This window comes from Duganella aceris, from assembly GCF_011090165.1.
GTDB lineage: Bacteria > Pseudomonadota > Gammaproteobacteria > Burkholderiales > Burkholderiaceae_D > Rugamonas > Rugamonas aceris.
In genome coordinates this window covers 113947-229289 of the sequence record NZ_JAADJT010000011.1, presented here as the reverse complement: position 1 = coordinate 229289, position 115343 = coordinate 113947, and the positions used below count along the sequence as shown (strand labels likewise).

Genomic DNA, 115343 nt, shown 5'->3' with positions numbered 1-115343 from the left:
CCACGTCGCGCGGCTGCCATTCGAGGTGGGCGTCGTCGAGGACGTCGGCCAGGGCCAGGTCGGATGGACGCAGCAGCGCGCGCTGGATCACGCTGGCGTAGTCGATGCTGTGCATGATCTGGCGGTTTTTCTCCGCCTGCATATTGGCCACCACGTTCATCAGCTGCAGGCCGAAGCCGACGCCGGCCAGCGCGCCGTCACGGGTGACGATGAAGCCGTCGGCCAGCGCTTTCTCGCCCGATTCGACGGCGCGGAAAGTCAGCGCCTCGATGCTCATCGCGGCGTCGACGATCAGCGGTTCCTTGTCCATGAAGGCGATGCAGCTCTTCTTCCCATACAGTTCGTGGTAGAAGGGCTTGGACATCTGCGACATGAAGATGTTGCGGCTGATCAGGCCGATGGGGCGCTCGCCCTCGATCACCGGCAGGCTATTCAGATCCCGGCGTTCGGTGAACAGTTCCAGTACAGCGAAGTTACTGGTGTCGGACGGCACCGATACGGTTTCCACACACAGGTCGGCCGCGACCGACAAGCGAAAACGAGGCAGGTGCAAACGAGAGGCATTGAACTCCACGGCCGGTAACCTTTAGTTAAGACAACAGGACTACATGCTATAGGGAAATTATTACCAGTCGATGACATCTTAATCAAAAGAAAAGTCTGTTATCAGTCTGCGCACAGGCATTGCAAATATTGCCTCACGGTAATTGACGTGTCACATTTGGCGGCTACAGTGTCGGCATTCCGTGACTTTTAAAGATGAAGGCTATGAAATTTCCCCAATTAAATACCGGCATGCGTGTCGTGGCGTCGTTCGCCTTGTTGTTGTTCGTGATGGCCTGCATGTCCGGCGTATCGCTGTGGCGGCTGCAATCGGCCAATGACACGGCGTCCAGCCTGGTCAACGAAAAACTGGCGCGGCAGCAGCTGACCTCCGAACTGCTGGGCGTGACCGAACTGAACGGCCTGCGCGTGATCTCCATCGCCCGCAGCGACAGTCTGGAAGTGGGCGACATCTTCCAGGCGCAGCTGACCGCCGGCGAGAAACTGGCCGCGACCCTGGAGTCCAGGCTGGCGGCGATGCCGGCCGAAGCCGCAGAAGCGGCGCTGCGCGGCGCGGTGTCCGGCAAGAAGGCGGCGTACCTGGCCATGCGCGGAGAACTGTTCAAGTTCAAGGACATGGGACGCATCCAGGATGTCGGCGACCTGCTGGACAACAAGATGCCGGCCGTCTTCAAGGCCTACACCGGCGCGCTGGACCAGCTGTTGAGCTATCAAACCCAACAGGCCAAGGCGCTGGCGGCCGAGTCGGACAGCCAGTTTCGCGGCAGCCGCGCGCTGTTGATCGGTCTCGGCCTGGCGACCTTGGCGCTGGGCGCGCTGCTGGCATGGCTGCTGACGCGCAGCATCGTGCGACCGCTGACGCAGGCGGTGGCGCTGGCCGAGCAGGTCGCGGCGGGCGAGCTGCACGTGGCGATCCGTCACGGCCGCAGCGACGAGATCGGCAAATTATTCGATGCGCTCAGCCACATGACCGGCCGTCTGGCCGACACCGTGGGCCGGGTGCGCGACGGCGCGGTGGCGATCGATTCGGCCTCGCGCGAAATCGCCAACGGCAACCTGGATCTGTCGCGCCGCACCGAGCACCAGGCCGGCGCGCTGGAAGAGACCGCGTCGGCGATGGAGGAATTGACGGCGGCGGTGCGGCAGAACAGCGGCAACGCGCGCCACGCCAATGAGTTGGCGCTGTCGGCGTCCGAGGTGGCGGGCAAGGGCGGCGACGTGGTGTCGGAGGTGGTGCGGACCATGGCCAGCATCAACGACTACGCGCACAAGATCGTCGACATCACCAGCGTGATCGATGGCATCGCGTTCCAGACCAATATCCTGGCCTTGAACGCGGCGGTGGAGGCGGCGCGGGCCGGCGAGCAGGGGCGTGGGTTCGCGGTGGTGGCGTCCGAGGTGCGCAACCTGGCGCAGCGTTCGGCGACGGCGGCCAAGGAGATCAAGGTGCTGATCAACGATTCGGCGCAGCGCATCGCCAGCGGCAGCGAGCTGGCCGAGACGGCCGGCGCGACCATGAACGAGATCGTGCTCAGCGTGCGCAAGGTGACCGCGATCATGGGCGCGATCAGCTCGGCCAGCGCGGAGCAGGAGCATGGCATCGAGCAGGTCAACGCGGCGATCAGCGATATGGACGACGTCACGCAGCAGAACGCGGCGCTGGTGGAGGAGGCCGCAGCGGCGGCGGACGCCATGCAGGCGCAGGCGCGCGAGCTGGCGGAGCTGGTCGGCTCGTTCAAGATCGACGCGGATGGTTGGGGACATGCCGCCATCCACCAGTTGCCGATTCCCGCCGTTCGGCACGCTGCGCGGCGTGAGGTTCCGCCGCGCATCGCCGCCCCGAAGGCCGCCTAGCGTCGGCGCCGACGGCGCGGCGGATTTACATCCTGTAGGAGGCCTGCAGCGAGATCGTGCGCGGCGCCATCGGCAGGTCGTGCGGCAGGTTCAGGCCGGGGGCGGGCGTCGGCTCGCGCACGTCGGCGTTGAAGACGTTGCGCAGCGCCGCCGAGAAGTTCCATTGCCGGCGTCCGTTGCGCGTCGCCAGCGTCAGGTCCAGCGTGGTGTAGTCGCTGATCGCGGGACGCGCGTCGCCGAAAGCGCGCTTGCGGCCCGCCACCCAGTTCACCTGCGTACCGGCCTGGTAGCCGCTGACGAACGCCCAATCGGCGCGGCCGTACAGATGGTTGTGCGGCGCATAGCCGGCGTCGGTGTCGGTGGTTTCGTCGATCGACCGCTGCCAGGCGTAGTTGCCGGACAAGCGCAGATCGCGCGTCACCGTCCAGGTCGACTCCAGCTCGACGCCACGGCCGTTCTGGTTGCCGGTGTTGGCGTAGGTGCCGCCGGTGCCGGGCGTGGCGTTCGGCACGACGCGGATGATGTTCTTCATAGCGTAGCGATAGAAGGTCAGGTTGACGTTGGCGTCGGCGCGCGCTTGCCAGGCGAACGACAGTTCGCTGGTCGCGTTGCGTTCCGGCTTCAGGTTTGGATTGCCCATCGCAACCGGATTGGTGATGCCGTAGCTTTCGAGGAAAGCCGGCGCGCGGAAGGCGCGGCCGTACAGCAGCTTGGCGGTGAGGTCGAAACTGGCGTCCCACACCAGCGCCAGGCGCGGATTGGTGGTGCCGCCGAAGTCCGAGTAGCGATCGCGCCGCACGCCCGCCGTCAGGTTCCAGTCCTTGGCCAGGTTCCACTCGTCCTGCAGATACACATAGTCGATCCTGCGCCGCTGCGGACGCAGGAACGGCAGCGTGTACGTGGTCTCGATCACGGACGGCAGCGGGATCGGCGTGCCGTTGGCGGCGTAGCTGAAGTTGCGGACCTCGCGCACGCGGTACAGGTCGATGTCGTCGTGACCGACGCCGATGCGCAGGTGATGCGCGTTCAATCCGCTGTAATCGGCATAGCCGGACAGGCGATAGGTGCGCTCCCACGTCTCCGGCGCGCCGATCATGCCGTCGGGGAAGGCGCCGGTCGGGAACACCAGCCCCGGCGGCAACAGCCGGTACAGCGTGGTCACTTCCTGCGAATACTGCTGCGTGCTGAGGCTGGCGCCCAGGCCCCAGTCGCCGCTGAACTGTGGATCGGCCCAGGCCAGGCTGCTGGTGATGCGTTCGCTGCGCTGGCGGCCGACCGGGTCCAGCGCCGAGGCGATGCCGGCGCCGGTGCCCATGTCGTAGCGTTTCTTGTAGCCGAAGCGGGCGCGCCACTGGCCGTAGATCAGGTCGAGATTGGCGTCCGCCGCCTTGACCTGGTTGTTCAGGCCGCCCGGCGCCAGGCTGGCGTGGCTGCGGAACAGCGTGTCGTTGCGGCTTTGCGCGTCGGCGTCGATGCGGCTGTCGTTGCCGTCGGTCGAACCCATGCGCACATAGGCGGCGACATCGACCGGTCCGACCTTGCCGCCGTGTTGCACCCAGGCGTCATAGGTGTCGAAGGTGCCGGCGCGGGCGCCGACTTCGGTGCCCTGGGCTTCGAGCGGGCCCTTGGTGATGATGTTGATGACGCCGGAGAACGCATCCGAGCCGTACAGCGCCGAGCCGGGGCCGCGAATGATCTCGATGCGGGCGATGTGTTCGACCGGATAACCGCCCCAGATATTTCCCTTGTTGCCGACATAGGCGGTGGTGATCGGGACGCCGTTCTGCAGCATCAGGATCTGCGGCGTGTAGGGACTGACGATGCCGCGCACCACGTACAGCGGCGAATTGCTGTTGGGCGTGCGGTTGACGTGGATCCCCGGCACGCTTTCGAGCACCTGGTCGAGGTCGGTCGCGCCCATGGCGGCGATGTCGGCGGCGGTGATCACCGACGCCACCGCCGGCGCGCGGCGCAGCGCCTGCAAATTGCCGGTGGCGATGCTGACGCTGTCGGCGGCGCCGTACAGCAAGGCCAGTTCATCCTCGTCGGCCGGGCTCTGGCCGGCGTAGGCCTGGGCCACCGTCAACGGGAGAGTGAGTGCCGCGGTCAAGGTCAGCCGTTGGGCGCTCCACACTTTCAAGATGCTACCTCCGATGTGTTTTTTTCATTCTAGCTTGCGGTTTGGAAGTTCCGCTAATAAATCAGCATATCCGGGCGGGAACTGTTGTAGCGGCGTCCGCCGAGCGCCTGACCAGCTCGGCGAATTGCTCGGCGGGAACAGCTGGACTCAGCAAATAGCCCTGCATCATGTCGCAGCGGCGGTCGCGCAGGAACTGCAACTGGGCCTCGGTCTCCACGCCCTCGGCCACCACTTCCAGCCGCAGGCTGTGCGCCAGCGCGATGATGGCGCTGACGATGGCGGCGTCGTCCGCGTCCTGCGGCACGTCGTTGACGAAGGAGCGGTCGATCTTGATGATGTCGACCGGGAAGCGCTTCAGGTAGGACAGCGACGAATAGCCGGTGCCGAAGTCGTCGATCGACAGGCGCACGCCGAGACCGCGCAGGCGGTGCAGCGCCGCCAGCGTGTCCTGCGCGTTTTCCATCAGCGTACTTTCGGTGATCTCCAGCTCCAGCAGATGCGGCGCCAGGCCGGTGTCGGCCAGCACCGCCTCGACCGACGCGGCGAAGTCCTTTTGCAGCAGCTGGCGCACCGAAAGGTTAACCGCGACCCGCATCTGCGGCAGGCCGGCGCAAATGAACTGTTGCAGCTGCGCGCAGGCGGTGCGCAGCACCCAGTCGCCCAGCGGGTTGATCAAGCCGGTTTCCTCGGCCAGCGGGATGAACTCCACCGGCGCCACCATGCCACGGGTCGGATGGCGCCAGCGCACCAGCGCCTCCATGCCGATGATGCGGCCGCTGGCCAGGCAGGCTTGCGGCTGGTAATACACCTCCAGCTGATGCTGCTGCTCCATGGCGCGCCGCAGATCGCTCTCCAGCCGCACGTGCTCGGAGATCGAATGCTCCATCGACGCTTCGTAGAACTGGAAACCGGTGTTGGTGCGCTTGGCGCGGTACATGGCGCTGTCGGCGTGCTTGACCAGCGTCGCCACGTCGGCGCCGTCGTGCGGATACATGGCGATGCCGACGCTGGCGGTGACGAAGATGTCGTGGCCGTCGATCGGGAACGGCGCCGCCAGCATGCGCACGATGTTGTGCGCGGCCGTCGCCGCCGATGCCGGGCTGTCCACTTCGTTCAGCACCACGGTGAACTCGTCGCCGCCCAGTCGCGCCACGGTGTCGGCCGCGCGCACGGTGTGGCGCACGCGCTGCGCCACCGCCTGCAACAGCCGGTCGCCGACCGCGTGGCCGAGGTTATCGTTGACGTACTTGAAGCGGTCCAGGTCCATGAACAGCACCGCCACTTGCTGGCCGCCGCCGCTCAGGCGCGCTTGTTCGATGCTCTTGCCCAGCAGTTCGAAGAACAGCGTGCGGTTGGGCAGGTTGGTCAGCACGTCGTTGTAGGCCAGGTGGCGGATGCGTTTCTCGGCGCGGTTGGCTTCGATGATGCGGCGCACCCGCTGCGACAGCACGGCGTAGTGGATCGGCTTGGGGATGTAGTCGCTGGCGCCGGCGGCGAAGGCGCGTTCCACCGAAGAGTTGTCCTGCAGCGCGGTGATCATCAGCACCGGGATGTCGCCGCCGTTGGGCAGTTCCTGCATGCGGGCGCAGGCGGTGAAGCCATCCATCACCGGCATCATCGCGTCCATCAGGATCACGTCGGGCTGGAAGCGGGCCAGCATCGCCAAGGCTTGCTGGCCGTCGGCCGCCTCTTCGACGCGGAAGCCGTCGCGTTGCAATGTGTGGCGCAGCGTGCTGCGGGTGCTGCGGTCGTCGTCGACCACCAGTACTTGCGGGGTGTCGTCGCCGTGGTCCGCATCGTGCGCGCCGGCGTCGTCGATCTCGGCGCGCAGGAAGGCGGCCACCTGGCGGTATTGTTCGTGCAATGCCGCCAGCAAGGGTTCGATCCGCTCCGGCTGGTTGGCGGCGGCGAACTGCTCCGCTTGCAGGGCCAGTTGCGCCAGCGTTTCGGCGCCGAAGTTGCCCGAGGAGCCCTTGAGTGCGTGGGCGCGGCTGCGCGCGGTCGCCATGTCGCCGCTGCGCACGGCTTGTTCCAGTTCATCCAGGCAGCACGGCGTGTCTTCAAGATAGGGATGGACGGCGTGCGGCAGCGCGTCGCCCAGCACTTCGCGCAGTTTGTCGAAGATGGCCAGGTCGAGCGGCGGGTGGTCGGGACCGATGCCGGTCGCGCGCACCGCGCGATCGCGCGTGGCGCCGTGGCGGAAGGCGCCGTGGTCGTCGTCGGCCGCGGCGTGCGCGCCCGGCAGGCCGCCGTGCGGCAGCCACTTTTCCAGCTTGCGGCGCAGCTCGACCAGCGTGATCGGCTTGGCCAGGTAATCGTCCATGCCGGCGGCCAGGCATTTTTCGGCGTCGCCGGTTTGCGTGTTGGCGGTCATCGCCACCAGCGGCGTGCGCCGGCCCAGCGCCAGTTCCGCCAGGCGGATGTGGGCGGTGGCTTCGTAGCCGTCCATCTCCGGCATGCTGCAATCCATCAGGATCAGGTCGAAGCGGCCGCGCTGCGCCGCCCGCACCGCCTCCACGCCGTCGGCGGCGAACTCGCAGATGCAGCCGTTCATCGCCAGCATGCCGGCGGCGACCATCTGGTTGGTGCGATTGTCTTCCGCCACCAGCACCCGGAACTGGCGCGCGGGCAGGGCGCGCGGCGCGGCGTGCGATACCAGATGCGACACCGCCGCCGCCGGCAGCGACTGGCCCGGCCGGCACAGGATCGAGAAGCTGAAGGTGGTGCCGACGCCGGCCTCGCTGCGCACGCCGATGCGGCCGCCCAGCAGCTCCACCAGCTGCTTGCAGATGGCCAGACCCAGGCCGGTGCCGCCGTAGCGGCGCGTGGTGCTCGGATCCGGCTGCGCATAGGCTTCGAACAGATGGCGCCGCACCTCGTCGCTCATGCCGATGCCGCTGTCGCTGACTTCAAAGGCGAGGCCGAACGGCGCGTCCGGCGCGTCCGCCAGGGACACCTGGATCGCCACCTGGCCACGCTCGGTGAACTTGACCGCGTTGCCGACCAGGTTGATCAGGATCTGGCGCAGGCGCAGCGCGTCGCCGGCGATACGGTCCGGCACCTGGGGCGCGACGGTCCAGCCGATGCCGACGCCTTTCTGCTGCGCCGGCCGCGACACCAGCTCCACCACCTCGGACAACAGCGCCGACAGATTGAACTCGGTCTCCTCCAGCGTCAGCTTGCCGGCCTCCATCTTGGAGAAATCGAGGATGTTGTTGATCAGCGCGATCAGCGTGCGCGACGAGTTCCACGCCACGTCGACGAATTCCTGCTGGCGCGGCGTCAGGCGGGTTTCCTTCAACATGTCCAGCATGCCGACCACGCCGTTGAGCGGCGTGCGCACTTCGTGGCTGACGGTGGCGGCGAACTGCGCCTTCATCTGCGCCATGTTGACGGCGGCGTCGCGCGAATCCTTGAGCTCCGCCTCGCGCTGTTCCAGCACGTTCATCATCTGGTTGAAGGCGTGCGCCATTTCGATCAGGTCGCGCGGCCCGGCCGGCGCGGCGCGCATGCCGGATTCGCCCGATTCGGCGCGGCGCATCAGGGTCGACAGCGCGTTGAGTGGATTGATCATGTGCCGCGTCAGCACGCGGCCCAGCACCAGCAGCACCACCGCGAACGACAAGGTCAGCACCAGGTTGCCCAGCAACAGCGACCAGGTCAGCTGCTTCAAGGTGTCCTTGGCGACCTGCACGTAGACATAGCCCAGCAACTGCTGCTGGTGCTCCTGCAATTCGAACGGCGACGCTTCCGACTGTCCGCCGTACACCGGCGCGGCGAAGATCCAGCCGTTGGCGTTCTCGCCGACCAGCCCGGCGTGCGTGGGCTGGGCCTGGGCGATCAGGGCGTCATCCAGCCTGGCGCCGCGCTGCTCGCGCGACAGCAGCACCTTGCGCTTGGCGTCCATGATGCGCAGGCCGGCCACGTCGGGGAAGGAGAGCGTCGAATTGACCACTTCGCGCGCGTTCTCGGCCGAGTGGAACAGCAAGGCCAGCGTGCTTTGGCGCGCAAGGTTGTCGGCGATGCGCTGGCCCTGGCCGAGGAAGTAATCGCGCATGCGGGTGTTGGCTTCCCACGAATTCATCAGCGCCGAAAACACCGCAAGTCCGATGATGGCGCCGGAGACGCCGATGGTCAGCTGGCGCTGAAACCCGGTGCGACGGAGGAAATTGCGAAGGATGGTCATCGGGCGTCAGGGCTGCGGGTAAACGAAATCGAAACTGCGCTGTTGCAGCGCGCCGAGTTTGAGGCCGATATGGCTGGCGGTGCGCAGGTTGATCGCGGTCTGCAGCTCGCGCAGCGGCACCAGCGTGCGGCGCCGCACTTCGCCCGCCACCACGCCCATCGCCGACGAGGCCAGGGTGCGCCCCAGTTCGACGTTGTCGGGCGCCATCGCGAACAGCGCCCCTTTTTTCACATGCAGCACGTTGCTGGAAAAGAGCGGCACATTGCTGTTCCATGATTCTTTCAACACCAGTGGCAGGATGGTGCTTTCCTCGACGGTGGTGCTGTCGTGCGGCAGCCAGACCGCGTCGTGGCGGCTGTCGGCGCTGCCGATCAGCTGCGAATACAGCTTGGCGGCGCTGGCCAGGTCGCCGGCCACATGGGCCGACAGGTCCAGGCCTTGCGCCTTGGCCGCCTCGCGCGCCAGCTTCACCAGCCACTCGGATTTTTGCGGATTGTAGACCACGATCACGCGGCGCAGCTCCGGCAGCAGCACGCGCAGGCGCGAGAACAGCATCGCCGGATCCGGCGTCAGGCTGATGCCCATCACGTTGTCGGCTTCGGACAGCAGCAGCACGCCGCCGGCCAGCACCGAGATTTCGCGGTCCAGGCCGGCGGTCGCGTTCAAGCCCTGGCGGCCCAGCGCAATCACCACCTTGGTGCCGGTGCGCTTCAGCGTGGCGTTCAGTTCCGCGGTGTCGACGCTGGGATCGACCGGATAGCTTCGGACCTTGAGCTTGATGCGGTCCTCGATGCCGTGGATCATGGCGACGAAGGCCGAGCGGAACGGCTCGTCCACATTCGGATACACCACGGCGATGCTGCCCTTGCCGAGCGACGCCTGAAGTTCCGGCCGACGCAGCTGGTCTTCCAGCTGGGCCATGGTGACGGGACGCACGTCCGGCCGCAGCGGCGGCGCAATGGTGACGGTGTCGATGGATTCAAACAGCATCCCGGTGGCGTCTGGCGCGACGCTGGAATACACGGTGTAACCGGAGCCGTGGGCCGCCGCGCACGCGAACAGCAGCGACAAGGCGGCAAAAAGAGTGATCGTTATGTTTTTCATCAGGGGGAGTGCTTAAGATGCTTTCATAGTATAAGTGTTGTCTTTGCAAATCGGAAAGAAATTTGCCCGCCAGCCACGCCTGCCTAGGGCGGCCGGAACATCGCGGTGAACTTCCGTTGTTGGCTTGCGACAAGATACGGGACGAGGTGGTAAACTAGCCTTTTGGCAACATCTACGCGATTCCCTCCATGCCCGCCACCAAAACGCCGATCCGCACGCCGCCCATGTTCAATCTCGCCTGGCCGTTGCTGGTCGAACTGGGCCTGGCGATCGCTTCCAGCGTGGTCGGCACGGCGCTGGCGTCGCGCATCTCGGACGAAGCGGGCGCCGGTTTCGCCATCGCCAGCCAGGTCTCGGCGGCGCTGTTCATCCTGTTCCGCATCATCGGCGCCGGCGTCAGCGTGGTGGTGACGCAGAATCTGGGCGGCGGCCAGCGCGACGCCGCCAACCAGGTGGCCCGCGCCGTGGTCGGCGCCAGCACCTGGCTGGGCGCGTTCACCGGCCTGATCGCACTGCTGGGCGCCAACGGCCTGCTGCATCTGCTCAACGCCCCGGCCGAGGTGTTGCCGCTCGCCGCGCCGTTCCTGATGGCGCTGGCGCCGGCGATGCTGTTCGACGCCTGGAACGCCTCGATGGCGGGCGTCATGCGCGCCCACCTGCGTACCCGCGACACGCTGGTGGTGCTGGTCATCATGCATGTCAGCCACTTGCTGCTGGCGATTCCGCTGATGCACGGCTGGGGGCCGCTGCCGGCGCTGGGCTTGCCGGGCTACGCCTTCGCGCTGACCATCAGCCGCGCCATCGGCCTGGCGCTGCATCTGCTGATGTGGCGGGTCCATCTCGGCATCACGCTGGTGCGCGACGACTGGTGGCGGCTGCCGAAGCGCGAACTGGCGGCGGTGCTGCACATCGGCCTGCCCGGCGCGGCGGAGAACATCGCGTGGCGGCTGGCGTTCATGGTCAGCATCGCCACGGCGGCCGAGCTCGGCGCCAAGGCGCTGGCGACGCAGGCGTATGTGTTGCAACTGATGGGCGGGGTGATGATGTTCAGTATCGCCACCGGGCTGGCGGTGGAGATCGTGGTCGGCTACCTGATCGGCGCCGGGCGGCTGCGCGAGGCGCACGGCGTGGTCAAGCGCGCGCTGGGACGCGGGCTGATCGTCTGCGTGCTGATCGCCGCCGGCGCTGCGCTGCTGGGGCGCTGGCTGCTGGGCTGGTTCACGCAGGACCAGGAGATCATCAACCTGGGGCTGACGCTGCTGTGGATCACGGTGGTGCTGGAGCCGGGACGCACCTTCAACCTGGTGGTGATCAACGCGCTGAGGGCGGCGGGCGACGCGCGTTTCCCGGTGATGGCGGGCGCGTTCTCGATGCTGTTCGTGCTGGCCGGCGGCAGCTGGCTGCTGGGCGTGGTGCTGGGCTGGGGCTTGCCCGGCGTCTGGATCGCCTACGCCGCCGACGAATGGATACGCGGCCTGATCATGTGGCGCCGCTGGCAAACCCACGCCTGGGTGCCGCACGCCCGCGCCTCCCGCAAACGCCTGCGCCCGGTCATCGTGGTGGAGGGCTAACCCCTCCCAGTGTCAGTGCCGACATTCGGACACGAGCCCTGCCGCAATCACGGTTGCCGGCGTAAACGAAAAAACGGCATGCGCCGCGAGGCCGCATGCCGTTTTGAATGACGACGCTGAAAATCAGGCGGCGCGTTTGCGGCGTGCGATCGCACCGACCAAGCATAAGCCTGCCAGCAGCATCGCGTAGGTTTCCGGCTCAGGCACGGCGGTGACCGTCACCGTCAGCGGGGTGGTGCCGTTGTAGAAGTTGCCGTTGTTGCCGACCACGAAGTCCAGCGTCTGGCCGGCGTTCAGGTGCACGGACGAGAGCGAGAACAGCGACGAGTCGGTGGTGTCGGCGAAGTAGGCCAGCGGGTTGGCGGTCTGGCCGTTCAGGATCACGGAACCGCTTTGGGCGCGGTAGTCGCCTGCGAAGAACTGGCCGACCACGCTGTAGTCGCCGCTTTGCACAGCGGTGAAGCGCAGGATGGCCGAGTCGCCGTTGGCGACCGGACCGGCGTGCAGCGACAGTTGGCCTGGGGCCGCGCCGTACAGCGAGCTGTTGCTGGTGTTGATCCAGGCGCCCGGCGTGCCGAGGGTGTTGTAGTTGGAGGCGCTCCAGCCGTTGGTGTTCGCCAGCGTGGATGCCGCATCGAACGCGGTGAAGCTGTAGCCGGTTCCGGCGGAGTAGCCGTAGCTCCATACCGTGCCTGGATTGCTGACGGTCTGGAAATCGGCGGTGGCGTCATATACGGTGGCGGCTTGTGCGGCGGTGGCGGCCAGCAAGGCGGCGGATGCCACGATCATGCGTGCATATTTTTTCATGTCAACTCCCTCAGCGTTCGAATGGTGTCAATTATATCAGTGTAATTTCCATAATGACACTTAAATTTCCATGTTGTAAATAAAAACAACACGGCTTGATGCGGGGGCAGGGCCGTCTTACAGCTCGACAGCATGATAATGCACAGCCGCGGAAGATCACCCTGAAGCACCCGTACTAACTCGCTCGGAAACTGGACGGCCAACATCTTCTGGATCCGCAAGATAAAGATATAGCCCCTTGCCGTCGGCGCTCACGCCTATCGGATATATAGTGTCGGTAGTGCCGTCGCCGGGACCGGGGATCGAGGTCTTGGTTAGCGTGTCGAAGCGGTGCAAGAACAGCTTTCCGACGCTTGTCCTGGTGGCGATCCTTGGCTGGCCCAATTGTTACAGCGTTATGCGGTGATGTCTTCGGTGCGCTGCGGGGGGGCTTGCTTGGCTTGCATCACGCGGTTGCGGCCTTGTTCCTTGGCGCTGTACAGGGCCTGGTCGGCGGCGCGCACCAGCAGTTCGGCGCTTTGGCGCTCGGTCGGCGTCATCGAGGCGACGCCGATGCTGACGGTGACGCAGCCGGCCGCCGACAGTTCATGCGGCAGCGCCAGCGTCTGTAAATCGGCGCGGATCGTTTCCGCCATGTGCGCCGCTTGGGCGCTGCTGTTGATCGGCGCGATGAAGGCGAACTCCTCGCCGCCGTAGCGTGCCGCCAGATCGGTGGCGCGGTGCACCGCCGCCTGGATCACCCGCGCCACTTCGCGCAGGCAGGCGTCGCCCGCCTGGTGGCCGTATTTGTCGTTGTATAGCTTGAAGCTGTCGACGTCGATCATCGCCAACGCCAGCGGCTCGCCCGAACGCTGCGCCCGCGCCCATTCGCGCGCCAGCGTTTCGTCGAACCTGCGGCGGTTGGCCAGGCCGGTCAGGGCGTCGGTGGCCGATAGCGCGGTCAGTTTGCTGTTCGATTCCTGTAGCTCCTGGGTGCGAAGCGCCACCAGCGCCTCCAGCCGGCGCGCGCGCAGCGTCAGCGCCCGTACGCGCAAGCGGTACGCCGTCACCACCATCAGCATCACCAGCAGCACTGTGCCGGTACGGAACCACCACGTTTGCCAGAACGGCGGCGTAACGATGATCGGCAACACCAGCTCCTCGCTGCTCAAGCCCTTGTTGCTGGTGGCGCGCAGACGGAAGCGGTAGTTGCCGGGGTATAGGTTGGTGTAGGTCGCCAGGGGCTGGCTGGCGTCGGCCTGCATCCAGTCGTTGTCGAAGCCTTCCAGCATGTAGGCGTAGGTGTTGCGCTTGGGCGCGGCGTAATGCAGCGCGGCGAATTCCAGCGTCAGCACGGCGGCGTTCCACGGGATCGTCAGCGCGCGCGGGGCCGTCACCGCGCCGTCCAGCAGCACGCCTTCCGGCCGCCGGCCCAGACTGAGCGATTTGTCGTAGATGCGGATGTCGCTGATGGCCGCCTGCGGCGCGGTCGGCGCGCGCAGCGGCAACTCGGGATAGACGGCGGTAATGCCGGTGGTGCCGCCGAAATACAGCTTGCCGTCGCTGGCGCGCGCCGAAGAACTTTGATACAGGCCGTCGGTCAGGCCGTCGTCGGCGGAATAGTGGGTGAACTTGCCGCTGCTCGGGTCCAGCCGCGACAAGCCGCGCACGGTGCTGATCCACAGGAAGCCCGCCTGGTCGCTCTCGATCGATTCAATCAGGATGTCGCCCGGATCGCCTGGCGCGGTGTAGCGGTGAAAGCCGGGCAGGCCGTCGCGCCCCGGCGTCATGCGGTTCAAGCCGCGCGCGGTGCCGATCCAGATGGTGCCGTACAGGTCTTCGTAGATGCAGGTGATCTTGTCGCTGCTGATGCTGCGCGGCGCGGCCGGATCGTGGCGGAAGTGCTGGAAGCGGCCGTCGTCGCCCTGCATCATGTCGAGTCCCGCGCCGCGAAAAAAATCGCCGACCCAGACCCGTCCCTGCGCGTCCTCCAGCACCGCGCTGGCTTCGCTGACGGAGCGGCTGGCCGGATCGTCCTGGTCGTGCACGTAGCGCCGCACGCCGCCGCTGGCCGGGTCGTAGCGCATCAAGCTGGCGCCGGTGCCCAGCCACAGCACGCTGCCGCGTCCCGGCGCGATGGTGTTGACGAAGTTGTCGGCCGGCGTAGCGAAGCGCACCGAGGCGAACGGACCGCCGGGATGGTCCAAGCGGTTCAGGCCCTTGGAGGTGCCGACCCACAGCGGTCCGCCCGCTTGCTGGTACAGGCTGTAGACCGAATTGTGGTTCAAGGTGCCGGGCCGGTTGGCGTCAGCGGCGTAGCGTTGCACGATGCGCTTGGCGTTGGGATCGAACAGCACCAGGCCGTCGTCCACGCCCAGCCATACCTGGCCGTCCGGCGCCGCCGCCAGGCTGCGCACGAAATTACTGGACGGGAAACTGTCCGGTGCGATGTCACGCGGGATGATGCGTTCCAGCCCGTAGTTGCCCAGGTTGGCGCGCGAGACGCCGTTGGTGAACGAGCCAACCCATAGCGTGCCGTGGCGGTCCGCCATGGTGGTGTTGATGGCGTTGCTCGGCAGGCTGTGGGAATCCTCGGCGCGATGGTTATAAGCCTGCATCTGCCGCAGGTCGGAAGACCAGCGCAGCAAGCCCTCGGTGCGGGTGCTGATCCAGACATTGCCTTCGCGGTCGTCGTCGATGCCGTTGACGCGGCCCTTGATGCCGGGCAGGCGGCGCCGCTCCGACCACGGCGTACCGCTTTGCCATACCACCACGCCGGCGTCGGTGCCCAGCCAGAACCGGCCGGTGGCGTCATAATGCATCGCGCGGACGTCGTTCAGTTTAGGATCGGGCTGCGCCGCGCTGTCCAGCCGATAGTTGACGAAGCCGCGCGCGCCCGGTGCAAGGTAGCTGACGCCGCCGGGCCAGGTCGAAGCCCACAGGCCGCCGGCGGCGTCCAGCGCGACCGCGTTGACGTCGTTGTAGGGAAGGGCGTCGGCGCGCGCCGGGTCGGCCTGGTACATCAGGAACTGGCCGCTGGCGATGTCGAAGTGTTGCAGCCCGCCCCAGGTGCCGAGCCACAGGCCATGCGCGCCGTCGCCGATGATGCGGCGGACGATGCGGGCGTTGCGTTGTGTCGAATCGGGACGGAAGCGGATGAAGCTGTTGCTGGCCGGTTCGTAGCGCGCCAGGCCGTCGTCGGTGCCGATCCAGATACGTCCCTGCGCGTCGGCGTGCATCGTGGCGATGCGGCCGGCCGGCAGCGAGGCGGGATTGGCGGGATCGTTAAGATAGCGGACCGCGCGCCGGCCATCGAAACGAAACAGACCGCCCTCGATGGTGCCGACCCAGAGGTAGCCTTGCCGGTCCTGCAGCAGCGAAAGGATGGATTGACTGTCGGAACCCAGCGATTCGATCGATTCGAATGTCAGCGGCAGCCGGGCGGGGTCCGCCGCCCGGCATGGAGCGAGCAGGCTGACCAACAGGGAAACGCTAAGTATGAACTCCCGCAGTCGCATCATTTTTGAGAGATTTGGTGATAGTTCCGCTCTCCATGAATATGGGCGTTTCGTTACCGGGCGTCAATAAAATTCGCGTGCGCTGTGGCTAGCCTGCACAGTTGTTCAACGGTGGAAATCGACCTGGAAGCGTACCGGTCCGACCACATTGACTTCATGCTCGATCCTTGGCTCGACCACGCCGGGCAGTTCGGGCGTCAACAGCACTTCTTCCGTTGCCTGCGAGGCGTCGGTGATGCGGTACAGCAGGCTGCCTTCCAGAATGGTGATACGGGCCCATACTCCGGCGGCGGTGGTGTGGCTGCGCTGGAGCGCGGCCGGTACACTTTCTTCGGTGAAGACAGGTGTGCTCTTGTAGTGTGCGACTGTATCGGGAATGGTTTTCATGATGAAGCTCCTTGACGTTATGCGACCTTGACTTCGCCGAAAAAGCCGTATTGCAGACTGGCGCCGATGCGGCGGGCGACGATCTGGAATTCGGCGGCGTCGGCCGGCGCGAACAGGCGTACCGTGGTGGCTTCGAACAGCTGAAGCCAGCGCACGAAGTGTGCGGGCTGGATGCCGTTCAGCAGCATGTGCTTGCCGAAGACGTTGCCCTGGAAGCTGCGGCTACCCAGCATCACGGTCGACCAGAAATCGACCATGCGGTCCAGGTGCGGCGTCCAGTTGTCGCCGATGGCGGCGTTGAAGACCGGGGATAGTTCGGCATCCTTGCGGATGTCGACATAGAATTCGTGGACCAGCGTGGCGATCGACGTCGGGTTCAGTGGTAGATGGGACATGGTGGTTGTTCTGAAGTAGGTTGACGGCGTTGATGAGGGGGGCCAGGCGCCAACACCAGACGACGGCGATCGCGATCGAGGTGATGACCAGCGCGATGCCGGTGTTGATCTGGTCGTCCAGCAGGTAGGCGTTGCAGAGTTGTTGCGGCATGTTCTGGTACTGGATGCCGGCGATGGCCATCATCCAGCTGAAATTCCCGAGGAAAAACAGATGGACGATCCAGTTGGCGCGCTTCAGCGAGCCGGGTATCAGGGCGCCGAGCAGCAGCAGCGAGGCGAATTTCGCCGCTTCCAGCATCGGCGAGTTGATGCTCAGTTCCAGCGCGCGCGGGATCATCCAATAAGCGCTGACAAACAGCAGCGCGGTCAGGCCGGTGACGCCGTGCTGGTCGATCATGGCGGCGATGCTTTGCAGCCGCTGGTTGCGGCCGGCCAGCAGCCAGCCGGCGGCCACCAGCAGCGGCAGTTGCAGCAGCATGTGGCGCAGCATCGATGCCTCCAGCCAGTGGCGCGGCAGCGCCGCCAGCAGCAGGCAGGGCAGGCCGGCGGCGGCGAAGGCGGCGCGGCGCGGACTCATAGCCGCTCTCCGGACGCCGGCTCGTGCGCCATGGCGACAGCGTGCTCCAGCGCCTGCGCTGGATTGTCGAAATCGTCGATGCGCGCCAGGCGCCCCTGGCGGTCGATCAGGTGGAAGGCGGCGTTGTGCTGGAATTCGCCCATCGGCGCCGGTAGCACGACGATGCCGAAGGCGTCCAGCAGTGCCTTGCGTTCATCGGCGCGGTCGACACCGACCATGCGCCACAATGCCGGATCGGCGTGCTGCCGCTGCGCATAAGCGGCCAGCACCGGCACGGTGTCGCGAGGATCGAAGCTGATGCTGATCAGGCGCACCTGGTCTTGCAGCCCGCGCTTGCGGATCTCGTCCTGCATCTGCTGGTACTCGCTGCCCAGCACCGAGCAGACCGCGTTGCAGGTGCTATAGATGAAGGCGACGATGGCGACGCGGCCGTCGTCATGCAGCATGCCGGCCAGCGTGCCCGGTTCCGGCTGATGGATGGCGGTGGCCGGCAGCTCCATCGGCTGGCGGCTGATGGCGAGCCGGCGCCCATCCTCGGTCGACACCAGCTCGAAGCCCATCGTGCCCTGATACAGCGCCGCGATGCCGGCGGCGCAGACCATGGCTAGCGCCGCCAGTGTTGGCGCCAACGAGGGCGTCAACGAAGGCGTCAACGAGGGCGTCGACCTCTGCGCCGGCGTGCTACTGCTTGAATTTGCTGAGGTCTTCATCACCGTTCCAGGGATCCTTGCGATCCTTGCCCGCTTCACGTTCCGCCTTGACGATGTCGGCGGCGATCTTGCCGGCGCCGTTGCCGAAGCTGCTGCGCACGTAGCTCAGCACCGCCGCGATCTCGTCGTCGTTCAGTTTATCCTTAAACGCCGGCATCTGGCCGCTATAAGCGACCTCCTTGACGGTGAGCTTGCCGGTGATTCCGTGCAGTACGATATTGACCGGCAGCTTGGCCTCGGCCAGTGCCCATTCGGCGCCGGCCAGCGGCGGGAACACGCCAGGCAGTCCCGCGCCCGTAGCCTGGTGGCAGGCCACGCAATTTGCCGCATACACCTGCGCGCCGTCGGCGGCGCCACCCGCGCCGGCGCCGGCCGGCTTGCCTTCCAGCGTCGAGAGCGTGCGGTTGTCGCCCAGCTCAGGCGCGTCGTTGCGCTGAGTGGTCAGGATGTAGGCCACGCCCCAGGCGACCATCAATGCGACGACGGCCAGTACACTTTTCGGCACCGGGCGGTTCTTCTCGGTCGGGTCGGGATTTTCGCGCACCTGCGCGTCGTTCTTGAATTCGTCGTTCATGCCGGTTCTCTCTTATTTCTTCTTGGGCTCTACCGCTTCCAGTACCGGATAGGTATGGTCCAGCCCTTGCAGGTAGGTGACCAGGTCCAGCACCTCCTGGGTCGCGACGACGATTTTCCCGACCGGCTTGAAGCCCGGCGGAAGCGTCACCACCCGGTCGCCCGGATCGGCTTTCTCCTTGGCCTCGAACAGATACGGATACGACGGCATGATCGAACCGGGTGTATAGGCGCGCGGCTGGTACAAGTGCCCAAGGTGCCAATCCGCGCTGGGCTGGCGCGCGCCGATGTTGAACAGGTCCGGTCCGGTGCGCATGGTGCCCAGCAAATGCGGCTTGTCGTAGAAGTAGTCGGCCGCCACCGAGGCGCGGCCCCAGCCGCGCGTGTCGTCCGGCGCCTGCGCCTTGTCGCGCGGCTGCTGCGAGTGACAGTAGATGCAGCCGTTTTTGATGTAGACCTCGCGCCCGCGCAACTGCGCCGAAGTGTAGGCTTTGAGCCCGGGCGGCGGCGGCACCGCCTTCAGTTGTATGAAGGGCAGCACCACCAGGCCGGCGGTGGCCAGCGCCAGGGTCACCATGGCGCCGCTGAGCAGTTTAAGTTCGTCATGCATGATCAGGTTCCTGCGAGTTTGGTCAGTGGACTGGCGGCGGGTGTATGCAGCAGCGCCGCGCCGGTGCGCAACGGACCGTGGCGCAGCACCATGGCGGCGAAGTGGCCGGCGAACACCAGATGGCCCAGCGTCATGATGGCGCCGCCGACCGAACGGCTTTGCAGATACGGCATCGTCACCTTGACCGATTCCATGAACGGCTTGGTCGCATCGAGCATCAGCAGGCCTTGCAGCCAGCCGCCGATGGACAGCCCGATGAAGTAGATCGAGAAGCCCAGCACCACCAGCCAGAAGTGCGCGGCGATCAGGCTGGGGTAGGGCCATTCCCACGCCATCACGCGCGGCATCACGAAGTAGATGGCGCCGAACATCACCATGGTGAAGAAGCCGTACAGGCCGAGGTGCGCGTGCGCCACCGTGAAGTGAGTAAAGTGCGCCACCGTGCTGACGCTGCGCAGCGCCTCGATCGAACCTTGCAGCGAGCTGGCGGTGTACATCATCCCGCCCAGCACGATGAAACGCAGCGTCGGCGAATACAGCAGCTTGGAGAAGTAGCCGCGCATGGTCAGGTGCTGGTTCACCGAGAACGACAGCACCGGCACCACCATCATCACGCTCTGCACGATCGACAGCGTGATCAGCCAGGCCGGCACCGGACCGCCGACCAGGTGGTGGCCGCCGACCTGGCCGTAGAAGAAGGCCAGCGTCCAGAAGCCCAGCAGCGACAGGTTGTACGACTGTACCGGTCGGCCGATGATCTTCGGCAGGAAGTAGTAGACCGACGCCAGCGCCATCGGCGTGTAGAACAGGCCAAGCACGTTGTGGCCGAACCACCAGTTCATCGTGGCCTGCTCGACGCCGAAGTGCACCGCCGGCAGGTTTGCGATCAGGAACAGTATGGGGAACCAGAACAGCGCCGCGCCCATATACCATACAGAGACGTACAGGTGGTCGACCTTGCGCGCCTGCAGCGTGTACACCAGCGGCAGACCGATCATCGAACCGCCGACGATCAGCAGGATATCGACCTGCCAAGGGATCTCCAGCCACTCCATGCCGTCGTTGATGCCGGCGGCGATGCAGCCGACGCCGGCGATCAGGCCGGCGTTCCACAGCATGCAGCCGAGCACCGCGAAGCGGGCGCCGATCAGCGGCGTTTTCAACAGGCGCGGCAGCATCCACATGGCGATACCAAAGGCCGACATCGGCGCCCAGCCATAGGCGACGATGTTGAGGTGGATGGTGCGCAGGCGGCCGAAGGTCAGCCAGGCCTGGCTCACCAGCCAGTCCGGCTCGTGCAGCTTGATGGAGCTGGTCAGCCCGGCCAGCGAACCGACGATCAGCCACACCACCGCGCATGACAGGAAGACGAAGGAGACGAAGGCGGTCGACTTGTCGGCGTCGGTGCGCAAGGCCAGCTCGCGGGCCAGTTCAGCTTCCTGTTCGGCGGTCAGCGTGGCGTGGGTGTCGCTGGGAACCCGCTTGGCCAGGCCGGCCAGTTGCGCCGGGGTGGCGGACGGCTCTTCGCCGCGTCCGATTTCGCCCGGCGAAAAGATCAGCGTCGCGGCGGCCGAGGAGGTGTCGAACAGTCGCTTGCGCAAGGACCAGATGAAGATGAACAGGCCTGTTATCGACAGCACGAAGGAAGACAGAAGTATGGTGACTGTATCCATGATTTGGCTTTTTATTTAAAGATGTATTTTAAATGGTACATTAAAAATTGAATTGATTCAACAGGCATCGATGATAGGCGCGGCGTTTCCGCGTGAACACACCTCCTAAGAGGTATTGAGGGGTCAGCGCGCGGGGAGATTGCGGGCGATGGCGCGCAGCATCTGCTCGACGTCGATCGGCTTGGCGATGAAGTCGTTCATGCCGGAGGCGATGCATTGTTCGCGTTCGGACTCCATGACGCCGGCCGTCATCGCCAGCACCGGCAGCGACAATCGCAGCTCGGTGCGGATCCTGGCGGTGGCTTCAAAGCCGTCCATCTCCGGCATCTGCACGTCCATCAGCACCAGGTCATAGCGATCGGCGTCGGTGCGTAGCCGCTCCAGGGCGGCGGCGCCGTTGTCGACCGCGTCGATGCTGGCTCCGGCGTAGGTCAGCATGCTGCTGGCGACCAGCTGATTGACCGGGTTGTCCTCGACCAGCAAGATGCGCACCCCGTCGATGCGCTGGGTGCCGGCTTGGCCACCCGGTTCGATAGCCGCTTCGCCCGGCGCGGGCGCCTGGTCGGCGATGGAGGCGCCGCTGCGTGCCTGCTGCAGCGTGTCGTCGAGGCGTCCGGCGGTGACAGGCTTGAGCAGCACCGCGTGGGCGTTCTGGGCGCCGTCGGTATGCAGCAGCTTGCCCTGGCCGAAGGCGCTGACCATCAGGACCACCGGCACGGCGCCGATCGTAGCGGCCGCCGATTCGGCGCGGATCGCCTGCATCGTGGCCAGCCCGTTCATGCCCGGCATGTCCCAGTCGATCAGCACCGCGTCGTAGCGGGCGCCGGGGACGCGCAGCAAGGCCAGCGCCTGTTCACCGGAGTCGGCCTGTTCGCAGCTCCAGCCGCGCGCCTCGATGGTCTTGCATAGATAAGTGGCGCTGATGTGGTGATCGTCGACCACCAGCAGGTGCATGGCTTGTTGGGGCGCGACGGGATGAGCGTCCGCGCCGCGTCGCAACGGCACCGTCAGCGTGAACGCGCTGCCCGTGCCGGGTGTACTACGCACGTCGATTTCGCCGTCCATCAGCGCGGCGATGCGGCGCGAAATCGTCAATCCGAGCCCGGTGCCGCCGAAGCGGCGCGTCATCGAAGCGTCGGCCTGGGAGAAGGGGGCGAACAACTGCGCCAGCCGGTCGGGCGCGATGCCGATGCCGCTGTCGCGCACCGTGAAGCGCAGCGTGGCCGGCGCGGCGGCCAGTTCGACCAGCAGCGACACCTGCCCCTTTTCCGTGAATTTGATGGCGTTGCCGACCAGGTTGACCAGGATCTGCTGCAGGCGATGCCCGTCGCCTTCCAGCGTCTGCGGCACGTCCGGCTCGACGCCGATGGCCAGCTCCAGGTCCTTCTCGCCGGCGTTGACGGTCATGATCGCGGCCACCGCCTCCAGCACTGCGCCCAGCTGGAACGGCGCCGGATCCAGCTCCATGCGGCCGGCCTCGATCTTGGAGAAATCCAGCACGTCGTTGAGGATGCTGAGCAGCGAGGTGCCCGACGAACGTATCATCTCCAGGTAATTGTGCTGGTGCGGCGAGAGCGTGGTCTTGCTCAGCAGGTGCGTCATGCCCAGCACCGCGTTGAGCGGGGTGCGAATCTCATGGCTCATGTTGGCCACAAACTCGCTCTTGGCGCGGCTGGCCGCCTCCGCCTGGTCGCGGGCCACGATCAGCGAGCTTTCCGAGTCGCGCAGCGCACCCGTCATCTGCCGCGCCAGCGCGGTCGCGAAAGCCTGGCGCGCGGTCAGCGCCCGCACCACGCCGAAGAACAGCAGGCTGATGATCACCCCGGCCAGCAGCACGATCTGCGATTTCTGGCGGTCGATGGCGTTCTCGAAGGCGGGTTGCGAAGTGAAACGCAGCATCCACTGGTGATGCAGCAGAACCAGCGGCATCACGTGGCGATAGGGATTCGGATACTGGCGCAGGTCGGCGGGAGCGGGCGCGCTGGAAAATAGCAGCGCGGCGGGCGCCGTCTGCGCGCCGTCGAAGATTTCCAGCCGCACCGCATGGTCGGCTGGGCCGAGCAGGTCGGCCATCAATTCCTCGGCGCGGATCGGGGTGTAGGCGAAGCCCTGCAGCGCCGCCATCCTTTCCGCCGCATCGGCCTCCGGGCCAAGGCGCACTCCCTTGCGGTAGACCGGGAAGTACATCAGGAAACCGGGCTTGCCTTCGCCCTGTGCGTCCTGCACCAGCACCACCTTGTCCGATAGCGCCGGCGCGCCGGAATGTGCCGCCTTCAGCAGCGCGGCGCGGCGCACCGGCTCCGACATCATGTCGTAGCCGAAGGCGCGCAGGTTGCGGCCGGTGAAGGGCTCAAGATACGTCACCACGGCGGACATGCCGGGCCCCAGCGAGGGACCGGCGGACCAGATGCGGAAGTCCGGATGCCCCTGGGCGCGGATGCTGGCCTCGGCCTCGGCGCGCTGGTCTGCGCGCAGGAAGGCGCCGTAGCCGAGCCCCATCACCCCGGGGAAGTTGTTGGCCAGGTCCAGGCCTTCGGTGAAGTCGCGCCACTGTTCGCGGCTGGGCTCCTGCTGCGCCTTGAACAGCGCCTGCGCGCCGCGCAGGCCGGATTCGTACAGCGCCATGCGGCGCGCGATGCGCTTGGCGATGTCGTCGCATTCGGCGTCGAACTGCTCCTGTGCGCGCCGTTCCGCGCCCACCGCCAGCAAATGCCAGACCACCACCGTCAAGCCGACGCCAATCAGCAATGTGCCCCATTGCGCCGCGCTGGCGCCGAACGACTTGTCGCCCACGCGCTGGCGTTCATTGGCGTCGGCGCACAGCACCATGCCGATCAGGCTGCACAGCACGACGAAGCTCTCCAGCGAAATCAGCGCGTCGTTCAGCGTGCCGACCGCGAACGGGCCGTAACCGTTGATGGTGCCGATCACCGCGCCGCCGGTGGCCAGCATGCACACCGTGCTGGCGCCGCGCAGCCCATAGCGGTGCGAAGCCCAGGCCACGCACAGAACGAACAGGTAAGGCAGCCATCCCAGTCCGTCGTCGTAAGCATAGCGGCGGCCGAACACGGCGACAATCAGCGCCATCAGCACCAGCAGCGAGACGGAAATTTGCAGCGCGCCGCGCCAGTGCCACTTGGGCCGGCGCCGGACGCACCAGACGATGATGGCCGGCGCGACCAGCAGCACGCCGGCGATGTCGCCGACCCACCATGTCAGCGCGACGGTGCCGGCGGCCGATGCCGGCGCCAGGCCGCTGAGCACCAGCGTGGTGGAGCCGATGCCGGCGCTGACCAGGCACATGACCATCGCCACCAGCGCGAACTTATACACGTTTTGCAGTTGGCCCATCGGCTGGGCGACGTCGATGTAACGGCGGATCAGCCACACGCCGGACAACGCTTCCAGCGTATTGCCGCCCGCGATCAGGGTCGAGGAGGTCGCCACGATGCCGTTGAACTGCAGGCCGTTGTCGACGAAGGTGACGACGTTGGCGACCAAGGCTCCCAGGAAGATAGCCGGCCAGGCGCGGTAGCCCATCAAGAGGATGGCGGCGAAGGCGATGCCGGACGGCGGCCACACCGGCGTGGCGTTGGTATGCGCGAAGGCCAGCAGCAGGCTGGCGCGGGCGATCAGAGCGTAGCACAGCGACAGCAGCATCAGCGCGCGCATAGCGGTTTATCTGGGTTGTCAACGAGGAAACCACTATAACGTAAATATTGTCATAATGGGTTTGGCTTTCGGACGCGTAGCGGGTAATATTTTGACACCCTCTTAATAGCGAGTCCGCGCAGCCCATGGCGATATCGATGTCCTTGCCTTCCACCTTGAGATTCAGGCTAAGCAGCCTGGTGGTGGTGCTGGTGTTGGCGGCCACCGTGACCGTCACCGTAGTGGCGCTGATGTTGGCGGAACGCGACATGAAGGATGTTATCGGCGCCCAGCAGTACGCGCTGATCTCCGGCGCCGCCGCCCACATGGACGAGCACCTGGCCGCGAAAAAAGCCATGCTGGCGGCGCTGGCCGAATCGCTGCCGGCCGCCACGCTGCGCGACCCGGGGGCGCTGCGCGCTTATATCGAGGCGCGGCCGACCGCGCACGGCGAGTTCTCGTTCATCGAAATTTACAATCCCGAAGGCACGCTGACCAACGCCATCGGCGAGCCGATGCCGGCGCCGGGTTACAGCGAGGCCGGGCGCGCCTGGTTCGGGCAAACCCTGGCGGCGCGTCGGGGCGTGATCTCGGCGCCGTTCCTCAGCAAGATCAGCGCCGTGCCGACCGTGCTGATCTCCGCGCCGGTGATGGACGCCGAAGGCCGCGTGGCATTGGTGCTGGCCGGCGGCATCGACCTGCAGCGCTACGCGCCGTTCGCCTCGCTGAAGGCGTTCCGGCCCGGCAGCAGCGGCTTCACCTTCATCATGACCACCGGCGGCATCCTGCTCGACCATCCGGACAAGAAGCGCATCCTGCAGCACATCAACCAGCGCCCCGGCTACAACCGCGCCACGCAGATGGCGCTGGGCGGTTACGAGGGTTGGCTGGAGGCGGAAAACAAGGACAAGGTGATGGGCATCTATTCCTACCGGCGCCTGAAGCAGGCCGACTGGATCATCGCCGCGCGGTTCCCCAGCAACGAGGCGCTGTCGCCGCTGCGGCAGATGCGCTACGAGGCGGCCGCCGCCGCCACGGTGTTCGCCGGCCTGGCCGGGGTATTGTCGTGGGTCGGCATCGCCGGGCTGCTGCGTCCCTTGCAGCGGCTGCGCCGCAATGTGGTCGAGATCAAGGACAGCCGCGCCGGCATCCAGGTGTTGCAACTGCACCGCAAGGACGAAATCGGCGAGTTGAGCGGCGCCTTCTACCGGCTGATGGCCGAGCGCGAAGCGGCGCAGCAGCGCACCAGCGAGAGCGAGCGGCGCGCCCGCATCCTGGCCGACACGCTGCCGCTGCTGGTGGCCTACCTGGACCCGAACCTGCGCTACCTGTTCGCCAACGCCCATTACCGCACCCAATGGGGCATCGACCCCAAGGCGATGCTGGGCAAGACCGTCAGCGAGATGTTCGGACCGGCCGCCGACAGCTGGCTGCCGGATCTGCGCCAAGCCTTGTCCGGCAGCCGGCTGCATTATGAGCGCGAATTCGCCGGCGCCGACGGCGCCCAGCACTTCCTGGTCGACCTGGTGCCGGACATCGGTCGCGACGGCCAAGTGTTGGGGACGTATCTGATGGCGATGAATATCACCGACCGCAAGAACAGCGAGCAGCGCGCCGAGGCGGCCAGCCGCGCCAAGAGCGAGTTCGTGGCCAATATGAGCCACGAGATCCGCACGCCGATGAACGCGGTGCTCGGCGTGGCCTACCTGCTGGCCAACACCCCGCTCGATGAGGCACAGAAGGAGTACGTGGATATGATACGGTCATCAGGCAACGTCCTGTTGGGGATCCTGAACGACGTGCTGGATTTCTCCAAGATCGAAGCGGGCCGCATGGAACTGTCGCCGCTGACGTTCCGGCTGGGCGAGGTGCTGGACGCGATCTCCACCGTGATGACGCTGAATGCCGGCGCGCGCAACATCGGCCTGGCGATCGGCGCCGACGACGATGTGCCGCCGGTGCTGGTGGGCGACGCCATGCGCTTGCAGCAGATCCTGATCAACCTGGTGGGCAACGCCATCAAGTTCACCGAGGAGGGCGAGGTGTCGCTGCGCGTCAGCGTCGCCGCGCCGGTGGAGTCGGGACGGGTCGAGCTGCGCTTCGCCGTGCGCGACACCGGCATCGGCATGGACATGGAGCAGCAGAGCCGTTTGTTCTCGGCGTTCAACCAGGCCGACGCCTCGACCACGCGGCGCTTCGGCGGCACCGGTCTGGGTCTGGCGATTTGCCGCCGGCTGTCGGAACTGATGGGCGGCAGCATCTCGGCGCGCAGCATGCCCGGCGACGGCAGCGAGTTCGTGGTGACGCTGCCGTTCGCGCTGGCCGGCGCCGACGAGGCGCAATCCTTGCCGATGGCGGCGTGGCAGGGCGTGGCCGCGCCATTCCCGGCGGCGGCCCCGCCGGAACAGGCGCGCCCGCCCGAACCCGAGCCCTCCGCGGCCGAGACGCCGCCCCTGCAAGGATTGCGGCTGCTGCTGGTGGAAGATCATCCGTTGAACCAGATCGTCGCGCGCGGCATGCTGGAGCACGCGGGCGCCACGGTGGACGTGGCGGAAAACGGCCAGCTGGCGGTCGATCGGCTGCGCGCGCACGCGGGCGACTACGATATCGTGCTGATGGACGTGCAGATGCCGGTCATGGACGGCTTCGAGGCTACCCGCCTGATTCGCAACGAGCTGCGCCTGACATTGCCGATACTGGCGATGTCGGCCGGGGTGATGCAATCGGAGCAGGACGGCTGCATCGCGGCAGGGATGAACGACTTCATTCCGAAGCCGGTCGATATCGAACAAATGCTGGACATCATTTCGCGCCACCGGGACGCGCTTCGCGCCGCCTGACCGCGTTTCGTCGCAGCGCCCACGCTTGCGCCGCAGGCCCGGATACAGTGAGCTCACACCTCACTCACCGGAGCAGAATATGTCCAAGTTGATTGCCGCAGCACTCATCGCCGCCGCCCTGTCGCCGGCCGGCGCCGCCGAACTCACCATCGCCATCGACGGCGTCTCCAGCGCCGAAGGCCAGATCCTGGTCGCGCTGTACGACAGCGCCGACAGCTTCCGAGGGAAGCCGCTGCGCGCGCAGTCGGCGCCGGCGACGGCCGGCGCCATGCAGCTGCGGATCAAGGACCTGCCGCCGGGCGATTACGCCTTCGCGGTCTATCATGACGCCAACGGCAACGGCAAGCTGGATCGCAACCTGCTCGGCATGCCGAGCGAGGACTACGCCTTCAGCAACAACGCGGCCGGCAAGCGCGGACCTCCCGAGTTCGAACAGGCGCGCTTCGCGCTGCCCCCCGGCGGCGCCACCAACGCCGTCAACCTGCGTTGAGGGGAGCGAGCATGAGCAGCCGTCGTCAATTCATCAGTCTCGCCGCGCTTGGCCTGGTCTCCGCTCCGGCGCTGGCCGACAGCGAGACGCAACGCCGCTTTCACGCCGCGCTGGAGCGCGATCCGCGTTTGTCCGTGTATGCCGACACCGTGGGCGAACTTTCGGGCGAGGCCGCGATAGGCGGCAGCCTGCCGTCGGATCTAAACGGTGTCTTCTATCGCAACGGGCCGGGCCGCTTCGAACTGGGCGGCGAACGCTATCACCACTGGTTCGACGGCGACGGCTTTGCGCAGCGCTGGCATATCGCCGGCGGCAAGGTGTCGCATCGCGGCCGTTTCGTCGCCACGCAAAAATTCACCGAGGAGAGCAGGGCGGGGCAATTCCTGTTCCCCGCCTTCGGCACGGCGATCAACCGCAGGGGCGTCAAGAGCAACGACAGCGTCAACACCGCCAACACCAATCTGCTGCCGTTCAACGGCGCGGTGTACGCGCTGTGGGAGGGCGGTTCGGCGACCGAGCTCGATCCGGTAACGCTGGCCACGCGCGGCGTCAAGGCCTGGCGGCCGGATTTGAAGGCGATGCCGTTTTCGGCGCATCCCAAGTTGGACCCGGATGGCGGCCTTTGGAACTTCGGCAACGCGCCGGGCGGCGACCAGTTGGCGATTTATCGCCTGAACGCCGCCGGCGAAGTCACGCGCATGGCGATGGTCCCGGTGCCGCAACTGAACATGGTGCACGACTTCGTCGTCAGCGCGCGGCATCTGATTTTCCTGCTGCCGCCTTACGACATGCAGCCCGGCGCCGGCAGCCTGGCCGAAAGCATGCGCTGGGCCGGCGGCGACCGTCCGCTGCGGGCGGTGGTGATCGCCAAGGATACGCTGGCGCTGCGCCAGGTGTTCGAATTGCCGGCGCGCTCCGTGTTCCATCTTGGGAACGCATTCGAAGACGGCGCCTGCACAAGGCTGGACGCGGTGCTGCACGAAGGCGATGTGCTGCCCGATCCCGGCTTGCCAATGCATGGCGAGATGCGCGGACTGCGTGAAAACCGGAGCAATACAGTACAGATCACGCTGGATTACGCGACCGGTACAGCGCGCGAGGCGCGGCTGTTCGGCGTCAGCGAATTTCCCCGCGTCGCGCCACAGGTGGTGTCGGCCCGCCACCGCAAGCTGGTGGTGCTGGGTGCGGCGGGAGGCACCGATCTGATCCTCAGCACGGTGAACCTGATCGATACCGACAGCGGCAAGGCCGACAGTTACAGCTTCGGTCCTGGCTGGCAGGTCGAGGAGCATGTACTGGTGCCGCGACGCGGCGCGCGTTCGGAAGCCGATGGCTACCTGGTTGGCGCGGCGCAGGACACCAGGCGCGGCCAGACCGTGCTGACGGTGTTCGATGCGCACAACATCGCCGCCGGCCCGAGAGCGCTGGCGCGACTATCTTATCGCGCGCCGGTTTGCTTTCATGGTAACTTTCTGGCGGCATGAACAAAATAGGCAGGCGCATGACTCAAGACTGTAAAACCCCGCCGTTGGCGCACCCGCTGGAGCTGATTCCGCTGTTCCGCCGCTGGCCCACCTCGCGGCGGCGCAACCTGCTATACACCGTGATCTGGAGCAGCGGCATGGGCGTGGTGCTGACCGCCGTCGAAATGCTGCTGTTCCGCCGCGACGGCACGGTGGTGGAACACCTGCTGCCGATGCTGCTGATGTCCAATCTGATCGGCGCGATGATCCACGCCGGCTCCGTGGCGTCGAACCGGGTGCTGCACGGCTGGCCGCGCCGCGCCAGTGGTTTGCCCCGGCTGATGTTCAGCATGGTCTTGATGGCGTTCAGCGTGTTGTTCGGCGTCGGCGTCGGCAATCTGTTGTGGAGCGGCGTGGATCCGATCAAGCTGCTGTCGAATCGCGGTGTGCTGGTGGAATGCCTGACCATCGCGGCGGGCGTCGCGGTGTTGCTTTATATGGTGCGCAGCGCCGCCGAGCGCCGCAACGCCCGCGCGCTGGAAGAGGCGCGGCAGAAGGAATTCGCCGCATCCAGCGCGCGCTTGCTGGCCGAGGCGCGCTTGAAAGCCTTGCAGGCGCAAATCGAGCCGCACTTCCTCTACAACACGCTGGCCAATGTGGTGAGTCTGATCGGACCGGAGCCGGGGCAGGCGCAGCACATGCTTGAGCGCTTTATCGACTATCTTCGCGCCAGCCTGGCGGCCAGCCGCAGCGAGCAAGCGACGCTCGGGTCGGAAACGAAGCTGATCGCGGCCTATCTCGATGTGCTGGCGGTGCGCATGGGCGAGCGCCTGCGCTACCGCATCGACGTGCCGGACGAGTTGCGCCGGTTCGGCATCGCGCCGATGCTGCTGCAGCCGTTGGTGGAGAATGCGATCGCGCACGGCCTGGATCCGAAAGTGGAGGGCGGAGAGATCATCGTCAGCGCGCGGGCCGAAGGTGCGCACCTGTGCGTGCAGGTCAGCGATACCGGCGCGGGCCTGAACGAGTCGGCGCCGGCCAAACCCGGCGGCGGCGTCGGGCTGAGTAATCTGCGCGAGCGCCTGGGTAGTTTGTATGCGGGCCAGGCTCGGGTAGAATTATTGGAAAATCAACCTTGCGGCATGACGGTTCGCCTGATGCTGCCTTTGAACGCGAGTCCGACATCAATACCATCCGCGCCCTGATCGCAGACGACGAAGCCCATCTGCGCGATTACCTGGAAAGCCAACTGAAGACGGTCTGGCCGGAATTGCGCGTGGTCGCCCATGCCGCCAACGGCCTGGAGGCGCTGCGCCTGATCGACGAGGAAGCGCCGGATGTGGCCTTCCTCGATATCCGCATGCCCGGCCTGACCGGGCTGGATGTGGCGGCGCGCCTTGCCTCCGGACCCAAGCCGCCGCTGATCGTGTTCGTTACGGCCTATGACCAATATGCGGTCGAGGCCTTCGAGCAATCCGCGGTGGACTACCTGCTCAAGCCGGCGAGTCTGGAGCGTTTGGAAAAGACGGTCGCCAAGCTGAAGACCAGGACCACTGCGGCGCCGGCTGCGAGCTTGCAGGCCTTGCTGGCGCAACTGGCGGTGGCGACGCCCGCGCCCGTGCCGGCCGCCGCGCCGCTGCAGTGGATCCGCGCCGCGCAGGGCGACCAGACCCGCCTGATATCGATCGACGAAGTGATCTACTTCCAAAGCAACGACAAGTACACCAGCGTGTTCCTGGCGGATGGGGAGAGCTTGATACGCACGCCCTTGAGCAAGCTGCGCGAGCAGCTGGACGAGCAGAAGTTCTGGCAGATACACCGCAGCGTGATCGTCGCGGCGCGTCATGTGGCGGGCACGCGTCAGGACTTTCGTGGCCGTTTGATGGTGCAGCTCAAGGGCCGACCAGAACAGCTGGTGGTCAGCCGTAATTACGTGGATTTGTTCCGGCAGATGTAGCGGCCCCCATGCCGGCGGGCCGACAAGCAACTATTTGACGACCACCGGCTTGACCTTGGAGGCCGCTTCCTTGGCGCGGGCGCGCGCGGTGTCGACATCGTCGGCGGTGGCAAGTGCCACGCCCATACGGCGGCGCGCGAACGACTCCGGTTTGCCGAACAAGCGGATGTCGCTGCCGGGCACGCGCAGCGCTTCGGCCACGCCTTCAAAGGCGATGCCGTGCGCTTCATGCTGGCCGTAGATGACCGCCGATGCGCCGGGCGTCTTCAGGGCGACATTGACCGGCAGGCCGAGAATGGCCTTGGCGTGCAGTTCGAACTCGCTCTGCACCTGGGTCGCCATCGTCACCATCCCGGTGTCGTGCGGGCGCGGGCTGACTTCCGAGAACCAGACCATATCGTTCTTGACGAACAGCTCGACGCCGAACAGGCCCAGACCACCCAGGTCGCCGGTGACTTTGCCCGCGATATCGCGCGCGCGTTCCAGCGCCAACGGATCCATGCGGCACGGCTGCCACGATTCGACGTAGTCGCCTTGCACCTGTACGTGGCCGATCGGATCGCAGAACTGCGTCACCACCTGGCCGTCGGCGCCGATCGAGCGCACCGTCAGCAACGTGATTTCGTAGTCGAAATCGATGAAGCCCTCGACGATGACGCGACCAGAATCGACGCGGCTGCCGGCGGCCGCATAATCCCACGCGGCCTTGACTTCGGCGGCGCTGTCGATCTTGGACTGGCCCTTGCCCGACGAGGACATGACAGGCTTGATCACGCAAGGGAAGCCGATGGCGGCGGTGGCCGCCTCCAGTTCCGCCAGGCTGCTGGCGAAGCGGTACGGCGACGTCGCCAGGCCGAGCGTCTCGGCGGCCAGGCAACGGATGCCTTCGCGGTTCATGGTCAGCTGGGTGGCGCGGGCGGTCGGAATGCAGGTGATCTTGCCGGCCTTTTCCAGTTCGGCCAGCGTGTCGGTGGCGATGGCTTCGATCTCCGGCACCACCAGATCCGGCTGTTCCTGCTCGATCAATGCCGCCAGCGCGGCGCCGTCGGTCATGTTGATGACGTGCGAGCGGTGCGCGACCTGATGACCCGGCGCGTTCGGATAGCGGTCGACGGCGATCACTTCCACGCCGAGACGCTGCAACGAGATGATGACTTCCTTGCCCAATTCGCCGGAGCCGAGCAGCATGACTTTGGTGGCGCTTGGAGACAGCGGGGTGCCGAGGGTGCGTGGAGTGTTCATGGATGGGTTGAAAAGAGAAGTGGAGAAGTCCGTCAGAAGGAATAGACCAGCGTCACCGACGTCTGCGTGTCGGTGTTCTTTTTATCTTCAGGGACGTTGGTGTCGTTACGTACGCTGAAGGCGGCCTTCATCTGCATGGTGCTGTTGATCTTGGTGCGCAGCGCCGTTTCCGCCAGCGAGTGGGTGTTCGAGGTGCCGCGTTCGACGCTGAGGTTCTGGCTGAACTGCGCGTTGTCGCTCAGTTTCCATTTCAGGTTGGCCGCGCCGCGCACGATCAGGCCGTTCTCGATCTCGCCGGTGGAGTTGGCCCCGCGGAAGTAGCCCGGACCGATTTCCACGTCCAGCGTATGGGTGTCCGACTGGTAGGTCTGGGTGCCGTAACCGACGCCGATGGTGGAGTAGCGGGTGTAGGCGCCGAATCTGTCGTCGACGTGCGTGGCCAACGCGAACAGTTTGTCGTGATCCTGGAGCAGCTTGTATGCGGTCTTGGCGGACAGCGAATAGCGCTGCGCGGAACGCTCGCGCACTTTTTCCCCGTCGTCGTTGGTGACCTGTTCGTCCTTGAAGTAGCCGGCCAGGATGTATTCGTTGCTGAAGTCCGGCAGTTCCTGCCGGGAGTCGATCTTGCCGGTGACGGAAGTACCGACGGTATTGCCCGAGGTGGAGATGGCGCCCAATTCGGCGGAGGTGTTCCAGCCTTGCTTGGTGTTGTCGATGGAGTCGGCGCAGGCGTAGCCGTGGGCCAGAGCCAGCGCGAGGGCTGGGATGGTGAAGATGGATTTCATAGGCATGGATGGCGATGCCGCGTAACGGCATCGCGAGATCGCGATACGGAACAAGGCGATATTGTAACCGACGACGCACCAAACCGGCGCACGCCCGGATTTTCGGCTGCGTGTGGGCGCGCACAGAAAACGCCGCGAGTCCGGAGGATGATGGCTACATTGTCAAAGGGGCACCATCATGAACATCACTTTTAAAAACACCAGGCTGTTGCTCTGCACCGCTTTGCTCGCCATCAGCACCTGCGCCGGCGCGACCGTAAATCGCTGCGTCGATCAAAATGGCGAGCTGCTGTTGACCGATGCCCCTTGTCCCCAAGATAGCCGCCTGGTCGATCCGACCGTCAGCGACAGTCCTGCGGCCGGCGTCATCATCAACACCGGCGTCGAACGGATCGCACCCGGCGCGCGCCAGCCAGCGGTGCAGGCGCCGCGCAGCCGTTGGGCCGATCTGCCGCGTCCTTTGCAGCGCAAGGCCATCAGCGTCGATGCCGGCACGTTGCAAACCGCGCGAATGAATTTGCAGATGCAGGACGAAATGCACAAGCAACGCCGCCTCGCTAGCACCCGTTGATATAGCCCGCCAGCGCGTCGCCCAGTGCGGCGTAGACGGCGGCGCAGGCTGGATTGCCGCGCAGGTTTTCGTGCATGGCGAGCCAGGTATCCAACGAGATGGTCAGCAGGTCGGGCGCCACCCGCACAAGTCGCGCATCGCGCTGCGCCAGTCGCACCTGGCAGATGCCGATACCCAGACCGGCGCGGATTGAGGCCAGATGTAACAGGTCGCTGTCGCTCCGCAGCGCGTAGGTCCCGCCGGAAAGGCCGGCCATCAACGGTTGCAGTTTGCGGGTGAAGGCGGTCTGGCGGTCGATGCCGATCAGCGCATGACTCCCCAGTTCTTCCCATGTGCGCGGCGTGCCGTGCCGTTCCAGATAATCCCTCCTCGCGTGAAATCCAAGATCGATATTGCCGACACGGCGTGCTACCAGCACGTCCTGCTCCGGCCGCTGCATGCGCACGGCGATGTCGGCGTCGCGCCGCAATAAATTTTCTATGCGGTTGGAGACATCCAGCTCGATCGTGATGCCGGGATGTTTGGCGCGCAGTTGAACCAGCATCGCCGGCAGTACCTCGACGCTGACGACTTCACTGGCGGTTATCCGGACCGTGCCCTGTATCTCTGCGTTTTCGCCACGTCCTATGCCGGACGCGGCGCGCAGTAGCGCCGTCGAGGCGGAAGCCAGGGCCTCCGCATGCCCTTGCAGCGCGCAGCCGGCGTCGGTTGCGATAAAGCCCGATTGCGATCGTGTGAACAGCGACAGACCAAGCGACTGTTCCAGCGCGTCGATGTGGCGGCCGACGGTCGGCTGCGTCAGGCCCAACGTCCGCGCGGCGCCCGACAGCGAGCCTTCGCGCAGTACGGCGAGGAAGGACCGGTACAGATCCCAGTTCGGTTCAGTAGAGTTCATGCAAAATTGTATAGGGACTATACCGGTTTAGGTAATTTTCTTTTAGGTCAGGTGAAGCGACACTGTCTGCATCGAAACGGAGAAGGAGTACGACATGAAGCAGGCATTGGTTCTGGGAGCGACCGGCGGTATAGGCGGCGAGGTGGCGCGCTTGCTGGTGGCGCGCGGTTGGACGGTGAAGGCGCTGCATCGCTCGCCGGAGAAGGTGGCGCGGCACGGCGACGGTGTGCAGTGGCTGTCGGGCGATGCGATGCAGCGCGACGATGTGGTGGAGGCGGCGCAGGGTGTGCAGTTGATCGTCCATGCCGTCAATCCGCCGGGTTACCGCAACTGGCGCACCCTGGTGCTGCCGATGCTGGACAACACAGTGGCCGCCGCCCGTGCCAGCGGCGCCCGCATCCTGTTACCGGGGACCGTCTACAACTATGGGCAGGACGCTTTTCCACATCTGCGCGAAGACTCGCCGCAGCGTCCGGAAACGCGCAAGGGCGCGATCCGCGTCGAGCTGGAGGCGCGGTTGAAGGCGGCGGCTGGCGAGGGCGTGCGGTCGTTGATCGTGCGTGCGGGTGATTTCTTCGGTCCGAAGGCTGGCAACAACTGGTTCGCGCAAGGACTGGTCAAGCCGGGCGCGCCGGTCGGCTCGATCAGCAATCCGTCCACGCCAGGTGTCGGCCACCAATGGGCCTATCTTCCGGATGTCGCTGAAACCATGCTGCGATTGGTCGAGCGTGGCGATGCGCTGCCGGCGTTCGCCTGTTATCACATGGATGGACACTGGGATGAGGATGGCCTGCGGATGGCCGCCTCCATCGCGCGCGCCGCCGGCAGGCCGGGGCTGAAGTCGCGTGCCTTCCCATGGGGCTGACGACATTGGCAGCGCCATTCGTCCCGGTGTTCCGCGAGCTGCGCGAGATGCGCTATCTGTGGCGCCATCCGATCCGCATGTCGAACGCGCATCTGCTGGCGACACTGGGCAGCGAACCGCACACGCCCTTGGACGAGGCGGTCCGCCGCACGCTGGAAGGCTTGGGCTGCTTGCCCCAAGCCTGATTACAGGCGTGGCTCGCCGGTGCTGCTGTTGACCGCGATCGACGACGCCGGCGGAGTGCTCATCTGAACGCGATGTTCCTGGCCGCGATAGTTGTAGGTCACGTCCCAGTATTCCGGTTTCGGATTGCTGACGTTTTCGCAGCGGCGCACATCGCGCGTCGAGGTGCTGTTGTTGTTGGCGACATTGTTGCCGACCACCGCGCCAGCGACCGCGCCGCCTGCGGTAGCGATGTCGCGGCCCGAGCCGCCGCCGACCTGGTGACCCAGGATGCCGCCGATCAGGGCGCCGGCGATCACGCCGCCCGCGCTGGTGCCGCGCGACGGTTCATTGACCTGTTGGCGCTCGACCCAGCAACGCTGCTCGGGTGAACCGACCACCGCGCGCACCGAGGTGACAGGCACCTGGACGATACGCTCGGCCGGACGGCGGCGGTAGTCGTAGGTCGCTTGCGGCATCGGCGCCGGCGCTTCGTTGTCATAGCGGTCGCGCATCTTGACCGGACGTACCGAAGAAATCTGATTGTTCAGGCCCATGCCCTGCAGCGTTTCGTAGCTGCCTTTGCGCAGCACGGTGCAATGGCCGCGGAAGTTGGCGTCTTCGCAGACTTCCCACTGGCCGCGATCCACCACCACCGACGAAGCACGGTCGTTGAAGCCGTTGCGCGAAAAATCGCGCACTTGCTGTTTGGCGGTGAAGGCGCGACCGCGCCAGCCGTCGCCTTCGTAGAAGGTGATCTGCGCAAAAGCTTGCGAGGTCAGGCCCAGCGCGGCGGCTGCTACAGCGATCTTGAGTGTGTTATTCATTTTCATCTCCCATGTGTTGATGATGCTGAGCATGGGGTGTTTCTACGTTCCTATCTGTACGCAGGCGCACATAGTCAGGGCTCGACCGAATGGGCGCGCTTCAGGCAGCGCAATACGAAGGTGGACCGGCTGTGGCGCAGGCCCGGTAGTTTATATAGCTTACGCCGCAGGAATTCCTCGTAGCCGGCCGTTCCGGCCACCGCAACCTTGATCAGGTAATCGTATTCGCCGGTCAGCAGATAAGCTTCCATCACTTCCGGCAGCTCGGCCAGCGCCTGGCCGAATTTCTCGAAGATGTCGTCGTCGTGGCGGTCCAGCGTGACCTCGATGATGACGGTGTCCGGATACCCCAGCGCCTGTTGGCTGAGCAGGGCGGTATAACCCTCGATCATGCCGCCGTCCTCCAGCGCCCGGACGCGGTTCCAGCACGGCGTGGTGGATAGCCCGACTTTCTCTGCCAGCTTGGTGTTGCTCATGCGCCCGTCGGCGCGCAGTTCGCGCAGAATGCGGCGGTCGATTTCGTCGATTTCCACGTTGGCGGATCCTCATAAGATGAATATCCCTGGAATTCTATCTTATGAAGGACGATCTCCTGCCCATAGCGCCAAACAAAGCAAATTCAGGAAGCCTATTTTCCGGGTTTCTGGCTATTCTAGTTGCATGAATACCACACAAAAAAGCTACCGCTTCTGTATCGAACCCGACGATCCGATCGCCACGCTGGAGGCGGTATTGGCCATTGTGCGGCGTTTGGGGATTGAATTGCGCGGCATGCGCACCAGCTCCTGTCCGCAGGGACTGGATGTGCAGCTGCGGCTGGCGGCGCCGGAGGAGGATCCGCTGACGCTGTGTCGCATGCGGCTGCACAACGTGGTCGGCATCCTGGCGATACGCGAGATGCCGACGCTGGTCGCCGTGCCGCGACGGGTCGCGGTCAGCCGCTGACGTAGGCGTACTTGATCAGGAAGACGACCGCGATCACCCACACCACCGGCTTGACCTGACGCGCCTGGCCGGTCAACAGTTTCAGGCCGGCGTAGGTGATGAAGCCGAAGGCGATGCCATGCGCGATCGAGTAGGTGAACGGGATCACCAGCGCGGTGATCGCGGCCGGCACGCTCTCGGTGGTGTCGCTCCAATCGACATCGACCAGGTCGCGCAGCATCAGGCAGGCGACGAACAGCAGCGCCGGCGCGGTGGCGTAGGCCGGCACCACGCCGGCGATCGGCGCGAAGAACAGCGCGGCCAGGAACAGCAGCCCGACCACCACCGCTGTCAGACCGGTGCGGCCGCCGGCCTGCACGCCGGCCGCGCTTTCGAGATAGGCGGTGGTGCTCGACGTGCCCAGCGCCGAACCGGCGACGATGGCGCAGCTGTCGGCCAGCAGCGCCTTGTTCAGCCGCTCCATTTTCCCGTTGACCAGCAGCCCGGCGCGGCTGGCCACGCCCATCAGCGTGCCGGTGGCGTCGAACAGCTCGACCAGGAAGAACACCAGCACCACATTGAATAAGCCCATCGACAGCGCACCGGGGATATTGAAGTGGAACAGCGTCGGCGCGATCGACGGCGGCATCGACATGAAGCCGTGGAAGGTGTTCCCGCCGAAGAAAAAGCTCAACACCGTGACCGCGACGATCCCGATCAGCAGCGCGCCCGGCACTTTCAGCCGGTCCAGCGTGACGATCAGCAGAAAGCCGAAGATGGCCATGATGGTGTGCGGATTGTGCACGTCGCCGACGCGCACCAGCGTCTCCGGATTGGCCACCACCAGGCCGGCGCTCTTCATCGCGATCAGCGCCAGGAACAGGCCCAGGCCGACCGTGATGGCGACCCGCAGCGAGTGCGGAATCCCGTTGACGATGTACTCGCGCACCTTGAACAGGCTGACGAGAATGAACAGGCAACCCGAGATAAACACCGCGCCCAGTGCCGATTGCCACGGCACGCCCATGCCCAACACCACGGCATAAGCGAAATAGGCGTTCAAACCCATGCCGGGCGCCATGCCGATCGGGTAGTTGGCGTACAGGCCCATGATGAAGGTGCCCAGCGCGGCGGCCAGGCAGGTCGCGACGAACACGGCGTCCTTGGGCACGCCGGCGTCGCCGAGGATGGAGGGGTTGACGAAGATGATATAGGCCATCGTCAGGAAGGTGGTGACGCCGGCCACCAGCTCGGTGCGGACGTTGCTGCCGTGCTCCTTGAGCTCGAAATATTGTTCCAGCGACGGCATGCGTGTTTCCCCTTCCAAGTGCGTTGAGGGCGAAGAATAGCATGGATGAGGCGACAGACTTATGCTGTTAAAAGCACAAAAAGATGTGATAATGCAAAATATGTTGTCATGAATAGTAGTCCTCAATCGCCAAGGCAAGCACATGGAACTCCATCCGATACAAGAGGGCCGCACCACGGTGCTGAGCCCCACGGGCCGCATCGATCACACCCACGCCGACGCCTTCAAGCTGGCGCTCGATCCGCATCTGGCCATGTGCACCAGGGACGGCGCGCCGCTGGTGCTGGATTTCAGCGGCGTCGATTACATCAGCAGCATCGGTCTGCGCGCGCTGATGGTGGCGATCAAGCAGGTCAAGCCGCAGGGCGGGCGCATGGTGCTGGCTGCGTTGCAGCCGCTGGTGCTGGAGGTGTTCACCATTAGCCGCTTCGACATGTTGTTCGAGATTTTCCCGGACCGCGCGGCGGCGCTGGCGGCCGTGGGCGGCGCGGCATGAAGGCGCGCATCTGGGGCGCGCGCGGCTCGCTGCCGGTGGCCTTGAACCACAAGCAGATCCGCGCCAAGCTGGTGACGGCGCTGGAAGGCGCCATCGGCCGCAACCTGGACACGCCGGAGAAGGTCGCGTCGTATATCGACGACGAGCTGGGTTTCGAAACCAGCGGCACCTACGGCGGCAATTCCAGTTGCGTCGAGGTGGAGGTGTGGGATCAGGCCACCACCACGGAACACATCATCTTCGACCTGGGTTCCGGCGTGCGCGCACTGGCCGGCGCCAAGCTGGCGCGCTACGGTCCCGCCAAGCCGCAGACCTACCATGTGTTCATGTCGCACCTGCACTGGGACCATATCATGGGCTTCCCATTCTTCACGCCGGCTTATATACCGGGCAACCGCATCGTCATCTACGGCTGCCACAAGGAGCTGGAGACCGCGTTCCGGCGCCAGCAGGAGCCGATCAGCTTTCCGGTCGGCTTCCACCAGTTGGGCGCGACCATCGAGTTCGTGCAAATGGAACCTGGCGTGCCGCTGCGACTGCGCGACGTGACGGTGACCGCCAAGCTGCAACTGCACGCGGGCGACTCCTACGGCTACCGGCTGGAACACGAGGGCAAGATCATGGTCTACAGTACCGACTCGGAGCACAAGCTCGATAACGCGCCCGAGCGGTTGGCCTTTGTCGAATTCTTCCGCGACGCCGACCTGGTGATCTTCGACGCCATGTATTCGTTGGCCGATTCGATCTCGGTCAAGGCCGACTGGGGACATTCGAGCAACGTGGTCGGCGTCGAGCTGTGCCAGCTGGCCGGGGTGCAAAAGCTTTGCCTGTTCCACCACGAGCCGATCTACGACGATGCGCAGATCTCCCGCGTGCTGGCCGAGACGCGCCGCTACGCCGAGATCACCGGCGAGGCGCCGCTGGACATCGTCTCCGCCTACGACGGCATGGAACTGGTCCTGTAAGCGCCTCCATGCCGCGCCGCTTGCTCCTTCGAATATCGGATGGCGTGCGCGCCGGCCAGGGCAGGCCGCTCGCGCTGCCTTTGGCGGTCGTGCTGGCGCTGGCGTTGGGCTTGTGGCCGGACGTCGACGGTCCGCTGCCGGCCGCGCGCCTCGCCCTGTTCGACGCCTATCAGACGCATCTGCCGCGTGAACGTCTTTCCGCGCCGGTGCAGATCATCGCCATCGACGAAGCGGCGCTGAAGGAATACGGCCAGTGGCCGTGGCCGCGCGTCCGCCTGACGGAGCTGGTCGCCCGCGTCGCGGCGCAGCGGCCGCTGGCGATCGGGTTGGATATCCTGATGCCGGAAGCGGACAACACGTCGCCGGAAGCGCTTGCGGCGCGCATGCTGCCCGGCCGGGTGCGCGACGAGCTGTCGCAGCTGACGCCCTACGACCAATTGCTGGCGGCGCAATTGCGCGCCGCGCCGGTGGTGCTGGGCGTGGCCGGCTTCGAAGCGCCGACGCCCGGCGCCAGCGATGCCTTGCGCCTGTGGCCGATCCGTCTGCACGGTGCTACTGCTGGTGCCGGTGCTGGTGCTGCGGCGGCGGCGGCGTTGCCGGTCATACGTTTTCTGCAGGCGATGTCCAGCCTGCCGTCGTTACAGGCCGCCGCGCAGGGGCAGGGCTTGTTGTCGGTGCGCTTGGAAAAAGGCGTGGTGCGGCGGGTGCCGCTGGTGGGCGCGGTCGGCGGTGCGCTGGCGCCGTCGATGTCGATGGAGCTGCTGCGCGTCGCCACCGGCGGCGCCGCGCTGGAGATCGACGCGGACGCCGACGGCGTGCGCAGCGTGTCGGTTGGCGATTTGCGCGTGCCGACGCAGCCCGACGGCGCGGTATGGGTCAACTTTTCGGCGCCGGCGATGGACCGCTATATCTCTGCGCTGGATCTGATGCGGGGCGGGATCGATCCAGCGGCGCTGCAGAACAGGATCGTCATCGTGGCGCTGACCGGGCTTGGACTCAGCGACTTCAAGACCAACGCGCGCGGCGACTTGATGCCCGGCGTGGACACGCACGCGCAGTTGATCGAGAGCTTCTTCGACGGCGCGTTCCTGCAGCGGCCGGCGTGGATGCGCTGGGCCGAGGTGCTGGCGCTCCTTGTTCTCTGCCTGCCCGCGGCGTGGCTGTTGCCCCGGCTGCGATTGCGCGTCGGCGTACCGGTGGCGGTGGCGGCCGGCGCGGCATTGTTCTGCGTCGGCGGCTTGCTGTTCGCGCGCTCCGGGCTGCTGTTCGATGCGGCCGGGGTGGCGATCGGCTATGTGGTGGTCTGTCTCAGCCTGTTGAGCGGCATGCTGGCGGCGGCGGTGCGCGAGCGTCAGCAAAGCGAACGTGCCTTGCAGATGGCGCGGGTGGCCGCCGCCAAGACCGCCGGTGAACTGGACGCGGCGCGGCGCATCCAGATGGCGACGCTGCCGCAGCCGGAGACCGCGTTCCCCGGCGAGCGACGCTTCGCGGTTGGCGCCTTGCTGGAGCCGGCCAGGCAGGTCGGCGGCGATCTGTACGACTTCTTCATGCTGGATAAGGACCGCGTGTTCTTCATGGTCGGCGACGTGTCTGGCAAGGGGTTGCCGGCCAGCCTGTTCATGGTGGTGGCCAAGGCGCTGGCCAAGAGTATCGCGCTGCGCAGCGACGCCGACATGGCGTCCATCATGTATGTCGTCAACCAGGAGCTGGTGCGCGAGAATCCGGAGATGCTGTTCGTGACCAGCGTGGCCGGCATACTCGACGCGGCCAGCGGCGAGGTGGTGTTGTGTAATGCGGGACATGATGCGCCGCGCCTGATCGGCGTCGATGGTGGCGTGCGCGCGCTGCTGCCGGCCGGCGGGCCGCCGCTGTGCGTGATGGATGATTTTGAATATCCGGTGCAGCGCTATCGGTTACAAGCCGGCGAGTGCCTGTGCCTGGCCACCGACGGCATCGGCGAGGCGATGAACGAGGCAGGGGACTTGTACGGCAATGCGCGGCTGGATCGTTTGCTGGCCGGCGCGGCGGTCGACGCGTTGATCGGCACGCCGGCAGCGGTCGTCCAGGCGGTGCGGGATGATGTTCGACTGCACGTCGGGACGGCCGAGGCGTCGGACGACTTGACGCTGCTGGTGCTGCGCTGGAACGGCCCGGCTTAGGCCGCGTCAGCGCACCCTGATCTCGACGCGCCGGTTGCGCGGCTCGTCGACGCCGTCGCCGGTCGGTATCAGCAGTTCGCGCTCGCCGCGCGCCTGGACCACGATCTGCTCTTCGGCGATGCCAATATCGACCAGCATGCGCTTGACCGTATCGGCGCGACGCAACGACAGGGCGTCGTTGTATTCGCGCTTGGCGACGGTGTCGGTATGGCCGATGACGATCACCTCCGGTATGGCCCGCGAGGCCAGTTGGGTCTTGATCTCCGGCAGTCGCGCGGCCGATTCCGGCGCCAGGTTGTCGGTGTCGGTGACGAAGTACAAGGTGAACACGGCGGCCCGCTGCGGCAGCGCGTCCAGCAATTGGCTATAACGCCGCCTGATCTCGGCGCCGTCGCCGGCGCTGGCGACGGCGTGTTTGCCGTCGATGGCGGCGGTCTGGTAGGGCTGGTCCAGCACGGTGTCCGCGCCGGCGGTGGTGATGACGACCGCGCTGGCCTTGCCATCCTGGCTGGGCAGCAGCGTGATGTGTTCACTTGGCCCGCGCTGCGCCTGCGCGACAGCAGCGATCAGGCAGACCACCCACAACAGTGCGACCATATTATTCCCCGTCCTTGACGTCGATGACGAATTCGGTGCCGCGCACGCCGAGGATGGAGGTGGGCGTGCGGAACTGCACCGCGCCCGGCGATTGCTTGGACAGCTTGCCGGAGATGACGCCCAGCGTGCCGCGCTTGACGGTCGCGTTCAACACGCCCTCGTGCGAAGTCGGATCGAAGGCGTACTTCTCGAGCCACACATTGCTGTTCGGGCCAACAGCGAGCAGGGTTTCGTCGCGCAGCGTGATGCCGACGCTGCCGTCGGCGCCGGTGAGCACGCGGTCGCTGGCCATCAGCGTGGCGCCGGGATGGACGGGACTCTGCTTGCCATCGCGTTCGATGCTGGCGCTGCCTTTGGCCGTCTTGACCATGCCGGCCGGCGCGTCGGCCGCGATGGCGGCGAAGGATGTCAGCGCCAGCGTGGCGATGGCCAAGTTGAGTGCCCGTATATGCGTCATTATTCTTCTCCCCGGATGAGCAATCCGATAATATGCGCGAATGGACGAAAAAGAAACTGATAATGCGCCGCCGTTGCAGTTTCCGGCGCGGCTGGACGCGATTCCCGCCGCGATGACGTTCGCCGCGTCTGCGCTGCGCCAGGCCGGCCTCGCGCCGGGCGCGGTGGCGCGCGCCGAGTTGATCCTGGAGGAGCTGCTGCGCAACAGCATCCTGCACGGCTACGGCGGCGACAGCACGCACGCGGTCTGGGTCGGGGTGCGCGGCCGCGTGCTGCGCTACGAGGACGCGGCGCCGCCTTTCGATCCGCTGAGCGACGGCCCCGGCGCGGAGGATCCGGCGCTGCCGCTGGCGCAGCGCAAGGTGGGCGGCATCGGCCTGCTGCTGATCCGCCAGTTGGGGAGCGAGGTGGCGTATACCCATATCGGGGGTCACAACCGCATCGAGATCACTTTACAATAGCGGCAGACCATCAACACAGGACCATGCATGAGCGAGTTTTCCAGCGATATTTACACCGAACCGTCGGTCGACATCAACACCCTGAACAACCTCGGGCCGCTGGCGCCGATGGCGGGCATCTGGAAAGGTGAGCGCGGCCTCGATATCAAGCCGAAGGCGGACGGCCCGCGCAAGCAGGCCTACATCGAGCGCATCGAGCTGCAGCCGATCGACCCGGTGACCAACGGCCCGCAGCTGTTCTACGGGCTGCGCTACCTGATCATCATCAACAAGCCCGACAACGTCAAGACCTATCACGAGCAGGTCGGCTACTGGCTGTGGGAGCCGGCGACCAGCACCGTGATCCAGACGCTGGCGATCCCGCGCGGCCAGATCGCGATGGCCGCCGCCGTGGTGGCCCCGGATGCCAGGCAGTTCGAACTGGTGGCGCGGCTGGAGTCCGACACCTACGGCATCCGTTCCAACCCGTTCCTGGAGTACGGCTTCAAGACCATCGAGTACCGCATCAAGGTCACCATCAACGACGACGGCACCTGGGGCTATGAGGAGGATACGGTGATGCTGATCCGCGGCCAGGACGAACCTTTCCACCACATCGACCGCAACCTGCTGCACAAGGTCGGCGAGCCATTGGCGAATCCGTTGGCCAGCGGCGTGCCGGCGTAGCCGGGTCTAGTCCGCGATCGCATAGCCGTCGCGGCCATTGCGCTTGGCCGCGTACAGCGCGCCGTCGGCGCGCGCCACCAGGTCGCACAACGCTTCCTCGTCGCCCCGATACAAGGCCAGGCCGATGCTGGTGGTGATCCGCCGCGGCGATCCCGCCACCTCGAATGGCGCACCCATCCCTTCGATGATCTTGGCCGCCAGCCGTCCCGCCTCGGCGGTGTTGGCCACCTGCTCGAAGATGATGATGAACTCGTCGCCGGCCAGCCGCGCCACCGTGTCGGCGGCGCGCACGTTGTCCACCAGCCGCGTCGCGAATTCCTTCAACACGGCGTCGCCGGCGCCGTGGCCCAGCGTGTCGTTGATTTCCTTGAAGCGGTCGATGTCCAGGTAGGCCAGCGCCAGCGGCTTGCGGTTGCGCTTCGCCCGCACCATGGCCAATTGCAGCATTTCCTCGAACATCAGGCGGTTGGCGATGCCGGTCAGCGTGTCGATGCGCGCCAGCTGCGTCAAGCGTTCCTCGATTTCCTTCAGGCGCGTGGTGTCGTGCGTCAGCGAATAGATGCCGGCCACGCCGCCGTCCGGCGCCAGGTCGGGCACGAAGGTGGTCTCCAGCGTATGCAGGCTGTCGCCGATGCGCGTCTTCAGTTCGTAGGTGGCGATCTGGCCGCCATAGGCCTTGTCCAGGTGCGGTTCGGCGGTGTAGTAGTTGTCGTGGCCGATGCCGTCCATCAGATGGCGGCCCAGCAGCGTGGCCGGATCGAGGCCGAACCAGTGCTGGAAGGTGGCGTTCACGAACTGGAACTTGCGTTCCTTGTCGAGATAGGAGATCAGCACCGGCAGATTATCGGTCAAAAGCTTGAGGCGCTTCTCGCTGGCGGCCTGGCGCAGCTCGGCGCTCTTGCGCTCCGTGATGTCGAGCGCCATCAGGTAGTAGCCGGAGACGCTGCCGTCGGCCGCGATCTCCGGGATCATGTCGCCCATGACCTGGCGCGGCGCACCCTGGTGATGGCCCTGGCGTTCGTAGTGTACGTGCTCGCCGCGCAGCGCCGCCTGGTTGTGCTCCGCCAGGCTGTCGTTGAACTCCTTGCCGAAGACTTCTTCGATGGTCTTGCCCAGCATGGCCTGCGGATCCACGCCCATCATGGTGCGGAAATGCTCGTTGCTGAAGCCATAGCGCAGGTCGCGGTCCAGGTAAGCGACCAGCGCCGGCAAGCTGTCGGCGATGGTGCGCAGGCGCTTTTCGCTGGCGGCGATCAGTGCCTCGCTGTCGCGGATGGCCTGTTGCGCCGACTCGCGCTCGCTGATCAATTCATGGAAGGCGCTGCCCAACTCGCCGATCTCGTCGCGGCGGCGGCGTTGCAGCACCCCAATGTCGGCGACGCCGTTGCGGATGTCGCTGATGTTGCGGCGCAGCCGGCCGAGGGGCCGGAGCAGCACCTGGATCGCGATCCACGCCAGCAGCCCGGCCACGGCGGCGAAGGCGGCCGAGGCCAGCATGGCGTGGCGGCGCATGACGATCATCGGCGCGAACGCTTCGTCCACCGGGAAGCGGGAACCGATGATCCAGTTCGTGCTTTTCAGCCGCTTGTACGAGTAGATGCCCTCGCTGCCATCTTTGTTGGCCGCTTCGGTCCAGCCTTCGAAACCTTGCAGCGCCATTTCGGTGGCGCGGTTGTGGCCGGGGCGGGCGTTGATGTTTTCCAGCAGGCGCGTGGGATTCGGATGATGGACCAGTGTGCCGCGCGTGGTCATGATGAAGGTGAAGCCGGTCTTGCCAGGCTTTTGCGCCGCGATCTGTTCCAGGAACGAGGAGTTGGTCAAGTCGATGCTACCGCCCAGCAGCATGGCCGGACGGCCGCCGGCGTCCAGCACCGGATGCAGGATCATGATGGCCGGCAGTCCGGTCAACAGGCTTTTGAACGGCGGCGTCACCACCGGCTTGCCGGCGGCCAGCACGCGTTCGAGATAGGCGCGGACGCGCGCGTCCAGCTCCAGCGCGGCGGTCTGGTCGCCCGCCGTGTTGATCAACATCCCCTGGCGATTAAAGATATGCACGTTGAGGAACTCCCGGCGCACCGAAGGATGGCGGTCGATGAAGACTTTCATGCGGGCGGTATCGAGGCCGGCGTCGGCCGGCATGCTGTCGGCCAGGCTGGCCAGCAGCACTTTTTTGGCGGACATCTGGGCGTCCACCTGCGCGGCGGCGGCGGACAACAGTGCGTATTGCTGATCGCCGATGATGCTTTTCATATCGCGCTCGGCCAGCACCAGCGCCACCCAGGTGACGACGATGGTCGCGATCAGCACCAGCATGACCACCACGCCGGCCATGCGGAATCGGAGGCTGCGGGGCAGCAGTGCAAAAACGGCCATGTCTCATTATCGTGTGGATGTCCAGCGGAGTATTACATACACTGAGGTGCAAGGCCAGCAGGTACAATGCCCGCTGCGGCCACGCCACAGTCGTCGGCTCGCGCTTCTTTACATGGGATGCGGATTATGCTGCAAGGGATTTTGTGGGATAACGACGGCGTGTTGGTCGACACCGAACAGCTGTTCTACGAGGCCAACCGGGAGCTGTTCCTGCCTTTGGGGCTGGAGCTGAGCGAACGCCACTTCTTTGACTGGTATTTGGCCGACAACTGCGGCGCCTGGCATTTGCTGCGGCCTGCGCTGACCGAAGCGCAGATCGAGGCGGAGCGCACGGGGCGCAACCTGCGCTACGCGGCACGCCTGGCGTCCGAGCACATTCCCGCCATCGACGGCGTGGCCGAGGTGCTGGCCAGCTTGTCGCCTCGGCTGCGCATGGGCGTGGTGACCAGCTCCAACCGCGACCACTTCGAGATCATCCACGGCCGCCTGGACCTGGTGCGCCATTTCGAGTTCGTATTGACGCATGAATCCTACACCCACAGCAAACCATCGCCGGAGCCGTACCTGCTCGGCCTTGAGCGGCTGGGCCTGCGCGCCGCCGACGCGCTGGTGGTGGAGGATTCGCCGCGCGGTCTGCAAGCGGCCAGCGCCGCCGGCATCCGCTGCATCATCCTGCGCAACGCGCTGACGCGCAGTCACGATTTCCCCGGCGCGTATCGCGTGGTCGACACCATGCCGCAGCTGCTGGCGGAAATCGAACTGCTGATGGCGGAGGGCTGACATGGCGCACATCCACCTATGCTGGGAACTGGGCGGCGGCCTCGGTCATGCCGGGCGCTTGAAGATGCTGGCGCAGACGCTGCTGTCGCGCGGGCATCGGGTCAGCCTGAGTTTGCGCGACTTGATGCACACCCATACACTGCTGGCCGACCTGGACGTGCCCAAGCTGCAGGCGCCGGTGTGGCTGCACCAGGCGGTGGGGTTGCCGTCGCCGCCGGGCAGCTTGGCGGAGATACTGCTGCATTGCGGCTATCTCGAACCGTCCGCGCTGCGCGGCACGGTGGCCGGCTGGCACGCCATGTTCGAGCTGCTGCGGCCCGATCTGATCGTCGCCGATTTCGCGCCGACCGCGATCCTGGCGGCGCGCGGCATGGGTTTGCGCAGCGCGTCGGTGGGGAACGGTTTCTACAGCCCACCGCCGGGACGGGCCTTGCCGGCATTGCAGCAGCAGGCGCCGGCGGCGCGGCTGGCGGCGTCGGAGGCACGGGTGCTGCAAACGGCCAATGCCTTGTTGGCCGAGCGTCCATTCGAGCGCGCGGCCGACCTGCTGCTGGGCGACCGGCCATTGCTCTGCACCTGGCCGGAGCTGGATCACTACGCGCGCCCTGAAGCGGACGTCGCCTACTGGTTCGGCCCCAACTTCCTGCCCGACGCCGGCGGCCCGACGCCGCAATGGCCAGCAGGCGCGGTACGCAAGGTGTTTGCGTACCTGAAGGCGGGTCATCCGTCGCACGCCGCCGTGCTGCGGGCGCTGGTGGCGGAAGGCTGCCACACCCTGGTCTACATGCCGGAAGTGGCGGGCGGTGCCCAGCCGCCGGTCAGCCGTCCGCTGCTGCATTATGCCGCCGGACCGGTGGCGCTATCGAAGGCCCTGGCCGAAGCGGAGTTGTGCGTTTGCCACGCCGGCGAAGCGACGCTGGCGCAATCGCTGCTGGCCGGCGTGCCGCTGCTGATGCTGCCGTCGCACACCGAACAATTCATGACCGCGCGGCGGGTCGCGCTGTCCGGCGCCGGCTACAACGCCGCGCTGATCACGCCATCGTCAGACTGGCGCGCCGTGGTGCGGCAAGTGCTCGACGATGAACGTTATCGGTCGGCGGCGCGCGCTTTCGCCACACGCCACCAGGGATTCAGCCAGCGGCGGATGAACGTCGAACTGGCGGAAGCGCTGGAGCAGCAGCTGGTTTAGGTCCGCGTCGTGCGCTGCCGATCGGCATGACGCCGGCGCGGTCGCTTTCACTTCCCAGCTTGAACACGCCGACCGCCGCCGACAGGTGGCCGGCCTGCTGCCGCATGGTGGCGGCGGCCGCCGACGCCTGCTCGACCAGCGCGGCGTTCTGCTGCGTGGTCTGGTCCATCTCGGTGATGGCGCCGTTGATATGCTCGATGCCGGACAGCTGTTCCTGACTGGCGAAGGCGATCTCCCCCATGATGTCGGTGACGCGGCGCACGCTGTCGACGATCTCCGACATCGTGCTGCCGGCCTCGTCGACCAGACGCGCGCCGGTGTCGATCTTGTCCACCGAGTCGCCGATCAATTGCTTGATTTCCCTGGCGGCGGCGGCCGAGCGTTGCGCCAGGTTGCGCACCTCGCTCGCCACGACCGCGAAGCCGCGACCCTGTTCGCCGGCGCGCGCCGCTTCGACGGCGGCGTTCAGCGCCAGGATGTTGGTCTGGAAGGCGATGCCGTCGATGACCGAAATGATGTCGACGATCTTGCGCGACGACGCGTTGATCGACGCCATGGTATCGACCACCTGCGCCACCACCTTGCCGCCTTTGCCCGCCACGTCGGAGGCCGACATCGCCAGCTGGTTGGCTTGGTTGGCGTTGGTCGCGTTCTGCTTGACGGTGGCGGTCAACTGCTCCATCGACGAAGCGGTTTCCTCCAGCGAGCCGGCCTGGCGCTCGGTGCGCTCGGACAGGTCCATGTTCCCGGCCGCGATTTCGGCCGAGGCGGAGTCGATGGCGTCGGTGCCGCCGCGCACTTCGGCGACGATGCCGGCCAGGCTGGCGTTCATTTCCTTGAGCGCGGCCGACAACTGGCCGATTTCATCGCTGGAGCGGACCTGGATGCTGGAACTGAGGTCGCCGCCGGCCACCGTGCGCGCCACCCGCACCGCGTGGCGGATCGGGCCGACGATGCCGCGCGTGATGAACCACGCGGTGAACAAGCTCATTAGGCTGCCGGCCACGCCCAGTCCTATCATCAGCTTGCTGGAAAAGCTGGCGGTCCGTTCGGCGGCGTCGCCGGAGGTGCGCATCAGGTCGACCTGAAAGGCGATCAGCCGGTCCAGCGCCTCGACGTAAGTATTTTGCGCCGGACGGACTTGTTGCAGCAACTGTGCGGTGGCGGCTTCCTTGTCGCCGGCCTTGATGGCGGCCACCATCCGATCGCGCAGCGGGGCGTAGGCGGCGCGCGCTTCGCCGACCTGCTTGAACAGCCGCAGCGCCTCCGGCTGGTGCAGCACGCCGCCGAGCTTTTCCAGCTCATCGCGGATCAGGGCGCTGCGCTGCTCGATCGCGGCGTACTCGCGATTGGCCTCGGCGGCGTCGCTGGCCAGCAGCAGGTCGCGCAGGCTGCGCGCTTGCTGTCCGACGTCGTCCTTGACATGATTCAGCAGGCTGATCTTCATGTAGCGGTCATGGACGGTGACGTCGATTTCGTTTTTGGTGGCCTGCAGACCGAGGGCGCCGGTGACGACGACCACCGCCAACAATACGGTGGTGAGGGAAAACGCGAGGGTGAGGCGTTGACCGATTTTAAGATTTGCAATGTTCATGTCTCGAAGTAACGTTTCTTGTTGGAATCATTATAGTACTAGATATGGCAACAATCTGCAGCCGTCGCCTGCATCGTCAACAAGCAGCGGGCCGAAGCCGGCGAGACCAAGGACGAGCAGGGGCGGGGCGGCACCGGCCATCGCCGCCGCAACACCGCACGGCGAGGCAGGCCATCGTGATGACTTTTCTGTTGAAAGCTGTTTTATTCGGCGGAAATAATGTATAATGCTTACCATAGTTGCTGTAGAAATAACAAGCATGGCCTCTGGTAGGGCTGGATGTTTGAGAGGGCTGGAACCGGAACGGGTTCCAGCCCTTTTTGTTTTGTGCGCGGGCGGTCATCCGCTAGAATGCCGCCACTCAAAACTATCCAGAAGGAACCATGCATCTCATCCGGCGATCCGTCACCGCTGCCGCACTGCTGTGCGGCTTGTTTTCCTCCTCCCTGGCTTCAGCCGGAGCCTGTCCTTCCCACTATGTCGATGGCCGCCTGCCGGAGATCCGCAACGCCAAGATGAATGCCGCCACCACCGAGCTGTGCTACCGCGTGTTCGGTGTCATGCATTCGGGCATAACCCGCACGCCGCTGTGGTCGGCCGAGCATCTGACGGCGGAGAATATCGAGGCGGCCAAAGACCTGTCGCGCGAAAATTCCTTCCATACAGAATCCCGCTTGCCGCCGTTCGGGCGGGCGGAATTGTCCGACTATGCGCGCAGCGGCTACGACCGTGGCCATATGGCGCCCAATGGCGACATGCCGGACCGCCGCAGCCAGCATGAGAGTTTCACGCTGGCGAACATGGTGCCCCAGGACGCCGACAACAACCGTCACGTCTGGGCGGGCATCGAGGCGGTGGTGCGCAAGCTGGCGCAGAAGGAGGGCGATTTGTACGTGATCACCGGCCCGGCTTTCATCGGCGGTAATCTGCAAAAAGTCGGCAATGTGCTGGTGCCGACGCATTTGTATAAGCTGGTCTACAGTCCGCGCCAGCGCGCCGGAGCCGCGTTCTTCATCGAGAACCGCGCCGACGCCGACTATGTCATGCTGAGCGTGGCGCAACTGGAGGGCAAGATCGGCATCGACTTGCTGCCCTCGCTGCCGGCGGCCGACAAAAACAACATGTTGCGCGTGCCGAAGGTAAAACAACGTAAAGATCGGAGCTGATGATGAGCAAATTTGTACCTTACGCCAACGAGTCGGACGTGCTGAACATCGGCGGCCTGCAGATCGAGAACCGGCTCGACCGCGTCACCGTCAACGGCGACCTCGACCTGACTGCGGACCAGGCGGGGCTGGCGCACGCGCGCGCGCTGCACCGCTTGCTGGGCGAGGTGGTCGCGGCGCTGGAAGCACAGGCGCTGCCGACCGAACTGCCGCCGCCGGTCAGCACAGTCGTTGCGAATCCCTTCCTGTAAGCAAGCGGCCATTGCCTTTTAAGAAGGCAGTGTTTATCATGTCAAAATCCTTTTAATTTCCAATTGGAAACGTCATGAGCTTCACTACCGGCAACAATTCCATCGATTCTTTGCTCTACAGCAGTTGGAAACCGGTAGCCGGACAAGCGGTATCGCTGACCTACAGTTTTTTGACGCGGGTGCCGGGCGACGCCACCAGCGACGACGCCAACGGTTTCCGCGCGATGGATGCGACCCAGCAGCAGGCGGTGCGCGTGGCGCTGGCGTCGTGGGCGGCGGTGGCCAATATCACCTTCAACGAGGTCGCCAACGGCGGCCAGATCCAGCTCGGCACCAATAATCAGGGTTCGGCAAGCAGCGGCTATGCCTATCTGCCGGACGGCAATGGACCGGTGGCGCTGTATGTCAATAATGGCGGCGGCTTCAATCTGACCTACCGGGACGGCGATTTCGGCATGGCGGTGCTGATCCACGAGCTGGGTCATACGCTGGGTCTGAAGCATCCGGGCGACTACAACTCGACCGGCGGGGACATCGACGGTCCATTTTTGCCGGCGGCCACCGACACCATCGACTACAGCCAGATGTCTTACAACGTCGGTTCGGGCTTCAAGCTGAACGGGAACTACGGCATCACGCCGGCGCTGTACGACATCCAGGCGATGCAATATATGTATGGCGCCAATATGAGCTATCACGCCGGCACCGACACCTACAGTTTCAGCAAGGATGCGGCGCTGCAATGCATCTGGGATGCCGGCGGCACCGACACCTTCGATTTCTCCGCCTGCAGCACCGCCACCATCATCAACCTGAACGCCGGCACTTTCAGCGAGACGGCGCCGGGCTACAACAATATTTCCATCGCTTACAACGTGACCATCGAACGCGCCATCGCCGGCAGCGGCGGTTCGACGATCTACGCCAACGCGGCCGGCAACGTCATCGCCGGCGGCGCGGGAGCCGACCTGATCTACGAGGGCGCCGGCAACGACCAGATCAGCGGTGGCGGCGGGCGCGATACGGTGGTGTACGCCAAGGCGCTGTCGGCGTTCACCATCACCGGCACCACCGGCGCGCTGACCGTCGCCGGCGACGGCGTTGATTCACTGACCGGGATTTCAGTACTGCGCTTCGGCGGCAAGGACGTCGAACTATCCAGTTTCCGCTCGGTGCAGGGCGGGACGGCGGGAAATGACATCATGACCGCCGGGTCCGGCGATGAGTTGTTCACCGGCGGCGGCGGCATCGATTTGATCAAATTTAACGGCATCCGCTCCGACTATCAGGTCGGCGCCAGCGGCGCGGGCATCGTCGTCACCGACCGCCTGGGCAACGGCGGCAGCGATCTGCTCGGCGGGATTGAGCGCATCGAATTTTCCGACAAACTAGGCCTGGCATTGGATACCGCCGGAGAGGCGGGTCAGCTGTACCGTTTGTATGGTGCGATGTTCAGCCGCGAACCCGACCTTCCGGGCATGGGCTTCTGGTTGTACCGGATGGACCACGATGGTCTTGATCTTCTCACTATCGCCCGTGCTTTTGTCGACAGCGAAGAATTTGTCCGCACCTACGGCGCCAGCACGACAGACGCGCAATACGTGACCAGCTTGTATTCCAACGTGCTGCACCGCGCACCGGACGCCGCGGGTTATGCGCACCACATGGGCAATCTTGCCAGCGGGGCGGTGTCGCGCGAGCAGTTGCTGATCGTGTTCTCGCAGTCCGACGAAAATATCGAACTGGTCAGCCACATCATGCCGGTCGGCGTGCAGTACGTTCCATACTTGCCGACTTGATCGTATTCAACCGCCGTCCGTTCCCGGCAAGCTGATTCGGTTGCGGCCCATGTGCTTGGCGCGGTAGAGCGCCGAGTCGGCGGTCGCCACCAGCTGGCTGGGATCGGTGTCTGGCGCCGCCAGCGCGGTCGCCGCGCCTATGCTCACCGTTACCACATGTTGTTTGCTGCCCAGGTTGGGCAGGTGCAGCCGCTCGACCCGGCAGCGGATGCGCTCGGCCACGATGGCCGCCCCCTTGAGCGACTGGTTGGGCAGGATCACGGCGAATTCCTCGCCGCCGTAGCGCGCCACCAGGTCGTTAGCGCGCATTTCGCTCGACACCGCGCCGGCGATGCGTTGCAGGCACTGGTCGCCGCCCAGGTGGCCGTAGGCGTCGTTGTACTGCTTGAAATTGTCGACGTCCACCATCAACAGCGACAAGGGCTGGCGCTGGCGCAGCGCGCGCTGCCACTCGGCTTGCAACGTATCGTCGAAGCAGCGCCGGTTGGCCAGACCGGTCAGGCCGTCGCGCGTGGCCAGCTGTTCCAGCGCCACCTGGGCCGACTTTTCATCGGTGACGTCGCGCAGCGTTTCCACCACCGCCACCAGTTTGCCGTCGTTGTCGAAGATCGGGCTGGCGTCGGCCGCCAGATAGCGGCGCCGGCCGACGCGCGGCATGTCGCACCAGTTTTCGGCGCACAGCTTGTGTTCGGTGTCGCCGCGCCGCGCGTGACGCTGATAGTGCAGCTGCAGTTCGCCGCTGCGGCCTTGCAGCACCAGATCGGCCAGCGTCGGGCGCTGCTCGTGGTAAAAACTTTTCCAATGGTCGGAGGTGCCCAGCATCTCCCACGCCGGCACCCCGGTCAGGCGTTCGCAGGCGAGGTTCCAGATGATGACCTTGCCGTCGATGTCGACCACGAACGTGGGGATGACCAGCAGTTCCATCATTTTCAGCGCGAAACCATGCTGCTGGTTCGCCTGGCTGGCTTCGGTCAGGTGGTGGATCTTGTTTGTTCCGTTCATGGGCGCGCCTTTTTTCTGGTTTTTATTGAATCGGGAAGGACATGGTGAGCGCCGTGCCAAAGCCCGGCGAGCTGGCGATATCGAAGCGGCCGCCGGCCTCGGCCACGCGCTGGGCGATGCCGCGCAGGCCGCTGCCGCGCGCCGCCGGCGGTTGCGGCAGGCCGACGCCGTTGTCGCGCACCGTCAGGCTCAGGCTGTGTTGCTGGCGGCAAATGCCGACGCAGACCTCGGACGCCTGGGCATGGCGCACGATGTTGCTCAGCGACTCCTGCAACACCCGATAGACCACGCGCTCGACGCCATTGCCCGGCCCGTTGAGGAAGGCGGCCGGCTCGGCGTCCAAACGGCAAGGGATGCCGCTGAGCCGGGAGAATTGTTCGACTTGCTGTTGTACCGCGCCTTGCAGCCCGGATTCCAGCGCCTCCACCTGCAGATCGCGTACTATCGAGCGCATGGAGCGGCCGGCAAGCTCGATGCGCTGGTCGAACTGCGTCAGCGGCCCGCTCAGGTCGGGGTGGCGCCCGGCCAGAGCGCGGGTGTCCATGCTCAGCGCCAGCAACTGCTGGCCCAGGTCGTCGTGCAGGTCGCGCGCGATGCGGCGGCGTTCGGCGTCGCGCAGTGACTGCTGGCTGGTGCTGAGGTGATGCACTTGCTTGCGGGTGTCGGCCAGCGCCTGGTCAGCCAGCGTGCGCTGCTCGCGCTCGTGGCTTAGCATGCGGTGCAGCGTCGCCAGTTCGCGGCGCTGTCGATGATGCCGCCAGAGCAATAGTAGCGAGATGGCCGCCAGCAGGCAGGCGGCGGCGACGATGGTATCGATTTCAACAGAGGGCGGCGTATAGCTCATGATTATCTCCCGTGACGTCCACCGAACGAAAATACCGTGGCGACCGCGTAGCAACATTGCGATATGTCAACTTCTGCGAGGATGCCCGGGAAACGCCCGCGTCGGCTATAATTGAGGGTTGTCCAATCAGGAAATATCGTGACTTACAGCATTAAAGAGATTTTCTACACCTTGCAGGGGGAGGGCGCGCATGCGGGCCGTCCGGCGGTGTTCTGCCGTTTTTCCGGCTGCAATCTGTGGACCGGCCGCGAGAGCGATCGCGCCAGCGCCGTCTGCCAGTTCTGCGACACCGACTTTGTCGGCACCGATGGCGAAGGCGGCGGCAAGTTCAAGACGCCGGAGCAACTGGCCGCGACCATCGACGCGCTGTGGCCGTCGTCGTACACGGCGAGCAAGTATGTGGTGTTCACCGGCGGCGAGCCGCTGTTGCAGCTGGATAAACCGCTGATCGATGCGATGCATGCGGTCGGCTTCACCATCGCGATCGAAACCAACGGCACGCTGCCGGTGCCGGAGGGCGTGGACTGGATCTGCGTCAGCCCGAAGATGGGCTCGACGCTGGTGGTCACCAAGGGCAGCGAAATCAAGGTCGTGATCCCGCAGACGGGACAGGACCTGGCCGCCTACGAGCATCTGGACTTCGAGAATTTCTTCGTGCAGGCGATGGACGGGCCGTTGGCCGCGTTCAACACCACACTGGCGATCGAGACCTGCAAGCGCAATCCGAAATGGAAGCTGAGCCTGCAAACCCATAAACTTTTACAAATACCTTAAACAATGCTGACCATTACCCGCAAGCTGGAATTCGACGCCGGCCACCGCATCCCCGACCACAAGAGCCAGTGCCGCAACCTGCACGGCCATCGCTACACGCTGGAAATCACGCTGACCGGCAACATCATCACGGCCGAGGGTAATTCCGACAACGGCATGATCATGGACTTTTCCGACATCAAGGCGCTGGCCAAGGAACATCTGGTCGACGTCTGGGACCACGCCTTTATCGTCTACGAAAAAGACGCGGCGGTGCGCGATTTCCTGGCCACGCTGCCGGACCACAAGACGGTGGTGATCGACCGCATCCCGACCGTGGAAAACCTGGCCCACGTCGCCTTCGGCATCCTCAAGGAAGCCTACAAGGACCGCTACGGCACCGGCCTGCACCTGCACAAGCTGGTGCTGCACGAAACCCCGAACTGCTGGGCAGAGATCACCGATGCCGCCTAACATCTTCATGCAACTGGCGCTGGAACAGGCCCAGCATGCATGGGACGAGGGCGAGGTGCCGGTCGGCGCGGTCGTCGTCAAGGATGGCGTGGTGATCGCGGTCGGCTACAACCAGCCGATCGGCAAGCACGATCCGACCGCGCACGCGGAGATCGTCGCGCTGCGCGCGGCCGCCGAGGCGCTGGGCAACTACCGGCTGCCGGGCTGCGAGCTGTATGTGACGCTCGAGCCGTGCGTGATGTGCTCCGGCGCGATGATGCATGCGCGGCTGGCCAAGGTGGTCTACGGCGCGGCCGATCCCAAGACCGGCGCCGGCGGCTCGGTGGTCAACCTGTTCGAGCAGGAGCAGCTGAACCACCATACCGAAATCGCCGGCGGCGTCATGGCCGAGGAATGCGGCACCATGCTCAAGAGTTTCTTCGCCGCCCGCCGCGCGGCGGCCGCAGCAGCCAAGCGCGACGCGCAAGAACAGTAAAAATGGTATGCTGAATCCCATGTAATCAGCGCTTTTCCGGGAGACGGCTTTGGCTACCGCGCACGCAAACGGCATCACGATCGCCTACGAAACCAGCGGCAACCCGCTGGACACGCCGGTGCTGCTCATCATGGGACTGGGCATGCAGCTGATCTCCTGGCCGCAGGACCTGGTCGACGGCCTGGTCGAACAAGGTTATTACGTGATCCGCTACGACAACCGCGACATCGGGCTGTCGAGCAAACTTTCCCAATTCAAGAAACCCAATCTGGCGCTGGCCTATCTCAAGTCGCTGCTCGGCTGGAAGCGGCCGGGCGGCTACACGCTGAACGACATGGCCGACGACGCGCTCGGCCTGCTCGACGCGCTGGGCATCGGCAAGGCGCACGTCATCGGCGTCTCGATGGGCGGCATGATCGCGCAGATCTTCGCTGCGCGCTTCGCCGGCCGCACGCTCAGCCTGACCTCCATCATGTCCAGCAGCGGCCGGCGCGGCTTGCCCGGCCCAACCGCCGCCGCCCGCAACGCGGTGATGGGCGCTCCGGCCGATCCCAACGACATCAAGGCGGTGGTGGACCGCATGGTCGGCGTGTACCGGGTGATCGGCAGCCCGTCCTTTCCGACGCCGGAACGCACGCTGCGGGCGAACATCGAACGGGCGCTGCGGCGCAGCACCAATCCCGACGGCGTGGCGCGGCAATTGGCCGCCATCGTCACCGGCGGCGACCGCACCGCGCTGCTGCGCAAGATCACCTGTCCGGCGCTGGTGATCCATGGCGCCGCCGATCCGCTGGTGCCGCTGGCCTGCGGCGTCGATACGGCGGCCTCCATCTCCGGCGCCACGCTGAAGGTGATCGAAGGCATGGGCCACGATCTGCCGGCGCAGCTGATCGAGCGCCTGCTTGCCTTGCTCGACCATCACCTGCGCGGTAATATATTGGCGGAACTTCCTCCAATCGCCGCGCATCGCGCCGGCAGCGACACCCACAACTGACAGAGATACTTTGAGTACATCGAAAATCGGCATCGCGATTGCCGCACCGGGCGGCGCCGCGCCCGACAACGCGGCCCTGCAACTCGGCGTGCGGCGGCTGGAACAGCAAGGCTTCCTGGTCCATAACTACTACGACGACGACAAGAAATTCCAGCGCTTCGGCGGCACCGACGCCGGCCGGCTGGCGCAACTGAACGCCGCCGCCGCCGATCCGGAGGTGCAAATCGTGGTGGCGCTGCGCGGGTCCTACGGCATGAGCCGGCTGCTGCCACAAATCGATTTCCGCAAGATGGCCGACAGCGGCAAGCTGTTCGTCGGCTACAGCGATTTCACCGCTTTCCAGATGCCGCTGATGAAGCAGACCGGCCGCGTCAGCTTCGCCGGGCCGATGATGTGCGACGATTTCATCCGCGCCGAACCGGTGGCCTACACCTTGAACCAGTTCTGGGATTGCCTGCGCGGCCCGGCGCACACGGTGCGCGGCGCGGTGGTGGAGGGCGGGGCGGACAATCCGGTGGTCGATGTCGACGGCAAGCTGTGGGGCGGCAACCTGGCGATGATGGTCAGCCTGCTCGGCACGCCGTACTTCGCGCCGATCGAGAACGGCATCGTCTTCATCGAGGATATCAGCGAGCATCCGTACCGGGTCGAGCGCATGGTGTTGCAGCTGTTTTACGCCGGCGCGCTGGACGGGCAGCGGGCGCTGGTGCTGGGGGATTTCTCCGGCTACAAGCTGAACCCGATGGACAACGGCTACGATTTCGAGGCGATGGTGGCGTATCTGCGCCAGCGCTTGCCGATACCGGTGCTGACCGGGCTGCCGTTTGGCCATATCAGGGAGCGTGCCACGCTGCCGTATGGCGGCATGGCGCACCTGGTGTCCGAACCGCGCGGATTCACGCTGACGATCAGCGATTATCCTGTTTTGTGATCACTGCACGCGGCGCACGCGCGGCGCCTGGTTGGTGCCTTCGATTTCCAGGAACATGGTGCCGACGGCGTTGCGCGTGATCTTGACCTTCGGGTTCTCGACCTCGTTGACGGAACCCGAGCTTTCGTCGGCGACGCGCCAGACCTGGCCGTTGGCGAGACGGAACTGGGTGCCCGGGCTCCAGCCGTCGATGCGGCCGACCAGGGTGCTTTCGAGTCCGGTGGGTTCGTCCGGCTTGCGTAATTGGGTGGCGCTCAGTCCGAAGTTGGCGGCGGCTTGCGCCGCTGGCGCGACCGGTGCGACCGCTGCGGCCGGCGGCGTGGCTGCCGCGGCTGCCGGCGGCTTGACCGCGGCGGCGACCGGGATCGCGTCGTAGCAGGCGACGCGGCCGCCGACGTCGGGAATGGCGCGGCAGCGCAGCAGGGCGGCATCATCGGCCATCGCGGGACCGGCTACCGCCAGCAAAACGAGCAAAGCTTTCATCGAACTCTTTCCAGTTGGTGGGCGCGCGGACCCGCGCCGGTTGAATGGGATTATATCGGGATAGCAAGTTTCAGGCGAATTGACTGTAAGTGCTTGTTTTATATGGGGGTATCCCATGCCCCTGCTTGATTGCTGTATAATTCTGCCTTTCCGCGTTACCTTATTTCAAAGTCCACTCCAATATGCTCAGCACAGCAAACATCACCATGCAATTCGGCGCCAAGCCGCTGTTTGAAAACATCTCCGTCAAGTTCGGCGATGGCAACCGCTATGGCCTGATCGGCGCCAACGGTTGCGGCAAGTCCACCTTCATGAAAATCCTCGGCGGCGATCTGGATCCGTCGGGCGGCAACGTGATGCTGGATACGAACGAACGCCTGGGCAAGCTGCGCCAGGACCAGTTCGCGTTCGAAGAGATGCGCGTGCTGGACGTGGTGATGATGGGCCACACCGAGATGTGGGCGGCGATGCAGGAGCGCGATGCGATCTACGCCAATCCGGAAGCGACCGACGACGACTACATGAAGGCCGCCGACCTTGAAGGCAAAGTCTCCGAATACGACGGCTACACCGCCGAATCGCGCGCCGGCGAACTGCTGCTGGGCGCCGGCGTGGCCATCGACCTGCACCACGGTCCGATGAGCAACGTCTCGCCGGGCTGGAAGCTGCGCGTGCTGCTGGCGCAGGCCTTGTTCTCGAATCCGGACATCCTGCTGCTCGACGAACCGACCAACAATCTGGACATCAACACCATCCGCTGGCTGGAAGATGTGCTCAACGAGCGCAACTCCACCATGATCATCATTTCCCACGATCGCCACTTCCTGAACCAGGTCTGCACCCACGTCGCCGACATGGACTACGGCACCCTGAAGATCTACCCGGGCAACTACGACGAGTACATGTTCGCCTCGACCCAGGCGCGCAACCAGCTGTTGTCGAACAACGCCAAGGCCAAAGAGAAGGTCGCCGAGCTGCAGGACTTCGTGCGCCGCTTCGCCGCCAACAAGTCCAAGGCCCGCCAGGCGACGTCGCGCGCCAAGCAGATCGAGAAGATCAAGGTCGACGACATCAAGCCGTCGTCGCGCGCCTATCCGTTCGTGCGTTTCGACGGCGAGAAGAAGCTGCACCGCCTGGCCGTCGAAGTCGATTCGATCGCGAAGAAATACGACCGCCAGCTGTTCAACAACTTCAGCATCATGGTTGAAGCGGGCGAGCGCATCGCCATCATCGGCGCCAACGGCGCCGGCAAGACCACGCTGTTGCGCTGCATCGGCGGCGACGACATCGCCGGCCTGCACGCCGATCACGGCGCGGTCAAGTGGGCGGAAAACGCCAACGTCGGCTACATGCCGCAGGATCCGACCGAGGAATTCGCGGCCGGCGACACGCTGACCGACTGGATGGGTAAGTGGACCAAGGAAGGCGACGACGATCAGGCCGTGCGCTCGATCCTGGGCCGTCTGCTGTTCGGCGGCGACGAGGTGAAGAAGTCGGTCAAGGTGCTGTCCGGCGGTGAAAAGGGCCGCATGATGTACGGCAAGCTGATGCTGGGCCGTCACAATGTGCTGCTGCTAGATGAGCCGACCAACCACATGGACATGGAATCGATCGAGTCGCTCAACATCGCGCTGGAGAAATACGCCGGCACGCTGATCTTCGTTTCGCACGACCGCGAGTTCGTCTCCTCGCTGGCCAACCGCATCATCGAGATCAAGGAAAACGAGGTGGTCGACTTCCGAGGCAACTACGAAGACTACCTGACCAGTCAGGGCATCGATTAATTTTAGCGCCACCCCGCACGGCCACGCAGGGTCAGACCCCTCCGGGGTCTGACCCTTAAGCTGGGACGCTGGCGTCGAGGCTGAAGCATGCGGGGTGGGCTGCACGAGTTCCAACATTGTGCGATAGTGTTGGTTCACGTTTTTCGTTCACTGAACACCATGCAAACCATCGAAATCAAACCCGTCGAGTACGAGCATCCACAAGACGGCGCCAGCTGCACCGCCCACGCCTGGGCGCGTACGCCAGCCACGCCTTCCCCCGACGAACGCGTCGCCCTGAAGGCGCGCATCAAGCGCCTGCTGATCGAGAAGCAGGCCGTTCTCGTCTCCCATTACTACGTCGACGCCGACCTGCAGGACCTGGCCGAGGAAACCGGCGGCTGCGTCTCCGATTCGCTGGAGATGGCGCGCTTCGGCCGCGACCATCCGGCCAAGACGCTGGTGGTCGCCGGCGTGCGCTTCATGGGCGAAACCGCCAAGATCCTCAGTCCCGAAAAGCGCATCCTGATGCCGGACCTGGACGCGACCTGCTCGCTGGACCTGGGCTGCCCGGCCGACGAATTCGCCGCCTTCTGCGACCAGCATCCGGACCGCACCGTGGTGGTCTACGCCAACACCAGCGCCGCCGTCAAGGCGCGCGCCGACTGGATGGTGACCTCGTCGATCGGCCTGGACATCGTCAAGCACCTGCACGAGCAGGGCAAGAAGATCCTGTGGGCGCCGGACAAGCATCTCGGCGGCTACATCCAGAAACAGACCGGCGCCGACATGCTGTTGTGGCAGGGTTCCTGCCTGGTGCACGACGAATTCAAGGGCGTCGAGCTGGAGCTGCTGAAGGCGCAATATCCGCAGGCGAAGATCCTGGTGCATCCGGAATCGCCGGCCAATGTGGTGGCGCTGGCCGACGTCGTCGGCTCGACCACGCAGATCATCAACGCCGCCGTCGAATCGGACGCCGACACCTTCATCGTCGCCACCGACAACGGCATCCTGCACAAGATGCGCGCCGCCGCGCCGGGCAAGCGCTTCATCGAGGCGCCGACCGCCGGCAACAGCGCCACCTGCAAGAGCTGCGCGCACTGCCCGTGGATGGCGATGAACGGCTTGCAGAACCTGGCCGACGTGCTGGAAAATATGGATAACAGCACTGCCAACGAAATCCACGTCGATCCGGAAATCGGCAAGCAGGCGGTGGTCTCCATCAACCGCATGCTCGATTTCGCGGCGGCGAAAAAAGCCAGGGTGCAGCCGAGCGGCGATCTGGCGAAAGAAGCTAAACTGTTTTCGGGAATCGGTCCGGCATGAGTACCTTGGTGAATCCATACGCGCCGTTCGACGACGCGCTGAAAGCGGCCTTCGAGGCCAATCTGCTGGCCGCGCTGCTGGAGGACGTCGGCAGCGGCGACCTGACCGGCCTGCTGGTGCCGGAAGGCGGCCGCGCCACCGCCCGCGTCATCGTGCGCGAAGAAGCGGTGCTGTGCGGCGCGCCGTGGTTCGAAGGCATCATGAACTGCATGGGTGCCGGCATCGAAGTCGATTGGCAGTACGCCGAGGGCGACGTGATGACGGCCGACAGCCTGGTCTGCACCATCCAGGGGCCGGCGCGCGCCTTGCTGACGGCGGAACGCTGCGCGCTGAACTTCCTGCAGCTGTTGTCCGGCGTGGCGACGGCGACGCGCAAATATGTCGACGTGATCGCGGGCACCCGCGCCGCCATCCTCGATACGCGCAAGACGATGCCGGGCATGCGCCTGGCGCAGAAGTACGCGGTGCGCGTCGGCGGCGGCAAGAATCAGCGCCTGGCGCTGTACGACGGCATCCTGATCAAGGAAAACCATATTGCGGCGGCGGGCGGCATCACCCAGGCCGTGGTCGCGGCGCTGAAGCTGGACAAGGGCGTCTCGATCCAGGTGGAAGTGGAATCGCTGGCGCAGCTGGACGAGGCGTTGACGGCCGGCGCCACCTCGGTCCTGCTGGACAACTTCGATACCGACATGATGCGCGAAGCGGTCCAGGTCAACGGCGGCCGCGCGCTGCTGGAGGCTTCCGGCGGCATCAACTTCGATACCGTGCGCGCGATCGCCGAAACGGGCGTCGACCGCATCTCCATCGGCAGCCTCACCAAGGATGTCAAGGCGACCGATTATTCGCTGCGCATCGTCGGCTAAGGTCTAGGGAAGCTGGCGCCGCATGCGCACCAGCGGTACCTGGATCGGGCCGGGCAGGGTGATCTCGAACGGCTCCACCGCTTCAAATCCACAGGCCAGATAGAGCGGCACACCCGGCATGGTGGCGGCCAGTTCCAGCGCCTGGAAACCGCCTGCCGCGGCGGCGTCGGTGCAGTGCCGCAGCAGCAGTCGGCCCAAGCCTTGACGCGCCGCGCCGGGGTCGACGAAGAAGGCGCGGATGCGGGCCGGTTCGGTCGCCGGATCCAGCAGCGGGTCGGCGCCTTGCTTGGCGCGGTCGGCGCCGAACAGCGTGCTGCGCTTGCTCCAGCCGCCGCAGGCCACCAATTCGCCATTTTTCTCGATCAGGAAGTATGTTTGGTCGGCGACCAGTTGCGTATCCACGCCGAAGACGTGCTCCGTGACGGCCGCCGCCTGTTCCTTGGTGTAGAACCCCTCGCTCAACGCGATGCCCGAACGCGCGATCAGCGCTTCCATCGCTGGAATGTCGTCCGGGCGCGCGGCGCGCACCGCTATCGCTTGCGCGTTCATGTGCGACGCGGAGGCGTCAGGATGCTCGGCAGCGCCTTCGGCAGCGTCTCCGGATAGTCGCGGCTGAAATGCAGGCCACGGCTTTCGCGGCGCTGCAAGGCGCTGTTGACGATCAGGCTCGCCACGTCGACCAGGTTGCGCAGTTCCAGCAGGTCGTGCGTGATGCGGAAGTTCTGATAGTACTCGTCGATTTCTTCCTTCAGCAGCGCGATGCGGTGCTGCGCGCGTTCCAGCCGCTTGGTGGTGCGCACGATGCCGACGTAATTCCACATGAAGCGGCGCAGTTCGTCCCAGTTGTGCGAGATGACGACTTCCTCGTCGGCGTCGGTGACGCGGCTTTCATCCCAATCCGGCAGGTAGGGCACTTCGCCTTTTTCCTTTGATTCGATATCGGTGGCGCAGGCGCGGCCGATCACCACGCATTCCAGCAGCGAGTTGCTGGCCAGGCGGTTGGCGCCGTGCAGGCCGGTGCAGGCGGTCTCGCCGACCGCATACAGGCCGGGCAGGTCGGTACGGCCGTGTAGGTCCGTGACCACGCCGCCGCAGGTGTAGTGCGCCGCCGGCACGATCGGAATCGGCTGCTTGGTGATGTCGATGCCCAGTTCCAGGCAGCGCGCGTAGATGGTGGGGAAGTGCTCGATCAGGAATTCGGCCGGTTTGTGGCTGATGTCGAGGTGGACGTAATCCAGGCCGCGCTTCTTGATCTCGAAGTCGATGGCGCGGGCGACCACGTCGCGCGGCGCCAGTTCGGCGCGCTCGTCGTGCGCCAGCATGAAGCGGAAGCCGGCGGCGGCGCCGGCTTCCGGCGGCAGCTTCAGCAGGCCGCCTTCACCGCGGATCGCTTCCGTGATCAGGAAGGACTTGGCATACGGATGGTACAGGCAGGTCGGATGGAACTGGATGAATTCCATGTTGGAGATGCGGCAGCCGGCGCGCCACGCCATCGCGATGCCGTCGCCGCTGGCGGTGTCGGGATTGGTGGTGTACAGGTAGACCTTGCCGGCGCCGCCGGTGGCCATCACCGTGTGCTCGGCGGCGAAGGTCAGCACCTGGCCGGACTTCTCGTCCTGCACATACAGGCCGTAGCATTTGGGCTGGTTGTTGCCCTTTTTTAGCGGCAGCAGCTTGTCCGAGGTGATCAAGTCGATCGCGCAATGGTGTTCGAACAACGTGATGTTCGGGTGGGCGCGCACTTTTTCTTCCAGTGTGGTCTGCACCGCGTTGCCGGTGGCGTCGGCGGCGTGGATGATGCGACGCTGGCTGTGGCCGCCTTCGCGGGTCAGATGGAAGCCCAGCTCGGCCGATTCGTCGCGGGTGAAGGGCACGCCTTGCTCGATCAGCCATTCGATCGCTTCGCGGCCGTGCTCGACGATGTAGCGCGTGGCGCCTTCGTCGCACAGGCCGCCGCCGGCGACCAGCGTGTCGTCGATGTGCTGGGTGTGGCTGTCACCGGAATCGAGCACGGCGGCGATACCGCCCTGGGCCCAATTGCTGGCGCCGTCCCGCAGCGCGCGTTTGGAAATGATCGCGACCGTGCGCGTTTCGGCCAGGTGGAGGGCGACCGACAGGCCGGCCAGTCCGCTGCCGACGATTGCAACATCAAATTTCATGATTACGTGGTTGGGTGCACTAGAGAAGCACAACTATAGTCTATTTGTCACAGCCGCGTCACAAAAGCCCCTATTTCAAGCGCGGTTGTGGGGCCTCAAGACGGCCGGGTTAACTGTTCCGCATCATGAAAGTTCCATCGCCGAGGGGGCGCAGGGAGCCGACCATGATCAGGATATTCCACCACTACGTGTCCAAGATAGCCTTCATGCTGCTGTTGCTGGAGGTATTGATATTGCTGACGGCCGCCGTGGCCAGCGCGCCGTTGTGGCTCAAGGGGCGGCCGGGCGGGGCGGAACAGCTGTATCTGCCGGCGCTGGCGTTCGCGCTGGTGGTGGTGTTCAGCATGGGCACGCTGGGCATGTATCAGCACAATCAAGCGCGCGAGGACATCAAGAGCACGCTGCTGCGCATCCTGCCATCGTTCGTGCTGGGCTTCGCGCTGATGAACCTGCTGGCGAACATGCTGCCCGGCGCGCAGTTCGGCCGGCTGGGCAGCATGGTGTTCGTGCTGGGCGGGGCCTCGGTGCTCCTGGCGCGGCTGGTGGTGTTCACGTCGGCGCAATCGAGCATGCTGGAGCAGCGGCTGATCGTCATCGGCGACGGCGCCATCGCGCGCGAATGCATGGAGCTGGCGGCCAGCAGCGTCGGCTTCCACCAGTTCCGTGTGGTGGGCTTCGTGCCGGTGGCGGGCGAGGCGCGCAGCGTGCCGCCGGCGATGCTGCTGCCGTCGGATTTGCCCTTGCTGGAGCTGGCGCGGCGCTACGCGGCGGACGAGATCGTGGTGTCGGTGGGCGACCGCCGCAACGGCGCCTTTCCGGTGCGGCAGCTGCTCGAATGCGCGCTGGGCGGCGTGCCGGTGACCGACGCCGCCAGCTTCTTCGAGCGCGAGGCGTGCCAGATCCGGGTCGATTCGCTGCAACCGAGCTATCTGATTTTCGGGGGCGGCTTCGATCAAAGCCTGATGCGCGCGGCCGTCAAGCGCGGCTTCGATCTGCTGGCCAGCGGCGCTATCGGGTTGGCCGCGCTGCCGCTGATGCTGCTGACCGCGTTGGCGATCAAGATCGAGGACGGCGGACCGGTGTTTTACCGCCAGGAGCGGGTGGGGCGCGACAACCGCGTGTTCAATGTGCTGAAGTTCCGCAGCATGCGGCAGGATGCGGAGCAGGACGGCAAGCCGAAATGGGCGGCGCTGGACGATCCGCGCGTGACCATGGTCGGTCACTGGATCCGCAAGCTGCGCATCGACGAGCTGCCGCAAATGCTGAATGTGTTCCGGGGCGAGATGAGTTTTGTCGGGCCGCGTCCGGAGCGGGCGTATTTTGTCGCGCAGTTGTGCGAGCAGATCGCCTACTACAACGTGCGGCATGGGATCAAGCCGGGCATCACGGGATTGGCACAGGTGCGCTACAGCTACGCCGCGTCGATCGAAGACTCGGTTCGGAAATTGCAATATGACCTTTACTACGTCAAGAACAACAGCCTGTTCCTGGATCTGCTCATATTGCTTGATACGGTGCAGGTGGTCTTGTTCGGCAAGGGCGGACGCTGATGCCCTGGACCGGCGCGCCGTCGGTCGCCGCGTTCAGCCACGGCGTCGCGGCGCTGGCTTTTCTGCCGCCGGCGGCGCTGTTGCTGTGGGGCGGCTGGCGCAGGCGCAGGCATGCGACCTCGCTCGGCGTCGCTTGCCTTGCCACCACCGTCTGGGCGGCGTGTGCAGCGGCATACCGCGCCTTGGGTGCGGCGCCATTTTGGCTACTGGAGGCGGCGGAATCGCTGCGCACCGCGTGCTGGCTGGCGTTGCTGCTGCTGATGGCCGGCGGCGGGCTGCGGCTACGCGGTTGGCTGGCCGGGGTCTGGCTGGCGCTGGCGGCCGGGTTGGTGGCTGGACTGTTCGAACCGGCCTTCGGCATCGTGGCGCGTCTAGCGCTGGCGGTGCTGGGCATGCTGCTGGTGGAGCATGTATATCGCAGCGCGCCGCAGGGCTCGCGCTGGGGCATCAAGTTCGCCTGCCTGGGCGTCGGCGCCATGTTTGCGTATGACTTCTACCTGTACAGCGACGCCGCGCTGTTCCGTCAAGTGAACCCCGACCTCTGGGCCGCGCGCGGCATCGTCAACGCGTTGAGCGTGCCGCCGCTGTTGCTGGCGGCAGCGCGCAATCCGGTCCGGGCGCCGGGCTTGCTGCTGTCGCGCCAGATCATGTTCCGCTCGGCGGCTTTGCTGGGCTCCGCGTTGTATCTGCTGGCGATGGCGGCCAGCGCCTGGTACCTGCGCTACGTTGGCGGCGCCTGGGGCCCGCTGATGCAGCTGGCCTGCCTGTGCGGCGCGGCGCTGTTGCTGGCCGCCGTGCTGTTCTCCGGGACCATGCGCGCGCGCCTGAAGATCTTTATCAGCAAGCACTTCTACCAAGGCCGCTACGACTATCGCCACGAATGGCGTCACGTCACACGCACGCTGGCCGACGGCGCCGGGCAGCTGTCGGAGCGGGCGATCCAGGCGGTGGCCGGCCTGGTGGAAAGTCCGGCCGGCTTGCTATGGCTGCGCGGCGACGACGATCGCTATCGGCCGGTCGCCGGTTGGAACATGACGCCGACGCCGATCGCGGAGCGTCCTGACGGCGCCCTGTGCCGCTTCCTGACGGCGCGCAACTGGGTGATCGAGCTGCCTGAATGGCGCAGCCATTCCACACTCTACGCCGGCCTGGCGCTGCCGGACTGGCTCGCCGCCGCGTCCGACCTGTGGCTGGTGGTGCCGCTGAAGCTGGAGCGCGATCTGTTCGGCTTCATTTGCCTGGCGCCGCCGCGCACGTCCTTGCAGCTGAATTGGGAAGTGCGCGATGTGCTGAAGATCGCAGGCAGCCAGGCGGCCAGCTACCTGGCGCACCGTGCGTCGGCCGACAGTCTCGCTGTGTCGCGGCAGTTCGAATCGTTCAATCGCATGTCGACCTTCATCGCACACGATCTGAAGACCCTGATGTCGCAGCTGTCGCTGCTGCTGGTGAACGCCGAACGCCACAAGGCCAATCCGGCGTTCCAGAGCGATATGCTGGAGACGCTGTCGCATTCTCTCGCCAAGATGAGGCATCTGCTGCTCAAGCTGCGCCGCGACGATGCGCCGGAAGCGGCAGCGCCGCTGCGTCTGGACCATCTGTTGGTACGCGTGATGCGGGCGAACGCGGGCAGCGAACCCTTGCCGTCGCTGGAATTGAACGGCAACGAGCCGACGGTGCTGGCCGACCCGCAGCGGCTGGAACGGGTGATCGGCCATCTGGTGCAGAACGCCGTCGAAGCGACCCCGCGCGATGGCAGCGTGGCGCTGCGCCTGCGCCTGCGCGGCGACGGCGCGGCGGCCATCCTCGAAGTGTGCGACTCAGGTCACGGCATGACCGAACAGTTCATGCGCGAGAGGCTGTTCAAACCCTTTGAATCAACCAAGACGGCGGGGATGGGCATCGGTGTGTTCGAGAGCCGCGAGTATTTGCGCGAGATCGGTGGAAGCCTGGACGTGGCCAGCGCGCCGTTGCAGGGTACAACCTTTCGCCTGACGCTGCCGCTACACAAGGAGCTCAACGATGGGCAAGAATAAGTTGCTGGTGGTCGAGGACGACGCCGGTCTGCAGAAACAGCTGCGCTGGAGCCTGGATGCGTACGACGTCGTGGTCGCGAACGACCGCGAGACTGCCATGGCGCAGCTGCGCCGTCACCAGCCCGCAGTGGTGACGATGGACCTGGGCCTGCCGCCGGATCCGGACAGCGCCGCCGAGGGCCTGTCGCTGTTGCGGCAGATACTGGCCGCGGCGCCGGACACCAAGGTGGTTGTCCTGTCGGGCAATCGGGAACGCGCCCACGCGCTGAAGGCGATCGCAATGGGTGCTTACGATTTCCATCAAAAACCGCTGGATGCCGACGCGCTGTCGCTGGTGATCGGACGCGCCTTCTACCTGCACGCGATGCAGCAGGAGAACCGGCGCATGCTGCAAATACAATCCGATTCGCCGCTGGCCGGCATCATCAGCCGCGATCCCGGCATGCTGAAGCTCTGCCGCACTGTCGAACGGGTGGCGCCGTCGTCGGCGACCGTGATGCTGCTCGGCGATTCGGGCAGCGGCAAGGAGCTGCTCGCGCGCGGCCTTCACAACCTGAGTCCGCGCGCCGACAAGCGCTGCGTCGCCATCAACTGCGCGGCGATCCCGGAGCAGCTGCTGGAGAGCGAGTTGTTCGGCTATGAAAAGGGCGCCTTCACCGGCGCGCAGCGGCAGACGCTGGGCAAACTGGAACTGGCGCAGGGCGGTACCTTCTTCCTCGATGAAATCGGCGACATGCCGCCGGCGTTGCAGGGGAAGCTGCTGCGCTTCCTGCAACAGCGGGTGATCGAGCGGATCGGTGGACGCAGTGAGATCAGCATCGACGTGCGCGTCGTCTGCGCCACGCATCGGAATTTGAAATCAATGGCCGAAGAAGGCCGGTTCCGCGAAGACTTGTATTATCGGTTGAGCGAGATCGTGCTGACCATTCCGCCGCTGCGCCAGCGATCCGGCGACAGCGCACTGCTGGCACATCACTTCCGCAACAAATTCTGCGCCGGCGAATCCCGCTCGATGCTTGGATTCAGTCCCGAGGCCTTGGCAGCGATCGAGTCCTACAGTTGGCCCGGCAATGTGCGGGAAATCGAAAACTGCATCCGTCGCGCGGTCATCATGGCCGACGGGCCGCACATCACGGCCCTGGATCTGGGCCTGCCGCAGCCCGATGGCGAGGATGACGATCTGAACCTGCGACAGGCGCGCGACGCGGCCGAGTACCGGGTGATGATCAAGGCGCTGGCGCGGGTGGACGGCAATATCGTCAGGGCGGCGGAGCTGTTGGGCGTCAGCCGCCCGACACTGTACGATCTGATGAACCACCACGGCTTGAAATAGTCACTGACCGCCGCGCCACTGCCCGGCGGCGATCAGCTTGTTTTTCAATCCATCCATCGGAAAACCCATGCCGTAGGCTTTTTCGGCACTGGCGCGGGCCTTGTCGTATTCCTTCTTGCGCAGGTATAGCAAGCCAAGGTTGTAGTGCGAGGCGGGATTGTCCGGCTCCAGCACGGCGGCTTGCTCCACTTGCTCCAGCGCCTCGTCGGTTCGGCCGAGCGCCAGGAGATAACTGCCATACAGCGCGCGCACGCGGGCATCCTTCGGCGTGTAGCGTAGCGCGCGGTCGTAGAAGCAGTCGACCGTGTAGCGTGCACCGTGCGGCTTGCGGTTCTTGTCGCGCAGCGCCAGTTTGGTGATCGCGGCCAGCGCGCGGTGATGGTTGGGGAAGTGTTCCAGTGTGTAGCTGATGTCCGCGCCCAGTGGACCGGTCGCGCCGCGCAGCAGGCCTTCGACGTTGGGCGTGAAGTGGAATTGTTCGACCACCGCCAGGCCTTCGCGGTCGTCGGCGTTGGTGTAGTCGCCGCCGGGATTGTGCTTGACGTAGGGCGCGCATGCTTCGCCTCCGATGGTGGCGCAATATACAGGTGCCGTCGCCAGCAGCGTGACGAGCCAAATTATGGCGGTTTTCATGGCTGTTCCTTGTGGTGGATGCGATCCAATAGCGCCGCCAGCTCGCGCGTGCGCGCTGTGCGGGAATGACCGGCGATCAAGGCCGGCGTGGCCAGCGGCGCCTTGTTTTCCCTGCACAGGCGCAGGAAGCCCATCAGCGTGGCGGCGATATCGTCCGCCGAGTCGAGTCGGCCGATGGTGTCGATGCCGTTACGGCGCAGCGCGGCGGCGGTGTCGCCGTCGGGGTGGGTCAGGGCCAGCAGCGGGCGGCGGGCGCGCAGGTATTCATACATCTTGGCCGGAATCTGGCCGTTGCAGTTTGCCGCCTGTAGCAGCAGCAGACCATCGGCGGCCATCATTTCTGCCAGCGCGTCGCGGTAGGGCAGCGGCGGCGCCAGTTCGATCAGGTGTTCCAGGCCGGGATGGATTCGCATCAGGCTTCGCAGGTGGTCGTCGTGGCCGCTGGCGCGCAGCACCAGCCGGAAATTGTCCGGGGTGATGGCGCCATCGGTCAGCAGGCGCGCCAGCGCGGCGAACAGTGGACCGGGATCGCGCTCGGAGGGGTAGATCACGCCGCTGTGCAGCAGCCGGAATTGACCGCCCGGCGAGCGCGGCCCCGGCGCTGCGAGTTCGGCCGCGATGAAGCTGTTTTCGTCGTAGCCATTTTCTATCAGCTGGATGCGGTCCGGCGCGGCTTGTGGAAAGCGCTGGCCGAGATCGCGCACCGCGCCCGGCGTGGTGCACACCAACACCCTGGCATGTCGCATCGCTTGCAGTTCGATCCAGCGGTGGATGCGGTATCGGCGCGGATCCGGCGGGTAGCCGGTGTCGATCATCGGGTCGCGCTGGTCGGCGATCCAGGGAATGCCCGTCAGGCGGTGCAACGTGAGTGCGATCAGATGAGCGGTGGCGATCGGGTAACTGGACCAGATCAAGTTGGGCCGGTGCCGGAGGATTAGTGCGAGGCCGGCGGGGACGGCGCTGAGGCACCAGGATATCCAGCGGTCCGGCTGCGCCAGCAGCGACGGATAGCGGCCGCCGATCGCCATGTGGCGCGCCGCATCCAGCGCCAAACTGCGGTGCACGGCGATGTCGCTTGAGGTGGCGTAGCCCGGATCCACGCTGGCATGTGCGCGGGGATTGACTGTCAAGACCAGCGGTTGCCAGCCCCACTGCGGCAAGTGCCGCGTGAACGCCAGCGTGCGCTGGATGCCGCTGCCGCCGCGCAGCGGTGGATAGTGGAAGGCAATCATCAGCACTTGCCTCACCACGACCGCACCCAGTCGGCGCAGATGGCGGCGACCTGGTCGCGCCAGGACTTGCGGGCGAACGTGTGGTTGGCTTGGGGGATCACTGTCTGCCGCACGCGCGGTGCTTCCATCAGCGCCCGCCAGTGCGCATGCCGCGCCGCCAGCGCCTGGAACTCGCGCGCGCCGATGTCGGCGCCGCTGAGGATCACCAGCACCTGGCCGCGGAAGTCGGACAGCGCTTGGTACAGCCGCTGCGGCAGCGTTTCGACCTGCGCGGCTGGCGCGCGCGCGGCAGCGATCAGTTGCCCGACGCCGTTGAACGCGCGCCGCACGCCGAAGCCTCCACCTGCAAGCTTGCGCCAAAACTCGCGATCCTTGAGTCGCTGCGCGTAATAGTGGCGCAACGTGGCGCGGGCCAGGCTTTGGTCGGTGCGCACCCAGGGATTGAGTAACACCAGCCCGGTAATGCGGCGGTCGCGCGTCGCGTGGAAGGCCGCAGCGGTTGCGCCGTCGCACAGGCCCCACAGTACGACCTCGCGCATGGCAGGGAGCGCGGCAAAGAACTGATGCACGGCGGCGGCCAGGTCGTCCTGGACCGATTCGAAATCTCGCATTTCGCCTTCGCTGTCGCCCATGCCCCGGTAGTCGAAGCGCAGCGCCGGGTTGCCGTTGGCGGCCAGGTGCCGTGATAGCAGCACGAACTGGCGGTGGCTGCCGACGCGATATTGCGGTCCGCCGGTGACGATCAGCACGCCGCGCCGCGCCGGCGCCCGCAGGTCGGGTAGCTCCAGTATGCCGAACAGCCAGCAATCGCGGCACCGGAAATGCAGGACGCGCGCCTGCGACATCACCGATCCTCCAACGACAAGGGCGTCGACGCCGCCTGCCGCCCCACGGCCAGCGTGGCATCAAGCGTCGCGGCCAGCAGCTCAGCCGACTCGCTGATCTCGGCGCTGGCCCAGAACGACGTGCCTTGTAGCGCGCGCGCTTCGATCGCTATCCCGGCTTCGCGCCAGCGTTCGATCAGCAGCGCCGACGCGGCTTGCAGCGCCGGCTGCGCCGGGTTCAGCTCCAGCCAATGCGTCGAGCAGGCGGGCGTCAGCGCGGCGGCATCCAACCGATTGATGGCGTCCGACAGTTCCGGCGCCACTGTGTAGCCGCCGATTTCCGCTCCATGTTCCTGCGGCGCCGCTCCGAATAACCGCGCCGCGCTTTGCATGCGCGCGAACTGGTGCAGATGCGCGCGCCCGCTGATGACCGGCTGCCACAGGATCAGCCCCTCCGGATCGGTGCTGGCGGCGAGCTCCAACGCGAGCAGCGCCCCCAGGCGCAGGCCCCACAGATAGAACGGGCCATTGTTGCGTTGCGTCAGCCAGTGCCACCCCAACCTCAGGTCCGACAGCCAGATGTCCCAGCGCGCGTCGGCGAAGTCACCACTGCTGTCGCCGCAGCCATACAGGTCGATTTGCAGCACGCCGAAGCCCGCCCGGGCATAGGCGCGCGACTGCAGCGCCGCCATGCGCCGGCTTTTGTTCAACTCCTCGGCGAATGGCGGTACGTACAGGATCGCGCCGCGCGGCGCGACATCGGGATCCGGTTGGTGGTACAGGCAAAAGCGCTCGCCCGCGCCGGCGGCGAGGAAAAACGGCAATGCGCTGGCCGGTTGCGGCGTCACGGTCAGGCCAGCTTGGTCTGGACGAAGCGCGCCAGCGAGCCGACCGTGGCGAAGTGGCTGGCGCTGATCTCGTCGTCACGCACCTCGAAGCCGAACTGCTGCTCCAACGCCAGGATCAGGTTGGCGACGGCCATCGAATCCAGCTCCGGCAGGCTGCCAAGCAGCAAGGTATCTTCCGACAGCGGCATCCGCCCCAGTCCCAGCGTGGACCGCAGGACCTGGGAGACTTGGTGAATATCGGACATGGTTACTCCTTGAAGGCGGTGGCGGCCAGCGCGCTGGTGTCGAACATCAGTTGCGGACAGGACGCGGGACCGCGTGACAGATGAAAATGTGGCGCCAGGCTGGCGACCATCCACTGCCATCCACCGCAGCGCACGAACAGCGCGGCACCGAGGCGCACGGTGCCGATCCGCCCATGCGCCCGCAGCGAGGGCGCATTGAAGGCGGAGATGCGGCTGCAAGTCCAGCGCACGCCTTGCTGGCGCAGGTGGCGCCGGGCCGCCTCCCACAACCGACGGAAGACCCAGCCCAGGCGCTCCTCGGGCCGCACCCAGACATCGAAATCCCAACTGGCACGCGACGATGCCAGCCGGTAGCGGGCGCGGACTTCGTCTTCGAGGTAGGCGTCCATGATCAGCCACAGGAAGCCGGCCAGACGGCCGTTGCGCCAGGCCGCCAGCGACAGCGCGCCTTGCGCATAGCGCGCGCGGACCACGGCGGACGGGCGCGGATAGTCCTGCGGAACCGGATCGGCGGCGGCCGGCATGCTGATCTCGATATCCAGCCCACGCTCCGGCGCCAGCGGGGCGTCGCCGACATATTGGGCGACGAAGTGGTAGCAGTGCAAGGCGCAACGCCCGCCGCTGGCCTTGTCCAACAACCGCGACAGCGCGTACAGCGCGGCGTTGAGCCAGCCCAGTTGGGCGAGCGTGTGTAACAGGCCAGTAGTCATGACAGTGTACCGAAAGAGACCGGACCTCGATTAGACAATGGCCGCCGCGCACACGGTTTGAGCCAGCACAAACGCAGGGCGCACTTGACGCATATCAATAACGCCCGCGACGATAGTCCCGATCATGGAGGACTCACCATCGACAAGACCAACCGCCATGACGCAGCTCATACATCATCTTATTTTTCAATCGGCGCTGACGGTACCGGAGCGGCAGGCGCTGTCCTACCAGGGCGTCGCCCTGAACTACGCCGCGCTGGCGCAGATGGTGCGGGTCGCGGCGGACGCCTGGTTGCATCACGGTCTGGGACGAGGCGAACGATTGGCCGTGTACCTGGAAAAACGCGAGGAGGCTGTGGTGGCCATGTTCGGCGCGGCGGCGGCAGGCGGCGTGTTCGTTCCGATCAATCCCGTGCTCAAGCCGGACCAGGTGGCCTATATCCTGGACGATTGCAATGTGCGCATCCTGGTGACGTCGCGCGAGCGGCTGAACGGCCTGGCGGGCGTGCTGGATCGCTGTCCGGATCTGCGCGCGGTGATCGTCATCGGCTCGATGGCGGAGGCGCCGGCGCTGGCGCACGCACGCTTGCATTCCTGGCGGGAGTCGATGCAGACGGCATCGCCGCAGCCGACCCACCCGTGCATCGATGGCGACGTCGCCGCGATTCTGTACACCTCCGGCAGCACCGGCAAGCCCAAGGGCGTGGTGCTGTCGCATCGTAATCTGGTGGCGGGCGCGCTCAGTGTCGCCGGCTACCTGGCCAATACGCGCGAGGACCGCATCCTGTGCGTGCTGCCACTCAGCTTCGACTACGGCCTGAGCCAGCTGACCACGACCTTCGCGGTCGGCGCCTGCGCCGTGCTGCTGAACCATCTGCTGTTGCGCGACATCGTCGATGCTGTCGGCCGCGAACGCATCACCGGGTTGGCCGCCGTGCCGCCGCTGTGGATACAGCTGTCGGAACTGGTCTGGCACCATGCCCGGCACCTGCGCTTTATCACCAACTCCGGCGGCGTGATGCCGCGCCACACCTTGCGCGCGCTGCGCAAGGCCTTGCCGCACGTGCAGATCTATTTGATGTACGGATTGACCGAAGCCTTCCGTTCAACCTATCTGGCGCCGGAACAACTGGATATCCGGCCGGACTCGATCGGCAAGGCGATCCCGAATGCGGAAATCCTGGTGCTGCGTGCCGACGGCACCCCCTGCGCGCCGGACGAGGCCGGGGAGCTGGTACATCGGGGCGCCCTGGTCGCGCTGGGTTACTGGAACGACGCCGCGCGCACCGCCGAACGCTTCCGGCCGCTGCCGGACCGGCTGGGCGGCCTGCCGATCCCGGAGCTGGCCGTCTGGTCGGGCGACACGGTGCGCGCCGACGCCGAGGGCTTTCTGTATTTCATCGGCCGCAGCGACGACATGATCAAGACCTCCGGCTATCGCGTCAGTCCGGCCGAGGTGGAGGAGGTGGTCTACGCCACGGGGCTGGTGGCGGAAGCGGCGGCGCTTGGCCTTCCGCACGAGCAGCTGGGGCAGTCGATCGCGCTGGTGGCCACCTTGGCGCCCGGCGGCGCGGCGGACGGCGCGGCCCTGCTGGCGGCCTGCAAGCGCGCCTTGCCAACTTACATGGTGCCGGCGCGAATCGAGATACGCCAGGCACCGCTGCCGCGCAATCCCAATGGCAAAATCGACCGCAAGCTGCTGGCCGACGAATTGAGCCAGGCCGAACGGGAGCTGCGTTGATGGGATCCGCCACGGAACGACCTAGCCACCCGCCGCCGCGCCAGTTCCCGGTGCTGGACGATTGCCTGCAACTGGGCGGCGTGCTGCTGACGCGGCTGGCCGAACGCGTCGGCCGCACACCGTTCTACGCGTATGAGCGCGATCACGTTCGCTCCCGCATCGATCTGCTGCGCCGGACCCTTCCACAAGGGGTGCAGCTGCATTACGCGATCAAAGCCAATCCGATGCCGGCGCTGGTGTGCCTGATGGCGCCGCTGGTGGACGGCTTCGACGTCGCCTCCGCCGGTGAAATGAAGATCGCGCTGGATGCCGGCATGGCGCCGTCGGCCATCAGTTTCGCCGGACCCGGCAAAAGCAACGCCGAGCTGCGCAGCGCGGTAGCGGCCGGCGTGCTGCTGCACCTGGAATCCGAGGAGGAAATGAAACGCGCCGCCGCCACCGGCGCGCTGCTGGGCCTGACACCCCGCGTGGCGGTGCGCGTCAATCCGGATTTCGAGCTCAAATATGCCGGGATGAAAATGGCCGGCGGCGCGCATCAATTCGGCATCGATGCCGAACGGGTTCCGGCGATGCTGCGCCAGCTGGGACGGCTGGGCCTGGACTTTCACGGCTTCCACCTGTTTTGTGGCGCGCAGAACCTGTCGGCGACGGCGATCGGCGAGGCGCAACGCCTGTGCGTCGATTTGGCGTTGCGTCTGGCGGAACATGCGCCTTCGCCGATACGCACCCTGAACATCGGGGGCGGGCTCGGCGTGCCGTATTTTCCCGGCGAGCGCCCGCTCGACTTTCCAGCCGTGGCCGACGGCTTGCATGCGGTATTGGACACGCTGAACGCCGCCGCGCCCGGCGCCCGACTGGTGCTGGAACTGGGGCGTTATCTGGTGGCCGAGGCCGGCGTCTACGTCTGCCGGGTGCTGGAACGCAAACTGTCGCACGGCCAGACCTTTCTGATCACCGACGGCGGCATGCATCATCATCTGGCGGCATCCGGCAATTTCGGCCAAGTGATCCGCAAAAACTATCCGGTCGCCATCGGCAACCGCATGTACGGCGGCCCGCGCGAGACGGCGACCGTGGTCGGCCCGCTGTGCACGCCGCTGGACATGCTGGCCGACGGCATGGAACTGACGCGGGCGGAGGTCGGCGATTTCGTCGTGGTGTTCCAGTCGGGCGCATATGGCTTGACGGCCAGCCCGACCGCGTTTCTCGGCCATCCCGGTCCGGCGGAGGTGCTGGTATGAGCGGTTTGTGCGGCTATCTGAACACTGTGCGCGACGAACGCGGCCCACGATTTCTGCGCCGCATGGCCGCCAGCATGGCGCGCTTCGATTCCAGTCCGATTCATGCGCTGACGGACGGCCCAGCGGGGGTGGCGGTGGCCGCGTGCGCGGACGGCTTCAGCATGCACAGCCGCGACGGCGTGCTGGCCGCCGTGTGGGGCCGTGCGGCGCTGGAGGGCGACACCAGGCAGGTGGCGATGCGGCTGACCGAGTTGTGGATGGTGCGCGGCCCGATGGCGTGCGCCGATCTGTCGGGCCCGTTCGCGGTGTGCATTGTGGATGGCGCGTCGGGGCAGGTGATGCTGGCAGTGGATCGCAGCGGCATCCACAGCATGCACTATCAGAGCTTGCCGCAGTGTTTGCTGTTCGGCTCCTCTGCGGCGGCGCTGCGGCAGCACCCGGACGCGCATGACGAACTGGACCGGCAGGCCTTGTACCACTACCTGTATTTCCACATGATTCCGGCCCCGCTCACGGTATATCGCGGGCAGCAGCGGCTGTTGCCGGGCGAATTCCTGCTGTATCGCCGTGGCCGGTTGGAGCGCGGAAGCTATTGGAAGATGGCCTACAGCGAACGGCGCGAACTGCCGTTCGCTGTACTGAAGCACCAGTTCCTCGCCACGCTGGAGCACGCGGTGCGGCAGGCGGCCGAGGGCGACGGCAAGGTCGGCGCCTTCCTCAGCGGCGGCACCGACAGTTCCACGCTGGCGGGGATGCTGGGCAAGATCACCGGTCAGCCGGCTAGCACCTATTCGATCGGCTTCGACGTCGATGGCTACGACGAGATGCGCTATGCCCGTATCGCGGCGCGCCATTTCGGCACCGATCATCACGAGTTTTACGTGACGGCGGATGACGTGATGGAGGCGGTTCCACGGCTTGCCGCCGTCAGCGACCAGCCGTTCGGCAATGCATCGGCGATTCCCGCCTACTATTGCGCCAGCATGGCGCGCGCGGACGGTGTGACCCGGTTGTTGGGTGGCGACGGCGGCGACGAACTGTTCGGCGGTAATGAGCGCTATGCGCGGCAGGCGGTGTTCTCGCGCTACGAGCAACTGCCTTCCTGCCTGCGCCAGGTGTTGATCGAACCCTTGCTGTTCGGACTGGCCGGCAAGCTGGACCTGGCGCCGCTGCGCAAGGCGCGCAGCTATGTCGAGCAGGCATTGATGCCGATGCCGGCGCGGCTGGAGACCTATAATCTGCTGCGACGCTACGGCGCGGCCCGGGTGCTGCATGAAGACTTCCTGGCGGACGTCGATACCAGCGCAGCGTTGGACCAGCTCAACGCCCGCTATTCGGAAACCCACGGGCTGAGCCAGATCAACCGCATGCAGGCCATCGATCTGCTGTACACACTGGCCGACAACGACCTGCGCAAAGTGCGCCACGCCTGCGAGTTGGCCGGCGTGGACGCGGTGTTCCCGTTTCTGAACGACGATATGCTGGCTTTCTCGTCGCGCCTGTCGCCGAACGCCAAGCTGAACGGCACGCGGCTGCGCTATTTCTTCAAGCGGGCGCTAGCGGATCACCTGCCGCGCCCGATACTGCGCAAGAAGAAACATGGTTTCGGCCTGCCGTTCGGACACTGGCTGCAAAGCCATGCCGGCTTGCGCGAACTGGCGTTCGACAGCCTCAATGATTTGAAGCGGCGCCGCATCGTCCGCGCCGAGTTCATCGATACGCTGACGCGGACACTGGTGCGTGAACATCCGGCGTATCACGGCACCATGGTGTGGGTGCTGATGATGCTGGAGCAGTGGCTGTGCCAGCACGCTACACGGCGCGCATCCGGCTTTCCAGCAGACGCAGCAGAAATCGCGGCAGATCTTGCTCCCAAGGCGTGAAGCGGGGAAGTTGCAGCACGTCGCTGCCCGGATAGGCGGCCCCGGGGCTGGTGCTGACGGCGGCCTCGAACCCTAGCGCGTTCACCATGTCGACATGACGCTGCGTGTAATCGACGCCGGGCTTGCCGTTCGGGTAGGCGAACAGCGTGACCGGCGTCCGCGCGATCGCCTCCAGCGCCGCCTTGCCCTCGGCGATCTCGGCCAGCGCCTGCCGGTCCGGGATGGCGGCGAGGATCGGGTGACGGTGCGTGTGCGCGCCGATGTCCATGCCGGCATCCAGCAGCGCGCGTACCTGGCAGGAGCGCATCATCAGCTCGCTGCCGCGCGACGGCGCTCCGGTCAACGCCGCCACCGCCGCCTGGCGTTCGTCGAACGGCAGATACTTCAAGCGGCCCAGCAGGTGGTCCAGCGTGGCCCGTTGTTGCGCCGGCGTGCCCGGCACCGTGCGCCGCACGTGGGTGATCACGTCGTCGTTCCACATCTGGCCGCCATCGAGGTAGCCGCTGGCGATGAAGAAGGTCGCGTGCAGGCCGTGCCGGCGCAGCACCGGCAGCGCCAGCGCGACGTTGTCGGCGTAGCCGTCGTCGAAGGTGATGCAGGCGGCGCGGGCGGGCAGCGTCTCGTCCTGCAGCCGGCGCGCGGCATGGGCCAGTGACAGCACCCGGAAGCAGCGCTTGAGCAGCGTCATCTGGCGATCGAAACGACGCACGTCCGGCAGGCTGGGCAGCAATGGATCTGGGCGCGCCAGCACGCGGTGATAGATCAGGATCGACAGGCGCGGTGTCATCGCGGCGGCTCCGGTGCGACCCGCCCATGCAGCGTTCGACCGGCGTTGGCGGCCGTGGCCGGTGCGATCGCGGCGCGACGCTGCGCCACCAGCGCCCGCACCGCGACCAGCGCAGCCATCAGATAATAGGGGACGTCGAAGTAAAGCAGGCTGAGGAAGGCGCCGCCGACGGCAAAGCCGATCACGCTGGCCTGGATCATCTTGGCCAAGTCATAGGCCCACCGCAACTGCGGATCGTCGCGGCTGTGGCGCACGATCCATGCGGCGGAACGCCAGGTCAGTCCGCCCAACAACAGGTACAACGCCAGCCCGACGAAACCATGTTCGCCCAGCGCCTGGAAATAGATGCTGTGCGCGGCGTGCACGGCGTCCGGGTTGGGTGCATACATGGCGAACGCCGACGGTTCGGCGATCTCGAAGCCACCGCCGAAAAAACGGTCCTTCGCCAGGTTGAACGCCATATGCCAGGCGTTGATGCGGCCCATCGCCGAATCGTCGTCCTGGTAGGCGCCGATGCTGTCCATGCGCTCGGTCCAACGTTCCGGCATGAACAGCAGGGCCGGCGGTGCCAGCAGGATCAGCAGCACGGCGCCCAGCAGTTTCCTGCCGCTCTTGAGCCACATCAGCGCCAGCATCGCGGTGATCGCCAGCAGCGCGCCGCGTGAATACGAGCCCAGCGCGGCCATCGCCGACAAGATCATGGTGAGGTTCATGCCGTGCCATACCCAGCGGTTGCCGCTGCTCAGTTGAAGGTAGCGCATCAACGGAATCGCGACGATCAGCGCCAGGGCGATTTCATTATTCCCGCCGATGAAGGTGCCGGGCGGCCCCCAGACGCGGAAATTGCCGCCGTTTTGCGCGGTGAACACGCCGCCCTTGATGCCGTAGAAGCCCAGCGACAGCACCAGCACCCAAATCATGCGGTGCACATCCTCGCGACTGCGCACCACCACCATGATTACCAGGTTCATCAGCATGATTTTCATGACCTTGCCCCATTGCTCATGGGCGGCAGCCGGGAACAGCGCGAACAGCGTGGTGACGTTCATCCACAACACCAGGGCCAGCAGCGTGAAGGTGATGCCGTTGGCCGGCGGCGTTTTCCGCGCGCGCGCAGTGGCGATGCTGAACAAGGTGGTCACCGCGATGATGAGGGCGAACGGGAAGGTGGTGGCGAATCCCCAGCCCTGGGTATGAGGGTTCATGACGCTGATCCAGATCCACATCAGAGCGCCGTTGACCGGTTTCTTCAGGATCAGCGGCAGGCTGGCGAACACGATGAAGGTGATGAGCAGGTCGCGCATGGCATTTGTTGATCTGGCTCAACAATAGCTTTGAGCCCATCAGTACACTGGATTATTAACTCTTAAATAATAGGATAGGGGAGATGGCCGCTTGTTGACCGTGCTCATGGCGACCCGTGATGGCGCCGGGACTTTAGCCAAGGTGCTGGACGCCTACTGCCGGCTGGCGGCGCCGGAGGGAGGCTGGTGCCTGCTTATCGTCGACAACGGCAGCCGGGACGGTACGGTGGCGCTGCTGGAAAGCTATGCTGGCAGGCTGCCGCTGCGCTGCTTGCACGAACCGCGGCCAGGCAAGAACATCGCGCTGAATCATGGCCTGGAGGCCGCCCTGGCGCAGCCGGGTGCGGACGACGATCTGTTCATCTTCACCGATGACGACGCGATACCGTCGTCGGACTGGCTGCGCCAATGGCACGCCTGCGCCACTGCCCAGCCCGGCTGCAGCGTGTTCGGCGGCGCCATCACAGCGGACTGGGCGGTGGAACCGCCGCCATGGTTGCTGAAACTGGCACCGCTGGGCCTGACCTATGGCGTGACCTCGCCATCGCTGCCGGACGGTCCGGTGTTTCCCGGCCTGGTCTGGGGCGCCAATATGGCGGTGCGGCGCGCGGCGTTCGCGGCCGGTCATCGTTTCGATACCTCGCTCGGTCCGAATGGCGGCGCCTACGCCATGGGCAGCGAGACCGAGCTGACGCGGCGCCTGGCGCGCGAGGGCTACCGGGTGTGGTTCTGCAACGGCCCGAGGGTGGCGCATCACATCCGTGCGGCGCAAGTACGACTGGAATATGTGCTGCAAAAAGCCTGGCGTTTCGGACGCGGCAGGTATCTGCAGGAAACCCCGGGCAAGTTTGCCGAGTTGCTGGGCGTCCCGCGCTGGATGCTGAAGCGCTATCTGCTGGAGCTGGCCGGCTTGGCGCGCGCGTTGCTGCTGCGCGATGCCGATGCGCGTTTCTGGCGCCGCTGGGAGCTGGCCTGCCTGCGCGGTTACCTTTACCAGGCGCGGCGCGGCCGGCATCGGCGCGGCAAGCACGTGCTGGTCACCAGCTACTCGGGCGAGCTGGGCGGCATGGAGTTGCGCATGGCGCAGGAAGTACGCTATCTGCACGCCGCAGGCTACGACGGCGGCTTGGCCTTGCGCCGCTTCGACGGCATCGACGCCTGGGCGCGGCGGCTGGCGGCGGAGCAGATCAGCGTCGCCGAGTTCGCCGCGCCGCCGTTCTTTGAAGGCGAATGGGGCCGGCGCCACCTGCATATTGCGCGAGCGCGCTGGCTGGCGGCGCGCCGCTTGCGGGCGTTCGATGCCGATCTGGTGCATGTGGCGCTGTGCTGGACCAACTATGGCGCCTCGATGTTGTGGCTGGCGCATTATTGCCGTCTGCCGTCGGTGATCAGCGTGCACAACGCCTTTCCGCCGGTCAGTTTCAGCGCGTGGCACCAAGGCTTGCTGCGTCAGGCGTTCTCGACGGTGCGCGGGATCTACGCGGTCTCCGAGTCGGCGCTGGCGCACTTCATGGCCATCTATCAGCCATATATTTTGGCGACGACGCGGTTGGCGGTCATCCCCAACGGCGTCGATGTGCAGCGCTTCCAGCCGTCGGCGGCGGCACGCGGCGCGGCGCGGGAGCGGCTGGGCTTGCCCGCCGAGGCGCTGGTGATCGGCGCGGTGGGGCGTTTGTCCGAGCAAAAGCGGCCGGGGAAACTGATCAGCCTGTTCGCCATGTTGCGCCAGCGCTTTCCCGACCTGTACCTGATCCTGGCCGGCAGCGGGCCGCTGGAGGCGGCCAGCCAGGCGCAAGTGGCGCGCATGGGCCTGACGCCATGGGTGCGTTTCACCGGCTTCGTCGACGCGGTGGAGCAGGTCATGCCGGCGCTGGACCTGCACCTGCTGATGAGCCGCAACGAAGGCTTCGGCATCGCCACCATCGAGGCGATGGCGTGCGGTGTGCCGGCGGTGGCGACGGCGGTGCCCGGCAGCGTCGACATCCTGCGCGACAGCGAGGGTGGCATGCTGGTGCCGGTGGACGATCTGACGGTGGCCGCCTACCGGGTCGGCGCCTTGCTGGCCGATCCGGAGCGGCGCGCGGTCATGGGCCGCAAGGGCCGCGACGAGGCTGTCGAACGCTATTGCGAGCGCGTGGTCGGGCGTCAGGTGCGCGCCTTCTACGACGGGCTGGTCTGAGGCGGCGCATGGTTGCCCCCGGTGTGGCGCGGCGGTCTTTCCTGTTTTCGTTCGCCGAGAAGTACACGCTGCTGCTGCTCAACACCGTTGGCGCGATGGCGCTGGCGCGGCTGCTGACGCCGGCCGAGGTCGGCGTCTATGCGATCGGCGCGGTGTTGGTCGGGCTGGTGCAGGTGTTGCGCGATTTCGGCGTGGGACCTTACGTGATCCAGGAAACGGAGCTCGACCGGCAAAAGCTGCGCGCCGCGCTGGGCATCAGTCTGCTGACCGCCTGGCTGCTGGCGGCGCTGGTGCTCGCGGCGAGTTGGCCGGCGGCGCATTTTTACCGCGATCCCCGCCTGGCCACCGTGCTGCGGCTGCTGGCGCTGAATTTTTTGCTGGTGCCGTTCAGCGCGGTCGCCTTGCCGTATTTGCGCCGGCAGTTGCGCTACCGGGCGATTTTCGCCATCAACGTCTCACAAAGCGCGGTGCAAATGCTGTGCGCTATCGTGCTGGCGGCGCTGGGCTTCGGCTACCTGAGCCTGGCCTGGGGCGCGGTGGCCGGCGCCACGGCGACGCTGGTGGCCGGCGCTTGCTGCCGGCCGCAAGGGTTGCCGTGGCTGCCGGGCTGGCGCGGCGCGCGCGCGATCCTGTCCTTCGGCGTGATCAACACCACCGGCAACCTGATCGATGAGGCCGGCGTCGCCGCGCCGGACCTGATCATCGGCAAGCTGATCGGCGTCGCCGAGGTCGGCATCTTCAGCAAGGCGATGGGCGTGCTGAATGTCTTCAACCAGCTGGTGACGGCGGCCGTCTCGCCGGTGATCTTTCCCTTGTTTTCGGCGCAGGCGCGCGATGGCGGCGACCTGCGGCAAGCTTACTTCACCACCGCCAGCTGCATGACGGCGCTGGCCTGGCCGTTCTTCGGCTTCGTCGCGCTGATGGCGCCGTCGTTGGTGCGGCTGCTGTACGGCGATCAGTGGGATGCCGCCGCTCCTTTGATCCGCATCATCTGTCTCGGATCGGCCTTGTATAGCATGTTCGGCATGGCGCGCCACCTGCTGGTGGCGATCGGAAGGGTTGGCGCGCAAGCCAGGCTGGATGCGGTGTCGGTGCCGGTACGGGTGATCGCGGTGGTGCTGGCGGCGCCGTTCGGGCTGTACTGGATAGCTTGGGCCGTGGTGCTGGGCGCGGTGTTTCGCAGCGGGATGACGTATGTCTGCCTGGCACGCTTCACCGGAATGCGTCTGCCGGCGCTGTTGGGCGCGGTGCGGCGCAGCGCGGTGGTGACGCTGGCCAGCCTTTCCGGTCCGGCCGCGTTGCTGGCCTGCCGGCCGCAAGGAGTGGCGCAACTCGCGATGGGCGCGGTGCTGGGTTTCCTGCTGTGGCTGGCGGCGATTCTGCTGTGCCGGCATGAACTGGCCGCCGAATGCACCCTGGCGGGCCGTAAAGCGCTGGCAATGCTGAGCAGGTAACCTCGGAGGGCTTTGTATGCGAGTGGGAATCCTGTCTTACCCGATGCTGTTCCAGCGCGAGGGTGGCTTGCAGGTGCAGGTGCGCTCGACTATCGCGGCCCTGCAGACGCTGGCGTCTCCGTCCCTGGAGGTGGAATTGGTCGATCCCAATCGGCAGCGCATCGATGGCTACGATGTCATCCATGTCTTTTCGGCGATCAACGGCAACTATCGGCTGGTCGAGTTGGCGCACGAGCTGGACTTGCCGGTGGTGTTGTCTGCGCTGCTGTCGCCGGGCTGGAACCGGGCCGCCGGCCTGCGCGCACGGATCGCGGACCGCCTCGTGGGGCGGTTGACCGACTGGAACGTGCAAACCAGTTACGCGCAGACCAGGCGCGCGTTGCAACTGGCGCAACTGGTGGTGGCGCTCGGGCCGGCGGAGCGGATGGCGTTGATCGATGCTTTTAACACCGATCCCTCCAAGATACGCTTGCTACCGAACGGCATCAGCCCGCACTTTTTCGACGCTGACGCGGGCGCCTTCCGTCGTCACAGCGGCTTGGCAGGGGCTTTCGTGTTGATGGTGGGGGCTATCTCCCCCTACAAGAACCAGCTCGGGCTGGTACGGGCATTGGCGGCATACGAATTCCCGATCGTGCTGATCGGCCACGCGCAACGGCAGCATCAGCCATATTTACAGCAGTTGCTGGCGTCGCCGAAAGTGCGTTGGATGGGACAGTTGCAGCACGACGATCCGTTGCTGGCCAGCGCTTATGCCGCCGCCTCGGTACTGGCGCTGCCCAGCCAGGGCGAGGTGTTTCCACTGTCGGTGCTGGAGGCTTTGGCGGCCGGCACGCCGGTGGTCATGACCGATGAGAGCGCGCTGAGTCTGCCTTCCAGCGGGTTTGCGCTGAAGCAGTTGCGCTGGCGCGATACCGCCATGCTATGCCGCGCGATCAATGATTTCGTTGCCGCGCCGCCGCAGCGGGCGGAGGTGCGGGCGCTGGTGTCGGCGTTCAGCTGGCAGCGGGTCGCCTCGCAAATCGCCGATTGCTACACGCAGCTGAATCGGCGCCGCGAGCGGGTGTCGCATGCTGTTTAATTCTTTCGGATTTCTGTTTTTCTATTTGCCGGTTGTGCTGGGTGGCTATCTGCTGCTGTCGCGCTGGGCGCCGGGCCGGACCACCGCTTGGCTGGCGGTCGCGTCGCTGTTTTTCTACGGCTACTGGGATGTGCGCTTCCTGCCGTTGTTGATGGCGTCCATCACCTTCAATTTCTGGGTGGCGCGGCGCATGTCCGCCAGCGGCAGGCGGCGCAAGCCATGGCTGGGATTCGCGCTGGCGGCCAACCTTGCGCTGCTGGGCTGCTTCAAATACGCTAATTTCCTGCTGTGGCAGGATTGGGCGATCGTGCTGCCGGTCGGGATCTCGTTCTTCACCTTCACGCAGATCGCCTTCCTGGTCGATTGCTATCGCGGGCTGGCGGGCGAATACCGATTCGTTCACTACACCTTGTTCGTCAGTTACTTCCCGCATCTGATCGCAGGGCCGGTGCTGCATCACAAGGAAATGATGCCGCAGTTCGACCGCCGGCCGCAGCCAGACGCGGCCGACTTCGCGGTCGGCCTGTCGATCTTCGTCGTCGGCCTCGGCAAGAAGGTATTGCTGGCCGATCCGGTGTCGGTGCTGGTGGGGCCGGTGTTCGCGGCCGGCGCGCGGCCGCAACTTATTGAAGCGTGGATAGGCGCGCTGGCCTACACTTTTCAGCTGTATTTCGACTTCTCCGGATATTCGGACATGGCGATCGGCCTGTCGCGGATGTTCGGCGTCAGGCTGCCGTTGAACTTCAACTCACCGTATCGCGCCGCGAACATCAGCGAATTCTGGCGGCGTTGGCACATGACCTTGTCCCGCTTCCTGCGCGACTATTTATATGTGCCGCTGGGCGGCAACCGCGACGGCGCGCTGCGGCGCTACCGCAACCTGATGCTGACCATGCTGCTGGGCGGCCTGTGGCACGGCGCCGGGTGGACGTTCGTGGTCTGGGGTGGTTTGCACGGCGTGTACCTGGTGCTGCATCACGGCTGGCGGTCGCTAAACCGCAACCCGGCGCCGACGCTGTGGGGCAGGACATTGACCATGCTGGCCGTGATTGTCGCCTGGGTCGTGTTCCGCGCGCCGGATCTGGCGACGGCCGGCGACATCCTGCATGCCATGGCGGGCGGCAACGGTCTGGCGCTGCCGCGCGGCCTGGCGGCGTACGCGTCGCAGTTTTACGGGCTCGGTTGGCGGCCAAGCTTCAACGGCATCCGCTGGATCGACTTCGGCGGCGAGGCGGTGCCGGTGCTGTTGCTGGCGATGGCGCTGGCTTTCTTCGCGCCGAATACGCAAGAAATATTCTGTCGCTACGAGCCTTGCATTGAAAGAATATTACATCGCGACGGCTGGACCTGGTCGCCCGGCCACGCCTGGGGCGTGGCGATGGCGCTGTTGTTCCTCAGCTGCTTGTTCAGCATGAACAAGGTCAGCGAATTTCTCTATTTTCAATTCTGACCATGCGCGCCTATCTGACCATTTTCAGCGCCATCACCGCCATCACGCTGGGCGCGGTGGCGACGCTCAACTATGTCGTCGATCCCTATCTGATGCATCAATGGGATACGCCGCAAGTGCAGCGTCTGCGGCCTGCGCGCGAAAAGCTCAGCCCGTGGGGCAAGACTTACGCGCTGGCGCGCTATCGGCCCAGTGTGCTATATGCAGGCAACTCGCGCACCGAACTGGGCTTGCCGGTCCAGCCGGCGCTGTTCGGCGGCAAGCCGGTCTTCAATGGCGCGTTGTCCGGCGCCTCGGTCGGCGACGCGGTGGCGCTGGTGCGCCATGCGGCGATGGCCGGCGGCGGTCAGCGGCTCGATACCGTGGTGTGGGGCATCGATGCGCCGTCGTTCTCGCTGGATGGCGGCAACACCGATTTCGAGCGTGATCTGGTGGCCACCGACAGTTTTTATTTTTGGCGACGCGGCCTGATCGACCTCAAGCGCGCCTTGACCATCGACATGACGATGGACTCGCTCCGCCTGCTGCGCGGCACCTTCGGCCAGCGCTGCCTGTCCAGCCTGGCGCGCTACGGCCAGCGCGACGAACGCTGCGTGCTCGACCATGTCGATGGCTGGGGAGGCACCAGCGGCGCCATCGTGCCGCGCCTCCGCGAGTTTATCCGCGCGGTCGGGCCGACCGCCGAGGCGATGCGGGAATTCGACGTCGCCGTGAGCGGCTTATGCAACGCCGGCACACGCGTACGGCTCTACATCAATCCCACGCATGCGATGTCGAGCGACGCGCTGTATTGGTCCGGCAAGTGGCCGTCGATGGAGCGCTGGCAGCGGCGTCTTGCCGAGTTGACGCATCTACGGCGCACACTCGGCTGCGATATTCGGCTGTTCGATTTTTCGGGCTTCAACAGCATCACGACCGAAGCGATACCGCAGGTGAGCGGCGATGCGGTGATGCGGTACTACTGGGAGCCATCGCATTATCGCGTCAACGTCGGCCGGATGATCCTGGCGCGCCTGTTCGGGAAACAAAGCTACGTGTCCGAAGACTTCGGCGTGGAGCTGACGCCATCCTCGTTGCCGGCACACCAGTCGGCGCAACGCGCGCTGCGCGACCGTTACCACCAGCTTCACCCGGTGGAAACCAGTCTGGTGGTGGATGTGGCAACCGCATCCGGCGCCACCAGCACCGCGCAGCCTTTCTCGCAGGTGCGCTCGAACTGATCCAGGGCCGGAAACTCGCGCCGCCAACGTTGCAGGATGACCTGTTCGTCGGCGCGCGCCGCGTCGTCCAGGAACACATGCGCGCCGGCCGCCAGTCTGGGGAACAACAGCGGTCCCGCAGCGTAGCGGGCCAGCGGACGCGTCGCCTGCGGCGGGCCATCGATCACCAGCAGGTCAATCGACAGCCCGGCCGGCAAGGCGGCGAGGTCGTACCAGGGCCAGGATTCACCGGCCAGTTCGCGCGTCAACAGCGGCGCATCGAGCACCTGCACCCAGTCCTGCAGGCCGTTGCGGCGTAACTGTTCACGCGTCTCGTGGGCGTAGTGTGTATCGTGCTCCAGACTGATCAGCTTGCCTGAGCCGTTGAGTTGAAGGCAGCGCGCCAACACCAGCGTCGAGGTACCGCTGCTGCATTCGAGGACCATGCGCGGCTGCGCCCAGCGTACATGGCGCGCCAACTCCAGCAGGAAATCCGGCGACGCCGCCCAGCCGCGCGTCGGCGGCAGGCTGCGCTTCAGGTTTAATTCGACGTACAGTCCGTGCAGCGCCTCCATCTGGCGAAACAGCGCGACGCTGTCGCCGCTGGTGCGGTCGCTGACGTCGTGCAGCAGCAGGTGCACATGCCGCAACTTGTGCAGGATGTACAGCGTAACGGACAATAAAATTGTGGCGACGATGTAGGGCATGACATCTCCTCAAGTGCTGACAACCTTGCTGATCACATAGCGGTGTTTGCCGGATGCTTCAGCCGGGATCGCGGCCACTTCCTCGATCACGACATCGACCGACGCCCCGAGACGGGCGCGAAACTGGGTGACGATACTCAGATGCAGCAGCGGCGGCAGGCCATTGACGCTTACAAGCAGCACCCGGGTGCAGTCCAGGCTTTCCTGGATGATCTTGAAGGCGCGCACCTGGGGCAGGTCGCGCAGGATGTAGATCAGCGCCAGGCCATGCATCACCGTGCCGTCGTGCGCGACGACGAAATCGGTGACCCGGCCTTCGATACTCTTCAGCAGCGGCAGGCTGCGTCCGCACGGACACGGCCGGGGATCAAGCGCGCCGACGTCGCCGGTGGCGTAGCGGATCAGCGGAAAGTCGCGGCTTGCCAGATGGGTCACGACGATGGCGCCGCTTTCGCCCGGCGCAACCGGTTGACCCTGCGGGTCGAGGATCTCGATGATCACGTCCTCGGCGGTGATGTGCATGCCGCCCTCCGGGCATTCGTGGGCGAGAAAACCGGCGTCGCGGCCGCCGTAGCCGTTGGCCACCGGCGCACCAAACGCCGCGCCGAGCAGGCTGCGCTGCTCCGGGTACAGGCGTTCGGCGGTGACGAACACCACTTTGACGCCGAGCCGATCGAGCGCGACGCCGCGCGAGCGCGCATGCTCCACCAGCAGGCACATCACCGATGGATAGCCGAACAACATCGCCGGGCGCCGGCGGCGCAGACGTTCCAGATAAACGTCCAGGCGGGCGGGCGACAGGTCGAAGGCCGGCAGCAGCTCGCTGCGCAGCACCCGGTCGCGCCGGGCGCGCCAGCGATCCTGCGCCCGCAACTCGATCGGCGAACCCCACAGCACCGCCTCGCGGTCGCCGATATCGACGCCCCACCAGCGGGTGGCGCGCCACTTTGCCGCCACGTCATGGCAGATACGTTCCTTGCCGAGGTAGAAGATCAACGGCTCGCCGCTGGATCCGCCGGTGGTGAAGCGCTGCATGTGGCCGGCGTCGTCGGCGATGAAATCCTCGCGGCGATTGTTGATGTCCGCCTTGTACAACACCGGCAGGCTGCGCAGGTCGCGCAGATCCCGCACCCGTCCGGCGTCGAAGCCGGTGGCGGCGTACTGCTGACGGTAATAGGCGACATGCTCGGACGCGTGCAGCAGCAGGTCGCGCAGGCGTTGCAGCCGCAGCGCTTCGATGTGCGGTTGCGGCCACCACTGTGTCCGGTCCATGCGGCGGCGCACGGCGGTGCTGTCGTGGCGCTTGATCCATTCATGCAGAGGGAACAGCAGGGACGACACCAGCGCGGTGTAGCCGGATTGCATTGGGCGCTTCAGCACGCGACGGTATTGCGCCATCAGCAAGGGCGAGACGCTGGTCCAGCTGTAGCGTTGCGCGCTGGCCAGGCCGGCATCGGCAAGCCTGTGCGCGACGGTGGCGTCCTTCAGCAACGACAACATGGCGCGGGCCATGCCGTCGGCGTCGCCGGGCGACACCAGCAGGCCATCGACCCCGTTCCGGACCAGGTCAGGCACGCCGCCGACGTCGGTGCTGACCACCGGCACGCCGCTGGCCCAGGCCTCCAGCACCGAGATCGGCATATTGTCGGCCAGGCTGGGATTGAGCAGCAAATCGGTTTTTCGGTATAGTGCGGCCATGTCCGTGTTTTGCACCTTGCCGGTGAACTGCACCGACGCCTGCAACATCAGCGCCTTGACCCGCGCCTGCAAGCGCGCCAGCTCCGGGCCCTCGCCGCAGATGGTCAGGCGGGCGTGGGGCAGGGCACGGCGCACCAGCACGAAGGCGTTGAGCGCGGTGGCGTGATCGTACAATGGTTCCAGGTGGCGCGCGATCAGGATCGCCGCCCGCCGCGTCGGCTGGAGCGCGGGCCTGGCCGGTGGCGGGAAGAAGCGTTGCAGGTCGACGATGTTGGGCACGATCTGCGGCGTGACGCCATATTGCGCGAACTCCCTTGCCAGATACGCGGACGGGACGATGACCGCGTGCGCGCGCCGCAGGCTGAAGCCCACCAGCCGCGCGCTGTGGGCCAGGAAGGCCGGCGCCTCGCCGCCACGATAATTCACCAGCACGCCCTTGCCGCGCAAACGGCCGATCCAGATCGCCGGCGCCGCGTGCAGATGCCAGGACCAGCCGGAGTTCGCCATCACATGCAACAGATCGGTCCGCCCGGCAGCGCGCCACAGGCGCCACAGGTAGGGCAGCAGGCGCAGTGCCGCGCGCAGGCCGCGTACTCGCGCCGCCCAGCGAGGCCGCCACGGCGGATTGACCCGCACCAACTCGACCTCCGCGCCGGCCTCGCGTAGCAAGGCGGCGAGTTGTATGGTTTGATTGGCCATGCCGCCGGCCGGTGGCGGCAAGGGGCCGATCAGCGCGATGCGCATCCGCTTGCTCATGGGGCGGGCGCGAGCAGGCGCTGGTAGATGTCGCGATAGCGCGCCACGCTGGCGCCCCAGTCGCGCTCGGCGGCGACATAGGCGCGCGCCTGCCGCCGCAGCTGGGGCCAGGTCTCGACCTGGCGGATCAGGTGGATGATCTGGTCGGCCAGCGCATCGAGGTTGCCGGCTTCGAACAACATGCCGGTCTTGCGGTGGCGGATCAACTCGCGGTGACCGCCGACGTCGGAGGCGATCACCAGTCGGCCGTAGGCCATTCCCTCCAGCGGCTTGAGCGGCGTGACCAACTCCGTCAGGCGCATCGGCAGGCGCGGGTAGACCAGAATGTCGACCAGTCCGTAATAGCGCGGAATCTGCTGCTGCGGCACGCGGCCGGCGAAGGTGACCTTGCGCTGCAATTGCAGCGCCGTGACCAGCGTGCGCAATTCCTGCTCCTGCGGGCCGCCGCCGACCAGCAGCAGTTGCAGCGACGGCACGGCGGCCAGCATGCGCGGCAACGCGCGGATCAGCAGGGCCAGGCCTTCATAGGCGTAGAACGAGCCGATGAAACCGAGCACGAGACGGCCGGTCAAGCCCAATTCGTGCGCCAGCACGCCGTCCGGCGGTCCGGCGTCGGCGAATTGGCGGATGTCGACGGCGTTGGGGATCACCGTCACTTTGTGGCCAGGAATACCGCGTGCGACGATGTCGCCGCGCAAGCCCTCGCAGATGGTGGTGACGGCGTCGGCGCGGCGCAGCGCGTAGCTTTCGATGGCGCGACTGAGGCGATAACGCGGGCCGCCCGCACGTCCGGTGCCGTGGTCGGCCGCCGCATCCTCCCAGAAGGCCCGGATTTCGTACACCACCGGTATGCCAAGGGCGTTGCCAACGCGAAGCGCGGCCAGCGCGTTCAGCGCGGGCGAGTGCGCGTGCAGGATGTGCGGCCGCGACGCCCGAGCAATCTGTCCCAGGCGCCGCGCCAGTCCGTCGATCACGCCGACATGGCGCATCAGCGGCAGGCGGTCCCACCAGCAGTCCAGCGGCGGAGTGCGGAAGAAATGCCAACCGTCCACTTCCTGCTCCGGGACTTGCGCGCCCTGCTTGGCGCTGGTCAGGTGCAGCGTGTCCCAGCCAAGTTTACGCTGCTGGCGCAGTATCGCCAGGGTGCGGAAGCTGTAGCCGCTGTGCAGCGGCAGCGAGTGGTCGAGGATGTGCAGGATGCGCATCATGCCACCTGCTCTGCCGGTTCTTGCGCCGTTGTCCGTTGCAGGCGGCGCAGGAAGGATTCGAACATCAGCAGCGACCACAACGGCGCGCTGTGGTCGCGCCGACCGGATTGATGTTGCCGCAGCAGTTCCTGGACGTAGTCGAGGTCGAACATACCGCAATCAGCGAGTGCCGGGCTGGTCAGGCTGCGTTGCAGCCGCGACCGCAGCGGGCCGCGGAACCAGTCGGCCAGCGGCACCGAAAAGCCCATCTTGTCGCGGTACAGCAACTCGGTCGGCAGGTAGGGCTCCAGTCCCTTCTTGAACAGGTATTTGCCGACGCCACCCCGTAGCTTGAGCGACGGCGGCAGGCCCGACATCCATTCCACCAGCTGGTGATCCAGCAGCGGCACACGCACTTCCAGCCCGTGCGCCATGCTGGCGCGGTCGACCTTGGTCAGGATGTCGCCGGGAAGATAGGTCTTGAGATCGAGATACTGCACCAGAGACAACGCGTCGCCGGCCGGGCAGGCCGCCGCATGCCGGCGCTGCACCTCGACCGCGTGGTAGCCGCCGAGATCATGCCGTTGCTTCGGCGAGAATAGTCGTTCGCGCATCTGGTCGCTCATGATCGAGACACCGTGGAAATACGCCGCCACCGAGTCGCGCGCCAAGGCCTCGAAGGTGGTCTTGGCGCGCAGCGGGCGTGGCGCCCAGTCGGCTTTGGGGTACAGCCGCCCCAGTGCGCCGAACACCGACCGGCGCACGAGCAGCGGCAACATGGCGCGCAGGCGCTCCTCGTGCAGGTGCCAGCGGTAGCGGCGATAGCCGGCCAGGTTTTCGTCGCCGCCGGACAGGAAGGCACCCAGCGGTACCTCGGCCACCAGCCGGATGCGCACCGCCTCGCGCAGCCTTGCGATCAGTTCGTCGGCGGCGTGCGCGGGGCTGATCAGCGTGGCGGGTTTGAAAGGCACGTCCCAGTAACGCCGGGGTTGGCCGGGGGCGGCGCCGCGCCGCGTCAGCAACGTGTGGCCCGGCTCCAACTTGCGGATTTGGCGGAACACCGTGCGCGGCTCCGGTATGTAGCCATAGGCGAAGTACTCTTCGACCGCCAGCGGGTCGAGGTCGCGACGCAGTCCGTCGTGCGCCAGCAGCGCCTTGATTTCGGAGGCGAAGATCAGTTGGCCGTTTTCCAGCACCGCATAGTGCAGCGGTTTGATGCCGAGCCGGTCGCGCGCCAGGAACAGGCTGTGCTGTCTGCGGTCCCACAGCGCGAAAGCGAACATGCCGCGAAAATGCTCGACGCAGCGTTCGCCCCATTGCTCCCAGGCGTGGACGATGACCTCGGTGTCGCAATGGGTGCGGAAGCTGTGGCCGAACTGCTGCAGCTCACGCATCAGGGCGGGGAAGTTGTAGATCTCGCCGTTGTAGACCACGGCCACGCTGTGGTCCTCGTTGAACAGCGGTTGCCGGCCGCCGCCGATGTCGATGATGGCCAGCCGCCGGTGCCCGAGGCCGACACCCGGCTCGCGGTGCATGCCGACGCCGTCCGGGCCGCGATGGGCCTGGATGTCGGTCATCCGCTGCAATAGTCCGGCGTCGATGTCGGACGGATGGTACAGATCAAACAGGCCTGCGATCGCGCACATGATTTTCCTTTGCCAGGTTGTCGTACACCGCCAGATAGGCGTCGGCCATCGCCATCAGGCTGAACTCGGCCAGCACGCGGCGCCGCGCCCGGCCGCCGTAATGCTCGGCCAGGCCGGGGATGCGAACATAGTCGGCGATGGCGTCGGCCAGCGTCTCTGGATCGCTGACCGGGACCAGCGTGCCGGTCCAGCCGGCGTGCACCAGCTCTGGATTGCCGCCGACGGCGGTCGCCACCACCGGCAGGCCGCTGGCCATCGCTTCGAGTATGGTGTTGGAGGCGCCTTCGGCCAGCGACGGCAGGACGAACAGATCCATGGCGCGCAGCAGTTGCGGCACGTCGTCGCGTTCGCCCGGCAGCCAGGCCAGATGCGCCATGCCGGCGCCACGCAGAAGCTCCAGGCAAGGCTGGCGACAGGGGCCGTCGCCGACGATCAGCAGCCGCAATCTTTCCTGCGCCGGGTCGTCCTGCGCCGTCAGCTTCAGGAAGGCTTGCACCAGCGATAAATGATCCTTGACTGCGGCCATGCGGCCGACGCTGCCGATCACGAAGCTGTCCTCCGACAGGAAACCAGCGGGGCCGACCGCCGCCGCCGGACCCAGCCGGGGATGGAAACGCAGGCTGTCGACGCCGTTGTAGATGTGCGTGACGCGCTGCGGCAATGCGCCGATGCTGCCCACCAGCCAGCTCTCCAGTTCCCGGCTGACGGCGATGAAGTGGCCGATCAGCGGCAGCAGCAGCTTGCGCAGCAGCCGATAGCGGCGTTTGCGGCCGTGCAGGTCGCGGATGTCGCGTCCGTGTTCGCCGTGCACGCGCAGCCGTACTCCGGCGGCAGCGGCCAGCAGCTGGCCTTCGATGCCGGGCAGGTTGCGGGTGTGGATCAACAGCGGGCGCAGACGTTTCAAGGTGCTGAACAGGCGCAGATAATGCATCCAGTCCTTGCCTTCGCGCTTGTTGAGGCTGATGATCTCGACCCCTGGGCGCTGGATGCGCTGGGAGAAATCGCTGTGATCTTTGAGGCAGACGATGGCGTGGCGGTAGCGTTCCGGCGGCAGCGTGTTGATCAGGTTGACAAGGCCGTTCTCCAATCCGCCTACGTCAAGCCGGTGGATCAGGTGCACGATCAGCGGCGCGCTGTCAGTGGATGGCGACATGGCGCAGCCCTTGGTCGATGGAGGGAAGCATGGCGGCGAGCAGGTCGCGCATCGCGGCTTCCGCCGGCGCCGTTTGTTGTTCGTAGGCCGAGGCGAGGACGATTTCGGCGCCGCCATCATCGCCACCGGACAGCTTGGCCTTGGCCAGCAATAATTTGACCAACTGCGGGCTGGCGGTGTCGCGGCCGTCGAGCCGATACCAGCGCCATACCAGGAGCGTGACGCCGGCCGTTTGTTCGATCGACTGGCGCACCTGGATGACACGCCGGGCTAGCTGAATTTCGCGCCGCGTGGCGCTGATTTCGCTCCACGGCGCCTGGCCGGGCGCCAAGCGATGCTCCGGGGTCAATAGCTCCGCGCCTTTGACCTGGTGCCGATACCAGATCAGTTGCAAAGAGACCGTGCGGCGGCCATCGCTGTAGTTGGCGGACAGGCGCTGCGGCTTGCCGGCATGCAGCGCGCTCCAGTCGTCGGCGCTTGGCGGGCTGGCGCGCCATGGCGCCGGCGGCGGCGGCAGCGTCAGTTGCGGCTCCGGAGACGCGTCGCTGCGCGGTGATTGCAGCGCCAGCATCGCCAACAGCGGCCAAATGGCGATGGCGGTGGCCGCCGCAACCGTGATGCGGACGAAGCCGGCCGGCGTTGCGGCCGGCTGCAGTCGCGCCCGGCCATCGACGGCCAAGGCGACGGGCGATTCACTCTGGCGCCAGCGCGCGCCGCACCAGAACATCAGCGCGGTGACCATGCCGAAGAACACCCAGCCGTAGATCAGGTGATCGATACCAACTGCCAGCGTCCTGTCGCTCCAGTGGCCGATCAGCACGATCATGCAGGCGCGCAGGCCGTTGGCGACGACCGGCACCACCACCGAGGCGGCGACGAATATCAGGCGCCGTGCCAGGCTGCGGTAATTCAGGTAGGCGTAAAGCGTGCCCAACGCCACCGAGGCGATCAGGTAGCGCAGGCCGCTGCAGGCGTCGACCACTGACCAGTTTCCGGTTGGCAGGGAGAGGTAGTTGTTTTCCCGAAAGACCGGGATGTTCGCCACTTGCAGCAGCATGACGGTGAATCGGGCTGTGAAATCGATCAGCGGTGGGATGAAGACCTCGCCGAATGGAACGGCCAGCAGCAGATAGGCGAGCGGGAAAGCGATGGCGGCGGCGTAGGCGCGGCCCAGCACGGCGGCCACGATCACCGGGAGCATCAGCACGACACAGTATTGCTGCAGCACCGGGACATTGGCGACGGTGGACGGCAGCCAGATCGCGCCAAGCGTCGCCAGTGCCGGCAAGGCTGCGGGCCAAGGGCGGTGTGGCACCGCGGCCAGGTAGGCGCGCCGCCGCCATATCAGCCAGGCCGCGACCGGTGGCACGATAAAGCCATGCGCGAAGGTGCTTGAACGCCACCATAGGCCGACAATCGTGGCAAAGGTTTCGATGTGCGCGGCCAGGAGCAAGCATAGCGCGGCAACGATGCAGCCGATCGGCCAGCGAGACGCCACCGGCGTCGGGCAAGGCGACGCGGCTGGGTGCGGCGATGCGGGCGGGCGCGGCGTCGCGGGCGGGCGCGGAGACGCGGGCGGCGGCGGCTCTGACGGCGACGGCGACGGCGACAGCATGGCGGCGGGCGTGGCAGTCATGACCCGGGCTCCGCGCTGATTGTGGAGGCGCGCTGCTCGGCGTCGGCGGACGCGACCGAGGTGCCGGGTATGCCCAACACCCGCCCCAGGCGCTGCAAGTTCCGCTCCCAATTGTAGTCCAACAAAATCCGGCGCCGCGCCGCCAGTCCGAAATCGTCGAACGACGTCAGTTGATGGCTGATGTGGCGGATGAATTCATCCGCGCCGTCTGCGCCGATCACCTCCACCCCGGGGACAGCGGAGATGCCTTCCAGCGCTTGCGGTGTCGCGATGATCGTCTTTTGCATCGCCATCGCCTCCAGCACCTTGTTCTGCACGCCGCGCGCCACTTGCAGCGGCGCCACCACCAAGGTCGCATGCCGGAGGTAGGGACGTATGTCCGGCACCGCGCCGCTGACATGGACGCCCGGCACGCGCCGCAAGCCCAACACGGCCCCGGTCGGACGCGAGCCGACGATGTGAAACTGCAGATCGGCGAAACGTTGTCGCAGCGGCGGCATCACACGCTCAGCGAACCACGTCACGGCGTCGATGTTGGGCCTGTAGTCCATGGTGCCGGTGAAGACCAGCACCGGCGCTTCACCGTAGGGATTGGGATGATGCCCCAGCGGGGAGAAGTACTCGCTGTCGACGCCGTTGTTGTAGTAGTCGATCTTGTGGCTCGATTCCGGCGCACGCTGTTTGAACAGCGCCGCTTCGGCCGGCGATACCAGCAACACCTGCTTGAAATCGGCCGCCACACGACGCTCATGCTCCAGCAGCAAGCGGCCTTCGCGACGATACAGCCAGGACATCGGCCAGCGGTTGCGATCGGCATAGTCGTGCCATTTTTCGGAATCGACATCCACCAGATCCATCACCCGCAACGACTGCGGCCGTGTCAGATACTGCGCCATCGGACCGGAGAACGCCAGGCACGGCATGGCGGGGTATTGCTCCAGTGTCCGGTCCACCCAGCACCGCAACGCGGCGTGGCGGAAATACGGCAAGCTAAGCGCCTCGCCCCGCATCAACGCGATTACGCCGGCCAACCGCGCCCGATTCGCCGGCAAGCGGACGATACAGCTGTCAGCGCAATCGGCGGCAAGGCGCTCGGCGAACGGCAGTTCGTCGTCGTGGTCGATGAAGCTGCCGAGGTGAACCCGGAAATGCCGCACCAGATATTGCAGCGCGTGATAGGCGCGGATCCGCTCGCCCTTGTTGGGTGGATACGGCAAACGATGGGTGAGGAACAGCAGATCGCGCATGGCCGCTATCCCAGTTGCCGCACGATATGCGGGCCGAGCACATTGGCCAGCGGCAGCGGCAGCATGCGCCAGGCCTTGATGAACGCCTGGTAGCGTGGATTGAGCGGCTGGACGTCGCGCAGCGCTTTGCCTCGATGTAGCTGGTAATCGTAGTGCAGCGGCTGCGGCTCGAAGCCCCAGTTCTTCTTGAAGGCGAAGGCGCCGGTGTCGTATTTGCTGCGGCCGAAGTCGAACAGCCGGCAATTGCGCGTGCAGGCGCGCCGCATCACCTCCCAGTACATGAAGTCGTTGCCGGCCAGCTTGCGCGCCAGCTGGCCACCGCCGCCGTAGTAAGGCAGGATCTCGTCGCGGAAACAGAAACTCAACACGGCGCAGACCGGGTGGCCGGCACGCTGTATGCATAATATTTCGCAATCGTCGCCGAACACTTGCTGCAGCAATGCGAAATAGCGGCGGCTGAACACCGGCGTGCCGAGCCGATGGACGCTGTCGGCGTAGCAGTCGAAGAAGCGGCTGGTATCGACGTCCAGCGTGCTGATCAGGCCGGCTGCCATGCCCTTGCGCACCATCGCGCGTTGTTTGCGGGGGATCGCCAGCAGATTGCGCTCTGGATCGGCGTGCAGCGGCCGGCGGAAGGTGGCGTATAGCTTGCGGTGCAGCCAGTCGGCATGTGTCGGCCGTACGTGGCGGTATTCCAGATGATCGACCTGCAAGCGTGCGGCCAGCTGCTGCGCGGCCAGGTCCACGGCGGCGGCGGCGTCGGGGTGCAGCGAGGCGATGCCGCCGTAGACGCAGAACGGCAGCGACGACAAGCTGTTGCCGAACAAGCGGCTCTTGACTTGGGCCAGCGGCAGGATGGCGTCGATACGGCCATCGGCCTGGGCGTACATGAACCAGGTGGGATGGCCGAAGCCTTCTTCGATCACCTGTTGCCAGCCGGCGCGGTGAAAGAACGTCGCGTCCGGACAGCGCTGGACGAATTCGTCCCAGCGCGGGCGGTCTTGTGTTCCCATCAGTCCGACGCTGTAGTGCGGCATGATGCGCCTTCCAGAAAGATTTCGTCGATGCGGCCCCAGTGGAAATCCGCCAGCAGCCGCCGGATGCGCGGCTCCATCCGCCGCAGGTTGAGGTAATGTCGCAGCCGCGTCTTGATGCCGATACCGCTCAGCCGGGGTTGGCCGGGGTCCAGCTCCCATGGATGAAAATAGAATATGCCAGCTTGATCGTCGCGCGAATTGATACGCCGCAAAGCCCAGCGCGAGGCGAAGTAGGGCAGCAGCCTGAAATAGCCACCGCCGCCGGCGGGCAGGTTGCGGCCCAACAGCCGCACGGTGCTGACCGGCAGCTCCAGCAAACCGAGTTCGCCGGTCGGACGCCAGGCGAAGCGCGGCGCGTCCGGCATGCCGTAGTGGTCGTGGCGGATCGGATAGATGCTGGAGCTGTAGCGGTATCCAGCCTGTTGCAGACAGTCCAGCGCCCACAGGTTGTCGGCGCCGATGGAGAAACTGGGCGCGCGGTAGCCGCGCACCGGCTGGCCGCTCAATTGTTCCAGCAATAGCTTGCTGAGGGTGATGTCGCGCTGGAATTCGACCGCTGTCTGCTCGCTGGCGCGCTGGTGGAGGTAGCCATGGCTGGCCAGCTCGTGACCGTCGGCGACGATGCGCCGCACCAGCGCAGGGTAACGCTCGGCGATCCAGCCCAGCGTGAAGAAGGTGGCGCGCGCGCCGTGCTGCGCCAGCATGTCCAGGATCAGGTTGACGTTGCGCTCCACCCGGCAGGGCAGCGATGCCCAGTCGGCGCGCCGGATGTGGCCGGCGAACGCGGAGACCTGGAAATAGTCTTCCACATCGACCGTCAGCGCGTTGCGCCGGGTCGCGCTCATGATCTGGCCTCGCGCCGGTTCGCCAGCCAGGCTACGGTGGCGCCGGCGACGCGCTCGGCGGCGCGGCCATCCCAATATTTCGGAATGCGACCGGTCTTGCCGCCGTAGCGCAGGATGTCGCGGCACAGCGCCAGAATGACCGCCGGGTCGCGTCCGGCGATGGCGTTGCTGCCTTCGTTGACGGTGACCGGACGCTCGGTGTTTTCGCGCAGGGTCAGGCAGGGCACGCCAAGCGCCGTGGTTTCCTCCTGCACGCCGCCGGAATCGGTCAGCACCAGGCAGGCGCTTTTCATCAGGCCGAGCATGTCGAGATAGGGCAGCGGCGGCAGGCAGGCCACGCCTGGCGCGTCGAGCAGCCGGGCCAGGTCGTGGCTTTGCAGCATGGCGCGGGTGCGCGGGTGCAGCGGAAACAGCACCGGCACATCGGTGCTGAGCTTGGCCACGGTCTCCATCAGCGCGCGCAGGCGGCGCGGATCGTCGACGTTGGACGGCCGGTGCAAGGTCAGCAGCGCATAGGGTTGCTCGCGGCCGATGAAACCGGCCAGATTCGCCCGCAGCAGCACGGTCTGCGCCGGCGGCGCATACGGCAGCCGCAGCATCAAGGTGTCGATCATGACGTTGCCGACAAAATGGATGCGGTTGGCCGGCACGCCTTCGCGCAGCAGATTGCTCATAGCACCCGATTCGCTGGTGAACAGCAGGTCCGACAGCTGGTCGGTCAGCACCCGGTTGATCTCCTCCGGCATGGTGCGGTCGTGGCTACGCAGGCCGGCCTCCACGTGCAGCACCGGGATGTCTTTCTTGGCCGCCGTCAGCGCGCAGGCCAGCGTGGAATTGACGTCGCCGACCACCAGCACTGCGGCGGGCGCGGTTTGGTCGAGCACAGGTTCGAAGCGCCGCATCACCTCGGCGGTCTGCACGGCGTGGCTGGCCGAGCCGACGTCGAGACGGAAATCCGGCGCGCCCATTTCCAGCGCGCTGAAAAATTGACTGTCCATGTCGGCGTCGTAGTGCTGACCGGTATGCACCAGAATGGTCTCGACCTGAAGCGGCGGCTTTCCGAAGGCACGCAGCAGCGGCGCCATCTTCATCAAGTTGGGGCGGGCCGCGACCACGCAGACGATACGATACAAGTGGGACATGAAAAGCTCCGCTTAGAACGCCACCATCAGGGCGGCACTGACGCCGTTTTCGCGGTAGTTGCCACCGGCGTTGCTGGTATGACGCGCATGGCGCAGATTCACATCGGCGTTGACGCCGCGTTGCAGCTGGCGCGACATCCCGAGCACCAGCGCGCTGTTGTTGTCGGCGCGACCGGTGGTCAGCGATCGCACCCGGTTGTGACTGGCGCTCGCGGTCAGGTTGTCGCGCGCCGACATCCGCCAGCTCCAACCCAGCTGCAGCGCGCTTTGCCTGGTCTTGTCGGTCAGCGACAGCTGGTCTGGTCCCAACAGTACGCTGTCGATGGCGCTGCTGGTTTGCGCAGTGCGGCGATTGCTGGACAGGTTGACGCCGAGCGTGGAGCGCGGCGTGCTGTAGACGGTGGCCATCCGCAGTTGCTTCTGCAAGTAGTAGCGGTGGCTGAAGAAGTTGACGTTGCCGTCCGGCCCCAGCATCTGCGAGATCGCCATGAATACCTTGATGGTCCGCAGCCGCGTTTCCGGGTCGGGGATGCGGGTAGCCCACAACTGGTACAAGAAGTCGCTCAGCCCGGTCGGCGCGATGCTGAGGAATTCGCCGTGCATGGTGGTGATGTCTTCGTTGTAGTTCAAGGTCCAGAACATATCGCGCATGCGGTAGGCGGCGTCCAGCGTGTAGGTCTTGCCGAAATAGCGGCGGCCCAGGCTGGCCGCAACCCGGGTGCGCGGCGACGGCGTCCAAGTGCCGCCGACCGACCAGTAACCGCCCTGCGGCTGGCTGCTGGTCGAGTGATAATCGTGCTTTTCATAGCCGCCGGTGCCGAACAGCGCGATGCCGCCGGTGAGCGGGTGGCTGAGCGTCAGCGCGGCGTCGCTCTTGATGACCGGCGGCAGCGCGGCATCGTCGATTCGCATCCGGTCCAGGTTCAGGCTCCAGTTCAGGCCCCGTGCGTCGTCGTCGCCGATCAGTTGCAGCGCGGTGTCGCTGCTGCGCACGTCGAGCAGGCCGCCGCTGCCGACCCGTTGGTAGCTGTAGCGCAGCAACGCCGTCGCCAGACCCTGGAATTGATGCCGCAGATAGGGGCTGATGCTGGTGGTGTGCACGGTGCCGGTATTGCCGGTTGCCTGGGCCGGATCGAGTTGCTGCGGGCCGAAGGCGGAGACGTTGTGCTGGCTGATGCCGGAACGCGCGTCGAAGAACAGCCAATCCGGCACCACCTCGGCGTGGCCGTCGGCGTCCAGCTGCTGGTTGGTGCGGCTGGACTGACGCGTGTACGCCAGCTTCTGCAGCGAATACGACAGCGCCAGTCTGAGCCGTGGGGTGTCGCCTGTGATCCGGACGCCCGGCGATACCTCGGTGGTGAACTCCCCGCGCGCCTGCCCGGGCGGCGCCAGGTTCATATTGTCGGTGTAGCTTTCGCGCAGCCGCAGCGTCGGCGTGAACTGCCAGTCGGCCGGGACGGCGGCGCCGGGCAGCGTCAGCAGCATCAGCATGGTCAGCCGCCAGGGCGTGCCATGCGGAGACAGGCTAATCATAATAACCATAGTATTCGCCGCCGGGGAAGGCCTTGCTCTTGTTGTAGATCAGGCTGACATGCGGGCAATGCTCGATGCGCCGCAGCGCCTCCTTGACTGCGTGCTGCGTGGTGGTCTCGGCCTCGACCACCATCAGGATCTGTCCCATTTGCGCCGCCAGCACGCTGGCCTCGGTGGTCAACAGCAGCGGCGGCGAGTCGAAGATAACGATGCGATCGGCATAGCGCTCGGCGATTTCAGTCAGCAGGCGGCTCATGTTGCGGCTGGCCAGCAGCTCGGTGGCGTGCTTGTGGCTGCGGCCGGATGGCAGGATGCTCAAGGTGCGGACGTTGGTCTTGAGGATCAGGTCGGCCAGCTCGGCGCGTTCGCCCAGCAGCACCTCCATCAGCCCCGGCTCGGGCGGCAGACCCAGCACCTTGAGCAGCGACGGGCGCGCCACGTCGGCGTCCACCAGCAGCACGGTGATGTCCATTTCCATCGCGATGCTCATGGCCAGGTTGACGGCGCAATACGTTTTGCCTTCGCCGGCGGTGGCGCTGGTGACGACGATCAGGTTGCCGTGGCGGATGGGCGGCCCCTCATGCTCGCCGCGCGCGCTGCGCAGCAAGGGCCGCTTAATGGTGCGGAAATCCTCGGCCACGGCGGTGCGCCCGCCATCCTGCGTCACCATCCCCATCTGATGCAGGCGCGGCAGGTTGATTTCAACATGGCGCGGCGTTGCCGCGACGGCCAGCGGTTCGGTCTTTTCCATCAAACGCCCCTAGTAGCGCAACAGGTTCAAGGCCAGCACGGCGCCGTAGGCCGTGAACAGACAGCCCAAGGCGGCGCCGAAGGCATACTGCCCGCGCCGGCGACGGATCTTTTGCGCGTCGGTCCAGTTCATGGACACCGTGCCCAGCACCACCAGGCCGGTCCGCTCGCGCAATTCGGCGGGACTGAGGAAGGTCGGGCGGACCTGGCTGACCAGCAGCGCTGCCGCCACGCCGCACAGCAGCGCGCCGCCCATCACCAGCGAATACAGCAGCACGCGATTGGGGCCGGTCGGGCTGACCGGCACCATCGGCGGGTCGATGATCTTGAAGGTCATCATGTCGGTGGTTGAACTCAGGTCGCCGGATAGCTTGGCGGCCTCGCGCCGACCGATCAGCTTTTCGTAGTTGTCCTTGTTGATCATGTAGTCGCGGTTGAGCTGAGCCAGCGCCGACTCCACCTCCGGCACCGCGTTGGCCTGCGCCAGCAGGCGCTGGTGGCGTATCGTGTATTCCTGCACCCGCGCGGTGATCGACGCAACGCGGGCGTCGGCCTCGGTCTGCGCCACTTTCAACTGTTGCAGCATGGGGCTGTAGTTCTTGCCCGGATCGCCGGCGGGTTTGAGCTTGCTTTCCTCGATCTTGCGCGCCTCCAGCTGCGCCACCAAGCGCTTGGCGGCGACGATGTCCGGGTGCAGTTCGGTGTACTGCATGCGCAGCACGTCGAGGTTTTTGTTCAGCGCATTGATGCGGGCATCGATTTCCGGATTGTCGATGGACGCCGGATTCATCGCGGCGTCGACGATGGGTTCGTCGCCGCTGATCTGGCTGCTGATCGCCTTGCGCGCCTGCTCGGCCTCGATCAGTTCCAGCCTGGCGGTGTTGAGCAGGTCGGACGACTGTGCCAGCTGGCTGCTGTAGTCGATGCCCTGGCGGGGCAACAGTCCGTTGTTCTTCTGTTTGAATTCCATCAGGCTGTTTTCCGCCGCGACCAGCTTGCTCTCATAGGCCTTGATTTGGTCGTCGATGAATTGGACCGCTTTGCGCGTCTCTCCGCTTTTCCCCTTGAAGCTGCCCTCGACGAAAATGGTCAGCAGCGATTGCACCACGTCGCGCACCAGGCGCGGATTGGGGTTGCTATACGAAATGGTGTAGATGTCGTACTGGCTGGTGCCGCCGATGCGGATCTTGTTCATCAATTCCTCCAGCTGCTGCTGTTGTTCGCGCGGGGTCCTGGAGTTGATGTCGATGTCGACCATCCGCATGACGCGCTCGATGTTCGGCCGGCTTAGCAAGGTGCGGCTCATGATCGACACTTGCTGATCGACGTTGGGCACGCTGGTCATGCCGGCCAACAGCGGCTTGAGGATGCTCTGCGTATCGACGAACACGCGCGCCGTGGTCTGGTAATCGTCCGGCAGCAGCGCCACCTTGATCCAGCCCGCGATCGCCACGACCCACATGACGGAGACGGCGTGCCAGCGATATTTCCATATCCCTTTCAGGCTCGAGATCAGCTGGCTGATTAATTCCTCCATTCGGCTATCTCCAAGGACCGGGCAGTGGTGGTGTGCGAATTATATGGCTGGCCTCATTCAAATTTTTCTTAACTGGGCGGGCATTGAGGCAGATCAAGCAAGGGCGGACGGCTTTTCTCAATCATGGAGATCTGCCCATTCAAGCGAGATGCATCATGGATCAATTCATGCGTTTTACCGTGCTGGCGATGTTGCTGATGCTGGCCGCGTGCGCCGGTCGCGTGTCGCTTGGTCCGCCCGAGCCGGAGCCGCCGCAGTCCGATTACCAGATCGGCGCCGGCGACATCGTCAACATCAACGTCTGGCGCAATCCGGAAGTGTCGCTAAGCGTGCCGGTGCGGCCCGACGGCAAGATCACCACGCCGCTGGTGGAGGACCTGCAGGCGGCCGGCAAGACCTCAACCCAGCTGGCGCGCGACATCGAAAAGGCGCTGGAAAAATACATCCAGCAGCCGATGGTCACCGTCATCGTGACCAGTTTCGTCGGCCCTTACTCGCAGCAGATCCGGGTCATCGGCGAGGCCGCGCGGCCGCAGGCGCTGGCGTACCGGCAGGGCATGTCGGTGATGGATGTGATGATCGCCGTCGGCGGCATCACCGACTTTGCATCCGGCAACAAGGCGACGATCATCCGCACCGTCAACGGACAGCGCCAGACCTTACCGCTGCGATTGCAAGACCTGTTGCGCAAGGGCGATATCTCGGCCAACGTCACAGTGCTTCCCGGCGACGTGCTGGTGATACCGGAAGGGTGGTTTTAAATCGCAGGCGTGCAACGATAGAAAAATATTTCCAAATTCACGGAACTTTCAAGCTGAACGGCGGGTCTGAATTCATGAGCCCCAGTTGCCCCACGCCGGTGGCTGGCCGACAGACCTGAATGGATGCCAACCGTGCAATATGACGATGCGATAGTTTCATTTGAAGCCAGTACAGGCCTGCGCGACCTTGTGGTCGCCGAAGGCAAAAATGAACCTGCACTGGACCACCCCATCGACCAGCAGATCTTCCATATTCGTATGGCGAATTCGCAGGGCAAGCGGGAGGCGGCCAGCCTGCTGCTGAAGAAAATGTATGGGTGGCGCGGCTATTCGGTCGATCCGAACGCCATACATGCGCCGAATAAAATCACCCTGTTCGCCGAGACCGGCGGTGATACCGTGGGCACGATGTCGCTGTGCCTGGACAGCAGCGAGGTCGGTCTGCCTGCTGATGAGAATTTCAGGGACAAGCTGGACGAACTGCGCGAGGCCGGAAGACGGTTGTGCGAGCCGTCGCGATTGGCGATCGACAAAGGGGTATCCAAGCGGGTGTTCGCGGCGATGATTCATATCTCCTACATCTACGCCCGCAACATTCACGGTTATACCGATTACGTGATCGAGGTCAATCCACGCCATGTGATGTTCTACAAACGCATGCTGGGCTTCCAGGATTTCGGCGGCGAGCGTGCGTGCACCCGCGTGGATGCGCCGGCCGTGCTGCTGCGCCTGGAACTGGAGTACATGGGGAAGCAAATTCGTCAATTCGGCGGCTTGATGGAGCAACCGACCACGGAACGCTCCTTCTATCCCTTTTTTTTTCCAATGCGGGATGAACCCGGTATCACCGGACGCCTGATCGCGGGCAAGACGTGAGCGTTCAGTTGATAAAGTTGGCTGGGATCGCATAGGTGATGCCGCTGGGCGCGGCGATGGCCGCCTCCTTGATGCCCTTGACGAACACCATGTTGACCACGCCGATCACTTCGCCCGTCAACGGATCGAACAGGGGGCTGCCGCTGCTGCCCGGATATGCCGTGCCGTCAAGTTGAAACACAGCGTAGTCCGGCTTTTGCAGCTGGTTCAGCAGCTTGCCGTCCAACTTGCGAGCGCTGGTGGTCGGCAGCGCCAACGGTGTGATCGCCGATACGATGCAACGGTGAGTGGCGTGGTGCAGCCCGAGCACCATGCCAAGCGGGAAGCCCATAAAGGCCAGCGACTGGCCCTCCCGGACCTTGCTGGAGTCGCCCAGGCGTAGCGCCGGCAGCGGCGTGCCCTTGATGCGCAGCCGCGCCAGGTCGTGCTCCTTGTCCAACGCGACCACGGTGGCGGAGCGGAACTGTGCCGCTTCGTCGGCGCGCACCAGCACGCCCAATGACGTGGGGGGTCCGTTCGCCAATAGGTCGGTGACGACATGGGCGGCCGTCACGACCGTCAGGCCGTCGGCAACGACGAAGCCGGTGGCAACAAACGACAGCGCCGGTGTGCGCAAAGTCTGAAAGCTGCCGATGCCGACCACAGATGGCTTGATGCGTTCGATGGCGCGCACCAGGTCATCGGCGGCGGCAGGGTTTGACAGCCCCAGCGACAGGAGCAGGCAGCACAGAATTTTCATGGCGTGAGCCTCGCGGAGGGGCTTGCGTCGGTTTGCACGGGGCGCAGCGCGGCGGCACACATCAGCAGCGTGGAAAGTAGGGTGATGCGGGGCACGTCGATCAGGCTGTCGAACAGGCCAACCGTATGGAATGCCGCCAACGAGGCCAGCAGCGCCGCGGCGGCCAGGTCGCGTCGCGCCTGAATGCGCCTTAACAAGGAGAGGCAGACGCTGAACAACAGCATCGCGTAGGCCAGCACGCCCGCTCCGCCCATTTCGAAATACAGGTTCAGACCGAGGTTCTTGATATGCCAGGGCAGGTGATTGCGGTCGCTGCTGAAGAACCAGTAATTATTGGCGTCCGAAAAGCCGCCATTGCGCAGCAGCTCATGATTGTCGCCGCTCAGGCTGACGTTGTCGATATCGATCACCGCGCCCACGCCCTCGGCCGCTATCTCCAGCCATACCGGGCGGCTGGTGGTGCCAAGCACGCCCGAGTTCAGGGGGAATTGATAGCGCTGCCAATAAGGCGCATGGGGGACTTGGCGCATCGGTATTTGCAGGCAGTTTTGCGGGTAAAGCAGCTGACGCTCGCACAAGTTTATGCGCAAGAAGCCGGGAGGTCCGTTGTTCCAGATGTCCACGCCCAGCAGGTATTGCCGGCGCGGCCGCAAGTCCACGCTTTGCAGTATCCGCAGCAGCTCGCCATAACCCGCCGGATAATCGCCGGCGACGAGCCGCAGATAGCGGTTGTTGCCGGCATCGAGATAGCGGTAGCTGGGCGGTACTTCGCGACTATGGTTGCGCCAGTAGTACGTAGCAGGGAACTTCCCCAATCCCATGCCCAGCATTGCGGTGGCGCCGTCTTCGTCCATCATGGACAGCGTCTGGCGCCAATGCCGGACGCGCCGGGCGAGGTCCTCGCCGCTGCTGCTGAAGCGTTGATTGACGAAGTAACCGTTGTAGATCGGCGCGATCGACGCCAGCAGCAGCATCGTGGCCAAGGCTGCCGCGACATGGCGGCGCGGGGTGGCCGCCAATATGACAACGGCCGATACCATCAATGCGGCGGCGTAGCCGCGATAACCGCCGACAGCGAACACCCAATTTGCCGCCGCCAAAAGCGGGACGGTCGCGATCAGCGCGAACGCGGCTGCCTTTCCGCACCGCCGGATGTCGACGGCGCAGAACAGCAGCACCAGCACGGCGACCGCGAAGGCCAGATACAGTCCGCGCGAAAACGTGGATAGTCCGGCATACAGCGTCAGCGCCAGCAGCGCGAGGGCGCCGGCCGCCTTCAGCCTTGCCGGCCTGCCGAACACATAGACCGCTAACAATGGAAAGCACAGCGCCAGGTAGCCGTCCAGCGCCGCGCCGCCGGTGTGCATGGCGGAGAAGGGCGCGGTGATGCGGTAGTCGCTGGAGAAATTCGTCAGGCCGGGGAATTGCCAGCGTTCGCGAATCGCCGCGCACACCACCAGCAGCAGGCCGGTCAGCAGGCCGGAGATCAGATACCGGCGCACGCCCTGCAACTGCGCACCGGCGGCGCGGCGCAACGGCGGCAGAAGGATAAAGCTCCAGAGCCACGCCTTGCCGATCCGCAGCGCGTTGTAAGGACTCAGATAGTTGTTCATCGCATTGGCATCGAACGCGGGCAGCGGGCGCAGGCCGCGCCATAAGCCGATCGCGCAGCAGGCCGCCAGCAACAACAGGCCGGCGATGAACAGCGGCGGCCAGCGCGGCAGGTCGGGATCGGCGGGTTCCAGCTGCCAGTAGGCGAATCCTGCGCCTATCAGTAGCAGCAAGTCGATTTCCTCCAGGAAGAACCATCCGGTGAGTGGCGCCAAATCCAGCGCCGGCAACAGCGCGGGCATGGCGAATAGCCACAACACCGGTCGCCACCAGAGCATCGCCGTGTAGCCCGCCAGGATCGCCGACAGCCAGCTGCCTTGCATCGGATAGGCCCTGATCGCTAGCGCGGCGCCGGCGAAGAACAGTAGCGACAGCAAGCGGGACCAGGCCATGTGCCGCATGATGGCCGTCTAATGCGCCAGCAAGGCTTTGACGGCGTCGCGTCTGCCGAAATCCTTGGCCGTCAGCAGCGGCTCCAATTGGTCGCGAGCGCCGCGCTTGTCGCCCGACTTGTCGAGCGCGACGCCGAGGTGGTAGCGGATATCGCTATTGGCCGGCGATAGCGCGGCGGCCTGTTTGAGCAGCGGCAGCGCACGTTGCAGCTTGCCTTGCTCGGCCAGTATCCATCCTAGCGTGTCGAGCACCGCCGCGCTGGCCGGCGCCAGTCTGTAGGCCCGTTCGGCATAATCCAGCGCTCGCGGATCGTTGCGCTGCTGGCATAGCCATGCCATATTATTCAGTGCGATCACTTGCTCCGGCGCCTGCTTCAGCAGCTGTTCGAACTGCGCCATGCTGGCGGAATAATCCTGCTCCGCCATCAGGCTGCTGGCGTGGTAGATCCGCGTCACCTGGTCGTCCGGATGCAGATCCAGCCATTTCCGCATACGGCTCCCAGCCTCGCGCGACTTGCCGGCCTGTACCAGCGCGCCATGCAGCGGGATCAACAACCCGCCCGACGGCTGCATGTCGAAGGCCTTTTGATACAGGACCAGCGCCGGCTCGGTCTGTCGCTGCGCCATCAGCACGTCGGCTTCCAGCTTGTATCCGAGCGGCGCGTCGGCGCGGGCTTGCTGGAAGCCACGCGCCGCTTGCCGCGCCTTCGCATAGGCCCGCTGCGCCACCAGCATCCGTACCAGCGCCGCCTGCGTCTGGGGATGGTCAAGCTTCAGCGCAAGCGCCTTGTCCAGTGCTTGCATGGCGCCCTGGTCATCATGCGCGGCGAGGCGCGCCTGGGCGATACGCAGCTGGATCTCCGGGGCGTCAGGCTGGAGCACGGCCAGCCTGGACCAGCTGTCCAGCGCCGCGTCGCCGTTTCCGCTGCGCGTCTGTAGCGTGGCCACCAGCGCCACCACCTCAGGGCTGTCGGGATTGCTGGCCTGGAGCTTCTGCGCCAGCGCCAGCGCCTTGGCCGGCTCGTTGCTGCTCGCGTAGTAGTTCGCCAGTCGCATCGACGGTGCCAACTCGTCCGGTTTTTCCTGCGCCGCGCGCTCCAGCCAAGTGCGCGCCACCGCAGGCTGCTTGCGTGTCAACGCCAGATTCGCCAACGCCGTCATGATGTCGGTATTGCCGTTGTCCCGGGCCAGCGCCGCCTCCAGCCGGCGTCTGGCGGCTTCCGGCTTTTGATCCTTCAGATCCATCTGGGTCAGGTTGTCCAGCGCCGGCAGGTACAGCGGATCGAGCGCCAGCGCGCGCTCGAAGCTGGCGCGCGCGGCGGCGTTGTCGCGGTTCATCAGCAACACGCCGCCTTTGAGATTCTGCACCAATGGATTCGGCTGCTGCTGCGCCTCCATGCGTTTGACCGTCTCCAGCGCTTTGCCGTATTGCTTGCCGCGCAAATGACTCAACACCAGCAACATCCCGGCGCGCGACGATTTGACGTCGAGGCTGGTCGCATGTTCCAGCTCGGCGATGGCGCGTTCGTTGTCGCCCATGCCGATGTGGCTCATGGCCAGCGCCGCGTGCAGCATGGTCGCTTGCGGCGCGAGCTTGCTGGCGCGTTCGAAGAATTCGGCGGCCTGCGGATATCGCCCCAGCCGCAGGTGGATCTCGCCGGCCAGCGACATCATTTCCAGATCCTCGCGATGGGCGTCGAACAAAGGCTGAACCAGGGCCAGCGCCTGGTCCCCGGCACCGGTATTGACCAGCGCCGAGGCCAGCAACTTGCTGGCGTAGGCATGGCCGGGATTCGATTCCAGGAATTTCCGCAAGTGCAGCTGCGCCTGCGTGTACAAGCCCTTGCTGCGCAATACCGCCCCCATCAGCAAATTGCTGGGCAGATGGTCGGGCGCGGCGCGCAGCACCAGCAGCAAATTGTCCTGCGCCGCATCCAGCTTGCGCTCGCGGAAATCGAGTAACGATTGCGTGTAGATCAGCATCAGGTTGTTCGGCGATACCTGGCGTGCGATCGACAGTTCTTTCCTGGCCTCGTCCAGCTTGCCAGCCTGGATGTGCAGGCTAGCGATGTCGACATGGGCCTGCATCTGGGTCGGGTGCAGCTTGAGCACTTGCCGGTATGCCAGCAGCGCGTCGGCGTTTTTGCTTTGCAGCCGCAGCAGATCGCCTTTCAGGCGCAGCGCGTCGACATCGTCTGGATGGCCAGCCAGCGCGCGCTGGATCAGCACCAGGGCGTCATCATGCCGGCCTTCCGATAACGCGATGCGGGCCTGGCCCAGCAGCGCGGCCGGATGTTCCGGATCACGGTTCAGTATCCGCTCGAAGGCGGCACGGCCCTCGTCGGAGCGCCCCAGGCCCAGCAGCGCATGCGCGCGCAAGGCCTGTAACTGCGGCTGCCGCTCATCGGCCGGGATGTTGTCCAACAGCTTCTGGTGCTGACCTTGCAACAGCAGCGCCTTGCCGAGCAGCGGCAAGACCCGGCCGCGATCGACGCCCAGTTCCAGCGCCCGCCGCAGTTCCTTGTCGGCCGACAGCACATCGCCGGCGTCGAGGTACAACTGGCCGAGCAGCAGGCGCGCCTGGCCATTGCTCGGCGTCTGCTGCAAGACGTTCTTGAGCTGGATCACGGCCGCCTTGGTCTGACCCTTGGCGGCATATTGCCCGGCCTGGGTCATTAAGGCCTCGCCACTGGAGCTGCGGCCGCAACCGGACAGCAGCGGCAGCAGTAGCAGCAGCGGCAGCATCCGCAATACGCGCGTCGGCGACATGGCGATCTCCAGACAAAGGGATTCACTAGAGTAGGGAGGTTCTTCGCCGCGCCGCTTGATCGGCCGCAAAGTGCGTGGCGGTGCGCGTTTGTGTTATCTCAACAGCATGGCGAACGCCAACCGTAGAATCGGCGGAGATGTTCAACGCTGGCTCACGAGGTGCTCAAATGGATGTCGTCGCTGTGGTCGGACTCGGATATGTAGGCTTGTCGCTGGCGGTATCGTTCGGCGCGCGCCGGCGCACCATCGGCGTGGATCTGTCGGCGCGCAAGGTGGCCAGCTACCGGCGCGGCATCGATCCCGGCGGCGAGGTGTCGCCCGAACAGTTCGCCGCCGCGCGCCTGCTGGAGATGGGCTGCGACCCGGCCGCCTTGGCCGAGGCCGACTACATCGTGATCGCCGTGCCGACGCCGGTCGACGGCGCCCACAATCCCGACTTCTCGGCGTTGGTCGGCGCCAGCCAGGCGGTGGGGCGCCACATGAAGCAGGGCGCGGTGGTGGTCTACGAGTCCACCGTCTACCCTGGCGCCACCGAGGAGATCTGCATCCCGATCCTGGAACAGTGCTCCGGCCTGCGCTGGCAGCGCGATTTCCATGTCGGCTTTTCCCCGGAGCGCATCAATCCGGGCGACAAGGAACATACGCTGTCCTCGATCCGCAAGGTGGTCTCCGGCGACGACGCCGCGACATTGGAGCGTGTGGCCGCGCTGTACGAGGAAGTGGTTGACGCCGGCGTGCACCGCGCGTCCAGCATCCGGGTGGCGGAGGCGGCCAAGGTCATCGAGAACACCCAGCGCGACCTCAACATCGCGCTGATGAACGAACTGGCCATCATCTTCGACCGGCTCGGCATCGACACGCTGGAGGTGCTGCAAGCGGCCGGCACCAAATGGAATTTCCTGCCGTTCCGGCCCGGACTGGTGGGCGGCCATTGCATCGGCGTCGATCCCTACTACCTGACGCACAAAGCGGAAATGACCGGCTATCACCCCCACGTGATCCTGGCGGGGAGGCGCATCAACGACGGCATGGCCAAATTCGTCGCCGAGAAAACCGTCAAGGAGATGGTGCGCGCCGGCTTCAAGCTCAAGGGTTGCCGGGTCAACGTGCTGGGCCTGACCTTCAAGGAAAACTGTCCGGACCTGCGCAACTCCAAGGTCGCCGACCTGATCCTCGAGCTGGCCTCCTACGGCCTGCAGGTTCACGTCCACGATCCGGTCGCCGACGCCGACGAGGCGATGCACGAGTACGGCGTGCGGCTGGTCAGTTGGGACGAGCTGCCGCGCGCCGAAGCCTTGATCAGCGCGGTGGCGCATCGCGAGCTGGCGGCGCGGCCGCTGTGGGAGATGCGGCAAAAGGTCGTCGCCGAAGGCTGCTTCATCGACCTCAAATCCCAGTTCGACGCCACCGCCTTGCGCAGCGGCGGCCTGAACGTCTGGAGACTGTGATGAGCGACTACGACAACGGCACGCCCGCGACCAGCGCCTACCAGACCGTCCGCGAACGCCTGGAAAGCGGGCAATCGCGCTGGGTGGTCACCGGCGTGGCCGGCTTCATCGGTTCGAATCTGCTGCAATCGCTGCTGGAGCTGGGGCAGCGCGTGGTCGGCGTCGACAATTTCCTCACCGGCTACCGACACAACCTGGACCAGGTGCGCGAGCAGCTGGATGCCAGCGCGTGGCGGCGCTTCGAACTGATCGAAGGCGACATCCGCGACCAGTCGGTCTGCCGCGCCGCCTGCGACCGCGCCGACTACGTGCTGCACCAGGCGGCGCTGGGTTCGGTGGCGCGCTCGATCGACGATCCCTTGCTGTGCAACGACATCAACATCGCCGGCTTCCTCAACATGCTGGACGCGGCGCGGCTGGCCGGCGTGCGGCGCATGGTGTACGCCGCCTCCAGCGCCAGCTACGGCGACCACCCCGCCATGCCGAAGCAGGAGCAGC

The 115343-nt window shown here is 65.7% G+C and carries 95 protein-coding genes and 1 pseudogene (2 of these 96 only partly in view); 43 read left to right on the top strand and 53 right to left on the bottom strand.

Annotated elements, in window-relative coordinates; genetic code table 11:
* A protein-coding gene (locus tag GW587_RS23370) for a SpoIIE family protein phosphatase (RefSeq protein ID WP_229259620.1) crosses the window boundary here: on the bottom strand, positions 1 to 514 show its start. 650 nt of this gene lie to the left of the window's left edge; 514 of the gene's 1164 nt are visible here — the first part of the coding sequence; it begins with the start codon at positions 512 to 514; the stop codon falls past the left edge of the window.
* A gap of 254 nt (positions 515 to 768) precedes the next feature.
* Here GW587_RS23370 and GW587_RS23365 point away from each other — a divergent pair, with 254 nt between their 5' ends.
* On the top strand, positions 769 to 2418 hold the full coding sequence (locus GW587_RS23365) for a methyl-accepting chemotaxis protein (RefSeq protein WP_166107125.1): 1650 nt from the start codon (positions 769 to 771) through the stop codon (positions 2416 to 2418).
* Positions 2419 to 2443: 25 nt separating this feature from the next.
* Here GW587_RS23365 and GW587_RS23360 read toward each other — a convergent pair whose 3' ends face one another.
* The 3 genes from GW587_RS23360 to GW587_RS23350 all read right to left on the bottom strand — a co-directional run bounded on the left by GW587_RS23360 (position 2444) and on the right by GW587_RS23350 (position 9848).
* Positions 2444 to 4552, bottom strand: a complete 2109-nt coding sequence (locus GW587_RS23360) for a TonB-dependent receptor plug domain-containing protein (protein WP_371875643.1) — start codon at positions 4550 to 4552, stop codon at positions 2444 to 2446.
* A gap of 67 nt (positions 4553 to 4619) precedes the next feature.
* Positions 4620 to 8744: an EAL domain-containing protein gene (locus GW587_RS23355; protein ID WP_166107122.1), complete on the bottom strand. Its 4125-nt coding sequence runs from the start codon at positions 8742 to 8744 to the stop codon at positions 4620 to 4622.
* A gap of 6 nt (positions 8745 to 8750) precedes the next feature.
* Positions 8751 to 9848, bottom strand: a complete 1098-nt coding sequence (locus tag GW587_RS23350) for an ABC transporter substrate-binding protein (RefSeq protein WP_166107120.1) — start codon at positions 9846 to 9848, stop codon at positions 8751 to 8753.
* A 188-nt stretch (positions 9849 to 10036) separates the two neighbouring features.
* Here GW587_RS23350 and GW587_RS23345 point away from each other — a divergent pair, with 188 nt between their 5' ends.
* Positions 10037 to 11419, top strand: a complete 1383-nt coding sequence (locus tag GW587_RS23345) for an MATE family efflux transporter (RefSeq protein WP_166107118.1) — start codon at positions 10037 to 10039, stop codon at positions 11417 to 11419.
* Between the two features lie 123 nt (positions 11420 to 11542).
* On the opposite strand, the gene GW587_RS23340 is transcribed toward GW587_RS23345, so the two are convergent.
* The 10 genes from GW587_RS23340 to GW587_RS23300 form a co-directional block, all read right to left on the bottom strand.
* The gene (locus tag GW587_RS23340; RefSeq protein WP_166107116.1) at positions 11543 to 12226 is read right to left on the bottom strand and encodes an FxDxF family PEP-CTERM protein; all 684 of its coding nucleotides are present in this window, start codon (positions 12224 to 12226) and stop codon (positions 11543 to 11545) included.
* Between the two features lie 395 nt (positions 12227 to 12621).
* Positions 12622 to 15687 (bottom strand): diguanylate cyclase domain-containing protein, encoded by a 3066-nt coding sequence (locus GW587_RS23335; RefSeq protein ID WP_166107114.1) that lies wholly within the window; start codon positions 15685 to 15687, stop codon positions 12622 to 12624.
* 141 nt (positions 15688 to 15828) lie between these two features.
* The gene (locus tag GW587_RS23330) at positions 15829 to 16110 is read right to left on the bottom strand and encodes a TehB family protein (protein ID WP_166107105.1); all 282 of its coding nucleotides are present in this window, start codon (positions 16108 to 16110) and stop codon (positions 15829 to 15831) included.
* Between the two features lie 17 nt (positions 16111 to 16127).
* Complete coding sequence (locus tag GW587_RS31490) at positions 16128 to 16367, bottom strand: group III truncated hemoglobin (protein WP_229259609.1); 240 nt, start codon at positions 16365 to 16367, stop codon at positions 16128 to 16130.
* Complete coding sequence (locus GW587_RS31485; RefSeq protein ID WP_229259608.1) at positions 16333 to 17082, bottom strand: hypothetical protein; 750 nt, start codon at positions 17080 to 17082, stop codon at positions 16333 to 16335. Before GW587_RS31485 ends, GW587_RS31490 begins: the two co-directional genes overlap by 35 nt.
* Entirely contained in the window at positions 17079 to 17792 is a 714-nt protein-coding gene (locus GW587_RS23320) for an SCO family protein (protein ID WP_229259607.1), read from the bottom strand. Before GW587_RS23320 ends, GW587_RS31485 begins: the two co-directional genes overlap by 4 nt.
* Complete coding sequence (locus GW587_RS23315; protein ID WP_166107101.1) at positions 17764 to 18366, bottom strand: c-type cytochrome; 603 nt, start codon at positions 18364 to 18366, stop codon at positions 17764 to 17766. Before GW587_RS23315 ends, GW587_RS23320 begins: the two co-directional genes overlap by 29 nt.
* Before the next feature lie 12 nt (positions 18367 to 18378).
* Complete coding sequence (locus GW587_RS23310; RefSeq protein WP_166107099.1) at positions 18379 to 18975, bottom strand: cbb3-type cytochrome c oxidase subunit II; 597 nt, start codon at positions 18973 to 18975, stop codon at positions 18379 to 18381.
* Positions 18976 to 18977: 2 nt separating this feature from the next.
* Positions 18978 to 20648 (bottom strand): cbb3-type cytochrome c oxidase subunit I, encoded by a 1671-nt coding sequence (locus GW587_RS23305; RefSeq protein WP_166107097.1) that lies wholly within the window; start codon positions 20646 to 20648, stop codon positions 18978 to 18980.
* Between the two features lie 123 nt (positions 20649 to 20771).
* On the bottom strand, positions 20772 to 24320 hold the full coding sequence (locus GW587_RS23300; RefSeq protein WP_166107095.1) for a CHASE domain-containing protein: 3549 nt from the start codon (positions 24318 to 24320) through the stop codon (positions 20772 to 20774).
* Positions 24321 to 24457: 137 nt separating this feature from the next.
* Between GW587_RS23300 and GW587_RS23295 the strand changes: the two genes are divergently transcribed.
* The 5 genes from GW587_RS23295 to GW587_RS23275 all read left to right on the top strand — a co-directional run bounded on the left by GW587_RS23295 (position 24458) and on the right by GW587_RS23275 (position 31049).
* Complete coding sequence (locus tag GW587_RS23295) at positions 24458 to 27139, top strand: PAS domain-containing hybrid sensor histidine kinase/response regulator family protein (protein ID WP_308495399.1); 2682 nt, start codon at positions 24458 to 24460, stop codon at positions 27137 to 27139.
* Between the two features lie 79 nt (positions 27140 to 27218).
* Positions 27219 to 27629, top strand: a complete 411-nt coding sequence (locus tag GW587_RS23290; protein ID WP_166107092.1) for a DUF2141 domain-containing protein — start codon at positions 27219 to 27221, stop codon at positions 27627 to 27629.
* A gap of 11 nt (positions 27630 to 27640) precedes the next feature.
* Positions 27641 to 29113 carry a carotenoid oxygenase family protein gene (locus tag GW587_RS23285; RefSeq protein WP_166107090.1) on the top strand — a complete coding sequence of 491 codons (1473 nt, stop codon included), beginning with the start codon at positions 27641 to 27643 and terminating at the stop codon, positions 29111 to 29113.
* A gap of 17 nt (positions 29114 to 29130) precedes the next feature.
* A complete protein-coding gene (locus GW587_RS23280) occupies positions 29131 to 30297 on the top strand; it encodes a sensor histidine kinase (RefSeq protein ID WP_229259606.1) in 1167 nt (388 codons plus the stop codon).
* A gap of 20 nt (positions 30298 to 30317) precedes the next feature.
* On the top strand, positions 30318 to 31049 hold the full coding sequence (locus tag GW587_RS23275; protein WP_229259619.1) for a LytR/AlgR family response regulator transcription factor: 732 nt from the start codon (positions 30318 to 30320) through the stop codon (positions 31047 to 31049).
* 30 nt (positions 31050 to 31079) lie between these two features.
* On the opposite strand, the gene purT is transcribed toward GW587_RS23275, so the two are convergent.
* Positions 31080 to 32291 (bottom strand): formate-dependent phosphoribosylglycinamide formyltransferase, encoded by a 1212-nt coding sequence (purT, locus tag GW587_RS23270; protein WP_166107086.1) that lies wholly within the window; start codon positions 32289 to 32291, stop codon positions 31080 to 31082.
* Positions 32292 to 32323: 32 nt separating this feature from the next.
* A complete protein-coding gene (locus tag GW587_RS23265; RefSeq protein ID WP_166107235.1) occupies positions 32324 to 33076 on the bottom strand; it encodes a DUF481 domain-containing protein in 753 nt (250 codons plus the stop codon).
* 178 nt (positions 33077 to 33254) lie between these two features.
* Between GW587_RS23265 and GW587_RS23260 the strand changes: the two genes are divergently transcribed.
* Entirely contained in the window at positions 33255 to 33647 is a 393-nt protein-coding gene (locus tag GW587_RS23260; RefSeq protein WP_166107085.1) for a DUF4124 domain-containing protein, read from the top strand.
* Here GW587_RS23260 and GW587_RS23255 read toward each other — a convergent pair.
* Positions 33634 to 34542, bottom strand: a complete 909-nt coding sequence (locus tag GW587_RS23255) for a LysR family transcriptional regulator (RefSeq protein ID WP_166107083.1) — start codon at positions 34540 to 34542, stop codon at positions 33634 to 33636. The genes GW587_RS23260 and GW587_RS23255 overlap by 14 nt on opposite strands.
* Positions 34543 to 34636: 94 nt before the next feature.
* Here GW587_RS23255 and GW587_RS23250 point away from each other — a divergent pair.
* Positions 34637 to 35592, top strand: a pseudogene (locus tag GW587_RS23250) (NAD(P)H-binding protein).
* On the opposite strand, the gene GW587_RS23245 reads toward GW587_RS23250, so the two are convergent.
* Together GW587_RS23245 and GW587_RS23240 are read right to left on the bottom strand one after the other, a co-directional pair.
* Positions 35593 to 36396 carry a beta/gamma crystallin-related protein gene (locus tag GW587_RS23245; protein WP_166107081.1) on the bottom strand — a complete coding sequence of 268 codons (804 nt, stop codon included), beginning with the start codon at positions 36394 to 36396 and terminating at the stop codon, positions 35593 to 35595.
* A gap of 74 nt (positions 36397 to 36470) precedes the next feature.
* Positions 36471 to 36929, bottom strand: coding sequence for an Lrp/AsnC family transcriptional regulator (locus tag GW587_RS23240; RefSeq protein ID WP_166107079.1), 459 nt, complete (start codon positions 36927 to 36929; stop codon positions 36471 to 36473).
* 127 nt (positions 36930 to 37056) lie between these two features.
* Between GW587_RS23240 and GW587_RS23235 the strand changes: the two genes are divergently transcribed.
* Entirely contained in the window at positions 37057 to 37341 is a 285-nt protein-coding gene (locus tag GW587_RS23235; RefSeq protein WP_166107077.1) for a hypothetical protein, read from the top strand.
* On the opposite strand, the gene GW587_RS23230 is transcribed toward GW587_RS23235, so the two are convergent.
* A complete protein-coding gene (locus tag GW587_RS23230) occupies positions 37331 to 38629 on the bottom strand; it encodes an NCS2 family permease (RefSeq protein WP_166107076.1) in 1299 nt (432 codons plus the stop codon). The genes GW587_RS23235 and GW587_RS23230 overlap by 11 nt on opposite strands.
* 142 nt (positions 38630 to 38771) lie before the next feature.
* Here GW587_RS23230 and GW587_RS23225 point away from each other — a divergent pair, with 142 nt between their 5' ends.
* The 3 genes from GW587_RS23225 to GW587_RS23215 are packed head-to-tail and all read left to right on the top strand — an operon-like array spanning position 38772 to position 42249.
* A complete protein-coding gene (locus GW587_RS23225) occupies positions 38772 to 39125 on the top strand; it encodes an STAS domain-containing protein (protein ID WP_166107074.1) in 354 nt (117 codons plus the stop codon).
* Positions 39122 to 40090, top strand: a complete 969-nt coding sequence (locus tag GW587_RS23220) for an MBL fold metallo-hydrolase (RefSeq protein WP_166107072.1) — start codon at positions 39122 to 39124, stop codon at positions 40088 to 40090. Before GW587_RS23225 ends, GW587_RS23220 begins: the two co-directional genes overlap by 4 nt.
* A gap of 20 nt (positions 40091 to 40110) precedes the next feature.
* A complete protein-coding gene (locus GW587_RS23215) occupies positions 40111 to 42249 on the top strand; it encodes a CHASE2 domain-containing protein (RefSeq protein WP_229259605.1) in 2139 nt (712 codons plus the stop codon).
* Between the two features lie 6 nt (positions 42250 to 42255).
* On the opposite strand, the gene GW587_RS23210 is transcribed toward GW587_RS23215, so the two are convergent.
* Together GW587_RS23210 and GW587_RS23205 are read right to left on the bottom strand one after the other, a co-directional pair.
* Positions 42256 to 42846: an OmpA family protein gene (locus tag GW587_RS23210; protein WP_166107068.1), complete on the bottom strand. Its 591-nt coding sequence runs from the start codon at positions 42844 to 42846 to the stop codon at positions 42256 to 42258.
* A gap of 1 nt (position 42847) precedes the next feature.
* Complete coding sequence (locus GW587_RS23205) at positions 42848 to 43303, bottom strand: FecR family protein (protein ID WP_166107067.1); 456 nt, start codon at positions 43301 to 43303, stop codon at positions 42848 to 42850.
* A 40-nt stretch (positions 43304 to 43343) separates the two neighbouring features.
* On the opposite strand from GW587_RS23205, the gene GW587_RS23200 reads away from it, so the two are divergent.
* A complete protein-coding gene (locus GW587_RS23200) occupies positions 43344 to 43763 on the top strand; it encodes an ATP-binding protein (protein WP_166107065.1) in 420 nt (139 codons plus the stop codon).
* A gap of 27 nt (positions 43764 to 43790) precedes the next feature.
* Positions 43791 to 44429, top strand: coding sequence for an FABP family protein (locus GW587_RS23195; protein ID WP_166107064.1), 639 nt, complete (start codon positions 43791 to 43793; stop codon positions 44427 to 44429).
* A 6-nt stretch (positions 44430 to 44435) separates the two neighbouring features.
* Here GW587_RS23195 and GW587_RS23190 read toward each other — a convergent pair whose 3' ends face one another.
* A complete protein-coding gene (locus tag GW587_RS23190; protein ID WP_229259604.1) occupies positions 44436 to 46802 on the bottom strand; it encodes a diguanylate cyclase domain-containing protein in 2367 nt (788 codons plus the stop codon).
* A 126-nt stretch (positions 46803 to 46928) separates the two neighbouring features.
* Between GW587_RS23190 and GW587_RS23185 the strand changes: the two genes are divergently transcribed.
* On the top strand, positions 46929 to 47582 hold the full coding sequence (locus GW587_RS23185; RefSeq protein WP_166107063.1) for an HAD family hydrolase: 654 nt from the start codon (positions 46929 to 46931) through the stop codon (positions 47580 to 47582).
* A gap of 1 nt (position 47583) precedes the next feature.
* A complete protein-coding gene (locus tag GW587_RS23180; protein WP_166107062.1) occupies positions 47584 to 48771 on the top strand; it encodes a glycosyltransferase in 1188 nt (395 codons plus the stop codon).
* Here the strand turns inward: GW587_RS23180 and GW587_RS23175 are convergent.
* On the bottom strand, positions 48713 to 50365 hold the full coding sequence (locus GW587_RS23175; protein ID WP_166107061.1) for a methyl-accepting chemotaxis protein: 1653 nt from the start codon (positions 50363 to 50365) through the stop codon (positions 48713 to 48715). The two genes, GW587_RS23180 and GW587_RS23175, sit on opposite strands and share 59 nt — an antisense overlap.
* A gap of 383 nt (positions 50366 to 50748) precedes the next feature.
* On the opposite strand from GW587_RS23175, the gene GW587_RS23170 reads away from it, so the two are divergent.
* From GW587_RS23170 to GW587_RS23160, 3 genes are all read left to right on the top strand, one after another.
* On the top strand, positions 50749 to 51531 hold the full coding sequence (locus tag GW587_RS23170; protein WP_166107060.1) for a DNA/RNA non-specific endonuclease: 783 nt from the start codon (positions 50749 to 50751) through the stop codon (positions 51529 to 51531).
* Positions 51532 to 51533: 2 nt separating this feature from the next.
* Positions 51534 to 51782, top strand: coding sequence for a hypothetical protein (locus GW587_RS23165; RefSeq protein ID WP_166107059.1), 249 nt, complete (start codon positions 51534 to 51536; stop codon positions 51780 to 51782).
* A 74-nt stretch (positions 51783 to 51856) separates the two neighbouring features.
* Positions 51857 to 53581 carry a DUF4214 domain-containing protein gene (locus tag GW587_RS23160; protein ID WP_166107058.1) on the top strand — a complete coding sequence of 575 codons (1725 nt, stop codon included), beginning with the start codon at positions 51857 to 51859 and terminating at the stop codon, positions 53579 to 53581.
* Positions 53582 to 53587: 6 nt separating this feature from the next.
* Here GW587_RS23160 and GW587_RS23155 read toward each other — a convergent pair whose 3' ends face one another.
* The gene (locus GW587_RS23155; protein ID WP_166107057.1) at positions 53588 to 54583 is read right to left on the bottom strand and encodes a sensor domain-containing diguanylate cyclase; all 996 of its coding nucleotides are present in this window, start codon (positions 54581 to 54583) and stop codon (positions 53588 to 53590) included.
* Positions 54584 to 54605: 22 nt separating this feature from the next.
* On the bottom strand, positions 54606 to 55427 hold the full coding sequence (locus tag GW587_RS23150) for a sensor histidine kinase (RefSeq protein ID WP_166107056.1): 822 nt from the start codon (positions 55425 to 55427) through the stop codon (positions 54606 to 54608).
* Positions 55428 to 55565: 138 nt separating this feature from the next.
* Between GW587_RS23150 and queE the strand changes: the two genes are divergently transcribed.
* The 5 genes from queE to ldcA are packed head-to-tail and all read left to right on the top strand — an operon-like array spanning position 55566 to position 59054.
* Positions 55566 to 56201 carry a 7-carboxy-7-deazaguanine synthase gene (gene queE / locus GW587_RS23145; protein WP_166107055.1) on the top strand — a complete coding sequence of 212 codons (636 nt, stop codon included), beginning with the start codon at positions 55566 to 55568 and terminating at the stop codon, positions 56199 to 56201.
* A 3-nt stretch (positions 56202 to 56204) separates the two neighbouring features.
* Positions 56205 to 56654 carry a 6-carboxytetrahydropterin synthase QueD gene (gene queD, locus GW587_RS23140; protein WP_166107054.1) on the top strand — a complete coding sequence of 150 codons (450 nt, stop codon included), beginning with the start codon at positions 56205 to 56207 and terminating at the stop codon, positions 56652 to 56654.
* Positions 56644 to 57129, top strand: coding sequence for a tRNA adenosine(34) deaminase TadA (gene tadA / locus GW587_RS23135; RefSeq protein ID WP_166107053.1), 486 nt, complete (start codon positions 56644 to 56646; stop codon positions 57127 to 57129). The genes queD and tadA overlap by 11 nt, the downstream gene beginning before the upstream one ends.
* A gap of 49 nt (positions 57130 to 57178) precedes the next feature.
* Positions 57179 to 58123 (top strand): alpha/beta fold hydrolase, encoded by a 945-nt coding sequence (locus GW587_RS23130; RefSeq protein ID WP_166107052.1) that lies wholly within the window; start codon positions 57179 to 57181, stop codon positions 58121 to 58123.
* 10 nt (positions 58124 to 58133) lie between these two features.
* Positions 58134 to 59054, top strand: coding sequence for a muramoyltetrapeptide carboxypeptidase (ldcA, locus tag GW587_RS23125; RefSeq protein ID WP_166107051.1), 921 nt, complete (start codon positions 58134 to 58136; stop codon positions 59052 to 59054).
* Here ldcA and GW587_RS23120 read toward each other — a convergent pair whose 3' ends face one another.
* A complete protein-coding gene (locus tag GW587_RS23120) occupies positions 59055 to 59537 on the bottom strand; it encodes a hypothetical protein (protein WP_166107050.1) in 483 nt (160 codons plus the stop codon).
* A 182-nt stretch (positions 59538 to 59719) separates the two neighbouring features.
* Between GW587_RS23120 and GW587_RS23115 the strand changes: the two genes are divergently transcribed.
* The 3 genes from GW587_RS23115 (at position 59720) to nadC (ending at position 63489) form a co-directional block, all read left to right on the top strand.
* Entirely contained in the window at positions 59720 to 61321 is a 1602-nt protein-coding gene (locus GW587_RS23115) for an ABC-F family ATPase (protein WP_166107048.1), read from the top strand.
* Positions 61322 to 61480: 159 nt separating this feature from the next.
* Positions 61481 to 62626, top strand: coding sequence for a quinolinate synthase NadA (nadA, locus tag GW587_RS23110; protein ID WP_166107046.1), 1146 nt, complete (start codon positions 61481 to 61483; stop codon positions 62624 to 62626).
* Positions 62623 to 63489, top strand: a complete 867-nt coding sequence (gene nadC, locus GW587_RS23105; RefSeq protein ID WP_166107044.1) for a carboxylating nicotinate-nucleotide diphosphorylase — start codon at positions 62623 to 62625, stop codon at positions 63487 to 63489. The genes nadA and nadC overlap by 4 nt, the downstream gene beginning before the upstream one ends.
* A gap of 3 nt (positions 63490 to 63492) precedes the next feature.
* Here nadC and GW587_RS23100 read toward each other — a convergent pair whose 3' ends face one another.
* Entirely contained in the window at positions 63493 to 64038 is a 546-nt protein-coding gene (locus tag GW587_RS23100; protein ID WP_166107042.1) for a GNAT family N-acetyltransferase, read from the bottom strand.
* The gene (gene nadB / locus GW587_RS23095; protein WP_166107041.1) at positions 64035 to 65648 is read right to left on the bottom strand and encodes an L-aspartate oxidase; all 1614 of its coding nucleotides are present in this window, start codon (positions 65646 to 65648) and stop codon (positions 64035 to 64037) included. Before nadB ends, GW587_RS23100 begins: the two co-directional genes overlap by 4 nt.
* A gap of 164 nt (positions 65649 to 65812) precedes the next feature.
* Between nadB and GW587_RS23090 the strand changes: the two genes are divergently transcribed.
* The 3 genes from GW587_RS23090 to prsR are packed head-to-tail and all read left to right on the top strand — an operon-like array spanning position 65813 to position 70564.
* Positions 65813 to 67198, top strand: coding sequence for a TIGR03013 family XrtA/PEP-CTERM system glycosyltransferase (locus GW587_RS23090; protein WP_166107039.1), 1386 nt, complete (start codon positions 65813 to 65815; stop codon positions 67196 to 67198).
* Positions 67198 to 69231, top strand: coding sequence for an XrtA/PEP-CTERM system histidine kinase PrsK (gene prsK / locus GW587_RS23085; RefSeq protein WP_166107037.1), 2034 nt, complete (start codon positions 67198 to 67200; stop codon positions 69229 to 69231). The genes GW587_RS23090 and prsK overlap by 1 nt, the downstream gene beginning before the upstream one ends.
* Complete coding sequence (prsR, locus tag GW587_RS23080; protein WP_166107035.1) at positions 69218 to 70564, top strand: PEP-CTERM-box response regulator transcription factor; 1347 nt, start codon at positions 69218 to 69220, stop codon at positions 70562 to 70564. Before prsK ends, prsR begins: the two co-directional genes overlap by 14 nt.
* Here the strand turns inward: prsR and GW587_RS23075 are convergent, their stop codons facing one another.
* Genes GW587_RS23075 through GW587_RS23050 form a run of 6 tightly spaced genes read right to left on the bottom strand, consistent with a single transcriptional unit; the run spans position 70565 to position 75056 of the window.
* Positions 70565 to 71197 (bottom strand): tetratricopeptide repeat protein, encoded by a 633-nt coding sequence (locus GW587_RS23075; RefSeq protein ID WP_166107033.1) that lies wholly within the window; start codon positions 71195 to 71197, stop codon positions 70565 to 70567. It abuts the gene before it with no gap.
* Positions 71194 to 72429 carry a glycosyltransferase gene (locus GW587_RS23070; protein WP_166107031.1) on the bottom strand — a complete coding sequence of 412 codons (1236 nt, stop codon included), beginning with the start codon at positions 72427 to 72429 and terminating at the stop codon, positions 71194 to 71196. The genes GW587_RS23075 and GW587_RS23070 overlap by 4 nt, the downstream gene beginning before the upstream one ends.
* Positions 72430 to 72440: 11 nt before the next feature.
* Positions 72441 to 73274 (bottom strand): hydrolase 1, exosortase A system-associated, encoded by an 834-nt coding sequence (locus tag GW587_RS23065; protein WP_166107221.1) that lies wholly within the window; start codon positions 73272 to 73274, stop codon positions 72441 to 72443.
* Positions 73274 to 74101, bottom strand: coding sequence for a hydrolase 2, exosortase A system-associated (locus GW587_RS23060; RefSeq protein ID WP_166107030.1), 828 nt, complete (start codon positions 74099 to 74101; stop codon positions 73274 to 73276). The genes GW587_RS23065 and GW587_RS23060 overlap by 1 nt, the downstream gene beginning before the upstream one ends.
* Before the next feature lie 2 nt (positions 74102 to 74103).
* Complete coding sequence (locus GW587_RS23055; protein WP_166107028.1) at positions 74104 to 74346, bottom strand: acyl carrier protein; 243 nt, start codon at positions 74344 to 74346, stop codon at positions 74104 to 74106.
* Positions 74347 to 74348: 2 nt separating this feature from the next.
* A complete protein-coding gene (locus tag GW587_RS23050) occupies positions 74349 to 75056 on the bottom strand; it encodes a GNAT family N-acetyltransferase (RefSeq protein ID WP_166107026.1) in 708 nt (235 codons plus the stop codon).
* A 157-nt stretch (positions 75057 to 75213) separates the two neighbouring features.
* On the opposite strand from GW587_RS23050, the gene GW587_RS23045 reads away from it, so the two are divergent.
* The 3 genes from GW587_RS23045 to GW587_RS23035 are packed head-to-tail and all read left to right on the top strand — an operon-like array spanning position 75214 to position 79921.
* Complete coding sequence (locus tag GW587_RS23045) at positions 75214 to 76797, top strand: acyl-CoA ligase (AMP-forming), exosortase A system-associated (RefSeq protein WP_166107024.1); 1584 nt, start codon at positions 75214 to 75216, stop codon at positions 76795 to 76797.
* Complete coding sequence (locus GW587_RS23040) at positions 76797 to 78038, top strand: pyridoxal-dependent decarboxylase, exosortase A system-associated (protein WP_166107023.1); 1242 nt, start codon at positions 76797 to 76799, stop codon at positions 78036 to 78038. The genes GW587_RS23045 and GW587_RS23040 overlap by 1 nt, the downstream gene beginning before the upstream one ends.
* Entirely contained in the window at positions 78035 to 79921 is a 1887-nt protein-coding gene (locus tag GW587_RS23035; protein WP_166107022.1) for an asparagine synthetase B family protein, read from the top strand. Before GW587_RS23040 ends, GW587_RS23035 begins: the two co-directional genes overlap by 4 nt.
* On the opposite strand, the gene GW587_RS23030 is transcribed toward GW587_RS23035, so the two are convergent.
* Together GW587_RS23030 and GW587_RS23025 are read right to left on the bottom strand one after the other, a co-directional pair.
* Positions 79851 to 80708 (bottom strand): polysaccharide deacetylase family protein, encoded by an 858-nt coding sequence (locus GW587_RS23030; RefSeq protein WP_166107020.1) that lies wholly within the window; start codon positions 80706 to 80708, stop codon positions 79851 to 79853. The two genes, GW587_RS23035 and GW587_RS23030, sit on opposite strands and share 71 nt — an antisense overlap.
* The gene (locus GW587_RS23025; protein WP_166107018.1) at positions 80705 to 82012 is read right to left on the bottom strand and encodes a putative O-glycosylation ligase, exosortase A system-associated; all 1308 of its coding nucleotides are present in this window, start codon (positions 82010 to 82012) and stop codon (positions 80705 to 80707) included. Before GW587_RS23025 ends, GW587_RS23030 begins: the two co-directional genes overlap by 4 nt.
* Positions 82013 to 82112: 100 nt before the next feature.
* On the opposite strand from GW587_RS23025, the gene GW587_RS23020 reads away from it, so the two are divergent.
* Genes GW587_RS23020 through GW587_RS23000 form a run of 5 tightly spaced genes read left to right on the top strand, consistent with a single transcriptional unit; the run spans position 82113 to position 89396 of the window.
* Positions 82113 to 84191 (top strand): glycosyltransferase, encoded by a 2079-nt coding sequence (locus tag GW587_RS23020; RefSeq protein ID WP_371875642.1) that lies wholly within the window; start codon positions 82113 to 82115, stop codon positions 84189 to 84191.
* An 8-nt stretch (positions 84192 to 84199) separates the two neighbouring features.
* Positions 84200 to 85645, top strand: coding sequence for a lipopolysaccharide biosynthesis protein (locus GW587_RS23015; protein WP_166107017.1), 1446 nt, complete (start codon positions 84200 to 84202; stop codon positions 85643 to 85645).
* 16 nt (positions 85646 to 85661) lie between these two features.
* The gene (locus tag GW587_RS23010; protein WP_166107016.1) at positions 85662 to 86726 is read left to right on the top strand and encodes a glycosyltransferase family 4 protein; all 1065 of its coding nucleotides are present in this window, start codon (positions 85662 to 85664) and stop codon (positions 86724 to 86726) included.
* Positions 86716 to 88176: an MBOAT family O-acyltransferase gene (locus GW587_RS23005; RefSeq protein ID WP_166107014.1), complete on the top strand. Its 1461-nt coding sequence runs from the start codon at positions 86716 to 86718 to the stop codon at positions 88174 to 88176. The genes GW587_RS23010 and GW587_RS23005 overlap by 11 nt, the downstream gene beginning before the upstream one ends.
* 2 nt (positions 88177 to 88178) lie before the next feature.
* On the top strand, positions 88179 to 89396 hold the full coding sequence (locus GW587_RS23000; RefSeq protein ID WP_229259602.1) for a hypothetical protein: 1218 nt from the start codon (positions 88179 to 88181) through the stop codon (positions 89394 to 89396).
* Here GW587_RS23000 and GW587_RS22995 read toward each other — a convergent pair.
* Genes GW587_RS22995 through GW587_RS22935 form a run of 13 tightly spaced genes read right to left on the bottom strand, consistent with a single transcriptional unit; the run spans position 89303 to position 106249 of the window.
* Positions 89303 to 90082: a class I SAM-dependent methyltransferase gene (locus GW587_RS22995; RefSeq protein ID WP_166107012.1), complete on the bottom strand. Its 780-nt coding sequence runs from the start codon at positions 90080 to 90082 to the stop codon at positions 89303 to 89305. The two genes, GW587_RS23000 and GW587_RS22995, sit on opposite strands and share 94 nt — an antisense overlap.
* 9 nt (positions 90083 to 90091) lie before the next feature.
* Positions 90092 to 92536 carry a glycosyltransferase gene (locus GW587_RS22990; RefSeq protein WP_166107010.1) on the bottom strand — a complete coding sequence of 815 codons (2445 nt, stop codon included), beginning with the start codon at positions 92534 to 92536 and terminating at the stop codon, positions 90092 to 90094.
* A complete protein-coding gene (locus GW587_RS22985) occupies positions 92533 to 93741 on the bottom strand; it encodes a TIGR04063 family PEP-CTERM/XrtA system glycosyltransferase (protein ID WP_166107216.1) in 1209 nt (402 codons plus the stop codon). The genes GW587_RS22990 and GW587_RS22985 overlap by 4 nt, the downstream gene beginning before the upstream one ends.
* Complete coding sequence (gene asnB / locus GW587_RS22980; RefSeq protein ID WP_166107008.1) at positions 93741 to 95369, bottom strand: asparagine synthase (glutamine-hydrolyzing); 1629 nt, start codon at positions 95367 to 95369, stop codon at positions 93741 to 93743. The genes GW587_RS22985 and asnB overlap by 1 nt, the downstream gene beginning before the upstream one ends.
* Positions 95344 to 96522 (bottom strand): TIGR03088 family PEP-CTERM/XrtA system glycosyltransferase, encoded by a 1179-nt coding sequence (locus GW587_RS22975; RefSeq protein ID WP_166107006.1) that lies wholly within the window; start codon positions 96520 to 96522, stop codon positions 95344 to 95346. The genes asnB and GW587_RS22975 overlap by 26 nt, the downstream gene beginning before the upstream one ends.
* On the bottom strand, positions 96506 to 98137 hold the full coding sequence (xrtA, locus tag GW587_RS22970; RefSeq protein WP_229259616.1) for an exosortase A: 1632 nt from the start codon (positions 98135 to 98137) through the stop codon (positions 96506 to 96508). Before xrtA ends, GW587_RS22975 begins: the two co-directional genes overlap by 17 nt.
* Positions 98138 to 98154: 17 nt before the next feature.
* Positions 98155 to 99405, bottom strand: coding sequence for a TIGR03087 family PEP-CTERM/XrtA system glycosyltransferase (locus GW587_RS22965; RefSeq protein ID WP_166107002.1), 1251 nt, complete (start codon positions 99403 to 99405; stop codon positions 98155 to 98157).
* Between the two features lie 5 nt (positions 99406 to 99410).
* Positions 99411 to 100442 carry a FemAB family XrtA/PEP-CTERM system-associated protein gene (locus GW587_RS22960; protein ID WP_166107001.1) on the bottom strand — a complete coding sequence of 344 codons (1032 nt, stop codon included), beginning with the start codon at positions 100440 to 100442 and terminating at the stop codon, positions 99411 to 99413.
* Positions 100418 to 101287, bottom strand: a complete 870-nt coding sequence (locus GW587_RS22955; RefSeq protein ID WP_166106999.1) for an XrtA system polysaccharide deacetylase — start codon at positions 101285 to 101287, stop codon at positions 100418 to 100420. Before GW587_RS22955 ends, GW587_RS22960 begins: the two co-directional genes overlap by 25 nt.
* Complete coding sequence (gene wecB, locus GW587_RS22950) at positions 101284 to 102429, bottom strand: non-hydrolyzing UDP-N-acetylglucosamine 2-epimerase (protein WP_166106997.1); 1146 nt, start codon at positions 102427 to 102429, stop codon at positions 101284 to 101286. The genes GW587_RS22955 and wecB overlap by 4 nt, the downstream gene beginning before the upstream one ends.
* A gap of 12 nt (positions 102430 to 102441) precedes the next feature.
* Positions 102442 to 103971 carry a TIGR03016 family PEP-CTERM system-associated outer membrane protein gene (locus tag GW587_RS22945; RefSeq protein ID WP_166106995.1) on the bottom strand — a complete coding sequence of 510 codons (1530 nt, stop codon included), beginning with the start codon at positions 103969 to 103971 and terminating at the stop codon, positions 102442 to 102444.
* Positions 103955 to 104713 (bottom strand): XrtA-associated tyrosine autokinase, encoded by a 759-nt coding sequence (locus GW587_RS22940; RefSeq protein ID WP_166106993.1) that lies wholly within the window; start codon positions 104711 to 104713, stop codon positions 103955 to 103957. Before GW587_RS22940 ends, GW587_RS22945 begins: the two co-directional genes overlap by 17 nt.
* A 9-nt stretch (positions 104714 to 104722) precedes the next feature.
* Positions 104723 to 106249: an XrtA system polysaccharide chain length determinant gene (locus GW587_RS22935; RefSeq protein WP_166106992.1), complete on the bottom strand. Its 1527-nt coding sequence runs from the start codon at positions 106247 to 106249 to the stop codon at positions 104723 to 104725.
* Positions 106250 to 106404: 155 nt separating this feature from the next.
* Here GW587_RS22935 and GW587_RS22930 point away from each other — a divergent pair, with 155 nt between their 5' ends.
* Together GW587_RS22930 and GW587_RS22925 are read left to right on the top strand one after the other, a co-directional pair.
* Positions 106405 to 107010 (top strand): XrtA/PEP-CTERM system exopolysaccharide export protein, encoded by a 606-nt coding sequence (locus tag GW587_RS22930; RefSeq protein WP_166106991.1) that lies wholly within the window; start codon positions 106405 to 106407, stop codon positions 107008 to 107010.
* A 123-nt stretch (positions 107011 to 107133) separates the two neighbouring features.
* The gene (locus GW587_RS22925) at positions 107134 to 107886 is read left to right on the top strand and encodes an N-acyl amino acid synthase FeeM domain-containing protein (RefSeq protein WP_166106989.1); all 753 of its coding nucleotides are present in this window, start codon (positions 107134 to 107136) and stop codon (positions 107884 to 107886) included.
* 4 nt (positions 107887 to 107890) lie between these two features.
* On the opposite strand, the gene GW587_RS22920 is transcribed toward GW587_RS22925, so the two are convergent.
* Genes GW587_RS22920 through prsT form a run of 3 tightly spaced genes read right to left on the bottom strand, consistent with a single transcriptional unit; the run spans position 107891 to position 113397 of the window.
* Positions 107891 to 108625, bottom strand: coding sequence for a S1 family peptidase (locus tag GW587_RS22920; protein ID WP_166106987.1), 735 nt, complete (start codon positions 108623 to 108625; stop codon positions 107891 to 107893).
* A complete protein-coding gene (locus GW587_RS22915) occupies positions 108622 to 110637 on the bottom strand; it encodes a hypothetical protein (RefSeq protein ID WP_166106985.1) in 2016 nt (671 codons plus the stop codon). Before GW587_RS22915 ends, GW587_RS22920 begins: the two co-directional genes overlap by 4 nt.
* Positions 110638 to 110646: 9 nt before the next feature.
* Positions 110647 to 113397 carry an XrtA/PEP-CTERM system TPR-repeat protein PrsT gene (gene prsT, locus GW587_RS22910; RefSeq protein ID WP_166106984.1) on the bottom strand — a complete coding sequence of 917 codons (2751 nt, stop codon included), beginning with the start codon at positions 113395 to 113397 and terminating at the stop codon, positions 110647 to 110649.
* Between the two features lie 167 nt (positions 113398 to 113564).
* On the opposite strand from prsT, the gene GW587_RS22905 reads away from it, so the two are divergent.
* Complete coding sequence (locus GW587_RS22905) at positions 113565 to 114845, top strand: nucleotide sugar dehydrogenase (RefSeq protein WP_166106982.1); 1281 nt, start codon at positions 113565 to 113567, stop codon at positions 114843 to 114845.
* Positions 114845 to 115343 carry the 5' end (the start) of an SDR family oxidoreductase gene (locus GW587_RS22900; protein ID WP_166106980.1) on the top strand. The gene runs 587 nt beyond the window's last position, so the window shows 499 of its 1086 coding nt (coding positions 1-499); the start codon lies at positions 114845 to 114847; its stop codon lies off the right edge, out of view. The genes GW587_RS22905 and GW587_RS22900 overlap by 1 nt, the downstream gene beginning before the upstream one ends.

Excerpts from the sequence above, each read along its gene's own strand:
- GW587_RS23310 (WP_166107099.1), bottom strand. The coding sequence starts at position 18,975 with ATGCATGACGAACTTAAACTGCTCAGCGGCGCCATGGTGACCCTGGCG.
- GW587_RS23160 (WP_166107058.1), top strand. The coding sequence starts at position 51,857 with ATGAGCTTCACTACCGGCAACAATTCCATCGATTCTTTGCTCTACAGC.
- GW587_RS22930 (WP_166106991.1), top strand. The coding sequence starts at position 106,405 with ATGGATCAATTCATGCGTTTTACCGTGCTGGCGATGTTGCTGATGCTG.
- GW587_RS22915 (WP_166106985.1), bottom strand. The coding sequence starts at position 110,637 with ATGCGGCACATGGCCTGGTCCCGCTTGCTGTCGCTACTGTTCTTCGCC.
- GW587_RS23255 (WP_166107083.1), bottom strand. The coding sequence starts at position 34,542 with ATGAACTCTACTGAACCGAACTGGGATCTGTACCGGTCCTTCCTCGCC.
- prsR (WP_166107035.1), top strand. The coding sequence starts at position 69,218 with ATGGGCAAGAATAAGTTGCTGGTGGTCGAGGACGACGCCGGTCTGCAG.
- GW587_RS23295 (WP_308495399.1), top strand. The coding sequence starts at position 24,458 with ATGTCCTTGCCTTCCACCTTGAGATTCAGGCTAAGCAGCCTGGTGGTG.
- GW587_RS22965 (WP_166107002.1), bottom strand. The coding sequence starts at position 99,405 with ATGCGCGATCTGCTGTTCCTCACCCATCGTTTGCCGTATCCACCCAAC.
- GW587_RS23290 (WP_166107092.1), top strand. The coding sequence starts at position 27,219 with ATGTCCAAGTTGATTGCCGCAGCACTCATCGCCGCCGCCCTGTCGCCG.
- GW587_RS23280 (WP_229259606.1), top strand. The coding sequence starts at position 29,131 with ATGACTCAAGACTGTAAAACCCCGCCGTTGGCGCACCCGCTGGAGCTG.
- GW587_RS23075 (WP_166107033.1), bottom strand. The coding sequence starts at position 71,197 with ATGAAAACCGCCATAATTTGGCTCGTCACGCTGCTGGCGACGGCACCT.
- GW587_RS23315 (WP_166107101.1), bottom strand. The coding sequence starts at position 18,366 with ATGAACGACGAATTCAAGAACGACGCGCAGGTGCGCGAAAATCCCGAC.
- GW587_RS23005 (WP_166107014.1), top strand. The coding sequence starts at position 86,716 with ATGCTGTTTAATTCTTTCGGATTTCTGTTTTTCTATTTGCCGGTTGTG.
- tadA (WP_166107053.1), top strand. The coding sequence starts at position 56,644 with ATGCCGCCTAACATCTTCATGCAACTGGCGCTGGAACAGGCCCAGCAT.
- GW587_RS23170 (WP_166107060.1), top strand. The coding sequence starts at position 50,749 with ATGCATCTCATCCGGCGATCCGTCACCGCTGCCGCACTGCTGTGCGGC.
- GW587_RS22955 (WP_166106999.1), bottom strand. The coding sequence starts at position 101,287 with ATGAGCGCGACCCGGCGCAACGCGCTGACGGTCGATGTGGAAGACTAT.
- GW587_RS23195 (WP_166107064.1), top strand. The coding sequence starts at position 43,791 with ATGAGCGAGTTTTCCAGCGATATTTACACCGAACCGTCGGTCGACATC.
- GW587_RS23070 (WP_166107031.1), bottom strand. The coding sequence starts at position 72,429 with ATGATTGCCTTCCACTATCCACCGCTGCGCGGCGGCAGCGGCATCCAG.
- wecB (WP_166106997.1), bottom strand. The coding sequence starts at position 102,429 with ATGTCCCACTTGTATCGTATCGTCTGCGTGGTCGCGGCCCGCCCCAAC.
- GW587_RS23285 (WP_166107090.1), top strand. The coding sequence starts at position 27,641 with ATGAGCAGCCGTCGTCAATTCATCAGTCTCGCCGCGCTTGGCCTGGTC.
- GW587_RS23065 (WP_166107221.1), bottom strand. The coding sequence starts at position 73,274 with ATGTCGCAGGCGCGCGTCCTGCATTTCCGGTGCCGCGATTGCTGGCTG.
- GW587_RS23045 (WP_166107024.1), top strand. The coding sequence starts at position 75,214 with ATGACGCAGCTCATACATCATCTTATTTTTCAATCGGCGCTGACGGTA.
- GW587_RS23055 (WP_166107028.1), bottom strand. The coding sequence starts at position 74,346 with ATGTCCGATATTCACCAAGTCTCCCAGGTCCTGCGGTCCACGCTGGGA.
- GW587_RS22905 (WP_166106982.1), top strand. The coding sequence starts at position 113,565 with ATGGATGTCGTCGCTGTGGTCGGACTCGGATATGTAGGCTTGTCGCTG.
- asnB (WP_166107008.1), bottom strand. The coding sequence starts at position 95,369 with ATGTGCGCGATCGCAGGCCTGTTTGATCTGTACCATCCGTCCGACATC.
- GW587_RS23220 (WP_166107072.1), top strand. The coding sequence starts at position 39,122 with ATGAAGGCGCGCATCTGGGGCGCGCGCGGCTCGCTGCCGGTGGCCTTG.
- GW587_RS23090 (WP_166107039.1), top strand. The coding sequence starts at position 65,813 with ATGATCAGGATATTCCACCACTACGTGTCCAAGATAGCCTTCATGCTG.
- GW587_RS23025 (WP_166107018.1), bottom strand. The coding sequence starts at position 82,012 with ATGCGCGACCTGCTCATCACCTTCATCGTGTTCGCCAGCCTGCCGCTG.
- GW587_RS23010 (WP_166107016.1), top strand. The coding sequence starts at position 85,662 with ATGCGAGTGGGAATCCTGTCTTACCCGATGCTGTTCCAGCGCGAGGGT.
- nadC (WP_166107044.1), top strand. The coding sequence starts at position 62,623 with ATGAGTACCTTGGTGAATCCATACGCGCCGTTCGACGACGCGCTGAAA.
- GW587_RS23000 (WP_229259602.1), top strand. The coding sequence starts at position 88,179 with ATGCGCGCCTATCTGACCATTTTCAGCGCCATCACCGCCATCACGCTG.
- GW587_RS22985 (WP_166107216.1), bottom strand. The coding sequence starts at position 93,741 with ATGCGCATCCTGCACATCCTCGACCACTCGCTGCCGCTGCACAGCGGC.
- GW587_RS23320 (WP_229259607.1), bottom strand. The coding sequence starts at position 17,792 with ATGAAGACCTCAGCAAATTCAAGCAGTAGCACGCCGGCGCAGAGGTCG.
- GW587_RS22995 (WP_166107012.1), bottom strand. The coding sequence starts at position 90,082 with ATGCCCTACATCGTCGCCACAATTTTATTGTCCGTTACGCTGTACATC.
- GW587_RS23245 (WP_166107081.1), bottom strand. The coding sequence starts at position 36,396 with ATGAATAACACACTCAAGATCGCTGTAGCAGCCGCCGCGCTGGGCCTG.
- GW587_RS23040 (WP_166107023.1), top strand. The coding sequence starts at position 76,797 with ATGGGATCCGCCACGGAACGACCTAGCCACCCGCCGCCGCGCCAGTTC.
- GW587_RS23030 (WP_166107020.1), bottom strand. The coding sequence starts at position 80,708 with ATGACACCGCGCCTGTCGATCCTGATCTATCACCGCGTGCTGGCGCGC.
- GW587_RS23120 (WP_166107050.1), bottom strand. The coding sequence starts at position 59,537 with ATGAAAGCTTTGCTCGTTTTGCTGGCGGTAGCCGGTCCCGCGATGGCC.
- GW587_RS22990 (WP_166107010.1), bottom strand. The coding sequence starts at position 92,536 with ATGAGCAAGCGGATGCGCATCGCGCTGATCGGCCCCTTGCCGCCACCG.
- GW587_RS23150 (WP_166107056.1), bottom strand. The coding sequence starts at position 55,427 with ATGAGCTATACGCCGCCCTCTGTTGAAATCGATACCATCGTCGCCGCC.
- prsT (WP_166106984.1), bottom strand. The coding sequence starts at position 113,397 with ATGTCGCCGACGCGCGTATTGCGGATGCTGCCGCTGCTGCTACTGCTG.
- GW587_RS23050 (WP_166107026.1), bottom strand. The coding sequence starts at position 75,056 with ATGACTACTGGCCTGTTACACACGCTCGCCCAACTGGGCTGGCTCAAC.
- nadB (WP_166107041.1), bottom strand. The coding sequence starts at position 65,648 with ATGAAATTTGATGTTGCAATCGTCGGCAGCGGACTGGCCGGCCTGTCG.
- GW587_RS23210 (WP_166107068.1), bottom strand. The coding sequence starts at position 42,846 with ATGGTCGCACTGTTGTGGGTGGTCTGCCTGATCGCTGCTGTCGCGCAG.
- GW587_RS23330 (WP_166107105.1), bottom strand. The coding sequence starts at position 16,110 with ATGAAAACCATTCCCGATACAGTCGCACACTACAAGAGCACACCTGTC.
- GW587_RS23165 (WP_166107059.1), top strand. The coding sequence starts at position 51,534 with ATGAGCAAATTTGTACCTTACGCCAACGAGTCGGACGTGCTGAACATC.
- GW587_RS23355 (WP_166107122.1), bottom strand. The coding sequence starts at position 8,744 with ATGACCATCCTTCGCAATTTCCTCCGTCGCACCGGGTTTCAGCGCCAG.
- prsK (WP_166107037.1), top strand. The coding sequence starts at position 67,198 with ATGCCCTGGACCGGCGCGCCGTCGGTCGCCGCGTTCAGCCACGGCGTC.
- GW587_RS23015 (WP_166107017.1), top strand. The coding sequence starts at position 84,200 with ATGGTTGCCCCCGGTGTGGCGCGGCGGTCTTTCCTGTTTTCGTTCGCC.
- GW587_RS23225 (WP_166107074.1), top strand. The coding sequence starts at position 38,772 with ATGGAACTCCATCCGATACAAGAGGGCCGCACCACGGTGCTGAGCCCC.
- queD (WP_166107054.1), top strand. The coding sequence starts at position 56,205 with ATGCTGACCATTACCCGCAAGCTGGAATTCGACGCCGGCCACCGCATC.
- GW587_RS23100 (WP_166107042.1), bottom strand. The coding sequence starts at position 64,038 with ATGAACGCGCAAGCGATAGCGGTGCGCGCCGCGCGCCCGGACGACATT.
- GW587_RS23200 (WP_166107065.1), top strand. The coding sequence starts at position 43,344 with ATGGACGAAAAAGAAACTGATAATGCGCCGCCGTTGCAGTTTCCGGCG.
- GW587_RS23155 (WP_166107057.1), bottom strand. The coding sequence starts at position 54,583 with ATGAACGGAACAAACAAGATCCACCACCTGACCGAAGCCAGCCAGGCG.
- GW587_RS23340 (WP_166107116.1), bottom strand. The coding sequence starts at position 12,226 with ATGAAAAAATATGCACGCATGATCGTGGCATCCGCCGCCTTGCTGGCC.
- GW587_RS23175 (WP_166107061.1), bottom strand. The coding sequence starts at position 50,365 with ATGAACATTGCAAATCTTAAAATCGGTCAACGCCTCACCCTCGCGTTT.
- xrtA (WP_229259616.1), bottom strand. The coding sequence starts at position 98,137 with ATGCTGTCGCCGTCGCCGTCGCCGTCAGAGCCGCCGCCGCCCGCGTCT.
- GW587_RS23305 (WP_166107097.1), bottom strand. The coding sequence starts at position 20,648 with ATGGATACAGTCACCATACTTCTGTCTTCCTTCGTGCTGTCGATAACA.
- GW587_RS23190 (WP_229259604.1), bottom strand. The coding sequence starts at position 46,802 with ATGGCCGTTTTTGCACTGCTGCCCCGCAGCCTCCGATTCCGCATGGCC.
- nadA (WP_166107046.1), top strand. The coding sequence starts at position 61,481 with ATGCAAACCATCGAAATCAAACCCGTCGAGTACGAGCATCCACAAGAC.
- GW587_RS23035 (WP_166107022.1), top strand. The coding sequence starts at position 78,035 with ATGAGCGGTTTGTGCGGCTATCTGAACACTGTGCGCGACGAACGCGGC.
- GW587_RS23205 (WP_166107067.1), bottom strand. The coding sequence starts at position 43,303 with ATGACGCATATACGGGCACTCAACTTGGCCATCGCCACGCTGGCGCTG.
- GW587_RS31490 (WP_229259609.1), bottom strand. The coding sequence starts at position 16,367 with ATGGTCGATTTCTGGTCGACCGTGATGCTGGGTAGCCGCAGCTTCCAG.
- GW587_RS23235 (WP_166107077.1), top strand. The coding sequence starts at position 37,057 with ATGAATACCACACAAAAAAGCTACCGCTTCTGTATCGAACCCGACGAT.
- GW587_RS23180 (WP_166107062.1), top strand. The coding sequence starts at position 47,584 with ATGGCGCACATCCACCTATGCTGGGAACTGGGCGGCGGCCTCGGTCAT.
- GW587_RS22925 (WP_166106989.1), top strand. The coding sequence starts at position 107,134 with ATGCCAACCGTGCAATATGACGATGCGATAGTTTCATTTGAAGCCAGT.
- GW587_RS23365 (WP_166107125.1), top strand. The coding sequence starts at position 769 with ATGAAATTTCCCCAATTAAATACCGGCATGCGTGTCGTGGCGTCGTTC.
- GW587_RS23345 (WP_166107118.1), top strand. The coding sequence starts at position 10,037 with ATGCCCGCCACCAAAACGCCGATCCGCACGCCGCCCATGTTCAATCTC.
- GW587_RS31485 (WP_229259608.1), bottom strand. The coding sequence starts at position 17,082 with ATGAGTCCGCGCCGCGCCGCCTTCGCCGCCGCCGGCCTGCCCTGCCTG.
- GW587_RS22945 (WP_166106995.1), bottom strand. The coding sequence starts at position 103,971 with ATGGTTATTATGATTAGCCTGTCTCCGCATGGCACGCCCTGGCGGCTG.
- GW587_RS23115 (WP_166107048.1), top strand. The coding sequence starts at position 59,720 with ATGCTCAGCACAGCAAACATCACCATGCAATTCGGCGCCAAGCCGCTG.
- GW587_RS23350 (WP_166107120.1), bottom strand. The coding sequence starts at position 9,848 with ATGAAAAACATAACGATCACTCTTTTTGCCGCCTTGTCGCTGCTGTTC.
- GW587_RS23230 (WP_166107076.1), bottom strand. The coding sequence starts at position 38,629 with ATGCCGTCGCTGGAACAATATTTCGAGCTCAAGGAGCACGGCAGCAAC.
- GW587_RS22975 (WP_166107006.1), bottom strand. The coding sequence starts at position 96,522 with ATGTCGCCATCCACTGACAGCGCGCCGCTGATCGTGCACCTGATCCAC.
- GW587_RS22960 (WP_166107001.1), bottom strand. The coding sequence starts at position 100,442 with ATGCCGCACTACAGCGTCGGACTGATGGGAACACAAGACCGCCCGCGC.
- GW587_RS23185 (WP_166107063.1), top strand. The coding sequence starts at position 46,929 with ATGCTGCAAGGGATTTTGTGGGATAACGACGGCGTGTTGGTCGACACC.
- GW587_RS22940 (WP_166106993.1), bottom strand. The coding sequence starts at position 104,713 with ATGGAAAAGACCGAACCGCTGGCCGTCGCGGCAACGCCGCGCCATGTT.
- GW587_RS22920 (WP_166106987.1), bottom strand. The coding sequence starts at position 108,625 with ATGAAAATTCTGTGCTGCCTGCTCCTGTCGCTGGGGCTGTCAAACCCT.
- GW587_RS23260 (WP_166107085.1), top strand. The coding sequence starts at position 33,255 with ATGAACATCACTTTTAAAAACACCAGGCTGTTGCTCTGCACCGCTTTG.
- GW587_RS23265 (WP_166107235.1), bottom strand. The coding sequence starts at position 33,076 with ATGAAATCCATCTTCACCATCCCAGCCCTCGCGCTGGCTCTGGCCCAC.
- GW587_RS22935 (WP_166106992.1), bottom strand. The coding sequence starts at position 106,249 with ATGGAGGAATTAATCAGCCAGCTGATCTCGAGCCTGAAAGGGATATGG.
- GW587_RS23300 (WP_166107095.1), bottom strand. The coding sequence starts at position 24,320 with ATGCGCGCGCTGATGCTGCTGTCGCTGTGCTACGCTCTGATCGCCCGC.
- purT (WP_166107086.1), bottom strand. The coding sequence starts at position 32,291 with ATGAACACTCCACGCACCCTCGGCACCCCGCTGTCTCCAAGCGCCACC.